A 113096-nucleotide genomic window follows, 5' to 3' on the forward strand; every position below is an offset into this window, starting at 1 on the left:
TGAGGTATTTCGGGCCGATGCGGGTGTCGGCGCCCAGCGCCTTGGTGACGACGTCGACGTCGGCGCCCGGCAGGCGATCACAGATGTCGGCCAGCATGTTGGCGTAGGAGATCTTGGTCGTGACGTAGGTGTTGACCGAGATCTTGGTCAGCTCCGCGCTCACCCAGTTCATGCGCTGCACCGGCGGCTTCGTCTCGCACATTTGCAGGTAGATGGTGGCCAGCATGTCGCCGGCCTTGGGATCGCTCTGACCGACGAGGATCGAATCGGGGTAGAGCATGTCGCGGACGACGCTGCCCAGCGCGATGAATTCCGGATTGTAGCAGAGGCCGAGTTCAGGCCCGATCTTGCGGCCCGAGGCGGCCTCGAGGGCGGGCGCGATCTCCGCCGACATGGTGCCCGGCATCACCGTCGAGGTGATGACGACCATGTGGTAGCCCTTCTTGTTGCGCAGCGCCTTGCCGAGCGTCTCCATCGCCTGGAGCACGAAGCGGTTGGAGAAGAAACCGGTGCTGTCGGACGGGGTCGGCACGATCACGAAGCTGGCGTCGCTCTTCTGGACGGCCTCGTTGGCGTCCATGGTGGCCGACAGGCGCTCCTTGTTGGCGGCGATCAGTTCGTTGAGCTGCGGCTCGACGATGGGCATCTTGCCTGCGTTCATCGCGTCGACGAACGTCTTGTTCACGTCCAGGCCGACGACGGTGAATCCACGGCTGGCGAGGACCGCCGCAAGGGGGGCACCGAGCTTGCCGAGGCCGACGACCGAGACGCGAGGCAAAGTTCCTGAGGTCATTTCCATGTCCGTTTTGAGGGCCGGTACTGATACTGGTGCTGGCGGCCGGATGCCACCCCGATTTTGCGGGGGCCTGTAGGTCAAACACCGCTTGCGCGCACCCGCCGCAGGGGCGAAAAATCGCCGCCAATCAGGCGCTTGGGGCAGGGGAATTGGATGAAAGTGGAATTTTCGGCCTTTCCGAAGGCCTTTGCGGGCAATGTCGCGGTATTCGTCGGGGCTGACAAGCAGCTCCTCGCGACCGCCCAGTCCATCGATGCCGCGTCTGGCGGTGCCGTCGTTCGCGCCTTCGAGGGCGGCCGGTTCACCGGCGCCAAGGGCCAGACCCTGACCGTTCTCGGTCACTCGGGTGACGTTGCACGCCTGCTGCTTCTGGGCGTCGGCAAGGGCAAGGAACTGGATGGCCGCGCGGCCGAGGGGCTGGGCGGGGTGATCGCCGCCGAAGCCAATGCCGCTGGCCACACCGCCGTCACGGTGGTCGTGGATCCGGTGAAGGGCACCCGCCTGACGCCGGCCCAGATCGCCGCCCACATTGCGCTCGGTGTCCGGCTGCGCAGCTACCGCTTCGACAAGTACAAGACCAAGGACAAGCCCGAGCAGAAGCTCTCGCTGCAGCACCTCACCATCGTCCTGGCCGGTCCCGCCGACGCGCGGAAGGCCTACGCACAGCTCGAGCCCGTGGTCGACGCCGTGTTCCTCACGCGCGACCTGGTGAGCGAGCCGCCGAACGTGCTCTATCCGGTCGAGTTCGCCCGCCGCGCCCGGGAGCTGACCAAGCTCGGCGTGAAGGTCGAGGTGCTGGGCGAGGCCGAGATGAAGAAGCTCGGCATGGAGACGCTACTGGCGGTCGGACAGGGCAGCGGACGCGATTCGCAGCTCCTGGTCATGACCTGGATGAACGGTCCCAAGGGCCAGGCGCCGGTCGCGCTGATCGGCAAGGGCGTGTGCTTCGATACCGGCGGCATCTCGCTGAAGCCGGCCGGCGGCATGGAAGACATGAAGTGGGACATGGGCGGCGCCGGCGCCGTCACGGGTGCCATGGCCCTGATCGCCGGCCGCAAGGCCAAGGCGAACGTCGTGGCCGTGTGCGCCCTTGTCGAGAACATGCCCGACGGCAACGCGCAGCGCCCGGGCGACGTCGTGAAGTCGATGTCGGGTCAGACGGTCGAGGTCATTAACACCGACGCCGAGGGCCGCCTGATCCTGTGCGACGCGATGTGGTACGCGCAGGAGAAGTTCAAGCCGCAGGCGATGGTCGAGCTCTCGACCCTGACCGGCGCCATCATCGTGGCCCTGGGCCATGAGCGCGCCGGCCTGTTCTGCAACAACACGCAGCTCTCCAACCGGCTGCGGGCGGCCGGTGCGGGCATCGGCGAGAAGCTGTGGCGCATGCCGCTGGGACCGAAGTACGACAAGCTGATCGACTCCGAGATTGCCGACATGAGGAACGTCGGCGGCGGCCGCGACGGCGGCTCGATCACGGCGGCGCAGTTCCTGCAGCGCTTCGTGCAGGACGGCGTGGCCTGGGCTCACATCGACATCGCGGGCGTGGCCTGGTCGGGCAAGGGCGACGTGACGACGCCGAAGGGCGCGACGGCCTACGGCGTGCGTCTGCTCGATCGGCTGATCGCCGAGAACTACGAGCGCTGATTCGCCGATGGCGACCGAGGTCAATTTTTATCACCTGACCCGATCGTCGCTGGAAGACACGCTGCCGCGCCTGCTGTCCAAGACCCTGCAGGCCGGGGAGCGGGCGGTCGTGCTGCTGGGGTCGGAAGAACGGGTGGACGCGCTGAACACTCATCTCTGGACCTACGATCCCGACGGTTTCCTGCCGCACGGCGCCGCACGCGACGGTGAAGCCGATCGCCAGCCCATCTGGCTGACGCATCTCGACGAGAACCCCAACGGTGCCGCCTTCCTGTTCGTCGCCGACCGCGCGAAGTCGGAGAAGGTCGGCGACTACAAGCGCTGCTTCGAGCTGTTCGACGGTCGGGACGACACGGCCCTCGCCGACGCCCGCGAGCGCTGGAAGGAATACAAGACTGCCGGCCATGCGGTGGCCTATTGGCAGCAGACCGACAGCGGCGGCTGGGAGAAGAAGGCGTAGTCAGCGCCTGTCGCGTGGCCGCATGTATGCGTGCCAGGCAGCGGCGAGCCGCTCGCGCAGCGGGATGGGTCCTTCGGGACGGTAGAAGTCCGGAGGATCGGTCTCGAACCTCGCCATGTAGCTCCGGTAATCCAGCGGCCGGGCGCGATCTCCCTGGGCCTGCGCCGCCAGCCGATCGAGCCCTCGGTCCACGTCGATGACCGGCTTCAACCTGTCCCGGCAACCGACCAGAAGCTCGGCGGCGGCATCCGGGACATCCCAGGCCGACAGGATCGCCGCCAGCTTCGCGATCTTCTCGGCGCTCAGGTCGGTGAGCTTGGTCGCACCATTCGGGCCCAGCAGATCGAGCCCGTAGTAGGCCTCGCCCTGGAAGGGGCGGCCGGAATGGGTCTCGGCGGGCGTCGGCCAGATGTAGCGAGCCGGAAGCGCGCGCGAGGAGTAGTTGCGGACGTCGAGCCGGAACAGGTCGAAGCCGTGACGGCGCATGAACCGGTCGGTGTTGTGGAAGGAGTGTTCGTCGGGGGAGCCATCGCCCACGAAGTTCACTTCCATCTGCACGGCCAGCAGGTCCTGTGGCAGGCGCCCCTCGAAGCTCTGCAGGATCTGCCAGTCGATGCCGTCGGTATCGATCTTCATGTAGTCGAGATCGGTCCAGCCGCGTTCGCTCAGAAGGTCCGGTACCACGACCGGCTTGTTCGGATCGGCGAGCCCGGTCAGTTCCCAGGCGTTGTGCCGGAGCTGCTCCTCGGCCGATGCCGTCTGCAGCCGTGCGTCGCGGATCTCGCGTGTGCGCATGAAGCTCATGCGGTCGCGCATCTTCATGATCAGCGGCGCGGCCGGCCCGGCCGACAAATCGACCGCCTTGTCGGCGCTGGGACTCACGAAAGCGGCGACGTACGACACATCCGGATTTCGCTCTTCCGCGGTGAGGCGCTGGCATTCGCTGGCGCTCGCATCGATGCCCAGCGCCTTCAGCCTGTCGCCGAAGGCGCGCCATTTCGGATCGAGGCCGCCGGAGCAGCCGATGTCGAGCAGCGCGAAGCGTTCCGCCTTCAGTCTTTGGGCGACCAGTGCCAGGAACGACATCGCGGCGATCGGACTCAGACCGTGGCGACGGGAGTCGCGGGCGAGCCCACGGCGCCCGGCAGGCGCAGCGGCGGCGCCGTCAGCAGGAAGCGCGAACGCTTCCGGTCGCGCAGCCACAGCGCGAGGTCCTTCAGCCACCAGATCTCGCCGAGGTTGAGGCCCAGCTTGAACAGGCAGTGATTGTGGATCGGCAGCGACGGGTGCTCGGTATCATCGGGGCCGGGCTTCGCTGGCACCGCCTCGACACCGTAATTGTCGGCGATCAGCGCGGAGATCTGGCTGTCGGTGATCCACTGCAGCAGGCGCTGGTCGCGGCCGTCGAGGACGCAGCACATCGCGTGCGCGCGCGCCGGGTCGACGTTCTTGTTCATCTTCATGATCTCGTCGGTGAACCCGGTATAGAGCAACAGCATGTCGCCGGGCTCCACCACCACCTTGTCGGCGTCGAGCACGCGCTTGAGGTCGTCGTAGCTCACATACTTGTGGTCGCGGCCGTAGTGCTTCTCGAGGTCGACCAGCACGGCGCGGCCCTGGATCGCCTTGGCCGCCATGTTCTCGACGCCGAGCTTGTGGGCGTAGCTGAGATGGCCGCAGCCGTCGCGACCGGCATCGGGCTGGGGACCGACCACGTCGGAGCCCGGCTTGAAGCCGTTGTAGTAGAGCGGCTCGGGCACGCCGTCGCCGTCGGCATCGAACAGGCCGCCGACATGAGCCAGCGTGTCCCACTGCGTCGAATACTGCAGCGTGAGGATCACGCGGTCGTCGCTCGCCACGTCGGCGAACAGCGGGTTGAGGCTGTTGGTCAGGAAGTTGAAGCGCCAGCCGTTTTCGTCGCCGGTCGGCGAAAGGACCGGCGGCAGGCGCCGCGGGTTCAGGACGTTGCCGCCGGGAAAGTCGAGCGGCAGGCTGAGGCAGAACGACAGGCCTTCTTTCACCTCGGCGATGCCTTCCAGCACCTTCTTCGGAGTAATCAGGTTGAGGCGGCCGAGCTGGTCGTCGTCGCCCCAGTCGCCCCAGGTCGATCCTTCGGGGCGATGCTTCCAGCGCTTCATGATGCGTTTCTCCCTCTTGCCGCGGGGACACTACAAGGGCGGCCGCAGCGCGTCATCACGCATGGCTACCCCGCACAATTCAACCGGCGTTCGCGCTGCGGATCGCCTATGATCGCGGGGACGAGGTCCTCATGTCCGCCGCAACCGCCACGCCGCCGCTTCAGCATGATTTCCGGGTGATCAGCCTGATCGGCATCGCCCACGGCGCCAGTCACTATTACCAACTCGCCTTCGCGACGATGCTCCTGATCGTCCGCCAGGAAGTGGGGCTGAGCTACGCCGATGTCGGCCTGCTCGCCGGCATTTTCTATGGCGTTTCCGGCATCGCGCAGACAGCCGCCGGTTTCGCGGTCGACCGGTTCGGCGCACGCCCGATCCTGGCCGGAGGCCTGCTCGTGGTCGGCCTTGGCCTTGCCTGCATTTCGTTCGCGCATTCCTTCGTGGGTTTCGCCTGCATCGCCGTGATCGCCGGCCTGGGCAACTCGGTCTTTCATCCCGCCGACTTCGCGCTGCTCAATTCGTCGGTGAGCCATAACCGGCTCGGCCGCGCCTTCAGCATCCACGGGCTCGGCGGTTCGCTGGGCTGGGCCGCCGCGCCAGTCATGTACTTCCTCGACAGCCTGTTCGGCTGGGTGGGGGCGGCGCTGATCGGAGCGCTGCCCGGCATCGTCCTCTCGGCACTCGTCTTCATCCACCGCGAGGAGCTGGTCGATCATCGCGTGAAGGTGCGGGCCGCCGCGGCGCTTCCCGGCGCCCGGCCGGCCCTGGCGCTTTTCCTGCAGCCAGCGTTGCTGCTTTGCCTCGCCTACTTCGCGCTGATCGCGGCCAACACTGTCGGCATCCAGCAGTTCGCGGTGCCGGCCTGGAGCAGCATGTTCGGCGTCACGGAGAACTACGCAGCTTTCTGCCTGATCGTGTTCATCGTGGGCTCGGCCGCAGGCATCCTGGTCGGTGGCTACTTTGCCGACCGCGTCCGCCGACACGATCTCGTCGCGGCGTTCGGCTTGCTGGCGGCTGCCTGTCTCACCGTACCGGTCGCCACCCAGACCGTGTCGCCGACCTTCCTGCCGATCCTGCTGGCGCTGGCGGGCGCGGCGGGCGGCATCACCAATCCGTCGCGCGACATGATCGTGCGCAACGCCACGCCGCCCGGCGCGTCGGGCAAGGTCTTCGGCTTCGTCTATTCGGGCCTCGATATCGGCTCGTTCGTGGCGCCGCCGCTGTTCGGCTTCCTGATGAGCAGCGGCCTGCCGGCCGTGATCTTCTGGATCGCCGTGGGGCTCTACACGTTCAACGCCGGCATGGTGATGCTGATCCGGCACAGCAGCACGCCGAAGCCGGCCTATCCGGCGGTGGCCGAATAGCCGTCAGGCGGCGGCTTCCAGCGCTTCCTGCGCGGTCAGCCAGCGCTTCTCGGCATTCTCGACCTCACGCTCGAGGCGGGCCTTTTCCTTCTGGAGTTCGGTCACGACCGTGCCGGGACCGGCATAGATCGCCGGGTCACCGAGCCTGGCCAGCACGCCGTTCAGCTGCTCGGTGAGGCGGGCCAGCATCTTCTCGGCGCTGTCGACGGCCTTCTTGAGCGGCGCCTTGCTGGTACGGTTGTCGGCGGCGGCCTTCCGCTGGTCCTTCTTGCTGGCCGCGTCGGCGGGCTTCTCCGGTTTGGCCGGGCGCGAGCCGCGCTCCTTCAGCAGCTTGGCCTGGTATTCGTCGATGTCGCCGTCGAACGGCTTCACCGTGCCGCCCTGAACGACCCAGAGCGCGTCGGCGACCATCTTCACGAGATGCGTGTCGTGGCTCACCAGCACGACCGCGCCCTCGAAGTCGTTGATGGCGTCGACCAGCGAAGCGCGCGCATCCATGTCGAGATGGTTGGTCGGCTCGTCGAGCAGCAGCAGATGCGGCGCGGTCCGGGTGGCGAGCGCCAGCAGCAGGCGCGTCTTCTCACCGCCCGACATGACGCCGACCTTGAGGTTGGCGCGATCGCGCGAGAAGCCGAAGCGACCGAGCTGTGCCCGGACCTTGGCCTCGCCGGCGCCCGGTCCGAGCGCGCGGGCCATGTGATCGAACGGCGTCGCCTCGAAGTCGAGGCTCTCTTCCTGGTCCTGCGAGAAATAGCCGACGCGCAGCTTGGGCGTCTTCTTGAACTGGCCTTCGCGCGGGTCCAGGCGCTGGGAGATCAGGCGGATGAAAGTCGACTTGCCGTTACCGTTCTGGCCGAGCAGCGCGATGCGATCTTCCATGTCGATGCGCAGGTCGAGGTTGCGCAGCACCAGCGGCCCGTCGGGATAGCCGACCGACACGTCGTCGAGCGTCTCGATCGGCGAGGCGAGGATGTCGGGCGAGGGGAAGTTGAACGAGATGCGCTCGTCGATCGGCACGGAGGCCACGGGGCCGAGCTTCTCGATCATCTTCATGCGCGACTGCGCCTGACGCGCCTTGCTGGCCTTGGCCTTGAAGCGGTCGACGAAGGCCTGCATGTGCTTGCGCTGCGCGGCGACCTTGGCTTGCTGGGCCGCATCGTTGGCGAGCCGCTCGGCGCGCGTGCGCTCGAAGAAGTCGTAGTTGCCGGTGTAGGCGACGAGCTTCTGCTGGTCGATGTGGACGATGTGGTCGCACACGTCGTTCAGCAGGTCGCGGTCGTGGCTCACCATCAGGACGGTGTTGCGGAAGCGCTTGAGGTGCTCCGTCAGCCAGATCATGGCCTCGACGTCGAGATGGTTGGACGGCTCGTCGAGGATCAGAAGGTCGGGGTCGCTGAACAGCGTGCCGGCCAGCGCGACGCGCATCCGCCAGCCGCCGGAGAACTCGCCGCAGGGGCGGGATTGCTTGTCGTTGTCGAAGCCCAGGCCGTTCAGGATCGAGGCGGCGCGGGAAGGTGCGGACGCCGCGCCGATTTCCTCGAGGCGGGCATGGATCTCGGCCAGGCGAACGCCGTCGTGGCAGGTCTGATCCTCAGCGAGGAGGGCGCTGCGCTCCACGTCGGCCGCCAGCACCGCGTCGATCACGGAAATGTCGCCCCCCGGCGGGTCCTGCGGGACCGAGCCGATCCGGGTGCGGCCCATCAGGTTGATCTCGCCGCTGTCGGCCTCGATCTGCCTCTGGATCAGGCGCAGCAGGGTCGACTTGCCGGCGCCGTTACGGCCGACCAGGCCGACCTTCCAGCCGTCGGAAAAGGCCGCCGAAGCGCGGTCGAAGAGCACACGCTCGCCGTGGCGGAAGGAGATGTCGTTGATGTGGAGCATGGGCGGCGGGCATTTACCACGCGCTTCAGCCGCAAACCAAGCTCATAGGGTCTGCTTGCCGGGCCTAAACGCCGCGTCTATAAGGCGCGCCCACAAGCTCGAAATCACGGACTGCACGAGGGAATTCATGGCCGTCGAACGTACTTTCTCGATCCTCAAGCCGGACGCGACCCGCCGGAACCTCACCGGCAAGATCAATGCGCGCTTCGAGGAGAAGGGCCTGCGCATCGTCGCCCAGAAGCGCATCCAGATGAGCCGCCAGCAGGCCGAGGAGTTCTACGGCGTGCACAAGGCCCGTCCGTTCTTCGGCGAGCTCTGCACGTTCATGACGTCCGGCCCGGTCGTGGTGCAGGTCCTGGAAGGCGAGAACGCCGTCGCGAAGAACCGCGAGATCATGGGCGCGACCAACCCGGCCAACGCCGACGCCGGCACGATCCGCAAGGACTTCGCCGAGTCGATCGAAGCCAACTCGGTGCACGGCTCTGACTCGGCCGAGAACGCCGCCATCGAGATCGCTTACTTCTTTGCGGGTTCCGAGATCGTCGGCTGAAGCCGGCGCCTCTCCACAATGAAAAAAGCGGCCCAAGAGGGCCGCTTTTCTTTTGCGCGGTCGGTGGCTCCGCGTCAGCTCAGGATGGCGAACCCGATCAGCAGCGCGATCGAACCGCCGACGCCCATCACGAGGGCGAGCAGGGGCAGATGGCCCACCAGGCCGATCGCCATGGCAACCAGCAGCAGGACGATCCAGAGGATCGAAAAGGTCACCAGCTTGTTGAACGACGTGTAAGTCGCCAGGTGAGCCGGATAGTCGTCCTGCGCTTCAGCCATTTCGCGTCCCCGTTGAAACCGTTGGCGTGGTTATAGCCAACTAGGGTTGGGGAGAAAAGAGGAGCGTGGCGTCGCACGCGACGCCTTCGACCGTGACCTTGTTGCCCGCGATGTTCACGCGCCCCTCGGCGAACCAGCGCACGACCAGCGGGTAGAGGCGATGCTCCTGGCGCAGGATGCGCGCGGATAGGGTTTCCTCGGTGTCGCCAGCCAGTACCGGCACGGCCGCCTGCGCGATGATCGGACCGGAATCGAGGTCGGGGATCACCAGATGGGCGGTGCAGCCGCTCAGGCGCACGCCGGCGTCGAGTGCCTGCCGCTGTACGTGCATGCCCTTGAAGGCCGGCAGCAGGGAGGGATGGATGTTGATCAGCCGGTTCGCCCACCGGGCGGGAAACCAGGGGCTGAAGATGCGCATGAAGCCCGCCAGCACGACCAGCCCGCTTCCATGCCGTTCCAGTTCGGCCGAGACGGCCCGGTCGAAGGTCTCGCGATCGGGATGGTCCCGGTGGGACACGATGGCGGTGGGGATGCCCGCCGCGGCTGCAATCTCGAGCCCCGGCGCGTCGGCCCTGTTGCTCACCACGCAGGCTATTTCAGCAGGATAGTCCGCAGCCCGGGCCGCTTCGATCAACGCGGCGAGATTGCTGCCGCGGCCGGAGATGAGAACCCCGACCTTCAGCTTCGCCATAGGCTTTCGGCATGGTCGACCACGCAGTCGGCTTCGTCGGTCGGGGCCGTCTCGATCGTACCGATCTCGCTCACCGTCTCGCCGGCTTCTTTCAGGGCCGTGGCGACACGGGCGGCGTCCGCCTGCGCGACCATGACGATCATGCCCAGTCCGCAGTTGAAGGTGCGGAGCATGTCGTCGGTCGGGACCTGGCCGACGTCGCGGAGCCACCGGAAGACCGGCGGCGCCTTCCAGGTGCGCGCGTCGAGGCGGGCGCGAAGTCCGTCGGGCAGGCAGCGCGGCACGTTGCCGGGCAGGCCGCCGCCGGTGATGTGGGCCAGCCCCTTGATGGCGCCCGTGCCGCGGATCACCTGCAGGAGCTGCTTCACGTAGATCCGGGTCGGTTCGAGCAGCGCCTCGCCCAGGGTCGCGTCCGCGAAGGGAGCGCGATCGGAATATTTCAGGCCGCTGCGCTCGACGACGCGGCGCACCAGCGAATAGCCGTTGGAGTGGGGGCCGCTCGAGGCGATGCCGAGGACAACGTCGCCGGGCGCGATGTCGCTGCGCGGCAGCAGCGCGTTGCGCTCGGCGGCGCCCACGGTAAAGCCGGCGAGATCGTAGTCGCCATCGACGTACATGCCCGGCATCTCGGCCGTCTCGCCGCCAACCAGGGCGCAGCCTGCGCGCCGGCAACCTTCGGCGATGCCGGCCACCAGACGGCGGCCGACATCGACGTCGAGGCGGCCGCTGGCATAGTAGTCGAGGAAGAACAGCGGCTCGGCGCCCTGCACCACGATGTCGTTGACGCACATCGCGACGAGGTCAATGCCGACCGTGTCGGGGACGGCCGCCTCGATCGCGACCTTGAGCTTGGTGCCAACGCCGTCGGTGCCGGAGACCAGGATCGGATCGGTGAATCCTGCCGCCTTGAGGTCGAACAGTCCGCCGAAGCCGCCCAGTCCGCCCATCACGCCGGGCCGGTTGGTGCTCCTGGCCAGCGGCTTGATGTGCTCGACGAGGTCGTCGCCCGCATCGATGTCGACGCCGGCGTCCTTGTAGGTGAGGGGGGGGCGATTGTGGCCAGGGGCGTCAGGCTTCAAGCCGGCTTCTTTCATGCTAGATAGGTCGCCGCGAACATAACTAAAAACCGGACCCCCGCAATGCCGATAGGCCGCGTCTTTTCCACGATTGCTGCCGCGCTCCTGGCGGTCCTCGCCGCCAATGTCGCCGTGGCGCAGTCTCCCGGAGGCACCGGCTACGACGTCACGGGGGTCGATGTCGATGTCACCGGCGCGGACGCGGTGCAGGCCCGCGCGCAGGGTATTCGCGAGGCGCGGCGCAAGGCGCTGGGCCTTCTCGTGAACCGCATGGTGTCGGCGGAAGATCGTGCGCGGCTGCCGCAGATTGACGATGCGCAGCTGGAGAACATGGTGCGCGGTGTCGAATTCGTGCGCGAGCGATCGGCGCCCAATCGCTACATCGCCACGCTCAACGTCGTTTTCGCGCCGGATGCGGTGAAGTCGTACCTGGGGGGCACCGGCGCGAGAATCGTCGAGACCGTGCCGCGGCCGGCCCTCGTGATTCCACTCTGGAAGGGGTCAGCGGGGGTCGAGCCGCTGAACGACCGCAATGCCTGGCGCGAGGCCTGGCAGCAACTGGACAGTGCCGGCAGTGCCGTGCCGGTCACCCTGCTGCGGGGCGATCCGACCGATCAGGGCGTGCTCTCGGCGGAACAGGCCTATGTCGGCGACGTCTCGGCGCTGGCGCGGCTGAATGAGCGCTACCGCGCGCCGACGATCATCGTTGCCACGGTCGACGGCGACAAGGCCAGCGGCGGGCTCACGGTCGGCGGCATGCGCTACGACACGCAGACCGGCGCCCGCACCGAGATTCCGCGCATTCCCGTCGCCAGCGCGTCCGACCTGCCGGCGGCCGTGAAGGCGATCCACGCGAAGGCCGACCAGGATTGGCGCAGCATCGGCACCGTGCGCCGCGATTCGCAGGACTCGCTCGACGTGGTGGTGCCGATCCGGGCGCTCGGCGACTGGGTTCAGGTGCGGCAGCGCCTCGGCGCCATCCCGGCCGTGAAGGCGGTGACGGTGAAGACGCTGGAATCCGATCGTGCCGACCTGAAGCTCGATTATTTCGGCACGACCGAGGAGCTGCAACGCACGCTGGCGCAGGCGGGGCTGAGCCTTTCCCAGGAAGCGGGCCAGTGGCAGCTGCAGGCGCGCTAGGCGCGGCCCGGGGAGTCTGATCGATGGGGCAATCACCCGCGTTGGGGCGCTGGCTGTTCTGGTTCGTGGTGGCCGCCGTCGTGCTGCTGCTGTTGTGGCTGTTGAACGACATCCTGCTGCCGTTCGTCGTCGGCATGGTCGTGGCGTATTTCCTCGACCCCGTCGTGGTGCGGCTGGAGCGGGCGCGCCTGTCGCGCACCATGGCCACGTCGGTGGTCACGATCGTGGCCGTCCTCGCGGCCGTCGGGATCGTGATGGCGATCCTGCCGCCGCTGTTCGGTCAGATCCAGTCGCTGATCACCAGCGCCCCGGAATACATCGTGAAGGCGATGGGCCGCATCCAGCCGCTGCTCGAACCGCTGCGCAACCGTCTGGGCTTCGATCCGCCCAGCGTCCACGACCTGCAGGCGGAAGCGACGCAGTGGGCGGGTAAGGGCCTCGCCTTCGCCGGCGGCCTCGTGGGCGCCGTGGCCGAGCGCGGTGTGGCGATCATCAACCTGCTCGGCCTGCTGTTCATCACGCCGGTCGTGACGTTCTACCTGCTGCGCGACTGGGAGAAGCTGATGGCGGCGATCGACGGCACCCTGCCACTCGACCATGCCGACACGATCCGCAAGCTCGCGCGCGAATCGAACGCCGCGATCGCGGGCTACATGCGCGGCCAGGCGCTGGTCTGCCTCTCGCTGGGGACGTTCTACGCCATCGGCCTCACGCTGGTGGGATTGCAGTTCGGCCTGGTCATCGGCCTGATCGCCGGCGCGATCTCGTTCATTCCCTTCGTCGGCACGTTCGTGGGCGCGGTCATGGCGCTGGGCATGGCGCTGGCGCAGTTTCCGCCCGAGTGGATGGGCGTCGTGAAGGTCGCGGTCGTGTTCCTGCTGGGACAGACGCTCGAAGGAAACTTCCTGTCGCCGAAGCTGGTCGGCGACCGCGTCGGTCTCCATCCGGTCTGGATAATGTTCGCGCTGCTGGCCGGCGGCTCGCTGTTCGGCTTCACCGGCGTGCTCATCGCGGTACCGGTGGCGGCGGTGCTCGGCGTGATCGTGCGCCACTTCCTGGCGCGCTATCGCGAGAGCGATCTCTATCGCGGTAGCGCGAACGGGTGAGGCGGCCCTTGGCCAACCAGCTGATCCTGGACCTCGCGCTGCCCCCGCCGACCTATGCCCGGGAGGATTTCGTCGTGGCCGAGGGCAACCGCGAGGCGCTGGCCTGGATCGAGCGCTGGCCGGACTGGCCGGCGCCCGCTTTGTCGCTGAACGGCCCGTCCGGATGCGGCAAGACCCATCTGGGGCGCATCTGGGCGGCGCGCAGCCATGCGGTCGTGATGGACGGAAGCGACCTCGACGGGAAGAGCGTGGCCGACCTCACGGACCTCGCGGCCGCCTCGCCGGCGATCGTCATCGAACATGCCGAGCGAGCGCCCGAACGCGGGCTCTTCCATCTCTACAATCTCATACGCGAGCGCGGCGGCTTCCTGCTGCTCGTCTCGCCGGAGCCGCCGGCGCGCTGGTCGATCGCCCTGCCGGATCTCGCTTCCCGGCTGCGCGCGGCACCATCTGTCTCGGTCTCGCCGCCCGACGACGAACTGCTGGGCTCGATCATCCTGAAGCAGCTGGCGGACCGCCAATTGCACGCGGGCGCTGGCGTCGTGCAGTATCTCGTCTCGCACATGGAGCGTTCGGCCGAAGCGGCGCGCCACGTCGTCGCCGCGCTCGACCGGCGGGCGCTGACGGAGCGGCGCGAGATCGATCGCCGGCTGGCGGCGGACGTGCTGGCGGATTTCGCCGGCGCGGCATGAAGGGGAGGAAGGCGATGAAGACGATTCTGGCGGCCCTGGCGCTCAGCCTCGCGGCCTCGACTGCGTCGGCGCAGCAGGGAAGCGTGATGGGAACGTGGCTCTCCGAGTCCGGTGTTGCCCAGATCAGGATTGCGCCCTGCCCGGACGCAGCCGCGGGGCCGATCTGCGGCTTCGTCGTGAACCTCATCAATCCCAAGGGCCCCGATGGCGCCGCGGTAACGCCGGACGCCGCCACGGATTTCCGCAACGAGAATCCCTCATTGCGCACGCGCAAGGTGATCGGCATGCCGCTGATCTGGGGCTTCAAGAAAGCCGCCGAGCCCAACACGTTCGAGGACGGCAAGGTCTATAACGGCGAGGACGGCAAGACCTACAGCGCCAACATCAGCCTGCAGCCCGACGGGAAGCTGCGGTTGCGCGGGTTCGTCGGCACGCCGATGTTCGGCAAGACGCAACTCTGGACACGCGTGAATTAGAAGAAGGAAACGCAAATGGATATGGGCATCAAGGGCCGCAAGGCCATCGTCTGCGCGGCGAGCAAGGGACTGGGCCGAGGCTGCGCCGAAGCGCTGGCCGGCGAGGGCGTCGATCTCGTGATCAACGCGCGCACCAAGTCGGAGCTCGACGCGACGGCGGAGGAGATCCGCAAGAAGTACGGCGTGAAGGTCACGGCGGTCGCCGTCGACGTCACGACCGAGGACGGTCGCAAGCAAGTTCTGGCCGCGTGTCCCGAGCCCGACATCATCGTCAACAACGCGGGCGGCCCGCCGCCGGGCAACTTCCGCGACTGGAACCGCGAGGACTGGATCAAGGCGCTCGACGCCAACATGCTGACGCCGATCGAGTTCATCAAGGCAAGCGTCGACGGCATGATGAAGCGCGGCTTCGGGCGCATCGTGAACATCACCTCGAGCTCGGTGAAGGCGCCGATCGACATCCTGGGCCTGAGCAACGGGGCGCGATCGGGCCTGACCGGCTTCGTGGCCGGCGTCGCGCGCACCACGATCCGTCACGGCGTCACGATCAACGGCCTGCTGCCGGGCCCGTTCGACACCGACCGCCTGCGCGGCACGACCAAGGCCCGCGCGGCGAAGGCCGGCCGCAGCTTCGACGAAGAATATGCGGCGAGCGCCAAGGCGCATCCGGCCGGCCGCTTCGGCACGGCCGAGGAGTTCGGCATGATGTGCGCGTTCCTGTGCAGCGTGCATGCCGGTTACATGACCGGCCAGAACATCCTGATGGACGGCGGCCAGTACCCCGGCACCTACTGACGTCTCAGCGCGAATCGACGTCGCGCGGGCGAACGAAAGCCAGGAGTTTGCAGACTCCTGGAGCGAGATCGCTCCAGGGGCCGGGCGCGGGGCGGAGTACGGCGAGCGAGCCGGTCGGGTACTTGTCCCTCAGCCGGGCCAGCGCCTCTTCGGGCCCGCGCGCGGCGAGGGCGGCCGCGATCTGCCCGATGCCGTCATTGTGGCCGATCAGCAGGACGGTGCAGACTTCCTCGGACAGGGCCTGCAGCCGCTCCAGCAGCTCTTCTTCCGACGCCAGGTAGAGGCCTTTCTCGAGCGAGATGGGCGGCGTGGGACTGCCCAGTACGCCGACCAGCGGCGCCAGCGTCTGCCGCGTGCGCATGGCCGTGGAACACAGGATCAGGTCGGGCCGCGGGGCATGGCTGGCGACATGATCCGCCATCGTCTGGGCGGCCTGCTCGCCGCGGCGGTTGAGGGGCCGGTCGTGATCGGTCAGGCGCGGGCTGTCCCAGGCCGATTTTGCATGCCGCAGGAGGAGAATGGTCTTGCGCATGGTCATGTCGTTAAATCCATTTGGAACAATGGCTTAGTTAATTGCCATGACACCGCTATGTAGAGACGCTACCGTTCCTGTGCATAATTTCAGGGAGAGTGCCCCTCAGGGGTCCACATGGACGCGCTCAACTCCGCCGATCCGGCTTCGCTCGAAATAACATCCGACAGTCCCCGGCGCTTCATCAATCGCGAGCTGTCGTGGCTGGCGTTCAATACGCGGGTCCTCGAGGAGGCGACCAACAAGCGCCACCCACTGCTGGAACGCGTGCGGTTCCTCTCGATCTCGGCGGCCAATCTCGACGAATTCTACATGGTTCGCGTGGCCGGCCTGGTCGACATGCTGCAGACCCGCTCGACCCTTCTGAGCGATGACGGGCTGACGCCGGCCGAGCAGCTCTCGGCAATCCGCGACCGCGCCTCGGCCCTGATGGCGCAACAGCAGGACGTCTGGGCCGCCCTCCAGGGGGACCTGCGCGAGGCGGGCATCGCGGTGCTCGATTCGGGCGAACTCACCGAGGCGGAGCGGACCTGGCTCGATGCCTACTTCATCGACCAGGTCTTCCCGATCCTGACGCCGCTTGCGATCGATCCGGCGCATCCGTTTCCGTTCATTCCCAATGGCGGCTTCTCGGCCATCCTGAAGCTGCAGCGGCGCGACGACCGGCGTCCCCTGATGGCGCTGCTGCCGCTGCCGCCGCAGGTCGACCGCTTCGTGCGCTTGCCGGGCAGCGACATCCGCTTCCTGCCGCTGGAAGACCTGATCGACATCTACCTGCCGCGCCTTTTCCCGGGCTACGAGGTGATCGAGCGCGCCTTCTTCCGCCTGATCCGCGACAGCGACGTCGAGATCAACGAGGAGGCCGAGGATCTCGTCCTGCTCTACGAGAGCGCGCTGAAGCGCCGCCGGCGCGGCGACCTGATCTCGATCTCGGTCAACAGCGCCATGCCGGCCGAGCTGCGCGACTTCCTGTTCGATCAGCTCGAAGTGCCGGCGCAGACGCAGAACGTCCACGTCTTCCATCTCGACCGCATGCTGAACATCGTCGATGTGAAGGCCGTGATCATCGACGACCGGGCCGACCTGAAGTTCGAGCCCTACAATGCACGCTTCCCCGAGCGCATCCGCGACTTCGGCGGCGATTGCTTCGCCGCCATCCGTGCCAAGGACATCGTCGTCCATCATCCCTACGAGAGCTTCGACGTCGTGGTGCAGTTCCTGCGCCAGGCGGCGCGCGATCCGGCCGTCGTGGCGATCAAGCAGACGCTCTATCGCACCAGCGCAGACTCCCCGATCGTGAAGGAACTGATCGCGGCGGCGGAAGCAGGGAAGACCGTGTCGGCGCTGGTCGAACTGAAGGCGCGCTTCGACGAGGAAGCCAACATCCGCTGGGCACGCGACCTCGAACGCGCGGGCGTGCAGGTGGTCTATGGATTCATCGACCTGAAGACGCACGCCAAGGTCTCGATGGTCGTGCGCCGCGAGGCGAATTCGATCCGCACCTACGTACATTTCGGCACCGGCAACTATCACCCGATCACCGCGCGAATCTACACCGACCTGTCGTTCTTCACCTGCGATCCGGCGATGTGCCGGGACGCGGCTCGCCTGTTCAACTACATGACCGGCTATGCGCGGCCCGAGCAGATGGAGAAGATCGCCTTCGCGCCGGTGACACTGCGGCCAACTCTTTACGAACTGATCGATGCCGAGATCGCCAATGCCCGCGCGGGAAAGCCGGCTGCAATCTGGGCCAAGCTCAACTCGCTGGTCGATGGCGCGTTGATCGACCGTCTCTACGCGGCGTCATGCGCCGGCGTGCAGATCGACCTCGTCATACGCGGCATCTGCTGCCTGAGGCCGGGCGTGCCAGGGCTCAGCGAGCATATCCGGGTCAAGAGCATGGTCGGGCGCTTCCTGGAGCATGCGCGCATCATCTGCTTCGGCAACGGCAAGTCGCTGCCGTCTCTCCAGGCCAAGGTCTTCCTGTCCTCGGCCGACTGGATGCCGCGCAATCTTGACCGTCGCGTCGAACTCCTCTGCCCGGTGGAGAACCAGACGGTCCACGAGCAGGTCCTCGACCAGATCATGGTCGCAAACCTGAAGGACGACGGTCAAAGCTGGCTTATGTCACCGGACGGTAACTATCACCGGCCGCAGACCGGCAAGGAACCGTTCATCGCCCATCACTACTTCATGACGAACCCGTCGCTCTCCGGGCGTGGTAGCGCGTTGAAGCTGAGCGGCGCGGTGCCGCGGCTGGTGTTGAGCTCCTGAGCCGGGCAGCGGCGTCGGGTCGCGCCCATTTCGGCGCTGTAATCCTTCGCGGTTTCGGCTAGACGGGGCGCGCATGGACGGCCATCCGATCGCAGGCGCCTCCGCCGCGCACAGCCCCCACGAAAAGGGCCGCGTCGGCATCATCGACGTCGGCTCGAATTCGATCCGTCTGGTCGTCTACGAGCGTGCAAGCCGCGCGCCGTTGCCGGTCTTCAACGAGAAGGTCCTGTGCGGCCTCGCACGCGGCCTCGATGCTACCGGGCGCCTCAACCCCGAAGGGGTGGAGATGGCGCTGGCGAACATCGACCGCTTCGTCACGCTCGCCCACAACATGAAGGTGACGTCGCTCGACCTGCTGGCGACGGCCGCGGTGCGCGACGCCGCAGACGGTGCGGACTTCATGCGCCAGCTCGCCAGCCGGCCCGGGATCGTCGCGCATACCGTGAGCGGGCAGGACGAGGCCCGCTACTCGGGTTACGGCGTGATCTGCGGCATTCCCGACGCCGACGGCGTCATGGGGGATCTGGGTGGCGGCAGCCTCGAACTCGTGTCGATGTCCAACGGGCATCTCGGCGCGTCGAGCACGCTGCCCGTCGGCCCGCTGCGGCTCATGTCGTCGGGGAAGGGCGATCCGCGCAAGATCGTGACCGACGCGATCGACGACGTGCGCTGGCTCCGCGAGGAGCAGGGCAAGGTGTTCTACGCCGTGGGGGGCGCCTGGCGATCCTTCGCCCGCCTGCACATGGAGCAGGCGGGCTATCCGCTGCACATCATCCACCAGTACGAGATCTCGGCGGAGGAGGCGCGGGCGGTGGCGCGGCTCATTGCCGTGCAGAGCGCCAAGTCGCTGGAGAAGATGCCGGGCGTGTCGCGCCGCCGTGTCGATACGTTGCCGCTCGCCTGCCTGGCGCTCGACAAGCTGCTGGTCGCGCTGAAGCCTCGGAGTGTCGTTTTCTCCGCGTTCGGACTGCGCGAGGGCTTCTATTATTCGCGGCTGAGCGAGACGGAGCGGGCGGCCCATCCGCTGATCGCCTTTGCCGAGGAGCAGGGCGTCGGCTGGCGTCGCTTCGACCTGTCGCCGCAGGAAATCTTCGACTGGCTGACCCCGGCCTTCGTCGACGAAACCGACGGCGACCGTGTGCTGCGCACCGCGGCCTGTCACCTGAGCGACATCTCCTGGGACGATCATCCGGACTATCGCGCCGATCAGGCCTATTTCCGCGTATTGCACCTGCCGGCGCCTGGCATGAGCCATCGCGAGCGGGCGATCCTCGCGATGGCGCTCACCTATCGCTACAAGAGCGACCTCAAGGCAGCGATGATCGACACCGCGCTGCGCCTGACCGACAGCAGGGCGCGCAGCTATGCCCGGCGCCTCGGCGCCTGCCTGCGGCTCGCCTACAATCTGAGCGGCGGTGCGCCCGGCCTGTTGCCCCAACTCCAGCTTCGCCGCACCGACCGGGAGTTGCGGCTGCTCGTACCGGCGACCCTGAAGAGAAGCCTGGGCGACGTCACGGCCCGCCGCCTCGAGACCGCGGCGCAGGCCTTCGACCTCAAGCCGATGATCGTTTCCGCCTAGGTCAGGACTCCGACGGCAGCCTGATGAGCTTGGGCTGGTCGCCCTCGAGCGCCAGGGCGAGGCGGCCTTCGATCAGGTCCACGGCGTCTCCACCGAACACTTCCTGCCGCCAGCCCTTCAGTGCAGCGATGTCGCGCTTGCCGGCGGCCAGGCGGTCGAGTTCGTCGGCACTCGCCACCAGGCGGCCGGCGACGCCGGCCTGTTCGGCTTTCAGGCGCAGCAGGGTGCGCAGCAGGTCGACGATGGCGCCGGGGGCGCGCATCTGCTCGGGAGCCTTGTCACGGACCGGCAGCTCCGATTCGGGCAGCGCGCGCGCCCGCTCGATCGCTTCCATCAGTTCGCGCCCCTGCCAGCCCTCGGCGAAGCCTCGGCCGAGGCCGCGGGTGGCGGCCAGTTCCTCGATCGACTTCGGCGCGTGGGCGGCGATTTCCAGAAGCTGCTCGTCGCGCAGCAAGCGCTGGCGGGGAATGTCGATGCGCTGGGCGGTGCGCTCGCGCCAGGCGGCGACCTCCTTGAGGATCGCCATCACCCGCGGCGAGGCACCGCGCGGCTTCAGCCTGCGCCAGGCCTGCTCGGGATCGGCCCGGTAGATGGCCGGATCGTTCAGGACAGCCATTTCCTCGGCGATCCAGCAGAGCCGGCCGGTCTTGTCGAGCTGCTTCTTCAGCTTCTCGTAAACCACCCGCAGATGGGTGACGTCGGACAGGGCATAGGTGATCTGCCGTTCGCTCAGCGGCCGGCGGCTCCAGTCGGTGAAGCGGCTCGACTTGTCGATCTTGGCCTTGGCCAGCCGGGTCGCGAGCGATTCGTAGGAAGCGGCCTCGCCGTGGCCGCAGACCATGGCGGCGACCTGGGTATCGAACAGGGGGCCGGGCACCTTCTGGAGGCGCAGGTAGAAGATTTCGAGGTCCTGGCGGGCGGCGTGGAATACCTTCAGGACCTTGGGGTTGAGCATCAGCTCGTCGAGAGGGGCGAGGTCGATGCCCTCGGCCAGCGTATCGATCGCGGCCGCGTCGTCGGGGCCGGCGACCTGGGCCAGGCAGAGCTTGGGCCAATAGGTCCGCTCACGCATGAACTCGGTGTCGACGGCTACAAATTCGGTATCGGCGAGGGGCTTGCAGAACGCCGCCAACTCGTCGGTCGTTGTGATGAGCTTCATTGGGAACGATCTATAGACCCGGCAGCGGCTCCGGCAAAGTTGCCGCGAACGGAAAGCGGCCAATCCCTTGACTTGGCTCGGCTTTGGGTGCCTTTTGCCGGGCTTCAAAACCCGGAAAATACGTAATGTCTTCAGTCTACCGAACCCATACGTGCGGCCAGTTGCGGCCGGAGCATGTCGGCCAGCAGGCCCGTCTTTCGGGCTGGGTGCAGCGCAAGCGCGATCACGGCAATCTGCTGTTCATCGACCTGCGCGATCACTATGGCGTGACCCAGGTGGTGGTGGACTCGTCGAGCCCGGTCTTCAAGGCCGCCGAGGGCGTCCGAAACGAGAGCGTCATTACGGTGACCGGCAAGGTGGTGGCCCGCGAGCCTTCGACCGTGAACGCCAAGCTGGCGACCGGCGCCGTCGAGCTGGATGCCGCCGAGCTGGTCGTGCAGTCGATGGCCGACCCGCTTCCGATCCCGGTCTACCAGGAAAACGACACGACGCCGGAGGAGCTGCGCCTCAAGTACCGCTTCCTCGACCTGCGCAAGGACAAGCTGCACAAGAACATCATGCTGCGCAGCCAGGTCATCGCCAGCCTGCGTCGCCGCATGATCGACCAGGGATTCACCGAGTTCCAGACGCCGATCCTGACCGCCGACAGCCCCGAGGGCGCGCGCTCCTACCTGGTGCCGAGCCGCATCCATCCCGGCAAGTTCTACGCGCTGCCGCAGGCGCCGCAGATGTTCAAGCAGCTGCTGATGGTGTCGGGCTTCGACCGCTACTTCCAGATCGCGCCCTGTTTCCGTGACGAGGATGCCCGTGCCGACCGCTCGCCGGGCGAGTTCTACCAGCTCGATTTCGAGATGAGCTTCGTCACCCAGGAAGACGTGTTCGAGGCGATCGAGCCGGTGCTGGGCGGCGTGTTCCAGGAGTTCGCGTCGTTCAACCGCGAGACGCCACGCAAGGTCTCGGCTTTCCCGTTCCCGCGCATTCCCTTCGCCGAGGCGCTGCTGTCGTTCGGCACCGACAAGCCCGACCTGCGCAATCCGTTGCGCATCTTCGAAGTGGGCGAGGTTTTCGCCGGTTCCGACTTCAAGGTGTTCGCCGGCATCGTCGCCAAGGGCGGCGTGGTCCGTGCCATCCGGGCGCCCAAGGGCGCCAGCCAGCCGCGCAGCTTCTTCGACAAGCTGAACAGCTGGGCGCAGGGTGAGGGCAAGCCGGGCCTGGGCTACATCACGCTGGAGAACGGCGCCGGGAAGGGCCCGATCGCCAAGTTCGTGGCCGACGAGCGGCTTGCGATGCTCAAGGAACTGACCGGCGCCGAGGACGGCGATTCGGTGTTCTTCGTGGCCGATTCGGCGGACATCGCCTGGAAGTTCGCCGGACAGGCGCGCACCAAGATCGCGCAGGAACTGGGCGTGATCGCCGAGGACGAGTTCGCCCTGTGCTGGGTCGTCGACTTCCCGATGTTCGAGTACGACGACAAGCTGAAGAAGATCGACTTCAGCCACAACCCGTTCTCGATGCCCCAGGGCGGCCTCGAGGCCCTCGAGACGCAGGACCCGCTGACCATCAAGGCGTGGCAGTACGACATCGTCTGCAACGGCATCGAGCTGTGCTCGGGCGCCATCCGGAACCACAAGCCGGAGATCATGTACAAGGCGTTCGGAATCGCCGGCTACAGCAACGAGGAGGTCGAGGCGCGCTTCGGCGGCATGCTGAACGCCTTCAAGTTCGGCGCCCCTCCGCACGGCGGCGCGGCACCGGGCGTCGACCGCATCGTCATGCTGCTGGCCGACGAGCCCAACATCCGCGAGATCATCACCTTCCCGATGAACCAGTCGGCGGTCGACCTGATGATGGATGCACCGGCAGAGGTGCCAGCCGAAAAACTGCGCGAGTTGCACATCGGGTTGCGTCTTCCGCCCGCCAGGAAGGACTAGCTCTGGTACAGGGAGTGCAAATTGACTGAACCGAAAAGGTTCAGTACGATCAATGAGTTATAGTCTTTTTATAAAGAAGATTATGAGCTCATTTAAGCTCCCCGTCTTCCTCGTCCTGCCGCTCGTGGCGGGACAGGCCCTGCTAACGGGCGCCTGCGGCGTTCCCGTAGCTGTGTCGGCGGCGAGCTATGCGGCGGATGGCGGTTTGCTGGCGACGTCCGACAAGACCTCGACGGACCATCTGGTCTCGGTGGTGACCAAGCAGGATTGTGCGGTCTGGCGAATCTTCAAGGGCCGCCAGATCTGCACGGCCCGCGCCGGCGGCACGGATCCCTACAACACCGACTACACCGAACCGCAGCGCTCCGTGTCGGAAAGCGGCGTCGAATACACCGCGCCGCTTCAGCCGGCGCCCAATGCCCCGGCGAGGAGCTGGGATGCCGCGTCCTACAAGACGCCGGCGGCGGTCCCGTCCGCCGCCGAGGGACCGATGACGGCCAGCGCGGAGCCGGCGGTCTTGCCGGCACCCACGAAAGCCGCAGCGTCGACGACCCGGGCGAAGTCCAAGAAGCCCCGGACAGCCCAGCGTTCGTCTAAGAAGCCTTCACGAGGTCCGGCGGCGACTGCCCCCTGAGCAGGAAGGCCTCGAGATTGTCGAGTGCCTTGAAGCCCATCGCATTGCGCGTCTCGACCGTGGCCGAGCCCATGTGCGGCAGCAGGAATGCGTTCTCGAGATCGTAGTAGCCCTGGTGGATGCGCGGTTCGCCGTCGAACACGTCGAGGCCGGCCGAGGCGAGGTGGCCGCTCTTCAGGGCGGCGATCAGCGCCTCGTCGTCGACCACGCCGCCGCGCGCGGTGTTCACCACGATCGCCCCCTTGGGCAGCTTGGCGATCCGCTCGGCATTCACCCATTTGGCGGTTGCGGGCGTCATCGGGGCGTTGATCGACAGGAAGTCGCAATGGGCCAGCATGTCGTCGGGATTGGCATGGAAGACGGCGCCTTTCTCCAGGTCGGGCGCCAAACGGCTGCGGTTCGAATAGTGGATCTGCATGCGGAAGGCGCGAGCCCGGTCGGCCGTCGCCTGGCCGATGCGCCCCATGCCCAGAATACCGAGTCGCTTGCCGGTAACGTGGGTGCCCATCAGCTGGGTCGGCGTCCAGCCCACCCAGTTATGGGTCCGGAGCATGGTCGCCCCCTCGTGTGCCCGGCGCGCGGCTCCCAGCAGGCAGAGAAGGGTGATGTCGGCGGTGGCATCGGTCAGGACGTCGGGCGTGTTGCTGACCACGATATTTCGCTTGGCCGCGGCGGCAACGTCGACATGCTCGTATCCCACCGAGAAAGTGGCGATCATGCGGACCGAGTCGGGCAGGGCGGCGATCGTCCCGGCGTTCAGCGCATCGCCGGCAGCGCACATGATGGCGTCGAAGCCGGCGGCGGCCTTCGTCAGTGCGGGACCGTCGTAGAGCCTGTCCTCGGGGTTGAGTTGAGCATCGAAGTTTGCCGCCAGGCGCGCCTCGACGTCGGGCGGGAAGTGCCGGGTCGCCAGGACCCGGGGCTTGCCTTTGCTCATCGAAAAATTCCTCCCTGTGTGGCCCTGACGCAGGCGATCATTCTGGTATTCCGCGCGCATGGATATTACGCTTGGCAGCCCGGCTACAAGGCCTAGCCTCCCAAGCCATCGTCAGTTGACCACGCATAGTTTTCGCCGTCCTCGCGTCCAAACAGCGGTCTTTGTCGCCGCGGTCGGCGCTCTTGTGTTGCTGGGCCTGTGGATAAGAGGCGCCGACGCGCAGCAGCCGGACTATCCGCTCGTTCCGCACCGGGCGACCTACGACATGAAGCTGTCGGTGGCGCGCCCCAACAGCGGGATCGTGGAGGTCACGGGGCGCATGGTGCTCGAGACCGTCGAGGCCTGCGAGGGCTGGGAGGTCAAGCAACGGATCAAGCTCAAGTTTCTGAGGAATGACGGCGAGGAGTTCTCGACCGATTCGGGCTTTACGAGCTACGAGACCAAGGACGGGCTCGCGCTCAGGTTCAGCGTTCGCAACATCCAGGACGACGAAGTCGAAGAGGAACTGCGGGGCAATGCCGACCTCGACGCGGTGGGCGGCAAGGGCCGGGCGTCCTTTTCGCTGCCGGAGGCCCGGAGCTTCGAGTTGCCGGCCGGCACTCTCTTTCCGACCACTCATCTTGCGCTCGTTCTCCGGCACGCGCGCGACGGCGACAAATCGGCGTCCTATCTGGTGTTCGACGGGGCCCGGCTCGACGGGGCCTTCCAGGTGAACGCGGTGATCGGCCGGCCGCCGCGGCAGACGGGAGCGCCGGTCGTGAGGGGCGACGTGGCCCTCCTGCGCAATCAACCCTCATGGGGCGTGCGCTTCGCCTTCTTCGCGACGGGTGACCAGGGCGCCCATCCCGAGTACGAATTGGCCCTCGACTTGCTGGGCAATGGTATCGCCCGTTCGATGTTGCTCGACTACGGCGAGTTCGCCGTGGATTCACGTCTCGTTCAACTCCAAGCCGTGCCGAGGCCAAGATGCTGATCCGCCGCCTGCTTGCGCCCGCCGTCGTTCTCGCCGTCCTGGCCTCTCCGGCGATGGCGCAGGAGATGGCGCCGCATCGCGCGGCGTACGACGTCGGCTCGATCGAGAACGGAAAGCCGAGCGGAGGCACGCGAGGCACCTACGCTTACGAGCTGAAACAGACCTGCGACGGCTATGTCATCTATCAGCGGCTGCGCCTCGAAGCCTCCGGCCAGCGTTCGGCCGTGGTGAGCGAACAGCAGACCCAGATGACCGAGAGCAAGGATGGCCGGAAGCTGACCTTCGAGCATCGTGCAGTCGCGGGCGGCAAGCAGACGAGCCTGATCAAGGGCGAGGCGATCATGTCCGACGACGGCACCGGCCAGGCGCGCTTCACCGATCCCGAGGGGCAGACCGTGGCCCTGCCGAAGGGAACGCTCTTCCCCGTCGCCATTGCGCGCGCCACCATTCGTGCCGCCAAGGCCGGCGAAAACGGCCTCGACGCTCTGTTCTTCTTCGGCGACAAGGTGAAGCCGCCGCAGCAGGTCAATGCCGTCATCGGCAAGGTGCCGAGGCGACTGGCCGACGTGAAGATCCCCGAAGGCGCGGAAGAGCTGGTCGACGGCCGCACCCGAATCTACTACCGCGCCGGCTTCTTCGACGCCGAGGCGAAGGGCCAGGGCGAGCCGGCCTTCGAGATGAGCAGCGTCACGCTCGACAACGGCATCGAACTCTACGGTACCCACGAGCAGGGCGAGGGCGGCATCGAATACCGCATCACCCGCCTCGAGCCGATCCCCAAGCCCGAGTGCAAGTAACCGAAAGATCCCTCGCTGCGCTCGGGGTGACACCGCTTCTAGATCATCCATTCAGTGTCATCCCGAGCGCAGCGAGGGATCCTTACTTGGTGGTGTAGCGAGAAGGTCGGCCCAGCTCGGATTGGCTGCTTCTACCAATTCATTCTTCTTCGATCGCCGCCAGCCTTTGATCTGTTTTTCACGGGCGATCGCATCTTCGACGTACTGATAATCTTCGGCATAGACGAGGGTCGTTACGTTGTAACGCCCCGTGAAGCTCTCTCTCGAGGCTTGTCGATGCTGGGCAATTCGGTTTTCGAGATTGTTCGTCACACCAACATACATGACGTTCCGGCTCGTGTTGGTGAGAATGTAAACCCAGTAGGTCGGCATGCGTGGCACCCAGAATTAAGGATCCCTCGCTACGCTCGGGATGACACAGCTGAACGATTCGGTGTCATCCCGAGCGTAGCGAGGGATCCTTCCGATCTAGACTGGCCAGAGCCAGGCGGCGCCGCGGACGCCGCTTGAGTCGCCGTGCTGCGGCGGGCGCAGCCTGGTCGCGATCCTGTCGCGTTCCGAGAAAATGTAGTCCTTCCACAATTCGGGCACGCGGTCGTAGAGCTGCGGGATTTTCGACAGGCCACCGCCCAGCACGATGACGTGCGGGTCGAGCAGGTTGACCACGTTGGCGAGCGAGCGTGCGAGACGGTCGCAATAGCGTTCGAGGCACTCCGACGCGATTTTCTCGCCCGTGGCGGCCGCCTCGGCAATGTCGGTGGCGCGCAACTCGCTTCCTGACGCCTTCACATACTGGGCCTGGAAAGCCGGGCCGCTCAGCCAGGACTCCACGCAGCCTTTCCGGCCGCAATAGCATTGCGGTCCCGGGCGTTCGTCGTCGCGGGGCAAGGGCAGGGCATTGTGCCCCCATTCGCCGCCGACCGCCTGGGCGCCGACCACCGGCCTGCCGTCGATCACCACGCCGCCGCCGACGCCCGTCCCGAGGATGACGCCGAAAACGATCGGCGCACCGGCGCCCGCGCCGTCGGAAGCCTCCGAGACGGCGAAGCAGTTGGCGTCGTTGGAAAAGCGGATGTCGGTGCGGTCGAGGACCTGCTTCAGGTCGACATCGAGCGGACGCCCGTTCAGCCGGGTCGAGTTGGCGTTCTTGACCAGACCCGTGGCGGGCGAGATCGCGCCCGGATGTCCGACGCCGACGCGGCACGACTCGCCGACCTGCGCTTCGAGCTCGCGGATCACGCCGGCGACGGCTTCGAGGGTTGCCTCGTAGCTGTCGCGCGGCGTGGGAACGCGCAGGCGCGCGCGCTCCCTTCCGTCGTCCGCGAGGACGATGCCCTCGATTTTGGTGCCGCCGAGATCGATACCGATGCGCATGGTCACTGTGGATTAGCGGGGAGGAACTTGAAGATTTCGGCCGGCTTGAACTGGCCCGACGTCTCGCCCGAAAAGACCTCGCCGCTCTGAATGGTGAGCTTCTTCACCGGCGCACCGGGCTTCAGGTCGAGCCTGTCGAACGACACCCAGAAGGTGTTGGGCCGGGTGGCCGAGTCGAAATAATAGACGAGGTTCTTCTGGTCCGAGACGGTCCGCCAGATCGTCGACGAGATGTTCGGCTGGTCGGGCGTGGTGATGCCGAGCGGCACGCTGACGGCGCGCATGACGCTCATGACGCTGGCGACCGCCTGGAAGGTGAAGGACTGCTCCGGTACGCCCTGGATGTAGTTCTTGTCCTTCTGCCGTGGGATCGCGGACAGGAGGAACGACGCGCGGGCGAAGCGGTCGGCGGCCCGATTGGTGCCGGGCAGGAAAGTGAGGCCGCCAATGCCTTGCCAGTAGGTGTTGAGCGCAAGCTGCTCGTCGTAGATCGGCGAATTGGTCATGACGGTGTATTGCTTGCCGTGATGGATCACGAGCTTGCCGTTCACATACTCCAGGATCGCCGAGTCGCCCGAGGCGTCCGACATCGAGAGATGCAGGGTCGACGGTGCGCCGTTCGGGAGCGTTGGGGCCAAGATGTTGTAAGGCTCGGCCCTGAGCGCCTCGATGGCCTCGGCCACCGTCGCGAAATTATCGAGCGCGTACTGCGCCCAGGTCGAGATGGAGAGGTCGGGCTTGCCCGGCAGCGGCTTGGGATATTGAGATTCGGCGAGATAGAGCAGGTTCGCGACTAGGCCTTTCTCGTTCATTCCGTCGGTGCTGCCCGCCTCGTAGCCCGAGACGATCACACTGCCGTATTTCGAGATCCACTCCGCCGACTTCGGACCAGCCGCCCCGTTACGCTTCATGCCGGCCGGGAGGACCCATAGGTTGGACGACATATCCTCCTTCCAGTCCATGTTGCGCCCGGTGAGCACGAGGTTGCCGTCGCCGACATAGAGCGTTCGCGTGCAGGCGTGTGCGGGCGCGGAAATCGAGGCCGCGAGCACGGCCAGGGTGGAAATCCCGGAGAGAAGCCGTTTCATTCTTGGTTTCCTTTTTTGTCCGGCTCCGATGTCACAGGAAGCGTGCCCGGATGTCGATGCTGTTCTCGACACCGACCTTATCGAACGTCGACGCCAGCCACGCGGTTGCGGAGGCACGACCGGCCTGGAACAGATGGTCGAGGAACTCCGGCTCGATGTTGAATTTGCTGACGGCGCCGAGCGGACCCAGTGTCCGGGCATCGGTGATCGAGTGGATCAACAGCTTCCGGAGGCGCTCTCCGAATTCCCCGGTCACCGCACCCTTGTCGATCAGCTCCTGCACGAAGGCGATGGCGCGCATCTCGGCCATCAGGGCGCCGCCGAAGGTGATCTCGTTCAGCCGATCGGCGATCTCGGCATTGGAGCGTGGAACGCCCTCGCGGCCGGGCGGGTCGACCTCCACGATCACGACGTCAGCGCTCTCGCTGTTGTAGATGAACGGCCAGATCGGCGGATTGCCGCGAAAGCCGCCGTCCCAATACGGCTCGCCGTCGATCACGACCGCTTCGTGGATGCTGGGAAGGCAGGCCGATGCCAGCAACGCGTCGATCGACAGTTCTTCGCGGGTGAAGATGCGCACCTTGCCGGTCGCCACGTTGGTCGCGGCGATGAAAGCCTTGATCTGGTGGCAGGCGCGGACGGACTCCTGGTCGAAGTGACGTGTTAGCAGGTCGCGCAGCGGATCGAACTTCAGCGGATTGCGCTGCCAGGGCGTGAGCGTGCGCTGGATGAGGTCGGCCCACAGGGCGGCCGGTGAATCGTCGAGGTTCCAGTTGCCTTGCAGCCGGTCGAGCGGCGTTCGGCGGATCGGACTGGCGATCGCCATCCGCCCCAGTTCGCCCCAGAAGGCCGCCAACGCGGAGCGGGCGCCGGCCGGACCGCCTTTGGCCCAGCCCTGCAGCAGGATGGCGGCGTTCATGGCGCCGGCGCTGGTGCCGCTGACCGCCTCGAATTCGAGCCGTCCATCCTCGATCAGCGCGTCGAGTACGCCCCACGTAAAGGCACCGTGGCTGCCGCCGCCCTGCAGGGCCAGGTTGATGCGCTTGGTCTCTGTCATGCGTCTATCCTCGCGGGCAACGGGACGTTAGGGTCGTCGTTCTGTAAAGAATCGGGCGGAACGGGCGGTATTATGGCGGAGGCGAAGGCAGCGGGACCGTGGCGGAAGCGGCCCTCGACCATCCTGTGGATGCTCTCGCTCGGACAGCTCATTTCCTGGGGCCTCGTCTACTACACCTTCCCCTTGTTCGTCGTGCCGATGACACAGGAGTTGGGCTGGTCGCGCAGCGCCATGTTCGGCGCCCTTTCCGCGGGCCTCCTCACGGCGGGCCTCTGCTCCATTACTGTGGGCGCCTGGATCGATCGCGGACACGGCCGTCTCCTGATGACCTGTGGCTCCGTGCTGGCGGCCTTGCTGTTCTTCCTGTGGTCCCGGATCGATTCGCTGCCGATGTTCTACGTGCTGTGGGTGGGGCTGGGTGCCTGCCAGGCCGTCACCCTGTACGAACCCGCCTTTGCGGTGATTACGCGCGTGTACGGGCCTCGCTACAAGCAGGCGATCCTGCTGATGACATTCCTGGGCGGGTTGGCCAGCACGTTCGGCATCCCCTTCGCGCAGCTCCTGATCGAACGGATCGGATGGCGGCCGTCTCTCGACGTGATGGGAATCATCGTCCTCGGAGTGGCCCTGATGCACTGGCTGATCGTGCCGGGACCCCAGGAAAAGGCAGTGCCGATCGCCGCGCCCAAGCCGGTGGAGGAGGGTGTCGCCAAGAGAAGTCCCCTGGCCACCGCGATCCGCGTGCCGGCCTTCTGGGGACTGGTCGTCGCCTTCGCGGGCTATGGGCTCGCCTTCTCGGCGATGAGCTTCCATCTCATTCCCCTGCTCGACGATCGTGGCGTGCCGATCGGCGTCGTGATGGCGATCATCGCGCTGATCGGTCCCATGCAGGTCGTGGGCCGGGTGCTGTTGATGGTGGGGCAGCGTCACATCACCACCATCCAGCTCGGCGCGCTGATCTACTTCGCCTTCCCGATCTCGATGGGTTTCCTCGCGACAGGGATCACCGACGTCTATCCGCTCATCCTGTTCGCCGTGGTCTACGGCGTCGCCAACGGCCTGGTGACGATCCTGCGCGGGATGGCGGTGCCCGAGTTCATCGGTCCGGAAGGCTACGGCGTCGTTTCCGGCGCCCTCACCATGCCAACGAACGTCATGCGCGCCGCGGGTCCGTTGCTGGCATCGCTCGCCTGGGGCGCCTTCGGTGGCTACACGCCGGTGCTGTGGGGACTGGCCGTCATCATGCTGGTGGCAGCCGCCGGGTTCGCGGCCGCCGCTTTTCTCTCGAAACGGGCATGAAACGCCAGCTTTTGCCACAATTGCACATCAACTGAGCGTCGTCTTTACGATCAAGCGAGGCGACATGTTGGATGCGAAGCGTTTGCTGGAACAGTTCATGGGCGGCCAGGGGGGCGGCCAGGGCGGCGGTCTGGGCGGCATTGTCGGCGGCCTGCCTGGCGGGCAGGGCGGTCCGGGCGGATTCCTGAGCGGCGCGGGCGGCGGAGCGCTGGCGGGCGGCCTGGCGGCGCTACTGCTCGGCTCGAAGACCGGCCGCAAGATCGGCGGCGAGGCGTTGAAGCTGGGCGGCATGGCTGCCGTCGGCGCGCTCGCCTACAAGGCCTACAACGATTGGCAGGCCGGCAAGCAGGCCGCGCCGGTGACCGAGGCGCCTCGTGCGCCGGTCCCGATGCTGCCGGCACCCAGCGGGACCCCGTTCAATCCCTCGACCGAGGCTGGCCAGCAGACGCTCGCGCGTCACCTGCTGCGCGCGATGATCGCCGCCGCCAAGGCCGACGGGCATGTCGATGCCCAGGAGCAGGCACGCATATTCGCCGAGATGGACAAGCTGCCTCTCGGCGCCGACGACAAGGCCTTCGTCATGGACGAACTGCGGGCCAAGCTCGACGTCGACGCGGTGGCCGGGGCCGCCGCGACTCCGGAGGAAGCGGCCGAGATCTATGCCGCCTCGCTGCTGGCCATCGACGTCGATAACGCCGCCGAGCGCGGCTATCTCGGAATGCTGGCGGCACGCCTCAAGCTCGACGATGGGCTGGTGGCGCACCTGCATGGCAGCGTCGCCTCCGCGACCGGCAAGGCCGTGCCGGTCGCGGTCTGAGACGACTAGGCGAATGCAGATGACCAAGGATCCCTCACTGCGTTCGGGATGACACTGTTTGCTTGGCGGGCGTACTGCGCCAAGCTCAACGATGGTGTCATCCCGAGCGTCGCGAGGGATCCTTCGCTTTCTTTACAGGAGCAAGCTGCAGTCTATTCCGCAGCCATCCGCGCCATCCCGGGCTTGAGGTGCTGCACCTTCGGCAGCACCTCCTTCGACAGCAGCTCGAGCGAATGGCGCCAGGCCTGCGGGCTCTCGACATAGTCGAAGCCGAAGACGAGCAGCTGCCCGAAACCGCCGACCTCGTCGTAGATCTTCTCGATCTTCTCCGCGACCGTCTTCGGCGATCCCACGATCCAGTTGTGCTTGGCGCAATATTCGGGAGTCACGTCGGAATCGGCCGTATTCGGGTCGTGCTTCAGGTATTCGAAGAATCCGAATTGGGCGAGCAGGGGCAGGAAGTACTCCCGCATCATGCGGCCCATGTGCGAGCCGACGGAGAGGCGCATCGCTTCTTCGTCGGTATCGGCGACGAACACCTCGCGTACCATGCGCCACTGGCCGCGATCGGGCGTGCGGCCCGACTTGGCGGCGCCGGTCTCGACCGACTCCCAGTGGCTCTTCACGTAGGCCGGATTGAGGTTGAGGCTCATCGGGATGTAGCCCTTCTCACCGGCGAGCTTCAGCGTGTCCGAACCCTTGGACAGTCCGGCGACGCCGATCGGCGGATGAGGGGCCTGCAGCGGTTTGATGTGCGGCTTCAGGAAGCCGAACATCGTGTCGGGCTTGGTGACGTGCCAGTACTTGCCCTTGTAGTCGAACGGCTCGTTTGACGACCAGAGCTTCAGGATGATGTCGAGCGCCTCGCGTGTCATGTCGCGGTTGGTGCCGGACATGCCGTCGACGTTGAACATCGCCCAGTCGCTGGGCAGGCCCGACGCCGCGACACCGAAGTTGAGACGCCCGCCGGAGATGTGGTCGAGCATGGCCACGCGGTTCGCGAGCTCGGCGGGATGATGATAGGGCAGCAGGAAGCCGCCGGGGCCGAGGCGGATGTTCTTGGTCTGCATCAGTGCCTGCGCCACCAGCAAATCGGGCGAGGGATGCGGCTCCCACGGCGCGGTATGATGCTCGCCGATCCAGGCCTCGGTGAAGCCCAGCTCGTCGAGCCAGCGGATCACCTGCAGATCCCATTCGTGGCCGTCCTTCAGCGAACGCTCGGGTGGATGAGACGGCATGGTGAAATAACCAAACTGCATCGTTTCCTCCTCGGTTGTCGTTCCGGAAATTCGACTACCGGGCGGCGGATCGCGCAAGAGACCGAATTTGCATGGCTGACGGCGTGTCAGATCCGTCCCGCACGGGCGGCGTTGGCCAGCAGCGCCCTGACGCCGAGACGGTGAAAGGGGAGTATGACGCGCAGATAGACCCTGCCGAAGAGATTGTGCGGCTCCACGATCGTCGAGAGCACCACGCGGCTCGCACCGTCGACGGACAGCTTCCGGACCGATACCCGGAAATCGAGATGCCGGTCTTCGCCCCCCGTCACGATCTCGGTGGCGTTCTGGGAGTACAGCGTGAAACGGGCAATCTTCTCTCCGACCGAATAGGCTGGCTTGATCTCGATAGCGTCGAATGCCGCCGCCGTCGTCGTACGGAGTCCGAAGGGCGCGACGATCCAGCCCCGCAGGATGAGAAGCCATCGCGCCCATCGCGGATGATGGGCGAAGAGTGCGAGGTAGATCTGGGTGATCGTGAGATCGCTCCGTCGCAACGGCGCCTCATGGGAGTCCCAGTAGTAGGACTGCGCGAGATCCCCGAGGAATGCGCTTTCAGGCGGCGCGCGACGGCGCATGACTGTCATCCCGCCAGTCGACTAGCATTGGCCGCTCGAAGCAAGGGTACGAGGCAAATGCCGGATGAGGTTCTGATCCTGATCGACCAGCAGAAGGCCATGCTTCATCCGAAGTGGGGCCCCCGAAACAATCCCGGCGCCGAGGCGAACATCGCCCGTCTGCTGGCCGACTGGCGCCGGCGCGGCGCCCCGATCGTCCATGTGAAGCACGACGGGACGCGGCCGGACTCTCCATTCCGGCCCGGCCAGGAGGGCAACGACTTCCTGCCGCTGACGGCACCGCGCGACGGCGAACTGGTGGTCGCGAAGAAGGTCCACAGCGCCTTCATCGGCACCGAACTGGCGGCCGGCCTTCAGTCGATGGCGGGAGCGTGCCGAGAGAAGCCGCCGCTGGTGATCTGCGGCGTCCTGCTGGCCAACTCGGTCGAGGCGACGGTGCGCGTGGCCGGCAATCTCGGCTTCAGGGTGCGCCTGCCGGGCGATGCCTGCTGGTCCTGCGACAAGCGCGATCTGACCGGGCGGCTATGGCCCGCCGAGGACGTGCATCAACTGACGCTGGCACTTCTCGACGGGGAGTATGCCGCGGTCACGACGACGGACGAGATTCTCGCGGGCGTGCGCTGACGGCGTTCAGGGCACTTCGTCGGTGAAAACATTGAAGCTGACCAGCGTGTTGGGCCCGAACGTGTGTGTGATCGGCACGTCGGCGGCGTCGCGGCCCTGTCCGATCAGGACACGGCCGATGCGGGGCACGTTGTTGCGCGGGTCGAACTTATACCAGCGGCCGCCGAGATAGGCCTCGAACCAGCCAGCGAAGTCCATGGGCGCATCGACCGGCGGCACGCCGATGTCTCCGAGATAACCAGTGCAGTATCGCGCCGGGATGTTCATGCACCGGCAGAAGGCGATGCCGAGATGGGCATAGTCGCGGCACACGCCGTTGCCTTCATTGAACGCTTCCCAAGCCGTCTTGGTCGGACGAGCGAACTGGTAGCCGAACGTGATGTGGTTATGGACATAGTCGCAAATCGCTTGGACGCGGGCCCAACCCGTCGGCCCGTTGCCGAAAAGGCTCCACGCGATCTCGGACAGGCGATCCGTCTCGCAATAGCGGCTGCCCAGGAGATAGACGATCGTATCGTCGGGCAGGTCTTCGATCGCATGCTGCTTGGCCGACGGGACGACGTCGTCGGTCACGCCGGAATCGCGCACCAGGCCGCGGCCGTGAAGCTTCATGCGTCCGGCGGGTGCGACGAGCCGGCTGCACCAGTTCCCGAAGCCGTCGCGGTAGCGCGTGATGGTGACTGCCGGTTCGGTCGTCAGTTGATCGGGCTGGATGATGTCGCGGGCGCGCGTATGGTGAGCCCCCAGGATCATGATCATCGGCGTGGGTTGGGGGAAGTCGTAGACGATCTCGTAGCCGATGCGGATCTTCATCCGGCCGTCTCCTGAAACAGCATGTCTGGGCACGGGGCCCGGTCAGGTCGTCACGGATCCGTGCGGCGTTACACTGACATGCACCTCCATTCCGAGAGTGTCGGATCGGGAGCCGACGAAGGTGCCGTGCAGCGGTGTCGCCTGATCGGGATCGCGCACGACCGCCACCGTAACGAGGCTGCCCTTGCCGACGTTGCCGCTGGTCGGATCGAAATCGATCCACCCGGTGCCGGGCAGGTAGATCTGCGCCCAGGCGTGCGTCGCCCCATGCGCCTCCGTCGGTGCCACATCCGGCATCGTGGCGAGGTAGCCGGACACGAAGCGCGCGGCCAGGCCCAGCGAGCGGGCGGCATCGATCAGGAGCAGGGCGAAGTCGCGACAGCTGCCGTGGCCGAGTTGCAGCGTTTCGGCGGGTGGCTGGACGCCCTTGGCCTCGCGCCGGCGATAGAGAAAGCCGTCGTGGATGCCCTGCGAGAGACGAGTGAGGAGTTCGAGGGCAGGAATCTGGCCGTCCACGGGCAGGAACCGGCGCGCCCATTGGGCGACCGCGTCGTCGGTCCCGATATCGTGCCGCCGGATACAATGGGCCAGGTCGGTCATCTCGTCATCGCCGTAGTCGACCGGAAAGATGGCTGCAGCGTCGTCGAGGCCCGGATGCAGGGCGTCATCGGGTGAATGTTCGAGGCTGACGATGCTCGCGAAGCTGAGCTCGGTGGCGACGCCGGCGAACTCGGCAATGGCTATGTGATTGCCGAAATCGTCCTGCTCGTAGCGCAGGCTGGAGGGGGCGGGATTGATCTCGAGGCTCACCTCGATCACGCGCTGATCGTGGGAGTCGCGGGGCCGCAGCATCATGCGGTGTTCGCCGAAGGCGACCGGGTGCCGGTATCGATAGGTCGTGACGTGACGGATCGTCAGTGACCGCATGAGGATGCCCCCAGCCTCATCAAGCACGTTTCGCGCCAGGTCGACAGTACAAACGAAACAAGGCGGCCCGCAGGCCGCCTTGTCGGTGTTCCATAAGAGACAGTTCAGCCGAGCTGGATCCAGGTCGTCTTCATCTGCGTGAACTTGTCGAAGGCGTGCAGGGACTTGTCGCGGCCGTTGCCCGACTGCTTATAGCCGCCGAACGGCGTGGTGATGTCGCCGCCATCGTAGGTGTTCACCCACACCGAACCGGCACGCAGGGCCTTGGAGAACTTGAAGGCCTTGTTGATGTCGGAGGTGAAGATCGCCGAGGCGAGGCCGTAGATCGTGTCGTTGGCGACGCTGAGGGCCTGCTCGGCATCCTTGACCGGGATGACCGAGAGGACCGGTCCGAAGATCTCTTCCTGGGCGATCTTCATCCTGTTGTCGACGTTGTCGAACACGGTCGGCTCGATGAACGAGCCGGCATTGTCGATGTGCACCTGCTTGCCGCCCATGGCGAGCTTGGCGCCTTCCTTCTGGCCAGCGTCGATGTAGCCCATGACGCGCTTGGTCTGGTTCTCGTCGACCATGGCGCCCATCTGCGTCTTCGGATCGAGCGGGTCGCCCGGCATCATCTTCTGGCCGATCGCCATGACCTTGGCGAGGAACTCGTCCTTGATCTTGTCCTCGACGATCAGGCGCGAGCCGGCAGTGCAGACCTCGCCCTGGTTGAACCAGATGCCGAACGCTGTGCGGCGTGCGGCGACATCGAGATTCGGCGCGTCGGCCAGCACGATGTTCGGTGACTTGCCGCCGCACTCGAGCCAGACCTGCTTCATGTTGGATTCGCCGGAGTAGCGAAGGAAGTACTTGCCGACCTCGGTCGAGCCGGTGAAAGCCAGCACGTCGACATCCATGTGACGGCCGAGCGCCTGGCCGGCCGTCTCGCCGAAGCCCGGCAGCACGTTGAACACGCCTTCGGGAATGCCGGCCTCGGCCGCCAGCTCGGCCAGACGGAGAGCGGTGAGGGGGGACTGTTCGGCGGGCTTCAGAATCACCGAGTTGCCGGCGGCCAGCGCGGGCGAGATCTTCCAGCAGGCCATCAGCAGCGGGAAGTTCCACGGCACGACGCAGGCCACGACGCCGGCGGCCTCGCGCGTGATCATGGCGATGACGTTGCCCGGGGTCGGCGCGACCTCGTCGTAGATCTTGTCGATGGCCTCGCCGAACCACTGCACGGTGTTGGCCGAGCCGGGAATGTCGACGGTCGTCGAGAAGGCGATCGGTTTGCCCATGTCGAGGGTCTCGAGCAGGGCCAGCTCCTCGCGGTTCTTCATCATGAGGTCAGCGAGCTTCAGCATGATGCGCTTGCGCTGGGCCGGCGCCATGTTGGCCCAGGTTCCCTTCTCGAAGGCGGCGCGGGCGGCCTTCACGGCGGCATCGACGTCGGCCTGCTCGCAGGCGGCGACCTGGGTCAGCACCTGGCCGGTCGCCGGGTTGACGCAGTCGAAGGTCTTGCCGGTCAGCGACGCCGTGAACTTGCCACCGATGAAGGCCTGGTTCCGGTAGCTGAGGCCGCCGATGCGGCCTTTCCAGTCGTCGCGCGAAAGCTGGGCGCTCATCTTCTCTCTCCTCCTTGTTGGATTGCGCGGGAGCCTATCCCACGAAAAAGCCGCCCGGAAGGGCGGCTCGGTCGTTCGTATCGCAGTGAGATCGTGTCATCCCGAGCGGAGCGAGGGATCCTTCCTCGTGGCTCAAAAATCCCTCACTGCGTTCGGGATGACATCCCTGCGGGATGTCACTTGATCTTCGATTCCTTGAACACGACGTGCTTGCGCGCGACCGGGTCGTACTTCTTCAGTTCGAGCTTCTCGGTCTTGGTGCGCGGGTTCTTCTTGGTGACGTAGAAGAAGCCGGTGTCGGCGCTGGAGATCATCTTGATCAGGATGGAAGTCGGCTTGGCCATGGCAATTGTCCTTAAGCCCCGGAGGGCGAATTCGCAGAGGCGGGCAAAGTAGTCAGCGGGCGTGCTGTGTCAAGCGCCGAGCCTAGGGGCGGGCGGCGGCCTGGTAAGTCGCGGATTGCACGGCATGGGCATAAAGCGCCCGGTCCCGTAGCAGGCGCACCGCCAGATCGACGTCGGCCTCCGGGGCGGCATCGCCGGGCGGGCAGATCTTGCGCAGGTCGGCGACCTCCTGCTGGGTCGGGTTGCGCAGCGCGTGCCAGCGCATCAGAGGGGCCTGGTTGGAGTCTACCAAGGCCGTGCTGACCTTGCTGGCGTCGCCCACCTTGGAGGTGCAGATATTGGGAAGGACGCCCAGCTCGTTCCAGGTGTAGCCGGATGGAGCCTGCAGACGCGACCAGGTGAGGATCAGCTCACCCTCGTTGGCCAGGCGCACGACGGTCTGGACGGTGCCCTTGCCGTAGCTGGTGGTGCCGATGACGACGGCCCGCCCGCGATCCTGGAGGGCGGCCGCGACGATTTCCGCCGCCGACGCCGAGCCGCCGTTCATGAGGACGACGATCGGCAGCTGACCGGCGTTGGGGCGGCTGTTGGAGCTGCGATAGGTGCGCCGGCTGTCGGGGTGACGGCCGTTGGTCGAGAAAATGGTGCCGTCGCCGATGAAGACTTCCGAGACGGACTGAGCCTGGTCCAGAAGTCCGCCGCGGTTCGAGCGCATGTCGATGATCGCGCCCGTCAGGTCCTTGCCGATCTCGGTCCTGGCCTTGTCGAGAGCGGCCCGCAGGTTCTCGGTCGTGGCCGTATTGAAACCCGTCAGATGGATCAGCGCCACGTCGCCGCGACGCTCGTAGACGACCGTGGTCGGCACGATCCGGCTGCGCTTCATCGGCAGGGAAAGCTCGGCTCCCTGCGACGCCCGCAGCACCGTCATCGTGACCGGCGCGCCGACTGGGCCGCGCAGCTTGGCCACGACGTCGGAAAGCGGGCGGTCCATCATCGAGTCGCCATCGATGGAAAGAATCTGATCGCCGACCGCGACCCCGGCCCTGGCGGCGGGCGAGCTTTCCTGGACGGCACGGATCAGGATCTTCTTTTCGTCGGTCCTTTCGACGGTGATTCCGACCCCGCCGCCACCGTCGCGCTGGAAGCGGTTGTCGCGCGCCTCCTCGGGATCGGCGTAGCGGCTGTTGCGGTCGAGCTGCTTGGTGGTGGCCGTCATCGCCTGGCGAATCAGCGCCTGCCGGTCAGTCCGTTGCAGGGCGGGTGAAGCGTCCAGCGAACCGGTCATCAGGTCGACCAGGGTGTTTCCCCAGGCACGACCGTCCGCGGAGTCGGCAGGGGCCGGGCGCACGAGGATTTCCTTGCCGTCGCGCTTCACGACCAGCGAACTGTCGCTGGCCTCCAGAACGAGGGACGAGTCGCTGCTGACGAAGCCTCGATAGGCCTCGACGGAGAGGTTGCGGAAATTGGGTTCGTAAAGGTGACGATCGCCGATCGCGCGATAGGCCTGGAGGACCACCCGGTCGAAGCCGGCATCGGAAGCGACCGGGGCGCTGCGGCCGTCGGGCTGACGGACCGGCACCTCGGGCGAGGTGGCGCAGGAAACGACCAGGCACGCGGCAACGAGCGACAGGGCCGCGCGCGGCAGCGTTGGAAGAAGAAACGGGAGTTGAGGCAAAAACATACCCTGCGACAACACCATAGCACAGGCCGTCGGCGGGCAGCCACGTCGTTCAGGCCGAGGGATCGAGGCTCCCGGTTGCGGCCTTCGGAGCCGCGATCTTCTGCGCCCAAAGCAGCGCAATTACGGCACCCTTGATTCTGGGCAGAAGGACAAGAGCCAGCCCGACCGAGAGCGGTAGCCACAGCAGGGCATGCACCCAGAGCGGCGGCTCGGTTCCCCAGCGTTCGACCACGAGGACCAGCGGCACGACGATGTGGCCGACGATGAAGATGGTGAAGTAGGCAGGCGCGTCGTCGGCGCGGAAAGGTTCCAGCGCTAGGTCGCAGGAATCGCAGCGGCTCTTCATCTTGAGGTAGGAGCCGAACAGCCTGCCCGTGTTGCATCGCGGGCAGCGGCCGTGCCAACCCCTCAGCAGGGCGGTCCAGAAATCGACCGGAGGATGCTCGTCGTTCATCAAGGCAAGATGGGCCCAGGACCTACTTGCGTCGGCGTGACCCTTTGTCCCGTGGCGGGCCGCGATGCGCGACCGGACGCCGCGGCGGGCCACGGTGATCTTTGCCCGATGGCGAGCGGAAACTGCGCGGCGCCGCCTGACGCTCCACGCGCTCGATGACGTCGACGATCTCGAACAGCAGGCCGCCCGTCGCCATATCGGCCTCGACCAGCTTGAGTTGCAGCCGGTCTCCCAGGCCGAACGTCTCGCCGGTGCGTTCGCCGATCAGGACCTGGCGGCCCTCGTCGTGGCGGAAGAACTCCTGGCCCAGCGACCGGATCGGGATGAGGCCATCGGCGCCGGTGCCTTCGAGCGAGGCGAACAGGCCGAAACGCGTGACGCTGCTGACGCGGCCGGGGAACGTGGCGCCGACATGGGCCGCCATGAAGGCCGCGACATAGCGGTCCATGGCGCTGCGCTCGGCGGCGACGGCGCGGCGCTCGCACATCGACAGATGCTCGCCGAACTCGGTGAAGCGGCCTTTGTCGTCAGCGACGAGGCCGCCTTCGCCCAGCCCGTAGGCGGCGATCAGCGCGCGATGGACGATCAGGTCCGGGAAGCGACGGATCGGCGAGGTGAAGTGCGCGTAGCGGGCGAGGGCGAGGCCGAAATGGCCGAGATTGTCGGGACTGTAGACGGCCTGGCTCTGGCTGCGCAGCACCGTCTGGCTGACGAGTTGCGACACCGGCTTGTCGGCGACCTCGTGCAGGACGCGGTTGAGGTCGGCGGGGCGAAGCCGCTGGCCGGTCGGCACCTTGATGCCCAGCGTTCCGAGGAACTCGCGCAGCGCCTCGAGCTTGGCGAGATCGGGCTGGTCGTGCACGCGATAGAGGCAGGGTGCCTGGCGCTGCTCCAGCGCCTGGGCGGCCGCCACGTTGGCCAGCACCATGAACTCCTCGATCAGCTTGTGACTGTCGAGCCGCTCCCGCACGCCGATCTGCGCGATGTGGCCGTCCTTGCCCAGGGTGACCTGCCGCTCCGGCAGGTCGAGGTCGAGCGCGCCGCGCGCCTCGCGGGCCGCCAGCAGCACGCGATAGGCGCCGTAGAGCGGCCGCACCACCCGGTCCATCAGCGGTTCGATCTCGTCGTCCGGCATGCCGTTCATGGCGTGCTGGACGCGGTTGTAGGTGAGGCGCGCGGCCGAACGCATCATCGCGCGGTGGAACTTGTGGCGCTTGAGATGGCCTTCGCTGTCGATCCACATCTCCGCGACCAGCACCGGGCGATCCTCGCGCGGGACCAGCGAGCACCAGTGGTTCGAGAGCTGCTCGGGCAGCATCGGCACGACGCGGTCGGGGAAATAGACCGAGGTGCCGCGGCGGTAGGCGGCGCGGTCCAGCGGCCGGTCGTGACGCACGTACCAGGCGACGTCGGCGATGGCGACGAGCAGGCGCCAGCCGCCGGGATGGTCGGGATCGGGTTCGGCGAAGACAGCGTCGTCGAAGTCGCGCGCATCCTCGCCGTCGATCGTGACCAGCGGGACGTCGCGCAGGTCGAGGCGGTGGCCCATCGGCGCCGCTCTGGCCTTCTCGGCTTCCTCGAGCGCGGCTTCCGGGAAATCGACGGGAATGTCGTTGGCGGCGATGGCGATCAGGCTGACGGTACGCGGGTCACTCATCGGACCGATGCGCTCGATCACGCGGGCCCGCCGCGTAATCGCGCCGCCGGTCTCCTCGATCCATACGATGTCGCCCGGCAGCGCGCCGTTGCGGTCCGCCGGGCGCACGTCGAACTCGCGGCGCAGTTTGCGGTCGGTCGGCGTGACCAGGCCGAGCCCTTGGCGGCCGTCCGGCTCTTCGTAGAGGCCGAGGATTTTCTTGGGCCCGCTGCCCAGGCGGCGGATCACCCGCGCCTCGTAGGTATTCTGGCCGCGGCGCTTCAGGCTCGCCAGCACGCGGTCGCCGACCGCGGGGGCCGGCACGTTCCGCGAGGACGGCGTCACGACCTCGATTCGCGGGGCGGGACCGTCCTTATCGTCGTCGTGGCGTCGCGGCACGGCCAGCAGATGGCCGTCCTTGTCGACCGAGTCGATTTCCAGCACGCCCGTTTCGGTGAGCGCCTGCGGGTCGCGGAAGGTCTTCGCACGGTCCGGCGCGATGTCGCCGGCATCGCGCAGGTCGCGCAGAAGCTCCTTCAGCTCGATGCGCTGGTCGCCCTTCAGCCCATAGGCGCGGGCGATCTCACGCTTGCCGACAGGCGTTTCGCTCTCGCGGATGAAGGCCAGCAGTTCGTCGCGGGTCGGGACCTTGCCCTTAGCCATCGGTGCCGGTGCGGGGCGGGGCGTCGCTCTTGTCCTTGGCCTTCGCCGCCTTCCTCTTCGCAGCAGGCTTCTTCTTTGCGGCCGCCTTCTTCGCCTTTGGCTTGGAGCCGGCGTCGTTGGCTGCCTCGGGCGCCGCCTTCTTTGCGCGTGCGGGCTTCTTCTTCCCGCCGCCCTTGGCGGCGCGCTCGGCCAGCAGGGCGACCGCCTGGTCGAGCGTCAGCTCCTCCGGCTTGATGTCGCGCGGGACCGTGGCGTTGACGCCGCCGTGCTTCACATAGGGGCCGTAGCGGCCGTCGTAGAGTTCGACCGCCGCCTCGTCGGACGGGTGGTTGCCGATGCTGCGGATCGGCTTGACCGCGGCGCGACCGCGCGGGGTCTTCGCCTCGGCGAGCAGGGCCACGGCGCGGTTCATGCCGATGTCGAGCACGCTCTCGTCGGACGGGACCGACTTGTACTTGGGTCCATGCTTCACGTAGGGGCCGAAGCGGCCGACGCCGGCCAGGATGACCTCGCCGTCCTCGGGATGCGGTCCCAGTTCACGCGGCAGCGACAAGAGGGCCAGCGCCTTTTCGAGCGTCAGGTCGTTCGGCGTCATGTCGCGCAACAGCGACTGCCGCTTGGGCTTCTCCTTGCCCTCCGGCTCGCCGAGCTGGACATAGAGGCCGTAGGGCCCCTTGCGCAGGGTGACCTGCTTGCCCGTCACCGGGTCGATTCCCAGAATCTTGGGGCCGTCAAGATTCTCGCCGCTGGCGGCGTCCGCATCGGCGTCGACGATTCCGAGCTTCCGCGTGAAGCGGCATTCGGGATAGTTCGAGCAGCCGATGAAGGCGCCGAACTTGCCGAGCTTGAGGCCGAGGCGGCCGTTGGCGCAGGACGGGCACTCGCGCGGGCTCTTGCCGCCATTGTCGTTGGCCGGGAAGAAGTGGGGACCGAGCTCCTCGTCGAGCTTGTCGAGCACTTCCTTGACGCGCAGTTCCTTGGTCTCGCCGACGGCGGCCGAGAAAGCCTTCCAGAATTCGCGCAGGACTTCGTGCCAGTCGATCTTGCCACTGGAAATATCGTCCAGCTCTTCCTCGAGATGGGCGGTAAAGCCGTACTCGACGTAGCGCGGGAAGTAGGTCTGCAGGAACGCGGTGACGATGCGGCCGCGATCCTCCGGAATGAAGCGCTTGCGGTCGATGCGCACGTAATTGCGGCGCTGCAGGACCTCGATGATGCTGGCGTAGGTCGAGGGGCGGCCGATGCCGAGTTCCTCGAGCTTCTTCACCAGGCTCGCTTCCGAATAGCGCGGTGGCGGCTCGGTGAAGTGCTGCTCCGGCACGACCTCGCGGCGATCCATCGCCTCGTTTTCGGTGACATCGGGCAGGATGGCGCCGGTCTCTTCGTCGTCGTTCTTGTCGTCCTGGCCCTCGTCGTAGAGCGTCAGGAAGCCGTTGAACTTCACGACCGAGCCGGTGGCGCGCAGCTGCACGGTCTTGTCGCCGCTGGCGATGTCGACCGTCACCTGATCCAGCACGGCGCTTTCCATCTGGCTGGCGACGGTGCGCTTCCAGATCAGCTCGTAGAGGCCGAGCTGGTCCCGATCGAGATAGGCCGCGACGTCCTGCGGCGTGCGGAAGAGATCCGTCGGGCGGATCGCCTCGTGCGCCTCCTGGGCGTTCTTGGCCTTGGACGTGTAGATGCGCGGGCTGGCGGGCACGTAGGACGCGCCGTACTTCGTCTCGATCAGGTTGCGGGTCTGGCCGATCGCTTCCGGCGCGAGCTGCACGCCGTCGGTACGCATGTAGGTGATGAGGCCGACCGTCTCGCCGCCGATGTCGACGCCTTCATAGAGGCGCTGGGCGATGCGCATGGCGGTGGCGGCGCCGAGGCCGAGCTTGCGCGAGGCTTCCTGCTGCAGGGTCGAGGTGATGAAGGGTGGCGGCGGGTTGCGGCGGACCTGGCGGCGGTCGATCGAGGAGACCGCGAAGGCGCGGCGCTCGATCTCGCGCTTGGCCTGCTCGGCGCGCTCCTGGGTGTTCAGGTCGAACTTGTCGAGCTTGCGGCCGTCGAGATGGGTGAGGCGGGCCTTGAGGATCTGCTTCTTGGCGGTGCCGAAGAAGGTATCGACCGTCCAGTACTCGCGGGTCTTGAAGACCTCGATCTCCGACTCGCGCTCGCAGATCAGCCGCAGCGCGACCGATTGCACACGGCCGGCCGAGCGGCTGCCCGGCAACTTGCGCCACAGCACGGGCGAGAGTGTGAAGCCGACCAGATAGTCGAGCGCGCGGCGCGCCAGATAGGCGTCGATCAGCGGCTGGTCGAGATCCCGGGGATTGGCGACGGCGTCGAGAACCGACTTCTTGGTGATGGCATTGAAGGTGACGCGCTTCACGTCGACGCCGGCCAGCGCCTTCTTGTTCCGCAGGATGTCGAGCACGTGCCAGGAAATGGCCTCGCCTTCGCGATCCGGGTCGGTGGCGAGATAGAGCTTTCCGCCCTTGCTGACGGCCTGGGCGATGGCGTCTATGCGCTTCTGCGACTGGGCGTCGACCTCCCAATCCATCGCGAAGTCTTCGTCCGGCCTGACCGAACCATCCTTGGGCGGCAGGTCGCGGACATGCCCGTACGAGGCCAGCACGGTGAAGCCGGGGCCGAGATACTTCCCAATGGTCTTAGCCTTGGCCGGGGACTCGACGACCAGTACGTCCATCGCCGGTAAATGCTCCGTTCTGATCTCAATAACCGGAGCTAAATCGCTGATCTAGATCAGAGAAACGCGGTTACCCCGGTGCCTCTCCAGGCGGCCCTCCAGCTCGAGAGCCATGAGGACCTCCGCTACGAAGGCGGCGGACACTTGGCACCGGCGCACCAGTTCGTCAACCGCGGTGGGTACGGCACCCAGCTCCTGCACGATCCGTGCGGCGCCCGCGTCATTCCCGATTTCCTTCGGCTTATCAGAGGCTTGGCGGACGCTGGACGGACGGCCGAGGGCGTTCAGAATATCATTGGCATCCCGGACCAGAATCGCCCCATCTCGGATAAGGCCATTGGAACCGGCATAGCGCGGGTCCATCGGCGAGCCGGGCACGACAAACACCTCGCGCCCCTGTTCGGCGGCTCGCTGGGCCGTGATCAGGGAGCCGGAACGTTCGGCCGCCTCGATGACCACGATTCCGGCCGAAAGGCCACTGACGATGCGATTGCGGCGCGGGAAGGCGCGGGCAATGGGCGGGGCGCCCAACGACACCTCGCTCAGGATCAGCCCGCGGGCCGCGATTTCGGCCTGAAGGGCGGCGTGGTGGGGCGGATAGACCTGATCGACGCCGCAGGCCAGGACGGCGATCGTCCCCGTCGCCAGAGCGGCTTCATGCGCGGCGGCATCGACCCCGCGCGCCAGACCCGAGGCTATCGCGAAGCCCGCCGCGCCCAGGGCCGACGCGAGATCGGCGGCGAAGCGGCGGCCGGCCAGCGAGGCCTCCCGCGCGCCGACGATGGCCAATGTCGGTCGGCCGAGCCAGGTGGGGTCGCCCACGGCGGAGAGGACCGGCGGGGCGTCGGGCAGGGCTGCCAGCGCCGACGGATAGAGGGTATCCCCGAACACGAGGAAGTGGCCGCCGGCAGCCGCGAGCGCATTCTCCTCGCGCTCGATCGAAGCCTCGGAAACCGTCGCGAGGGCAGTGCAGGCGGCGCGGGCCGATCCGTAATGGGCCAGCGCCTCGTGGAAGGTGACGGGCCCGATCCTGGCGCTGCGCGCAAGCCTCAGCCGGGCGCGGCGTTCCTCGGGTGCGAGATCCATCTCGGGAGAGCCATCGAACATGAGGAGAACATTAAGGTCGTGTTATCCACATGTAAAACAACTCAAAGTAGAAATATCTATGAGCCGCGGCTGCGACGGCTGAGGAGGGCACCGCCCGCGCCCAGCAATGCCAGCAGAGCCGTCAGCGGACCGAAGCCCTCGAACCCCACCGAGCCGATCATCACCGCGCCGAGGGCAGCGGCGCCGATCCAGCCCACGCTCGCGGAGGTGCCGTTCAGGCCGAGCACAGTGCCCCGGACGTCTTCCGGAACTGAGGCGAGGGACGCCATGAACGAGGGCCGGCCGAGCGCGTTCAGCAGCACGTAGACGAACCCCACGGCCACGGAAACGGCCGGCCCGGGATGCCAGGTGAAGAGGACCAGCGCCGCGACGCCCGACAGAGCCATCGCGACCGCGAAGGTGAGGAGACGGTCGCGCAGCCGGTCGGCGAGCTGGCCGCCCGCTACCGTTCCGGCGATGTTGCCCAGGGCGAACACCGCCAGCGGAACGGCGAGTTCGATCAGGGTCATGTGATAGGTGACCTGCATAAAGGTCGCGAAGTAGACGACCGCGAGCCCGTAGCAGATGCGCTCCGCCACGCCGGTGCTCAGCAGGGCGAGCACCCGCGGCGAGAGGGCGGACCGCATGGAGGGACGTGCCCCGGCGCCCCGCATACGACCGGCACTTCCCCGGCCGACCGTGAGGAAAAGGCTCAGAATGGCGGCGATGGAGAGGCCCGCGACGCAGAGCAACCAGCCCCGCCAGCCGATGACCGAGCCGACGGCCGCCGCCATCGGCACGCCGACGACCAGTGTGAGCGATTGCCCGCTCATCACCCAGCCCAGCGCCCGCCCGCGCTGGCTGTCGGGCACATGGGCGGAGACTTCCGCGAAGACCACCCCGGTGAAGGCGCCGGCGCAGCCGCCGCCCACGGTCGCCCACACCGCGACCCAGAAGAAGGAGCCGGCCGCCGCCTGTGCCACCAGGGCCAGGGCGAGCGCAAACGGCGCGATCAGCAGGATCGGGCGGCGTCCGATCACATCGGACATCCAGCCGCCCAGGGCCGAGACGATGCCCCATGCCATCGCCGTCAGGGAAACCAGGTTGGCGACCAGCGGCATGCTGACGTCGAGATCTTGCGCCATCTCCAGCAGGAACGGCGCGCGGGTCGTGCCGCTCGAGGTCGCGGCGAACGACCCGAGGCAGGCCGCGCCGATCAGCGCCCAGGGGAGGCTGCGAGAGGAGGAAGCGATCATGCGCCGCTGCTATGACAGGAATGCCGGCAATCTGCATCGGCCCGGTGGTTATATGAGCCATGACTTCAGGCGGCGAAGGAGCGAGCGATGACGAGTTGGTGGGCGGCGATCGCCTGCGTGCTGGCCGCGACCACCGCGGCGGCGCAGGGCCGGACGCGCCTCGAGGTCTATTCGACGCTGGAGATCGAGAACCTCAACAACTTCAAGAAGAGCTTCGAAGCGGAGAACCCGGATATCGAGATCCAGTGGAATCGCGATTCGACGGGTATCGTCACGGCGAAGATTCTGGCCGAGCAGGGCCAGCAGCGTGGCGATGCAATCTGGGGACTGGCCGTCACCTCGATGCTGCTGCTTGAGAAGAAGGGGATGCTCGAACCCTATGCGCCGAAGAACCTCGCGGCGATCAAGCCGTCGTTCCGCGATCCCGCCAATCCTCCCGCTTGGGTCGGCATGGAGGCCTGGGTCGCGGCGGTCTGCTTCAACACGATCGAGGCGCTGAAACTCTCGCTGCCGAAGCCGCAATCCTGGTTCGACCTGCTCGACCCTCGCTTCAAGGGCAAGCTGACCATGCCGCATCCTGCCTCGTCGGGGACGGGCTACTTCCACGTCTCTTCGTGGATCCAGATGTTCGGCGAGGCCAAGGCATGGGAATTCATGGACAGGCTCCACGACAACATCGCCGTCTATGAGCATTCGGGCACGCGACCCTGCCGCCAGGCCGCTTCCGGTGAATTCCCGGTCGGCATTTCCTATGAGTTGGCGGCGGCGAGTGCGCGCCAGAAGGGCGCGCCGATCGAAGGCCTGATGATGAAGGAGGGCGGCGGCTGGGACATGGATGCGGCCGCCATCCTGCGCGGCACGAAGAAGCCGGAAGCCGTGCGTCGCCTCATGGACTTCGCGGCGAGCCGCAAGGCAAACGAGCTCTACGCTTCGTTCGTGAGCCAGGTTGCCATCGAAGGCGTCACCGGGAACATCCCGGACTATCCCGCAGGTGTCGCCGCCTCGATGATCAAGAACGACTTCGCCTGGGCGTCCGAAAATCGCGCGCGCATCCTCGCGGAATGGGCCAGGCGCTTCGACGGCAAGGCCGCGAAGAAGTAATCAGGCAGCCTGCTTCTTGCCGCCGCCGATCTTCGACTCCGTGCCGTTGAGCAGGCGCGCGATGTTCTCATGGTGGCGCACCCAGACGAGCGGCACGAGAAGCGTGAGCAACATCGCGGCGCGCGGATCGGTCAGGAACCAGGCCGCGACCGCGGCGACCACGACACTGAGCAGGGCGGCCAGTGACGAGTAGCGGAAGGCGGCGGCGATCGCCAGCCAGGCGCCGCAGGCGATGGCGCCGACCGGCCACGACAGGCCCCACATGATGCCGAGCGTCGTCGCCACGCCTTTGCCGCCCTTGAAGCCCAGCCACACCGGGAACATGTGGCCCAGCACCGCGCCGGCGGCCGCGCCGACGGCGGCAATCTGGCCGACCTGGTCGGCGATGAGCACCGCCACGACACCCTTCAGGGCGTCGAGCAGCAGCGTGGCGGCTGCAAGTCCCTTGCGGCCGGTACGCAGCACGTTGGTGGCGCCGATGTTGCCCGAGCCGACCTTGCGGATATCGCCGAGACCGGCGCCGCGCGTCAGCAGCAGGCCGAAGGGGATCGAGCCCATGAGGTAGCCCATCAGGAATGGGCCGGCCATCAGGATCAGGGTCGACAGCATGGTCGCGGCCTACGGGCTCAACAGCCTGCAGTTGGTCGAATCGACATAGGCGGTGGTCGGCGGTCCGATCAGCTCGGTCGTGATCTGTTCACCGGGCTGGATCGAGACGGGACCGTAGTAGGCGTCTTCCAGCGCCCGGCTGCCATTCATGAAGGTGCAGACGGCCTGTGTGTCCATGGCGCGCTGGGTGTTGGACTTCAGCACGATCGTGACCTGCCAGTAGCGCGAGGGGCCATAGGTCAGGTTGTTGGCGCCGATCGTGACCAACGGCTGCGGCGTGGAGAAGGTCGGCACCGGCCGCGGACCGCTGCGGCGCGCCTGCGGCTGCGGCTTGGGACCGATCGCCTCGGGCGGCCGGTAGGTCGATCTGCTCGGATCGAAGGCGGCGTTGGGGTCGTAGGGCTGGGCCGCGGGCGCACCGAGCGGCTGCGGCGCGCCGCCCAGGGTCGCCGTGCCGCCGCCGGGGACGCCAAGCGGCTGCGGGGCGAGCGGCGCGGCGCTGATCGAGGAGCCGGTGCTCGGCACGGGCGATAGCGGCGGCGTCGGCGTCGCCTGCAGGGGCGTGGGCGTGGGCGTGGGCGCGGGAGACGTTGCCGCCGGGGCCTGCACGCCGCCGACCTGCGTCTGCAGCCGGTCGTAGCAGGACAGACGCGCCTGGGTTTCCGTGATCTCGGCGCAGATCTGGATGTGCCGCGTCAGCGCGTCGAGAAGATCCTCACGCGAGCCGCCGCGCTGCTGCGCGTTGGCCGTGCCGGCGAGTGCGACAGTCGCGACGCCGAGAAGAAATGAGTGCCGGAGCATCTGCGGTTCCCCGTTGAAAGACAGAACGACCATATCAGACCAAATGGCCGTTTGAAGGCGTCGGTCAGGCAGCGGCGGCAGTCGCCGCGAAGCTGTCGTCGCGATAGATCGTCCGGCCACCCACGATCGTGGCCATCACCCGGCCCTGCACGGGGCGCTCGTCGAAGGGTGTGTTCTTGGTCTTGCTCCAGAGGCCGGTGCGGTCGATCTTCCAGGCATAGTCGGCGTCGAACAGGACGAGATCGGCCGGCGCGCCCTTGGCGAGCTTGCCGCCGGGCAAACCGAACAAGGACGCGGGCGTCGCCGACAGGAGCTGGAAGAGGCGCGGCAGGGTGAGATGCCCGCCATGCACCAGTTCCAGCGAGATCGGCAGCAGGGTCTCGAGCCCGATGCCGCCGGGCTCGGCCTGGGCAAAGGGCACGCGCTTGCTGTCCTGGTCCTGCGGCCTGTGGTCGGAGACGATGGCGTCGATCGTGCCGTCCTTGAGACCTTCGACGATGGCCAGTCGATCCTTCTCGGCGCGCAGCGGCGGCACGAGCTTGCAGAAGGTGCGGTAGTCGCCGACCGCGAGGTCGTTCAGCGCGAAGTAGGGCGCTGCGGTATCGCAGGTGATCCTGAGTCCGCGCGCCTTGGCGGCGCCAATCACCTCGACCGACTCCGCCGTCGAGATCTTCGTGAGGTGCATGCGGCCGCCGGTCATTTCGGCGAGCCTGATGTCGCGCTCGACCATCATCACCTCGGCGAGCGGCGGACTGCCGGACAGGCCAAGCCGCGTCGCCATCTCGCCGCTCGTCATGGTGCCGCCGGAGAGATTGGGCTCCTGCGGCAGGTGGACGATGAGCGCATCGAACGTCTTGGCGTAATAGAGCGCACGACGCATGACCTGGGCGTTGCCCACGGCATGATCGGCATCGGTGAAAGCCACGGCTCCAGCCTCCGACAAGAGGCCGATCTCGGCCAGTTCCTTGCCTTCCAGACCCACGGTCAGCGCGCCATACGCATACATGTTCGCCAGCTTTACCTGGCGGGCGCGGCGGGCGACGAATTCGATAAGCGAAGCGTCGTCGAACGGCGGCTCGGTGTCGGGCAGCAGCACCATCGAGGTGATGCCGCCGACCGCCGCGGCGGCGCCGGCGCTTTCCAGCGTCTCCTTGTGCTCCTCGCCGGGCTCGCCGGTATGGACGCGCGTGTCGACGAGGCCGGGCGCGAGATAGAGGCCACGGCAATCGACCGACCGGATGCCGTAGGGTGCACCCGACGCGAAGAGGTTGGGGCCGAAGTCCGCGATCTTGCCGTCGCTGATCAGGATGGCGCCGACATACTCGGTGTTTCCGGTCGGATCGATGATCCGGGCGTTGATGTACGCGGTCGAGCCGGCGTGTGGCGGCGCGGTCTTGTCGATCTTCCCGCTCACGTCTCGGCTCCGAACTGGTTGCGGTTGCCGCCGATCAGGGCATCGAGGCAGGCCATGCGGACGGTGACGCCCATCTCGACCTGCTCGTGGATAACGCTCCGGTCGAGGTCGTCGGCGACTTCCGAGTCGATCTCGACGCCGCGATTCATGGGGCCGGGATGCATGATCAGGGCATCGGGCTTGGCGTACTGCAGCTTGACCCGGTCGAGGCCGAAGAAATGGAAGTACTCGCTGATCGAGGGAACGAACGAGCCCTGCATCCGCTCGGTCTGCAGCCGCAGCATCATGACGATGTCGACGTCCTTAAGGCCGGTCTTCATGCTGTAGTGCACCTCGACGCCCATTTTGTGGACGTCGGTCGGCATCAGGGTCGGCGGGCCGACCACGCGCACGCGGGCGCCCATGATCTGCAGCAGGTGGATGTTCGAGCGCGCGACGCGGCTGTGCATGATGTCGCCGCAGATCGCCACGAGGAGGCCTTCGAGACTGCCGCGTCGTCGCCGGATGGTGACCGCGTCGAGCAACGCCTGCGTCGGGTGCTCGTGCTGGCCGTCGCCCGCATTGATGACGGCGCAGTTGACCTTCTGCGCCAGGAGATTGACGGCGCCGGACTCGTGATGGCGCACGACGATCGCGTCGGGGCGCATGGCGTTCAGCGTCATCGCCGTGTCGAGCAGCGTCTCGCCCTTGCGCACCGAGGAAGTCGCGACATCCATGTTGATGACGTCGGCCCCCAGCCGCTTGGCCGCGACCTCGAAACTGGTGCGCGTGCGCGTCGAGTTCTCGAAGAACAGGTTGATGATTGTACGACCGGCCAGCATGTCCCGCCGTTTGGCGACGGACCTGTTCTGGTCGATGTAGGTTTCAGATAGGTCGAGCAAGCCCGAAATTGTTTCGGGCGAAAGACCTTCGATGCCGAGAAGATGGGGCAACCTCGGCACGCCCACGCGATTACTTGTCACTAAAGCGCGACGTTAAGCACGCGTATGCCGCGCTCGCAAGGAAGCGTTTTGGTGGATAACCGTCAGGCGCCCGGACGCGGCCCGGTATAGCGGGCGCGCGGTCTGATCAGCGCACCGTGTGCAGCCTGCTCGATGGCATGCGCGATCCATCCGACGGTGCGCCCGAGCAGGAAGAGAGCCAGCGCCGAATCCTTTGGCAGGCCGAGCACGCGCTCCAGGGTGACGGTCGCGAAATCGACATTGGGCTTGCGGTCGATCTGCTGCTCCACCGCGGCCGCCACGCGCTCCGCGAAGGCGAGTTCGGCGGCGCCGGGCACGAGTTCGCGCATCATGGCGAACAGCGCAACCGCCCGGACGTCGCCATCGGGGTAGAGCTGGTGGCCGAAGCCCGGAATGTAGATGCGCTCGCGCACCCGGCGGGCGAGATCGGCGTCGATGTCGGTCACCTGCCTGAGGTCGGCGAGGAGGCTCGCGACGCGTCGCGTCAGTCCGCCGTGCCGCGGGCCGTTGATCGCCACCAGACCGGCCATCGTCGAGGCGTAGAGGTTGGCGCCGGTCGAGGCGACGACGCGGGCAGCGAAGGCCGAGGCGTTGAATTCGTGGTCGGCCGAAAGGACGAGCGCGGCGCGGATGAGCGTCGCCTGTTCCGGAGGCACGTTCCAGGCGGTGGCGACCTGTTCATGGATCGGGCGATCGGAGAGGGGTTGGCCGGTCACGGCGGCTGCCAGCAGACGCAGGATGCGTGCGCCGGTTTCGAGCATTGCGGTGCGATCCTCGACCCAGCTTGGATGATCCCAGCGCGCCGCGGCCGGCAGGAGAACGAGGCAGGCATCGACCGGGGGCAGGGCGGATGCCGCTTGCCAGGCGCTGCGCAGCGCGGCTGACAGGGGCGGCAGGTTGCGTGCGGCGAACGGGCGGTCGTCGCAATCCCACAGGAGCTGAGCGACCTGTTCGAGGGAGCTGTTGCGGGCGAGCCGCGTCGCTTCCTGGCCACGATAGAAGAGGCGGCCGTTCTCGATCAGCGTCAGCGAAGATTCCAGGACCGGCGTGCCGAAGTCGAGCGCGTTGGCGGCGATCGACTCGGCCTTGCGGCCGACGTCCCGCCGCCGCTTCAGCCGGGCGACGTCGTCGGCGCGGTAGCGCCGCTCCCGCTGCCCGTCCGTGCCTTCGGAGCGCAGGAGTCCCCGGCTCACATAAGCGTACAGCGTGGCGGCCGAAACGCCGAGGCGTCGCGCCGCTTCCTTCGAACTCAGCCAGTCGGTAGCCATTTCTTATTATGGATTAATTCAGTCAATATTGACAATACATAGGCTGAACCGAATGTTGAGACCGCAACACAAGGGGATTTTCGATGCTGCAGACGCGGGTGGACAGCGGACTCGACGGCGTGATCGTGGCCGACACGGTGATGAGCGAAGTGGATGGGGAGGCCGGCCGGCTGATCGTCCGAGGCCAGGCGGTGGAGGATCTGGTCAGGACTCGCGGCTTCGAGGGCGTCGCGGCCCTTCTGTGGGAAGGCTTCGCCGAGGGTGGAGGTGACGAGCAGGCGGTTCGCCAGGGCTTGGCGCAGGCCCGCGTCCGTGCGTTCGCCGAGGTGCCGAAACTGCTCACGGCCACCAGGGGGCTCAACCCGGTCGAGGGCCTGCGCGTCGGGCTTGGCATGCTGGCCGACAGCGAGCCGATGCCGCACCACTATCTGGTCTGTGGCGCGCTGCCGGTCTTCCTGGCGGCCCTCCTGCGCGCGGCCGAAGCGAAGTCCGCACTGGCCCCCGACCCGACGCTGACGACGGCGCAGGACCTGCTGCGCATGATCCGCGGCAAGCGCGCCGACGAAGCATTCGAGAAGGGTCTCGATACCTATCTGGCGACGGTCACGGACCACGGCTTCAACGCCTCGACCTTCACGGCGCGTGTCGTGGCGTCGACCCGGGCCGGGCTGATCTCCTCGGTGCTGGCGGCGCTCTGTGCGCTGAAGGGGCCGTTGCACGGCGGCGCGCCAGGGCCGGTGCTCGACATGTTCGACGAGATCGGCACGCCGGAGCGTGCCGAGGCGTGGCTGGACGACGCCTTTGCGAAGGGCACGCGCCTGATGGGCTTCGGCCATCGCGTGTACAAGAAGCGCGATCCGCGCGCCGACGTTCTGAAGAATACGGTGGCGACGCTGCCGCAGACCGCGGGCCGGTTGGCCTTCGCGGTCGAGGTCGAGCGCAGCGCCATCGCCTCGCTGCGCAGACACAAGCCGAAGCAGCGGCTGGACACCAATGTCGAATACTACACGGCGCTCCTGCTGGAAGCGCTGGACGTGCCGCGCAGCGCCTTCACCGCGCTGTTCGCCGTCGGCCGTGCCGCCGGCTGGTGCGCCCATGTCTTCGAGCAGGAGAAGGGCGGGCGCCTGATCCGGCCGCAGTCGACCTACGTCGGCCCTCGGCCGCGGTAGAGCGGATCAGGTGCGGCGCAGGGTCGATCCACGCCAGGTGCGGGCGCGGGTGCCGGTCGCATCGAAGACCCAGAGGATCACGTCGGCGCCGGCCGGCGTGAAGGTGGCGGTGAAGTGCCGTCGCCAGAAGCTTCCATCGGCATGGGTGAACAATGCTTCCGTGCCGAGCTGGTTCGGCCGCACGGTGAGACTGGCCGTGCGCGGCAGGGCGCGGGCATCGGCCGAACTCAGCATCGCCACGCCATCGGTCACGGGGCCGAAGACCATCGTCTCGCCGCTCTCGTCCGTTTGCATGGGACCGCCATCGATCCGCAGCCAGACGGCGAGGCTTCCTCCGGCGGCGCGCAGTGCGAAGTGAAGGGCGAACGGGGTGCCGTCGTCGTAATTTTCCCGCGGCGCCTGGGGCGGCGGATAAATGTCCTCGAGCGGGATGGACCGGTGAAAGCGGGCGGCGCCGGCATAGGTGCCAAGCCAGTCGTTCCAGGTCGTTGGCTGGGCGAGTGCAGGGCGTGCGGCGAGCAATGCGGCGGCGACCAGTGCGCCCCGCCGCTTGAGCATCACCGGCGCCGAGCGAACGACAGGGCGGCGCTAACCGGCAACGGCGGCCTGCTCGTCATAGGTTTGGAAAAAGCGGCGGCCCGATCCGCGCTGGTTCTCGTAGATCGACCCTTGATGGTCGGCGGGCGGCAGAGGCATGCGCACGGGTGCGGGCCGCACCCGCGGTTCGATGGTCGGCTCACCCAGCACCATGCGGCTGTTGAATTCGTCGAAGTTCGCGACACCCATCAACGGCCAGGCATCGGCAGCCGCATATTCGTGCAGCAGAAGGCGACGCTGGCGGTTGGAGCGATTGAGGGCCGAGCCATGGACCAGCCGCGCATGATGGATGGTCATCGAGCCGGCCGTGCCGATCAGCGGCACGGCCTTGCTGACGTCGACTCCGCTCGCCTCCGGATCGAAGGCGCCACAGAAACGGCCATCGGCATGATGGTCGTGCACAGGGCCGTGATGCGTGCCGGGCACGACCATCAGCGGCCCGTTGGCCTCGTCGCAATCGTCGAGATAGATGCCGGTCGCCAGCACGTCGTCGTTACTGTGCGGATAGAAGGCCCAGTCCTGGTGCCATTCGACGGGCGATCCGTAACCGGCCGACTTCATGTTGAGCTTGCCGCCGTGCAGGCGGATGGCGGGCCCGATGAGCTGCGACAGCGGCGACGTGATCCCGGGATCGCGCGCGAGGTCGCGGAAGAAGGCGTGGCGCTTGAACATGGCGGGCTTCAGCCGACGCACGCGGGGCATGGTGGCGCTGTGGCTGGGTTCCAGATCGTAGAGATCGTCGTTGGCGGTCACGCCGCGCGCTTCGGAGACGAGCTGGTCGGTCAGGCGTCGCAGCTCCGCGAGCTGCTCTCCCTGGATCAGCCGCGGGATCACCAGATAGCCCTCGCGACGATAGGCCTCGATTTGCGGGTGGCTGAGCATGGGGAAATCATAGCACGGCGAGACTTCATCATCGATAATCGTTCCCATGCCGAGCCGTGCCCTGTTTCCGACCCTCGTTTACCGCGAATCGCTCGTCGACCGCAGTTGGCGCCGCTTCAATCAGGACCTCGCCGACGAATGCCAGTCGCTCGCGGTTTCGGACGGGGCAGGGCAGCGCTGGTCGGCGAAGAACTACCTCGGCGGCTATACGTCCTACGGTTCGCTCGACCGGCTGCACCTCGTGTCGTCGCTGTTCGACCGGCTGCGCCGGAAGATCGACGGCCACGTGAAGAGCTTCGCGCGCGACCTTCACTACGATCTGGCGGGCCGCACGCTCGCGATGACCGACTGCTGGGCCAACGTCATGCCGTCGGGCACGGTGCACTCCATGCACCTCCACCCGACCTCGTTCGTGAGCGGCACCTACTACGTGTCGGTGCCGAGGGGAGCGGGCGCGATCAAGTTCGAGGACCCGCGGCTCGCGCACCAGATGGCCGCGCCGCCGCGTCGGGCCGATGCGCCGGAAGCCTACCGGTCCTTCGTGAGCGTGGCGGCGCACGACGGCGATCTTGTCCTCTTCGAAAGCTGGCTGCGCCACGAGGTCCCGCCCGCGCACTTCTCCGGCGAGCGCATCTCGATTAGCTTCAACTATGCCTGCCCGCTCAAGACGGGCCGCTGAAGGACCCCATGCGCTTCCTCTCCCTCGTCATCGCCGTGATCGCCACCGCCACCGTCGCGAGAGCAGCCGACGAACTGCCGATTTTCGACGCGCACATGCACTACAGCCACGACGCCTGGTCGGTCGTGCCGCCCCACGAGGTGGTCGAGATCCTGAAGAAGGCGGGCATCAAGCGCGCCATGGTGTCGAGCTCGAACAACGAGGGCACCAAGATGTTGCAGGACGTGGCGCCGGGCATGATCGTGCCCGAGCTTCGTCCCTATCGCTCGCGGGGCGAGATCTCGACCTGGGCCAAGGACCCGACGCTGATCCCGTACCTCGAGGACCTGCTGTCGAAGCGCAAGTATCGGGCGATCGGAGAGTTCCATATCTACGGCGCGGACGCCGACTTGCCCAACGTGCGCCGCGTCGTCGAACTGGCGAAGCAGTACGGGCTCTACCTGCATTCGCATTCCGACGCCGATGCCGTGACGCGGCATTTCCAGCAGGATCCGGCAGCTAAGGTCCTGTGGGCTCACTCGGGATTCGAGCGGCCGGAGAAGGTGCGCGAGATGCTGCGCCGCTATCCGACCCTGTGGTGCGATCTTGCCTTCCTGACGGCGCACGTCTCCAACGGCAAGGTGGCGCCCGGCTGGCGCGAACTCTTCATCGAGTTTCCCGACCGCTTCGTGCTGGGCAGCGATACCTTCACGCCTGAACGCTGGCACTATGTGATCGAGAATGCCCGCTGGTCGCGGCAATGGCTTTCGGACCTGCCGCCGGACGTAGCGCGCAAGATTGCCTACGAGAATGGCGACCGCCTTTTCGGGGGCGGGCAATGAGGCTGCCGGCCGCGCTGCTGGGGCTCTTCCTGGCGACGCCGGCTTTGGCGGATTGCCCGATGGATCTCGGCCGGGGAACGGGCTGGGTGGTGTTCTCGGACCACTACCTGATGGCATTCCGGTCCGACCCGCTGCGAATCGAAGTCGGCGAACCTTTCGCGCTGGTCCTCAACGTCTGCACCCGGAGCGGCGCGCCGGCGGAACTCATCGCCGTCGATGCGCAGATGCCGGATCATCGCCATTTCATGAACTACAGGGCGAGCATCAAGTCGAACGGCGACGGGCGCTTCAGGGCGGAAGGAATGCTGTTCCACATGCCCGGCCGCTGGGAGATCACCTTCGACGTGCGGGCGGGCGAGGAAAGCGAGCGCCTGACGCACGACATCATCCTCAAGTGACCCGGGTCCTGCTGCTGGTGCCGCTGCTTGCCCTGTGGGCCGGTGGCGTGCGCGCGCAGCCGCTGCTCGACTGGTCGCCCGAGGAAATCCGGACCGTCGGGCAGCACGGGCCCTGGCCGCCGCCGCCCGTGCGCGATCCGTCCAACCGCGTGTCGGGCACGCCGGCCGGGATCGCGCTCGGGGAGCATCTGTTCAACGATCCCCGCCTGTCGGGCGAGGGTCGCATGAGCTGCGCGACCTGCCATCAGGCCGGCCGCGAGTGGAGCGACGGACTGGTCAAAGGGAAGGGCACGGCCGAACTCGATCGCCGCACGCCGTCCTTGTGGAACATCGGCTACCTGCACTGGTTCGGCTGGGACGGCGCAGGCGACTCGCTGTGGGCGCAGAGCATTCGTCCGCTGCTCGATTCTCGCGAGATGAATGGCGGCGCGGCGCGTCCCGGCGAACTTCTGCGCGGCGATCCCGCTCTCGCCTGCGGATATGAAAAGGCGTTCGGCGAGAAACCCGGCGCCGACGACGAGCGACTTCTAGTCGATACGGCGAAGGTGCTGGCCGCGTTCCAGGCGACTCTGGTCAGTCCGCGTACGCCGTTCGACGATTTCCGCGACGCGCTGGTCGCGGGAGATCGCGAGCGCGCCGCGCACTATCCGGTGTCCGCGCAGCGCGGGCTGAAGCTGTTCATCGGCGAGGCCAACTGCAATCTCTGCCATCTCGGTCCGCGCTTCACCAATGGCGAGTTCGGCGACATCGGCATCCCGTTCTTCGTGCGGCCGGGCGAGGTCGATCCCGGGCGCCTGGGCGGGCTGGGGCGTCTTGCGGCGAGCCCGTTCAACCTGCTGGGCAAGTACAACGACGACGTGACCGGCAACAACACGCGGCGCACCCGGCACGTCCAGCGCCAGCACACCAATTTCGGCGAGTTCCGCGTGCCCGGCCTGCGCCAGGTCGGACGCGGCGGACCCTACATGCACAATGGCAGCGTGCTGACGCTCGAAGAAGTGGTGAAGCACTATTCGGAAGTCAGTCCCGATCGACTGCATAGCGACGGCACACCTCTCGTTCGCCCGCTCGGCCTGACGAAGGACCAGAGCGCCGACCTGGTCGCCTTCCTTCGCTCGCTCGATGCCGAGCCGCCGCCGCGACAAGCGCCGCCGCCGCTCTGTCCTTAGCGCAGCCGCGCGATCGCGCTTTCGAGGATCCAGGCCGCTGCCGCGGCGTCGACGCGTTCGGCGCGCTTGGAGCGGGTCATGTCGTAGTCGTCGATCATGCCGCGCGTCACGGCAGCGGTGCTGAGACGCTCGTCCTGGAACACGATCGGCAGGGCCGCGAGAGCGGGCGCGCCGTGGTTCTGGACGTTGGTCACGAACTGGCGCACCGACTGGCAGCGCGGCCCCTCGGTGCCGTCCATGTTGAGCGGCAGGCCGACCGCCAACGCCTTGACCTCATGCTTGCGCGCGAGTTCGTCGAGCGCGGCGAGGTCGGCCGCCAGCTTCGTGCGCTTCAGGGTGGTGAGCGGCGTCGCCAGCATGCGCAGCACGTCCGACGTGGCGATACCGATGGTCTTGGTACCGAGGTCGAGCGCCATCAGCCTGCCGTCGCGCACCAGGAGGCTCTTCAGCTCGGAGAACTCGACGACAGGCATTCAGGCAATCTTCCCCGTGAGCCAGGTTTCCGCATCGTCGGCAACGCGGTCCCAACCGGGCTGGCCGAGCACCCAATGTCCCTGGCCTTCATACTCGACATGGTCGGAGACGTGGGCGAATCGGCTTGCCGTGCGGCGAACCACGTCAGGCGGCACCAGCCTGTCTTTCTCTGCGCCAACGAAAAGCAGCGGCACTGTCACCTTCCGCGGATCGACGAAGGCGGCCTTCCTCTTGTCGAGCCATGGCAGGCCGATCTCGAGAAGGGCGCGCCCCGATTCATGGACGAAGCTCGCATGCTCAATCGTGCCGGTGGCGCGATCGGACGTATTGAAGGTGTAGCTGAGCGCTTCACCGAGCGTCGCGCGGTGCGGCTTTCGCCACCAGCCCCAGCGCGCCTGGATACGCGCGAAGGCCAGCAGATTGGAGGGACGCAGGGCAATCACGCTCGACGGGGGAGCCGGGGTGAGCAGCACACCCGCACGGGCAAGGCCCTTGGCGCAAAGAAGAAGGGCTATGAGCCCGCCCATCGAATGGCCGATGACGACCGGCTTCTCGGGAAGAGCGAGAATGGCGGCTTCGAGATCGGCGACGTAATCGTGTAGGCTGGTTTCACCGAGGGCGGCCGGCGGCGAGGCCGGGGGCACGTCGTGGTGTCGCAGATCATATGCAGTCGTTTGCCAGCCGCGTCCCTCGAGAAAGGGACGCCAGTGACGCCACACGGCGGACGTTCCCCACATGCCGTGAATCAGGACTGCCAACCGGGCCATCGCCAAGGTTATAAGGCGTGCAACGGACCGGGTCGACATGCGCCCGCAGCAGAGGTGTTCGGACAAGGTGACAGATACTCTCTACGCCCTGCTGGCGATTGCCGTGGTCCTGACCGTCGTCAGCGTGCTGGTGCCGCTCGCCGAACGCTTCAGGCTGCCGCACACCGTCCTGCTGGCCATCGCCGGCATGGGCATGGGCTTCCTGGGCTCGTGGATCGTCGCCGGCAACTTCCGCCTGGGTGTCTTTACCGACGCCTTTATCGGCCTCGACAAACTGGAGGTGGGCACGGAGCTGTTCCTGCCTCTCTTCCTGCCGCCGCTTCTGTTTACCGCTGGCCTCACGATCGACGTGAGGCGCCTCATGGACGAGATCCACGCGGTGCTGCTGCTCGCCATCGTGGCGGTGCTGGTCTGTATCGCCTGCGTCGCAGGCGTCGTGCACCTGGCCACCGGCTTGGACATCGTCGTCTGCCTGCTGCTGGGGGCCGTGGTCTCGACCACCGATCCGGCGGCCGTAATCGGCATCTTCCGCGATGTCGGCGCGCCCAAAAGGCTGTCGATCCTGGCGGAAGGCGAATCGCTGCTGAACGACGCGGTCGCCATCGCCGCATTCGGCCTGTTCATGGGCATCCTGGTTGCCCGGGCCTCGACCGATGGGGGCGGCATGCCGGCCGATCCGACCTCGGCGGTCGGCGTGTTCCTGCGCGAGTTCGTGGGCGGCCTCGTACTGGGCTTCGCGATGGCGCGCGTGGCCATCATGATCCTGCCGCGGCTGGGCGAATCCGATGCGGCCATCGCCTCGGTGACGGTAAGCCTCTGCTATCTCAGCTTCATCATCGCGGATCGCTACATCCACGTCTCCGGCGTGGTCTCGGTCGTGATGGCGGCGCTTACCATCGCGGCCTACGGGCCGACGCATCTCCATCCGAGGCAATGGACCGCGCTGCGACAGGTCTGGGCGCAGCTCGAGTTCTGGGCGAACTGCCTCATCTTCGTGCTGGCCTCGATGGTTGCCGCCGACGTGCTGCTGAAGATCACTTGGATCTACGTGTGGGGCGTTCTCGCCGTCGCCATCGGCGCCTTTTCGGCTCGCGCGCTGGTCGTGTTCGGCATGCTGCCGGTGCTCGAGACCTTCAAGCTCGTCCAGCCGGTGAACCGCCGCTACAAGGCGATCCTGGTGTGGGGCGGCCTGCGGGGCGCGGTGACGATCGTGCTGGCCATGGTCGCGGCCGGCAACGAGCGGCTTCCTGAGCCGATACGCGACTTCATTGCCATCTCGGCGGTGCTGTTCGTGCTGTTCACACTGTTCGTGAACGCGACCACGCTGGGTCTGGTCATGCACTTGTTCGGGCTGGACAAGCTCAGCCGCCTGGAACTGGCACTGCGCGATCGGGTCCTGGCGCTCTCGCGCATCAACGTCGAGAAGCATCTCCAGCAGATCATTCGCCAGCACAACGAACGTATCGACGGCTTCGCTGTGGATCCGGCCTCGGCCGGCGATTCCGCGGTCGAACCCGTGCCGCCGGAACTGGCGCTCGATCTCGACGAGCGGGTGAAGATCGGGCTGGTGACCCTCTGCACGCGGGAGAAGGAGCTGTATCTCGAACTGTTCGAGCAACAGATCCTGTCGCGCCGCATGGTCGCGGTGCTCGCGGCGAACGCCGACCGGCTCATCGACACGGTCCGCGACAAGGGCGTCGAAGGTTACGAGAAGTGGCTCGAGGAGATCTCGCGCCCGGACCGGGGGTTCCGTTTCGCGTTGTGGCTGCATCGGCGCTTCGGCTTCGAGCGCATGCTGACCGACCGGCTCGCCGACCGCTTCGAGATCCTGATGGTGTCGCTCAGCGTCCTCAGCGAACTCATGACATTCAATGCCAATTCGATCGCAGACCTTCTGGGACACGACGCGGAGGCAGGTCTCGCCGCGGTGATCGGCAATCGCCAGCGCGGCGTCGAAGGCGCCCTCAAGGCTTTGTCGCTGCAATATCCCGGCTATTCGGAATCGGTGCAGCAGCGCCAGCTGGAGCGCGCCGCCATTCGCTTCGAGGGCGCGGAATACATCCGTCGCCTGCATGAAGGCATCATCAGCCGCGAGGTCTACAACGACCTGCGCGACAAGCTGGCCGAACGGCGCGGAGCGGTGAGCCAGCGTCCGCCGCTCGATCTCGGGCTCGAACTGCAGGAGATGATCGGTCGGGTCTCGTTGTTCGCCGGGCTCGACAAGCCCACGATCGTCGAGGTCGGCAAGCGGCTGCGGGCGCTGGTCGCCTTCCCTGGAGAAACCATCATCAAGGTCGGCGGGCCCCCCGATGCCATGTACTTCGTCGCGGCGGGCGAGGTGACCGTTCACACCAGAACGATCGTCGTGACCTTGAAGGAAGGCGACTTCTTCGGCGAGATGGGCCTGCTCAGCGCCCAGCCACGCAACGCCGATGTGGTGGCGAGCGGCTACACCCACCTGCTGGTGCTGTACCGCCGGGACTTCAACAAGCTGCTGGCCAGCCGTCCCGAGGTGCGGGCCGCCGTCGAGCAGGTTGCCGCACAGCGCGTCGCTGTGAACCAGGCCGAAGCTGCGTCCTAGGCTGGTTGCTCCTGGGTTGCAAAGGCGCTACCAACCGCGCCTAAGATGCTGTTTTAGAGCGGTTTTGGAGTGTTTGGATGTCGCTCGACAAGGACACGGTGGCGCGTATCGCGCGGCTTGCCCGCCTCAAGGTTCCGGATGAAGAACTTGCGCCGTTGGCCGGCGAGCTCTCGGGCATTTTTGCCTGGATCGAGCAACTGAACGAGGTCGACACGAAGAATGTCGAGCCGATGTCGTCGGTCTCGGACGTGACGCTGCCGATGCGTGCGGACAAGGTCACCGACGGTGGCGTCGCGGCCAAGGTTCTGGCCAACGCGCCGGGCGGCGCGGTCTATGTCGATCCCTCGGACAGGAACGCCGGCGGCTTCTTCACCGTGCCGAAAGTGGTGGAGTAGGCCATGGCTGCCCTGACCGATCTCACCATCGCCCAGCTTTCCGCGACGCTCGCGAAGAAAGAGGCCAGCGCCGTCGAAGTGACGGATGCGCACCTGAAGAAGCTCGACGAGCACCGCGCGCTCAATGCCTTCATCACCGAGACGCCGGGCAAGGCCCGCGAGATGGCCAGGGCCTCCGACGATCGTCGCGCGAGGGGCGAGGCGGGGTTGCTCGAGGGCGTGCCGCTGGCAATCAAGGACCTGTTCTGCACCGAGGGCGTGCAGACGACCGCGGCATCGCAGATCCTCAAGGGCTTCGTGCCTCAGTACGAGAGCACGGTGACGGCGAACCTGTGGAAGTCTGGCGCGGTGATGGTCGGCAAGACCAACCTCGACGAATTCGCCATGGGCTCCTCGAACATGACCAGTCATTTCGGCGGCGTCGAGAATCCATGGAAGCGCAAGGGCGACAACCGCAAACTGGTTCCGGGTGGCTCGTCCGGTGGTTCGGCGGCCGCCGTCGCGGCTTACATGGTCCCGGGCAGCACCGGCACCGACACCGGCGGCTCGATCCGCCAGCCGGCGGCTTTCTGCGGCATCGTCGGCCTGAAGCCGACCTACGGTCGCTGCTCGCGCTGGGGCGTCGTTGCCTTCGCCAGTTCGCTCGACCAGCCGGGCCCGTTTGCCCGCACCGTCGAGGACACGGCGCTGATGCTGCAGGCCATGTCGGGCCACGACCCTAAGGATTCGACCTCGGCGCCTCTGCCGGTGCCCGATTTCGCCGCCGCGGCGCGCGATCCCGGCATCAAGGGCATGAAAGTCGGCATCCCCAAGGAGTATCGCGTCGACGGTACGTCCGAGGAGGTTGTGGCGCTGTGGGCCACGGGCATGGACATGCTCAAGGCGGCCGGCGCCGAGCCGGTCGAGGTTTCGCTGCCGCACACCAAGTACGCGCTGCCTGCTTACTACATCGTGGCCCCGGCGGAATGTTCCTCGAACCTGGCGCGCTACGACGGCGTGCGATTCGGCCAGCGCGTCCCGGGCAAGGACCTGACCGAGCTGTACGAGAACACCCGCGGGGCCGGCTTCGGCAAGGAAACGCGCCGGCGCATCCTGATCGGAACCTACGTGCTGTCCGCTGGCTACTACGATGCCTACTACAAGAAAGCACAGCAGATCCGGGCCCTGATCGCACGCGACTTCAAGGAAGCGTTCGAGAAGTGCGACGTGCTGCTCACGCCCACCGCACCCACCGCGGCCTTTGCCGCGGGCGACAAGATGGACGATCCGGTGACCATGTATCTCAACGACATGTTCACCATCCCGGCCTCGATGGCAGGCCTTCCGGGCATTTCGGTGCCGGCGGGCATGGACAAGGACGGGCTGCCGCTCGGGTTGCAGCTGATTGGCCGCGCCTTCGACGAGGAGACGCTGCTGCGTGCGGCGGCCGCGCTGGAAAAGGCTGCCGCTTTCGGTGGGCGGCCCGCAGGATACTAGACCGTGCGGCGACAGCGCCGCATGCGCATGGCAAGCTTCCGTCACGAAGCCGTCACGACCTTCCAATAGGCGGACGGAATAGCGAGGGAGGGACAGCGATGACGAGGAAGAACGGGTCGGCACGACGGGCAGTACTGGCGGGGGCCGCCGCAGCCTTGCTTCTACCCGGCGCGGTGCGGGCCCAGGCCTGGCCCAGCCGGACCATCACCCTGGTCGTTCCCTTCGCACCCGGTGGCGGGACCGATACCTTCGCCCGGCCGTTCGCCGCCAAGCTGTCGCAGGAACTGGGTCAACAGGTCGTGATCGACAATCGCGCGGGAGCCGGAGGCACGGTCGGCGCCGCGATCGTCGCCAAGGCGAAGCCGGACGGCTACACATTTCTTCTCGGGTCGGTTCACCACGCCGTTGCCGTCACCGCGTACAAGCAACTTCAGTACGACCTGCAGAAGGACCTCGTGCCGGTGACGAGCGTTGCTTCTGTGCCCGACGTGCTGGTGATCTATCCGGGCATCCCGGCAAAGACGCTTCAGGAGTTCATCGCCTATTGCAAAGCCAATCCGGGAAAGACGAATTTCGGATCTGTCGGCCTTGGCACCACCCGTCATCTGGCGGGCGAAATTTTCAATGCCAAGACCGGCACCACCATGACGCACGTTCCCTACAAGGGTTCGGGGCCCGCCACGGCGGCACTCATCAGTGGCGAAGTGACGGCGGTTTTCGAGGGACTGGGCAGTGCGGCGCCTTATATCCGCAGCGGCAAGGCGAGGGCGTTGGCGGTGTTCTCGGCCGAACGCTCGCCGGCCTTTCCCGACATTCCGACGGCCGCCGAAGCCGGGTTGGCGGGCTTCGAATCACTGTCGTGGTATGGGCTGTGGGCGCCGGCCGGTACCGACGCAGCCATTGTCTCGGCGATGCAGGCAGCCGTCGAAAAGGCATTCGCGGCGGCCGACCTGAAGAAGGTCTGGCTCGAGCAGGGGGCGGCGCCGGGTGGTGCGCCCACAGTACGCTTCGCGGCCTTCGTCACCGAAGAGATCGGCAAATGGGGCAAGGTCGTCCGGGACGGCAACATCACCATCGAATGAGGCGCCGGTTCGCAGAACGAGGTGGCGCCATCATCGGATCGCAGGGCGATCAGCCGGCCCTGTTTCATCGCTCTTAGACGGCCACTTGCGTTACAATTCCCGAAATTCGGGAGGAAGCGAACGTGGCGGATTTCGATCTCGTAGTACGCGGCGGCAACCTGGCTGACGGCACGGGTGCGGCAATTCGCGAGGCGGACGTGGCGGTCAAGGATGGCCGGATTGCCGCCGTCGGCAAGGTGAGCGGGCAGGGTGCTGAGGAGATCGACGGCAGGGGCCTTCTGGTAACGCCCGGCTTCGTCGACATCCACACCCACTATGACGGCCAGGCCACCTGGGATTCCTACCTGCAGCCGTCGAGCTGGCACGGCGTCACGACGGCGGTGATGGGCAATTGCGGCGTCGGCTTCGCGCCGGTGAAGATCGAGGATCGCCAGCGTCTCATAGAACTGATGGAGGGCGTCGAGGACATTCCCGGCGCGGCACTCGACGAGGGCCTCAACTGGTCGTGGGAATCGTTCGGCCAATATCTCGACGCGCTCGACGCCAGGCCGCGCGACATGGATCTCGGCGCCCAGCTCCCGCACGGCGCGCTGCGCGTCTTCGTGATGGGCGAGCGCGCGGCTCGACTGGAAGAGGCGACGACGGAAGAGGTGGCGCAGATGCGCGCGCTGACCGCGCAGGCCATGCGCGACGGCGCGCTCGGCTTCTCGACCTCGCGCACCCTGAACCATCGCACGGTGAAGGGCGATCCGACCCCGTCTCTGCGCGCCTCGGAGGAGGAACTGCTCGGCATCGCGCTCGGCATGAAGGATGCCGGCCGCGGCGTCATCGAATTCATCTCGGACTTCAACACGCCCAGTCCCGAGAGCGAGTTCGAGATGCTCGACCGGCTGCTGACGGCTTCGGGCCGTCCGTTCTCGGTGTCGCTGGCGCAGCGTCATTCTCGGCCCGATGGCTGGCGTCGCCTGCTCGGGCTGGTCGAGGGCCTGGTCGCCAAGGGCCACAGCGCCAAGGCGCAGGTCGCACCACGGCCGATCGGCGTGCTGCAGGGCCTGCAGGCCAGCCGCATCCCGTTCTCGATGTGCGCCGCCTACAAGGAGATCCAGCACAAGTCGGTCGAGGAGCGGCTGGCGATCATGCGCGATCCGGCGTTCCGCGCGCGCATCCTGAAGGAGAGTCAGGAGCCGATGCGTTCGGAGATGGCGGTGCGCCTCACCGACTTCGACCGCATGTTCCCGCTGGGTGATCCGCCGAACTACGAGCCGCCGCAGGAGACCTCGTTCGGCGCCCGCGCCGCGCGTGAGGGCCGAGATCCGCGTGAGCTGATCTACGATTATCTGATCGAGGACCAGGGCAAGAACTTCATCTTTGCGCCGTTCGCGAACTATGCGGCCTACAATCTCGACTGCTGCAGCGAGATGATGCAGAGCCCGCACACGCTGATCGGCCTCGGCGACGGCGGTGCGCATGTCGGCCTGATCTCCGACGGCTCTTTCCCCACCTATCTCCTGTCCCATTGGGGACGCGATCGCGCCTCCGGCCGGCTCGACGTGAGTTGGCTGGTGAAGCGCCAGACGCTCGACAGCGCCAAGGCCGTTGGCCTCAACGACCGCGGCGTCGTGGCGGTCGGCAAGAAGGCCGACCTCAACGTCATCGACTTCGACAAACTGAGGGTCGAGGCGCCGGTCATGAAGTGGGACCTGCCAGCCGGCGGCAAGCGCCTGCTTCAGCGCGCGACCGGCTACCGGGCGACGGTCGTGAACGGGCAGGTCACGTATCGCGACGGCGAGGCGACCGGAGTTCTGCCCGGTCGCCTGGTGCGCGGCGCACGGGCCGGCTGACCGGCCCGCGCGATAGCGGCATCGAGGGCGAGCAGTCGCCCTTGATGTTGCGGGCGCCTAGTCGCCCTTGATGTCGTTGTCCTTGATGACCTTGAACCAGCGCTCCTGCTCGGCCTTCTGGTAGGCGGCGAACTCCTCGGGCGAGGTCGTCAGGATTTCCATGTTGAACTGATCGATGAACTTCTGCGTCACGTCGGGCGCCATCACGGCCTTCTTGATCTCCGCATGCATGCGGTCGACGATCGGGCGCGGGGTGCCGGTCGGCGCATAGACGCCCCACCAGGAGTATGATGGGAAGGCTTTGACGCCCTGCTCGATGAGCGTGGACGTGTCGGGCAGAGCCGGCGTGCGCTTCTCGCCGGTCACGGCCAGCGCCCGGACCTTGTTCGCGCGGACATGCGGGCTGAAGGACGTCAGGCTGCCGATGGCGACGTCGGTGACGCCGGCCAGGATGTCCTGGTTGAGCGGCCCGCCGCCCTTGTAGGGGATCAGGTTCAGGTCGACGCCGTTCTCTTTCTTGATCAGCGTCATCAGCACCAGCGCCTGACTGGCGCCGAGCACGCCGACATTGACCTTGCCCGGCCGCGCCTTGGCGTCGGCGATCACCTCGGCGAAGGTCTTGTAGGGGCGGTCCGGGTGCGCGCAGATCGCCTGCGGCGTGCGGCCGATCTGCATCACGTTGAAGAGTTCGGAATCCTTGTACGGCAGGCCGCTGGCGAAGGCGGGATTGAGGATGTGGCTGTCGAAGGTCAGCATCCAGGTCTGGCCGTCGGGCGCCGACTTGGCGGCGATCGCCGAGCCGACGGCGCCGGTGCCGCCAGGCTTGTTGTCGACCAGGATGTTCCAGCCGGTGTTCTCAATCATCTTTGCCTGGATGATGCGCGCCACCGGATCGGTCGAACCGCCGGGCGGGAAGGGCACGATGATCTTGAGGGCTCCCTTGGGCCAGTCGGCCGCGCCCTGGGCGCGGGCGAGGGCGGGAGCCCCCAGAGCGGCGGCGGCAGCGCCAGCCAGCAGCGTGCGGCGTTTGAACGTCGTCATGAAATCCTCCCTGCGGATACGTCTTGTTGTGGGTGGAGCCATGCGGGCGTCCACGCCTTGACGATGCTTTTACTTCAGCGGCTTCGGTATCGGGAAGCGCGATGTTGTGCCGAAAATGTGGCACCGATTTTTTGCCAAGCCGGCCTGTATTGGCTATCTAGCGGCCATGTCGCTGATCAAAGGTGAAACCGGCGAGTGGGAGATCGTCCTGGGGCTGGAAGTCCATGCCCAGGTGATTTCCGACGCCAAGCTCTTCTCCGGCGCGCCGACCGCGTTCGGGGCCGCTCCCAACACCCAGGTGTCGCTGGTCGACGCCGCCATGCCCGGCATGCTGCCCGTGATCAACGAGCGCTGCGTGGAGCAGGCGATCCGGACCGGCCTCGGGCTCAATGCCAAGATCAACCTGCGCTCGATCTTCGACCGGAAGAATTACTTCTATCAGGACCTGCCGCAGGGCTATCAGATCTCGCAGTACAAGGACCCGATCGTGGGCGAGGGCGCGGTCGAGATCGACCTGCCGGACGGCACGACGCGCAGCATCGGCATCGAGCGACTGCATCTGGAGCAGGATGCAGGCAAGAGCCTGCACGACCAGCATCCCAGCCAGACCTATGTGGACCTGAACCGGTCGGGCGTGGCGCTGATGGAGATTGTCAGCAAACCCGACATGCATTCGGCGGACGAGGCGGCGGCCTATCTCTCCAAGCTGCGCTCGATCGTGCGCTATCTGGGCACTTGCGACGGCAACATGGACGAGGGCTCCATGCGATGCGACGTCAACGTGTCGGTGCGCAGGCCGGGCCGCGAGCTGGGCACGCGCTGCGAAATCAAGAACGTGAACTCGATCCGCTTCGTGAAGCAGGCGATCGAGTACGAAGCGCGCCGCCAGATCGAGGTGATCGAAGGTGGCGGCACAATCAAGCAGGAAACCCGGAACTTCGATTCGGGCCGCGGCGAGACGCGCTCATCGCGTTCGAAGGAAGACGCGCAGGATTATCGCTACTTCCCCGATCCCGATCTTCTGCCGCTGATCTTCACGCAGGAGTATGTCGACCAGATTCGCGCGACCCTGCCGGAGCTGCCGGATGCGCGGAAGAACCGCTACATCAAGGATTACGGTCTCTCGGCCTACGATGCCGGCGTGCTGACCGCGGAGAAGGAGACGGCCGAGTTCTTCGAGGCCGTCGCCAAGGGCCGCGACGCCAAGCAGGCCGCCAACCTGGTCACGGGCGACTTCTTCGCCATGCTGAAACGGCGCGGGGCCACCTTCGAGACCTCGCCGGTCAGCGCCGCCAACCTCGGCAAGCTGCTCGACCTGCAGGCCGACGGCACGATCTCGGGCCGCATCGCCAAGGACCTGTTCGTTGCCATGGAGGAGACGGGCAAGGACCCGGCGACCCTGGTCGAGGAGCGGGGCCTGAAGCAGGTGACCGATACCGGCGCGATCGAGGCTGCGATCAAGGCGGTGATCGACGCCAATCCCGGCCAGCTCGCGGCTTACAAGGCAAAGCCCACCCTGATGGGGTGGTTCGTAGGACAGGTGATGAAGTCGACTGGCGGCAAGGCCAACCCGAAGATCGTGAACGAGCTGCTGAAGAAAGCGCTCGACGCCTGACATGACCGTCAAGCTCTACGCCATGACCTGCGGCCGGCTGGTCGGCCGCCTCAAGGACATGATCGAGGGCGAGGACGGCCAGGTCGCGTTGCCCATCCCATCCTACCTGATCGAACACCCCAAGGGCCGGGCGGTGTTCGATACCGGCATGCATCCGCAATGCCGCACCGACGCGGCCGGCCGGCTGGGCGAGCGGGTCGCACGCATCTTCGGCTTCGAGCACTTCGGGGCCGACGACGACGTGAAGTCGCGTCTCGAATCGATCGACCGCGATCCCGGCAAGATCGACTTCATCGTGAACAGCCACCTGCATTTCGACCATGCCGGCGGCAACGAACTCGTGCCCAACGCCACGATGGTGGTGCAGAAGCGCGAATGGGAAGCCGCGCAGGATCCCGAGCTGGCCGCCAAGATCGGCTTCTTCCGTGCCGACTTCGACCATGGCCATCCGGTGAAGCAGGTCGACGGCGAGCATGACCTGTTCGGCGACGGCTCCGTTGTCTGCATCCCGACCTATGGCCATACGCCGGGCCACCAGTCGCTGAAGGTGCGCACCGAGGCGGGCGAGATCGTGATCACGGGCGACGCCTGTTACTTCTGCCGGACTCTGCGCGAACGCCGCCTGCCGCGCTTCGTTTACGACCGCGAGCAGATGCTGGCGTCGCTTGATCGGCTCGAGGTTCTGGAGAAGGGCGGGGCGCGCCTGTTCTTCGGTCACGACCCCGACTTCTGGAAGGACGTGCCGCAGGCGCCTGTCCCGGCTTTCTGAAGTCGGCCTCAGTTCTGCGGGATGAACTCGATCATGAGGCCGCCGGTCTGTTCCGGCGCCACCAGGACTCGATCTCCTTCGGCAAGCGCGAACGGGACATTGTTGGCGCTGAGCAGGCCCTGCAGCGGACGAGCCCGCTCTACGGCGATAGCGACGCCGACGACCGCCGGCAGCTCGGTCGGCATCATCATCTCCAGCGCCTTGTATTCGAGTTGGAAGGCGAGCGACGACCAGATCAGCAGTTCGACCGAACCCGCCTTGACCATCGTGCAGCCGTCGAAGATTTCCTCGGTCGAGGCACCCCACGCGGCCTTAAGGGCCTTCGCCGCTTCCTTCGGCGATTCGGCAATGGCATGAATGGCCATCATGCCCAGCGCGCCATTGGGATGGACGATCCATTCAGGTTCCATGAACGCATCGGGCGTCTCGTGCTTCACCGGGAACCAGGGCAGGGGGCCGCTGCTCTCGCCGACCACGACGCCGGCATCGACCTCGAAGCCGTCCTCGGTCTCCCAGGAATGTGTGCGCTCCTCGCCCTCGAGTTCCGGCACGTTGAGGGCGAGGGAGATCAGCGGCGGATGGCCCTGAAGCAGCTCGACGTAGTTCGGCACGTCGTCGCGGTCGGGCTGGAAGCAGATGCAGCGCGGCTCCACGTCGTCCGGCGTCAGGTTGAAGCCGAGCTGGTTCAGACGGGCTGCGGTTTCGGCCGGGTCGGAGACGGTCAGGGAGAGGTGGTCGATATCGCGTGCAGAAATTTTCATGCCCGCTCATATAGGCTTACACCCCCCCTGCTCAAGTGCGATGCTGCGGGGCCTTAATTCACTGGAGGAAACGATGTCCAAGATGACTCTGTACGGCATTTGGCTGAGCGGCCCGACCTACAAGGCGGGGCTCGCCATGTCGCTGATGGGCCAGTCCTTTGCCTACAAGCATGTCGACCTGCGGGCCGGCGCGCACAAGCAGCCCGAGTATCTGGCGATCAACCGCTTCGGCCAGGTGCCGGCGCTGGTCGACGGCGACCTCAAGCTCTGCCAGTCGGGCGCGATCCTGCTCTATCTCGCCGACAAGTCCGGCAAGATGGGTGGCAAGACGGCCGAGGAGAAGGCGCGCGTGCGCGAGTGGCTGTTCTGGGAGTTCGATCGCCTCGCCTCGAACATCTACCGGCCCCGCGCCATCAAGCGCGGCTTCATGAAGGCCGACGACAACGTCCACCAGATGTACGTCAACCAGGCCGGCGATGCGCTGAAGGTGCTCGACGGTGCGCTGGCCAAGTCCGACTTCCTGGTCGGCAGCGAGGCGACCATCGCCGACGTCGCTGTCTACGGCGACGTGGCCTATGCCGAGGAAGGCGCGATCGACCTCTCGCCGTATCCCAACGTGAAGTCCTGGATGGCGCGCGTCGAGAAGCTGCCGGGCTTCAAGAAGTACGAGGACGTTCTGCCGAAGCAGGACGCCGCCTAGGCACGGAAAGGCTCTTCCATCTCGACCCAACTCGCCTCGACCGCAGCGCGGTCGAGGTCGCGTGTGATGAAGACCAGCCGCGACCGCCGGTCTTCATCGGGCCAGCGCGCGAGCAGGGTAGGCGGATGAAAGGTCCGGTGCACGCCGTGGATCACCAGCGGCTGGTTCTCCCCGGCGACGTCGAGCACACCTTTCACGCGCAACAGCCGGTCGCCCCACGCGGCGCGCACAGCCATCAGCCAGCCGTTGAAGCGATCCCAGTCCAGCGGCTCGTCGAAGGTCAGGCAGAACGAAGCGATATGCGCGTCGTGCCGTGACCGGTCATGATGATGCGCGTGTGCGTGTCCATGTGCATGATCATGGGCTTCGGCGTTGAGCCATGCCCGCACCCCGTCGCTCTTGCCGGCAGGATCGAACGGGCCTGAATCGAACAGCAGGGCAGGATCGACCTCGCCCTGAACGATCTCGAACAGCGCGGCGCCGGGGTTGAGCGAAGTCAGTCGCGCCCGCACGCCGGCGCTCGCCGCCGCGTCGGCGAGGTCGGTCTTGCTGATCAGCAGCCGGTCGGCCACGGCAGCCTGCTTCACGGCCTCGGGATGCTCGTCGAGCTGTCGGGCGCCGTTCACCGCATCGACCGTCGTCACGACGCCGTCCAGCCGGTAGTCGTGGCTGATCATCGGATTGTTGAGCAGGAGCTGAAGGATGGGCGCGGGATCGGCGAGCCCTGTCGTTTCCAGAAGCACCCGATCGAACGGTGGCGTCTCGTTCCTGTCGCGGCGGCGGGCGATGTCGCGCAGCGTCTTGTCGAGATCGCCCTGGATGGTGCAGCACACGCAGCCCGATTGCAGCAGCACCATGTCGCCGCCGACCTGCTCCATGAAGAGGTGGTCGAGGCCGACATCACCGAACTCGTTCACCAGCACGAGGCTTCGCGCCATGCGCGGGTCGGCGAGAATGCGGTTGAGCAGCGTGGTCTTGCCGCTGCCGAGGAAGCCGGTGAAAAGCGTCACCGGCATGCGCTCCGCCGACTTGTCGCGGTCGAACAGGCTCATCGCACGTCACTCTCACGAATGCATATGTAACAACATAACGGATGTCGCTTCTGCTTGACGCTGCAACCTGAGGGTATGACGCTTCCCGCATCAACAAGAAAAGGAGGGGCGTTCATGGACTCGAGATACCTTCAGGACAAGGAAGAGCTCAAGCAGCCGCGTCAGGAGATCGACGAGGACCGGCGATCTTTCCTGACGGCGGGCCTCGTGGGCGGCGCCGTCGCGGCGGGCACGCTGGCAGCCGGCATGGCGCACGCGCAGCAGGTCGCGCAGGCACCCGCGCTGTCGGACAAGGTCTGGTGGCCGCATCCCAAGTGGGGCAAGGACGACCAGGCCGGCGCCTCCAACTACATGACGCCCGAGAAGGTCCTCGACACGGTGAAGTGGATCAAGGACGGCAAGATCTACCGTATCGGCCGCATCTATGAATCGGCGATGCCCAAGTTCGGCGAGCGGGCCTTCACCTTGCGCATCCCGGGTAGCCCGACCGGCGGCCCCTTTGGCGTCAATAAACTGATCTACAACGACGAGTACCTGTCGACGGAGATCGGCCAGACCGGAACGCAGTTCGACGGTCTCGCGCACATCGGTATCCAGATGGGCAAGGACGGCGACAAGACCGAGATGCGTTACTACAACGGTGTCACCGACCAGGAAATGAACAGCGCCTACGGCATGAAGAAGCTCGGCATCGAGAACGTGAAGCCGTTCTTCACGCGTGGCCATCTGTTCGACCTCGAGGCGCTCAAGGGCGCGATGATGGAGGCGGGGCAGGAGATCACCGTCGCGGATCTGAAGGCGGCCCTGCAGAAGCAGAACATGCAGGAAGCCGACATCAAGGAAGGCGACGCGGTGTTCTTCAACACCGGTTGGGGCAAGCTCTGGATGAAGAACAACGACAAGTTCAACGGCGGCGAACCGGGCATCGGCCTGGAAGCGGCCAAGTGGTTCATCGACAAGGGCATTGCGCTGACCGGTGCGGATACCTGGGGAACCGAGGTCGTGCCCAATCCCAACAAGGACCTGGCCTTCCCGGTCCATGCCGAGCTGATCACCAAGAACGGCATCTTCAACCACGAGAACCTGGACTTCACCGGGTTGATCGCCGACCGGAAGTACCAGTTCGCCTATGTCTTCTCTCCGGCGCCGATCCGCGGAGCGACGGGTTCGAACGGCGGGCCCATCGCGATGACCTGACCGGCCGGAGCCGGACGTGCGTCAGGTCGAATAGTCGCCCGCGATGAACTTCGACTTGGCGTGCGTGCGACTGAGCTTGCCCGACGAGGTGCGCGGCAGGCCGGGTTGGCGCTTGATGAGCACGACCCGGCCGTCGACGCCGACCGCGTCCTTGACGGCCTGCTTGATGTCTCCGACCAGCGCGTCCCGCTCGGTCTGTTCGGACGGGTGGGCTTCGACGACGACGACGACCGATTCGGCATCGGCGCCGTCCACCGAGAAGGCGCAGGCGTCGCCGCGGCGGATCTGGGGCAGCGACTCGACCGCCCATTCGATGTCCTGCGGCCAGATGTTGCGTCCGTTCACGATGATCAGGTCCTTGGCACGGCCGGTGATCACCAGCTCATCCTTGTGCCAGTAGCCAAGATCGCCGGTGTCGAGCCAGCCGTTGCTGAGAACGCGCGCGCTCTCCTCGGGCTTCTGGAAATAGCCCGGCATGACGCTGGGGCCGCGCACGAACAGGCGGCCGACGCTTCGTTCGCCCAGTATCGCGCCGGTCTCGTCGCGGATTTCCACCGAGTGCCCGGGGAGGACCTTGCCGCAGACCACGAAGTCGCGCGTCAGGCCCGATTGCGGATCGGTGAAACGGTCGACCTTCACGCCGCTGAACAGTGGCGTGAAGCTCAGGCCCACGCAGACCTCGGCCATGCCGTAGCTCGGCATGAAGGCGCGCTCGTCGAAGCCCGCCGCCTTGAAAGCCTCGGCAAATCGCCTGAGCACCGGAAGCTGGATCATGTCGGCCCCGATGCCCGCGAGGCGAAGGCTGGACAGATCCAAATCGTTCACCGACACGGTCTGGGCCCGCCGTGTGAGCAGGTCATAGCCGAAGCTCGGGCTGTAGGTGATGGTCGCGCGGCGGCGGGAGATTAGCGAAAGCCACTGCATCGGCCGCCGGGCGAAGTCGCGCGGCGCCAGAAGGTCGACTGTTCGCTGTGCGCACATCGGCGCCAGGATGAAGCCGATCAGACCCATGTCGTGGTAGAGCGGCAGCCAGCTCACGCCCGAATCGGCATCGTCCAGGCCCTGGGCGGCGATCGATCCGTCGATGTTCGCCATCAGACGGTCCTGGCGGATATCCACACCCAGGGGCGCGCGCGTGCTGCCCGACGAGAACTGGATGTAGCATTCCATTCCCGGTCCGAGCGGCCGAAGCTCCGTTCCGGGTTCAGGGAGCGCGTTGAAAAGAGACATCGGGCCGGCGAGCCGCGCGGTCGTACCCTCGGCGGCGGTCAGGGCGAACTCGGCCAGCTCGTCGGGCGCGAGGATGCCCACGGCCTGGGACGCCTCGATCTGCTTGCGGAGCTGGAAGATGTACTGGGCCTTGGCACCGAATCCGACCGGCACCGGCACAGGTACGGGCACGATGCCTGCATATTGACAGCCGAAGAAGGCGGTGCAGAAGCCGGGCCAGGTATCGGCCACGAGGATCAGCCGCTCGCCGGGCTCGAGGCCGGCCCCGATCAGCCGGCGGGCGAAGGACTGGGCTTCCTCGCGGAGCTGCCGGTAGGACAGTGGGCTAAGCAGACGCCCGCGGGCGTCGAAGAAGTTAAGTCCCGTCTCGCCCCGGGCGGCATAGTCCAGCGCCTCGCACAGGCTGCCGAAGCCGCCGCGGCGAAAGGGCAGGGAGACGTTGCGGGTTGGCGTAGGAGCAGTCACCCAACGGTCTGGGTTCGATTGGAGGGCCGAGACATATCGCTGCAATTGACCTGAGTCTCCATCGCCCGGAACGGCGTCCGAAACAAGCGCAGGCATAATTCCACGGATCGACGTCACGACGATCTCCCAAACGGTTCGCACGAAGCGCGTCACCGCTCGGTTGACCGTCCCGCTGGATCATCCCGTCCATCGGAAGAGCGACGCTATCGCCGGCAGGTCTTCTGGCTCACGGGTCAACGCTCCTGCCCGTCTTCCCGGACTTTCGTCCAGTGACATTTGGGCGTTCGCTCGCCGCTTACAGCTGCGGGTACAGCTGCCGATTGGCCTTTTGGGAGGCGGCACGGCATTCCCTGTTCGCCTCCGGTTAAGGAGGACCGTCGATATTCTCTCGTTAGGCTTGCGCCGGGCGCCGGTCAATTGCTTTGATGCCGCAAAGACCGGGAGGAGAGTGAGGAATGTCGATGGTTCGTCTGGCCGCAGCGGCGGCGCTTGGTGTCATTTTGGCCCTGCCGGCCCTGCCGGTCGGGGCGCAGGGCATTCCCAGGGTCCAGTCGCCCGAGGAAGTCGGCTTCCTGTCGACCCGGCTGAAGCGGCTGAGCGACCGCCTGAACGAGGGCGTCAAGAACAACGAGCTGCCGGGCGCGGTCGTGCTGATCGCCCGCAACGGCAAGATCGTGATGTTCGAATCCTATGGCTTCCGCGACAAGGACGCCAAGGTCGCGATGACCAACGACACGATTTTCCGCATCGCCTCGATGACCAAGCCGATCGTGACGCTGGCGGCGATGATGCTGATGGAAGAGGGCAAGCTCACCCTCGCCGACCGGGTGTCGACCTACATCCCGGCCTTCGCCGACACCAAGGTCGCGGTGCCGAAGAAGAAGGACGACGGCACGGTCGAGATGGTGCTCGAGCCGCAGTTCCGGCCGATGACGGTGCACGACCTGATGCGCCATACGTCGGGCCTGACCTACGGCGCGGTCGGCGCCAACCCGGTGAAGCAGTCCTATCTCGACATGAAGGTCGCCGACCGGAGCCAGACCAATGCCGAGATGGCCGACAAGCTGGCTAAGCTGGCGCTGCTCTACCAGCCGGGCACGACTTGGGAATATTCGATGTCGACCGACGTGCTGGGCCGCGTCGTCGAGGTCGCCTCCGGGATGCCACTCGACAAGTTCATCGAGGAGCGCATCACCAAGCCGCTGAAGATGGGCGACACCGCCTTCGAGGCCAGCGCCGACAAGAAGGCGCGCGGCGCCAGGCCGATGAAGGAGGGGCCGAAGAACGAACTGCCGGCGATCCCGGACATCACCGAGAAGTTCACCTGGCGCTCGGGCGGCGGCGGCATGGTCTCGACCGCGGCCGATTATGCGCGTTTCCTGCAGATGTTCGCCAACGGTGGGCAGCTCGACGGGGTGCGCCTCGTCTCGCGCAAGACCATCGACCTGATGACCGCAGACGCCCTGCCGCCCGACATCAAGATGGGCGCCGACATGTTCCGCTTCGAGGCGCTGGAGCCCAGTGCCAGGATGGGACAGGGCTTCGGCCTGGGTTTTGCCGTTCGCAACGTGCAGGGCGTCAACCCCCTGCCGGGATCGCCTAACGATTATTACTGGGGTGGCGCCTACGGGACCTATTTCTGGCACGACCCGCGCGAGCGCATGTATGTCATCTTCATGATGCAGTCGCCGCAGGCACGCCTGCGCTATCGCTACCTGATGCGCGACCTCGTCTACCAGGCAATGGTCAACTGACCGCCACCCTTGACGCTCCGCTGGCGGACAACCACGTTGGCGGAGCCCCGGGTGTTCGCCGGCGGCGGGAGACCTTGTCATGCAGCAGCAGGAACGCGACCTGATCTCGGGATTGTTCGATCGGCTGAAACCCTTCGAAACACAGCCGCGCGACCGGGAGGCCGAACAGTTCATCAACGGCTTCGCGACGCAACAGCCGGCCGCACCGTATCTGCTCGTCCAGACGGTGCTCGTGCAGGAGCAGGCGTTGAAGGCGGCGCAGGAGCGTATCGCCGAACTCGAAGCGAAGACGGAGGCAGCCCCGCCACCCGCGCCAGGCTTCCTGGGAAGCGCACCGCGGATCGGCCCGTGGGGTGCGTCCGCGGGCACAGCCGCACCACGGACGTCGGTGCCGTCCACGGTCCCGCCCACGCGCTCGCCCCTGCAGGCCGCTCTGGCGCCGCAACCGCAGCAGCAGCAACAGGCGGCGGGCGGGGGCAGCTTCCTGCGGACCGCGATGATGACGGCTGCCGGCGTCGCCGGCGGCGCGCTGCTGTTCGAGGGGATTCGCGGTCTGATGGGCAGCAACCCCGGCCCGTTCGGCCAGCAGGCCGCCGCGGGCACCGGAGCGACAGGGGGCGGGGCGACGGGAACGACGCCGCCCGAACTGCTGCCGCCCGACTCGACGCAGCAACAACAGCAGCAACAGGCTTTCGCCGACGGATCTCCGGCGCAGGAAGACTACGACACCGCGTCGCTCGACGATGGCGGCGGCGCAGGGGACGACGACAGCTGGGCCTGACGCTCAGGCGGATTGAACAACAAGAATGGGGGACGTTGAGAGATGATCGAGCTTCATACGTGGGGCACGCCGAACGGCCGCAAGATTTCCATCATGCTGGAGGAGTGCGGGCTGCCCTATAGCGTGCACAAGGTCGATATCTCCAAGGGCGAGCAGCACAAGCCCGAGTTCCTGCGCATCAGCCCGAACAACCGCATTCCCGCCATCGTCGATCCCGATGGTCCCGGCGGCAAGTCGTACAGTCTGTTCGAATCGGGCGCGATCCTGATCTACCTCGCTGACAAGACGAAGAAGTTCCTGCCGGCGGACGGCGCCAAGCGGTACGATTCGATGCAGTGGCTGATGTGGCAGATGGGCGGCTTCGGCCCCATGCTGGGTCAGGCGCACCACTTCCTGCGCGCCGCGCCGACCAAGATCGAGTACGGCATGAAGCGCTATGTCGACGAGGCAAAGCGCCTCTACGGCGTGCTCGACAAACAACTCGCCGGCAACGCCTTCGTCGCGGGCGAGGACTACACGATCGCCGACATGTCGATCTTCCCGTGGGCGGCGCGCCACGAGTGGCACACGGTCAATCTCGCCGACTTCCCCAACGTGAAGCGCTGGTACGACATCGTGAACGCGCGTCCGGCCGTCACCAAGGGCATGGCCGTCCCGTACCTGAACTGAATGCCGATCCGGCCCTGGACCGCGGCGCTCGGGGCGGCTTCGCTCGCCCTGGCGCTTGCCGGATGCGCCCAGCCAATGACACAGGCCCCGCCTCAGGGGGCCGCGATCGCCTGTGTGGCGCCCTTGCAGCCGGCGCTCGAGCTGAATCTGTATTTCGGGCGCGGCAAGCCCGGAGGCGGCGAGGTCAGCGACGCGGAGTGGGCGTCCTTCCTGTCCGAGATCGTGACGCCGCATTTCCCCGCAGGGCTCAGCGTCTTCGATCTGCGGGGGCAGCATCGCGATCCGGCGGGCCGGATCGTCGGTGAGGCGACCAAACTCCTGACCGTGGTCGTGTTCGATGCGCCGGGGCACCGAGCCAAGGTCGCGTCGATCGTGGCGGCCTATAACAGCCGCTTCGGTCAGCACGGCGTCTTCCGTGTCGAGCAACCCGTCTGTGCCGGCGGGTAGGCGGCGGTTCACCGTCCGACTCAACGGCGCCAGATTTTCAACCCTCAATTTCCTTCAGGAGTCAGCCCATGGCCAAGGACGTCAAGTCGCGCAAGACCGCAGCTCTCGCCACCCCGACGGATCTCGGCGCCAATGCCACGAGGGACCTGACGGGCGGGCTGAACATATTCCTGGCCGACGTGGCCGCTCTCTACTGGAAGACCAAGAATTTCCACTGGCACATGTCGGGCCCGAACTTCCGCGACTATCACCTGATGCTCGACGAGCAGGCGACCGAACTGGACGCGATGGTCGATATCATCGCCGAGCGCGTACGCAAGCTGGGCGGCACGACGCTGCGCTCGATCGGCCACATCTCCCGCCTGCAGCGCGTGCTCGACAACGATGCCGACTACGTGACGCCGCTCGACATGCTCGCGGAGCTTCGCGACGACAACAAGCAGCTCTGCGTGCACATGCGCACGCTCCATGAGCTGTGCGACGAGCACAACGACATCGCGACCGCGAGCCTGATCGAGAACTGGATCGACGAGACTGAGAAGCGCGTCTGGTTCCTGTTCGAGACGACGCGCCGTACCGAGGGCTGAGGCGACGCGAGCAGCCTCAACGGAGCGCGCAACTCCAGTTGCGCTCATGTCTTCGGTGTCGACGAGGTTTGAGCGCCACTGGAGTGGCGCGCTCCAATGAGCGGTAGCGCTACTGCCGCTCCGCCCAGCCGATCATCCTGCCGATGAAGGCGTCGCAGGCATCCATCTGCGACTTCGCGACGAACTCGTTGGGCTGGTGGGCCTGCGAGATGTCGCCGGGGCCGCAGATCACGGTCGGGATGCCGTGGCTGCGGAAGATACCGGCCTCCGTGCCGTAGGGCACGGCGTAGGTGCGGTTGCCGCCGGTCCACTGCAGTGCCAGCTTGGCGGCTTCCTCGTTCTCCTGCGGCATCAGCCCCGGCACGAACGAACGCCGCTTCAGCTTGATGTCGGCGTCGGGATGCTTGGCCTTCATCTTCGGCAGCAGCAGTTCGGCGACATAGGCCTCGGCGCGGCGTTGCACCTCCCAGGGATCGTCGCCGGGCAGGGTGCGGTAGCCCCAGTTCAGCGTGCATTCGCGGGCCAGGATGTTGCCCGCGGTGCCGCCGGTCACGATGCCGACGTTGATCGTGGTGTGACCGGGCACGGTGTCGATGTCGGTGCGCGTGCGGCCGGCCAACTCGACCTGCAGCTCGTTCAGCCAGTGGATGAAGTCGCCGGCGAAGTGGATGGCGCTGACGCCGAGATGCGTCATGGAGGAGTGGGCCTCGACGCCGGTGAAGGTGGCGACGATGCCGCCGCCGGCATTCTGGGCGTTGACCACGCCCATCATGGTCGGCTCGCCGACGATGACGGCCTGCGGGCGAGGCACGTTGCCGACCAGTTTCTCGACCAGCGAGTGGGCTCCGAGACAGCCGATCTCCTCGTCGTAGCTGAAGGCGAAGTGCATCGGCACCTTGAGCTTGGCCTTCTTGAGTGCCGGCACGTGGGCCAGGCAGGCGGCGATGAAGCCCTTCATGTCGCAGGTCCCGCGGCCATAGAGATTGCCGTCGGCCTTCTCCGTCAGGGTCCAGGGATCGGTGTCCCAGGGCTGGCCGTCGACCGGCACGACGTCGGTATGGCCGGACAGGACGATGCCGCCCGCGGCGTCGGGGCCGACCGAGGCAAACAGGTTGGCCTTGGTGCCTTCCTCGTTCGGAACCAGGGTGCTGCGGATCCCGTGCTCATCCAGGTACCCCTGGATGTACTTGATCAGGTCGAGGTTGGAATTGCGCGAGGTCGTGTCGAACGCGACCAGGCGCTGGAGCATGTCGATGGAGGCAGAGGTCATGGCAGGAGCGTCGCACGCTTCAGGCCAATGCGCCAAGAGGCTGTAAATACTTGCGAAATCGCACTGTCGTTTGACACCCCCGGATGCCGCCGCTAGAACCGCCCGGCATCCGTCGTGGGTTATGGTCGCCGGGGTCTTAACGGGTCTGCGGAGGGGTGGCCGAGTGGCCGAAGGCGGCGGTTTGCTAAACCGTTATAGGGAGATAATCCCTATCGTGGGTTCGAATCCCATCCCCTCCGCCATTACCTCCCGAGACAACTGTCTGCGGGCCCAGTCGAGAGTGCGGAAACGCCCGGTGGCGAGGATGACCCTTGGGAGTGGGTCACTTTCATGAGCGACATCAGGTCAGAAATGACAGGGACCGATCCGGAGGTCGATTTCGTGGCGCTGCCGATCGGCGCCCAGATCGGGCGCTACGAAGTGCTTTCGGTCCTTGGCCAGGGCGGCTTCGGCATCACCTACCGGGCGCGAGACGTCCAGCTCGACCGCGAAGTCGCCATCAAGGAGTATCTGCCGACCGCGCTGGCGGTGCGCCAGAACGGCATCACCGTGATGCCGCGTTCGACCAAGGTGGCAGAGGATTTCTCCTGGGGGCGGGATCGCTTCGTCGCCGAGGGGCGCGTCATGGCGACCCTGCATCGCGCGCCAGGCATCGTCCGCGTCTACGACTTCCTCGAAATCAACGGCACCGCCTATATCGTCATGGAGATGCTCCACGGCGATACGCTCGAAGGGCTTATCAAGAAGAACGGCCGGCTGGATCCACCGGCGATCGACCGCATCCTGTGGCCGCTGCTCGACGGTCTCGAGCAGGTCCACAATGCCGGCTTTCTCCATCGCGACATCAAGCCGGCCAACATCCTGCTCGATGCGACCGGCAATCCAACCCTGATCGATTTCGGCGCCTCGCGCGCGGCGATGGTCGGACGCACCGTTGCGATGACGGCGATATTCACACTGGGATATGCGGCGGCCGAGCAATTCACCTCCGCCAAGCAGGGGCCTTGGACCGATATCTACGGCGTGGCGGCCACGCTCTACCACGCCATTACGGGCGTCTCGCCACCCTCGGCCTTCGAGCGCATGCTCGACGATGCCTACGAACCCGTCACGACGCGGGCACCGTCGGGCTTTTCGCCAGGACTGCTGATCGGTATCGACGCCGGCCTGGCGGTGCGCGCCACCGATCGCCCTCAGTCGATTGCGGGTTGGCGGCAGATCCTGTCGCTGACGACGATTCCAGACGAGGCGGAGACAGTTGCCGCGGTGCGGTCGCGTTCCGACACTTCGGTGGCCAGCGTGGCAACCGGTCCGCGGCCTGCCGTGTCGCTACCGTCTTCGCCTGTCGACCCTTCACCGGCTGTCGTCGAACCCGTGGTTGGCGCCGCCGTCGCCCAGTCGGCGGCTCCGAGGAAGCGCGCGGCGCTCTACGCCGGTGCCGCGGTCGCCGCCCTCCTCGTGGCAGGCGGCGGTGGCTATTTCATGCTCGGCTCGAAGCCTGCGCCACAGATGGCTACCGCCCCCCAGGGCGTGGGCATCCAGGATCTGAAGGTCGAGGATCTCGAGCGTGCGTTGGCGGAGCGGCGTACCGCTGACGCTGCTGCGGCAGAGAAGAAGCGCTCGGAAGAAGCAGCTTCGAGAAAGGTGACAGAGGATGGAGCTTCTCAGCCGGTTGCGGAGCCTGAACTCGACAAGGCCCAGCAGGAACGTCGAAAGGCCGAGGAGGATGCGGTTAAGCTGAAGGCCGAGGCCGATGCCAAGCGTCTGGCCGAGGAGGCTCTGGCCAAGGCACAAGCAGAGCGCCAAACGGCCGACGCCGAGGCAAAGCAGAAAGCCGATGCCGAGGTAAAGCAGAAAGCCGATGCCGAGGCAGCGGCCGCCACCGACAAGAGGACAGCAGAGGCGACCGAGGCAGCACTGCGCCTCACGCCGAGCCACCGCCAATTGATTCAGGTCGCGTTGACGTCGCTCGGCTTCGATACCCGCGGAAACGACGGCGCGCTTGGGCCGCGCTCGCGTGACATGATCGCCGGCTGGCAGAGGGCTCGCAATCATTCTGTGACGGGTTTCCTGACGGGTGCGCAGCATCAGGAACTGTTGCGAGAGGGTGCGCCTGCGATCGCCAAATACAGTGACGAGCAAAAGAAGATCGAGGACGCAAAGAAGAAATCCGACGAAGAGGCAGGAGCGAAGGTAGCGGCGGCTGCGCCACCGCCCGCAACGGTGCCGCCGGCGGTGACATCATCGTCGGCCGGGGCCATTGCACCAGCCACGGTACCCGCCGCGATCACGCGTTGGACCGGGACTGCACGGTGCGCCTACTGGCCGGGTCCGATTCCAATAATGGTCCCAGTGACTGGCGGGCAGGGGTCCGCAACCACCACCGGCAACTTCACGGGCACTACGGTGACGGTCAACATTTCCGGAAACAGGTATTCCGGTTCGATCAATGGTCGCCTCAGACACGGAAACCCGAAGGTACTGGTTGGCTCGTTTTCAGGTGCATTGTCAGGATCGCAAATCAGGGCCACGGCATTCATTCGAGCGGAACAGGAGAGCCCGAAGGGGCCAAATGAATCGTCCTGCACGATTGAGTTGGACAGAGCGGGTTAGGGACCGTCCGAGTTCCCGATAAGCCCCCGCTGCGGTTCGTAGTCGCCCGTTCTCCTGCGGCGCCGCCGGCTTGCTCGCAGTGCCGGTGCCGTCCTTTGCAATTTGCAAATCCTGGAAGGATCACCAGAGCGATCTTTGCATTTTGCAAAGACGACGGGAGGCCGAATCCCCCTGAAAACGCGCTTTTACGTGCTTTTGCTACTGGCATGGACGGTGCAACCCCGCGTCCCGAGCGCCAGAAAGGGACAAGCAATGAACATCCGAGCGATCGCCACCGGTCTGGTAATTTGTGTGACCAGTCTTGCGTGCGCGCTGCCAGCCTGGGCACAGGCATTTCAGGTCGGCGTTCTGCCCAACCTCAGCCCGCGCGTTCTTCTCACGAACTACAGGCCGCTGCGCGATCATCTTTCGGCGGCGCTGGGCATGCCCGTCGAGATCGCGACGGCACCCGACTTCCGCACTTTTCAGGCCCGCACCGTGGCCGGGGAATACGATCTCGTGGTGACGGCGGCCAATCTGGGGCGGATCGCCCAGCAGGACGCAGGGTTGACGCTGATAGCCGGATTCGAGCCTGCGATTCCCGCCTTGCTGGTGACGCTCAAGGCTGCGCCGGCCGCTTCGATCGAGGCGCTGCGCGGCAAGGCGCTGGCCGTGTCCAACCCGCAGTCGATGCTCGTTCTGGTCGGGAAGAACTGGCTGCGACAGCGCGGACTGTCGGCTGGCGCCGACTACGAGGTGGTCTGGACACGCAACGAGGACAGTCTCGCCCAGGTGCTGACCTCGGGAAGCGCGCCGCTGGCCATGATGAGTGCCGGTGAACTGCGTGCCATCCGGCCCGAGATCGGCGAACGTCTGTCGGTGATGGAAGAGTTTGCCAGACTGCCGAACTTCCTGCTGCTGCAAGGGCGCGCCATGCCGGCCGATAGGGCTGCTGTGCTGAGGGCCGCTCTCATGGCATTTCCAGCAACGGATCTTGGTCGAGAGTTCACCACCCTGACGGGTGTACGAGCCATAAGCCCCGTGCCCGAAAAGGACCTGGAGACGATCGATTCGGTAACTGCCGAAACCCGCGAGCAGCTTCGTTGATCTCGCGGGCGCCCACCGGTGCCGCGCCATGCGTACGCTGAGAGGCTGGATCGCGCGGGCTGTCGTCGGTGGGCGGCGCTGGCGTAACTCGTTTCGAGTACGCCTGTTGGTGCTTGGACTGATCACCATCACTGGCACTGCCATCACCCTCACGTATACGCAGTCGATCCAGATGCGCGAGGCGCTGCTGGTCGAACTTCACGCCCGTGCGCGTACCGATGGGCAATTGCTCAACGCCATGTTCGCAGCGCCGCTGATCGAGCGAGACTACGCCAGTGTTGTCGACTCCGTGTCGGAAAGTGTCCGGGCCGGCAGCTTCGAGGCGCTCCTTCTGTGCGACAGCCGGGGAATGCTGATCGCGGCGGCCGGGCCGCTCTCGGACTGCAACGGGCCTTCCGTTCCCTTCAAGGGACTGCCATTACCCCAAGCCGACGGCACCGTCCTGCAATTGTTCGAGGTGGCCCTGTCCTTCGGGCACCAGAGGCTGGGCCTCGCCCGGTTTGCCTTCTCACTGGCGGCAGTCGACCAAATCCGACGCGAGTTGATGACGCGCGTTATCGTGATATCGAGCCTTGCGATCGCGGCCTTCATGCTGGCTTTTGCCATCGCGCAAAGTCAGGTGACCCGTCCGTTGAACCAGCTTGTCCGGGCGGCGGAAGCAATCGGCCAGGGCGACTATTCCGTACGGCCGCGGATCACTAGCCGCACCAGTGAACTGACCATTCTCGCTTCCGCGATCTCGCGGATGGCGACCGACATCGAGGAGCGGGTCACGGAACTGGCGCTGGCCCGCGACGCGGCAACGGCGTCCGATCGCGCAAAGTCGCTCTTCCTCGCCAATATGAGCCATGAAGTGAGAACGCCCCTCGCGGGGGTCCTCGGCATGCTGGAACTGGCCAAGCCGGGTATCACCGATCCCGCTGTTCGCAAGTACCTCGACACGGCCGAACACGCGGCCCGTCATCTGCTGACGATCGTCAACGACATTCTGGATTTCGCGCAGCTGGAGAAAGGGCGACTGGCCGTGACGTCGACTCCTTTCTCGGTCCGCGCGCTCGTTGAGTCGACGATACCGCTCGTGGCGGCAGCGGCGGAGGAGCGTGGCAACCGTATGGAGGTGCGCATCGCCGACGATGTGCCGCGGCAGATACTTGGCGACGAGGGGCGCCTGCGGCAGGTGCTTCTCAATCTGCTTTCCAATGCCGTGAAGTTCACGTCGCAAGGCACGGTGTCCGTCGAAGCCCGGACAGTTGATGCGGGACACCGACTACTTCTCACTGTGGCCGATACTGGCATCGGCATGGCGCCCGAGATGCAGCAACGCATCTTCGAGAGCTTCGTGCAGGCTGACGAAAGTATCGCCCGCCGGTTTGGGGGCACGGGGCTCGGCCTGCCGATCTGTCGCCAGCTGCTCGCGCTGATGGGGGGCAGCATCTCTGTCGAGTCGAGTCCCGGCCGAGGGTCGCTGTTCACGGTCGACCTGCCTTGCCGGCCGGTTGTCGACACGGTTCCCGCGACCGCAAGCCGGGCCACGGACCGACCGCCGGCCGCGCGGCGGATTCTGGTCGCCGACGATGCTCCGACGATGCGGATTCTGCTCGAGGCTCTCCTGACGCGTGAAGGACACACATGCGATCTTGTCGAGGATGGCAACGAAGCCGTGGCCGCGGTGCGGGCTAGCGACTACGACGCCGTTCTGATGGATGTGCAGATGCCACGTCTTGATGGGCTCGAGGCGACGCGGAAGATCCGCAAGGAGGAGGGGCCCCGGAGTCGCGTGCCGATCGTGTTCGTGACGGCCAGCGCGATGGCAGGCGATGAGGAGCGCTTTCTGGCGGCCGGCGGCGATGGGTACGTCAGCAAGCCGATTACACCCGAAACGCTGCGCGCGGTGCTGGCGAAGGCTCTGGCACGGCGCTGAACCGCCTGACGGCGGTCACTGGCCGCCGCTATCGTGGTCAGTCCTTGACGACAAGTCGTTCGCGGCCCCGTTCAGAAGCAATTTCCGCTTGCCCTTGGGATGGGCCTATCGGCGCAAGGGCGAGGGTGTGCGCCTCCAAGCGCCACCATTCCCGATCGGCTCCGGGCGTTTCGGGGGTACAGGCCAGGGATTTCGAGGCTCGCCCCGATACCCCACGGCACGGAGAAACCCTCCGCCATTCCCTGGAAGCCCAGTAAAAAGGGCATTCTTCTGGTGGGATCCACACAGGATTTCCGCACAGCCTTTGAGAACCTATCCACAGGCCCTTGGGTCATCCTGCGGGGATCATGGCCCGTCGCCCCACGCCAGCACCTCGGAAGTCTGCCTCCCTGACGTTCGATGAATCGAAGCTCGCAATAGCCGGGCTGAAGCGCCGTATCGAGCGAGTTGACGCGTTCGACCCGCAGACTGTCATGCAGGAAAACCGGTCGACGAGACCTAGTGTGAGTACTCACCACATCGGCCATCGAGAGCCATTGGATTCGTCCGAAAAAAGATGACCTCCGCTCGAGTATCAGACGTCCCGTGGTCATATCCGAGCGTTCCGCCACTCGACCTGAATGGCCCGACTGTTCCGTTCCGTCGGTTTTGCGAGGACTGGATCGATCGACCGGTGCTCGACCTGTTCCAGTCTGCCGCGGAGGAATTCGAAGATCGGGTTGCCTGTGAAGATCTTGCCGGGCATCTGACCTACGCACAGGTTTGGGCGGCATGCCGGCGTCTCAGTCACAGGATCGATGCCTCCGTCCCTGCCGGACAACCTGTCGGCATCTTGCTTCCGAACGAAGCCGCGTATCCCGTCGCGATCCTGGCCTGCCTGGCGTCGAGCAGGCCTTGCGTGATGATCGATCGTCAACATCCGGCAGAGCGCGTCGCCGCAATCGTTCGCGACGCCGGTGTCGCGACGGTCATTCTGAGGCGGTCCGAAATCAAGGGCGGTCTTCTGCTGCCGGCCGGCATTCGCACCATCGTGATCGACGATGCACTGGAAGGTCTGCCGGCAGCCGAGCAGCCATTAGCTGAGTGGCCTTCCGCTTCCTCGACGCCTCCCGGCGCGGCCAGTTTCATCGTCTATACATCGGGCAGTACCGGCCAACCAAAAGGCATCGCGATCAGCCAGCGCACCATTCTCAATCGCGTCGGCCAGCTCATCAACGCCGTGCATTTTCGCCCCGACGACAAGCTGCTGTCGCTCGCGTCTCCGAGTACGATTGCCGGCCTGCAGCATATATTCGAAGCCTTGTTGACCGGCGCTGCTTTGGTGAAGCTCGACCTTCAGCGGACGGGACTCGGCCGGGTCGTGCAGGCAATCGGCGAGATGGGCATCACCATGATGTTCACAACGCCGGCTGTGTGGCGCAGCGTCGCCCGCATCGACAAGGTTGCGCCCGCCCTGGCGTCTCTGCGCTGCGTCCATTCCTCGGGCGACGCTTTGCTCGCGGTCGATCTCGAGCAGCTTCGGGGATTACTGTCCAAAGACTGCCACGTGCTTTCTTCGTATGGCGCCACGGAAGCGCCGGCAATCCTGCAATGGTTCGTGCCGCCGAAGTTTCGGACCGACGGGCCTCGCGTGCCGGCCGGATATCCGTTGCCGGGATTTACTGTCGCCTTGCTCGACGATGCCGGAAAGGCCGTGCAGCAGGGGGAGCCGGGCGAACTCTTTGTCAGGAGTTCCTGGATGTCGCTCGGACTCTGGCGCGGCGGCGCTGTTCACCCGGGGCTTTTTCAACAGGACATGAACAACCTGGAGCCCGTGTATCGCACGGGCGACATCGCTTCCCGTGGCCCCGACGGCCTCGTCGCGATGCTCGGCCGCAAGGATCGGCAGATCAAGGTTCTGGGCAACCGTGTCGAGCTTGCGGAAATCGAGACGGCGCTCCGGCTGTTGCCCGAGGTTGCAGATGCAGCAGTCGTGGCCCGGGCGACTGTGGGCGAGTCTACATTGTTCGCATTCGTCGTGCTGCGTGAGGCGGTTTCGTCATCCGTTGCCGTCTCGATCCGAAAGCACCTGAAGGAGAGGCTTCCCGCCTACATGGAGCCATCCGAGCTCTTCGTGCTCGACGAACTTCCGCTGCTGCCGGGCCGGAAAGTGGACGAGGAGGCGTTGCTGGCGCACGCCGCGCAGCGTTCGACGGTCAAGTCAGGGCCTCTGCCGCCCCCCGCCAGCGCCCACCCGACGCCACGCTCGACCGATATTGTGGGCGAGGCTTGGCGCCTCGCCCTTGGCCGTCCGGCGCTCCAGGACGGCCCTAGCTTCGACGAGGCCGGTGGCGATTCTCTTCGGTTGCTCCTTCTGGTTCTCCATCTGGAACGGTTGTGCGGCCGGTCGCTCCCGCTGGACCAATTCCATGCTGGGCTTAAACCCGTGGAGTTTGCCCAGGTTCTGGATCGCCTGAGGGAAAGACCGTCGCCAGTGTCTCAGGACGCTCTGCCGATGGTGTTCCTGGTGCCGGGGAAGTGGGGAGATACGCCTCTTCTGGCCCGCTTCCGAATGGCCTGCGCCAAAAGCATCAGGGTCGTCCCAACGAGCTATCCCGATCTCGGTTGCCTCGCGCGGGGTGGTCATGAAGACATCGTTGCGCATCTGGTAGCCCAGATCGAACAGTTCGCGCCGGACGGGGCCATTCTTCTCGCCGGATATTCCCTGGGAGGAGATTTTGCCTATGCCGTCGCCGACCAGCTATCGAAGCGGGGCCGGAGGATCTCGGCGCTTCTGGTGCTCGATACAGATGCCGAGCACTACAACTCGGGTCCGCCTCTGGAACGGCGCGGCTTTGTAAAACGATTTTCAACGCTGTGTCGCCTTGCAGGCAATCGCGACTGGGGGACGATGGCGGAAGCGATACTTACCCCGTCCTTGGTTACGGGGCCGATGGGGCTTCATGCGCTTCGGTTCCTATTGTCTTTCCGTTTTCCAGCCAACAGTCACTTCATGTTTCGGTTGAGTTGGCACTTGCAGTCGATGCTCGTCCAGTTTCATCGTGGGGCCTGGATCCGGCACGCGCCACCCACCCGCTTAAGCGTTCCGGTGCTGCTATTCCGTTCGGAGGAGGGTGGCGTCGACCTGGGGTGGCATGCTCGCACCGAGAAGCTGACCATCGTTCCGGTCCCAGGCAATCATGTCAGTATGCTCGATCGCGAGAATTCCGAGGTCCTTGTTGCTGAGTTCAACCGGGCAGTTCATATCGCTTCGGGCCAGGGTGCGGCTCTGTCGGAAGGATGATGCAGAAGTCATTTTTGTTCCGGTAGCCGTGAAGCGCGCCAGTGTTCGGGCGATCTGGAAAATCACATCGAGAGCAGGAATTGAGTGACTTCGGCAGGACTGGCGGAGAGGGCGGCTGCGGGAAGCCTCCCGAGGGGCGTACATATCGCCACGCCGCCTACGGCATCGTCGTCGACTGCCCGTTCCGGCTGTCGTCCATCGAAGAAACGGCCGCCGCAAGCGGCTCGACCACGAACAATGTAACGCTCGGGACACCCGATTACTCTCGAGTGAGGTCCGACGGGTTGGAGTCCGCCCCCGACGACTGGTTTCACCATTCGGTGCTGCCGGATGGAAGCATCTACCTGAAAGCGGATGAGGTTTTCGAAGCCGCCGTCTCGGCCGAGGGGCGGCAGGTCATCTGCGCGAAGGCGGAAGGTGTCGACGAAAGGGCGTTCGAGGCGTTCTTCCTGAACTTCATTCTGAGCACATCGCTTGTACTGCAGGGCGAGGACACCGGCGAGCCGGGGCGGACGTCGCCCGCCGATGCCATCTCCTCGACGCGGCTGGCGGGATTCGAGCCGGTGCGGGTGCTCACGACATCGAGCATGACTATCAGATATCGTGTGCTCGACCGGCTTGCGTGGCAATTGCTGTTCGCGGAGCATGTGGCGCAGGAAGTATTTTTCTATGCGATACGATATGCGAGGCGCTATGCCCTCCTCGAGCAGGTGGCTCGGGCGGCGCATTAAGGAGCATGTTCATGACGCGCAGCGCAGCCCACCGCTTCGTCGACCAGATCTTTCGGCTTGAAGCCATCGAGACGCTCGCCGTGGTTCGGCCGGCGCGGCCTCGGTTCGGCATTGATCTGCCATGCGCAAGGCAAGCCGGACCGACCTCGCGTCTTTTGCCCCATACCGCCTGAAAAGTGTTCGCCGCCATCTTCAACATCGACGGCAGACCCGTCGATCACAGGCGGTTCGAAGTCGCCGGGCATGACTTCGAGAGCCTCGACCCCGCCGGCCATATTGCCTTCGTTTGCTCGAAAGCGGGACCTCTTGCAGCTACCGGCGAGGCGATCGGTATCCGGGGCCTTGGCGGGCTGTTCCGAATCGTCGGTCGGGTCAGGCTCGATGCGCGCGACGAACTTCGGTCGCTGCTTTCGGATCTCCCCCAGGCCGCTGTGGGAGAAGCATCCGATGCCGAACTGTGCCTGCGCGCCTACGCCGCCTGGGGCGACGCGTTCCTGGATCGCCTCACCGGCGACTTCTGCTTTGTGTTGTGGGACGGCGCGCGCAAGCGGATGATCTGTGCCCGCGACCAGCTCGGCATACGGTCGCTTTTTCATGCCGAGGTCGGGGGGGCGTGGTTTGTCAGCGACTCGCTGGACTGGATTGCCGCACAGACCGTTGTTGCGCGCGACCTCGACGATACATGGATCGCCGATTTTCTGACCGTTGGTCATTCTCTGGAGTCCGAGCGAACGGTCTATCGGCATATTCGGCGGCTGGCCCCGGCGCATGTGCTGACGATCTCCGGAACCCGCGCCGCGACGCGCCGATACTGGCGACTGGAAATTGGGGATCCCCTTTACTTTCGGGACCGACGCCAATACACCGAGGGCTTCTTCGATCTTTTGTCGAAATCGATTGCCGACCGCTTGCCTGCTGGCAGGGTCGGCATCGCCATGAGCGGCGGCCTCGATTCAACCACGCTTGCAGCCTGTGCAGTGCATGTGACGGGAGATGCCTCGCGTGTTGTGGCCGAATGCCTTGATTTCGAGCAGTTTGAATCTGCGAGAGAAAGACACTTCAGTTCACTGGCGGCCGAGCGGCTTGGCGTCGAGCTTCGGCACCGGCAGAGCGACGATCTTGTCTACGACACACAGTGGTGGGCGAGGACGACAACAACGCCGGAGCCGTCGGACCTGATCACGACTGCCCATTTCGACCGTGAGGTCGTGTGCGAACGGGCGAAAAGAGCATCCGTCTGGTTCTATGGGGAAGGGCCGGACAATGCCCTCGTCTTTGAGCGAAACGACTATCTGTCATGGCTGGTCGGCCGGCGGGACTGGCGGCGACTGGCGGAGGCCGGCGTGTTCTATTTTCACGTCAAAGGATTGGCGGGATGGTGGGAAACGCTCACGCGCTATACCAGACGCCGCCATCACACCGATGATTCCGTTGGCGTGCCGCCGTGGATTGCCCCATCCCTTGCCCGTCACGTGGACTTGGAACGGCGGTTTGCCAGCGCGACAAGTCCAGGCGGTTTCGGAGCGGGTCTGGTCCCGCGCCATCCCTGGCGCCCGGGAGCCGTAGCCGGATTCAACAATCCCATATGGCCGGCCGTATTCGCTGACTACGAATTCGAGGAATCCCTGGGACCTCTCGCCCTGCGTCATCCGTTTCTCGACTTGCGTGTCCTCGAATTCATGTTGTCGGTACCGACGCTGCCGTGGGCCAGGGAAAAGATGCTGTTGCGCGAAGCCATGCGAGGGCAGCTTCCGGACGAGGTGCTCGCGCGCAGGAAAACGCCCCACGAGTCCACGCTGCCGTTTGGCCACGGACTTCCAAGCCTGTCGCGCGACGGGTACCTGGATCGCTACGTCGACATTTCGATCGTATCGGCCGGGAACTGGTCCGGGCGCCTGCGGGGCAAAGCTCTCGCCGTTCACGTTCTCGATCACTGGCTGACGAGAAGGCGTCTTGGCGGTGTCATTTCTCAGTGACGGCCCTCGACGAGAGGTCAGCGATCCGCCCTCTGCTACTTCGTCCGCGGATGTCCTAGGCCTTACGAATGCTGACAGTTTCGACGATTGGCAAGAGATCCGCACGACGGGTTGCGTGCGGATTCAGCGGTGAAGTGGTGCTGCTGCACTTCGACAAGGGGCGCTATTTCGGCTTCCGGGGCATGGGAACGGCAATTTGGAATAGTCTCGATGTGTCGAGGGCGATCGCGGACGTTTGCGACGATGTTGCGGCGCAGTTCGATGTCGATCCGGCCGTCTGCCTGGATCATGCGGTCAGGTTCCTGGCGAACCTCCAGGAGGTCGGCCTCATCGACGTCGTTGGTTGACCATTCAGGACAGCTATTTGTACCTGTTTTGGTGCTGCATTCATACCGCATTTGAGGTGCAATATGTTTGCGCTCCGTCAGAGTATCATGCTACCTCTCCCAAGGGATTGGGTGTGTGGTTGCCTGTTATCGTTCCTTTGTTGCGGGCAGGGAGGAGAACTTTATGGATGCGCGGCACAATTGCGATGAGGATGACAGGGGCGTGAAATCACCCCCGAAAAGACCTTACGCCGAGCCGGTGCTCCAGGTTTTGGGCACCTTCAGTGAACTGACACTGACCGTTGGAAGCCGTGGGAATAACGATGGTGGCAGGCTGAGCGGCAGAAAAAGCACGCGGGCTTAAGGCGTCTGGCATCGTCGACTGTCTCGACGATCGTGCGACTACCTTTGCCTCCGTCCCACTCAAGGCGTAACCATAGCTGAGAATGGGGAAGCTGCGGGCGGACATGGTTTTCAGGTTGGCGCTGTTTCGCAAGCGGATGCCGGCTTCAGCCCGGCCTTCGACCGGCAGCGTTGAATTCAAGCTTCTCTGTCTTGTTGCACGCCCAGAGCCTGACCTCGGTGAGGCCCGGAAAATACTCAGCGCCGGCGTCGACTTCGGGGAACTCTTCAGGCTTGGCGAGTACCACGGAGTCCGCCCGCAGCTTGTCGAGAGTCTCTATCGGATGTCTTGGGAAGTCGTGCCTGAGGCAACGAGAAACACTTTTGAGAATTTCCGGCGGGTTCACGGCGCACGTGCGCTGCTCGTAACCCGGGAACTTTGCCGCTTGTCCGAGGTATTCGCCAAGGCGGGTCTCCGGTTTGCCACCTTCAAGGGACCGACCCTGGCAGCGCTTCTCCATGGAGACGTGTCGCGCCGGGAATATGTCGATGTCGACATCATCGTGCCCAAGCAGCAGATAGACGATGCCGAGCGGCTGCTCGGCGGGCTCGGCTATCGCGCCGCCGATGGAACGCAAGCGCACCGGCAGGCATTTCTGGCCCACTTGCGACAGTATGCTTTCGTTCACCCCGACAGCGATCTCGCGGTCGACCTCCATTGGAGCTTTACCGGCACCCATGTGCCGTTTCCCTTGACGCCTGCCGCTGTCTGGCAGGATCTCGACACCGTACTGATCGGCAATCGCGCCGTTCCCACACCTTCGATCGAAAACCTTGCTCTGTTGCTGGCCGGCCATGGAACGAAGGAAGCCTGGCGGTGCTTGGGGTGGACCTGCGATTTCGCCACGCTGATCGACCGCTACCCGGACCTCGATTGGCTTGGCATTCATGAGCGTGCCAGGGCGCATCGATGCGGCGACACGATCCTGCTGGGCTGCGCGATGGCGCAGGAGTTGGCCGGCACACCCGTCCCACGGCCTCTGCTCGGCCTGCTTGAGAAGAGTGATCGGGTTCGCTTCCTTGTTGCACGGCTGGCAGGGGACTTGAGGGAAGGCCTGCCTGATCCCGCAGAGCAGGAGAATTTTTCGGATTTCCATCTTTGTGAACGCCGGATCGACAAGATCGAGGGTGCGTTGAGGCTGGCACTCACCCGGACCTCTGGGGACTACGACGCGATGAAGCTTCCGCAAATACTTTGGCCTGTGTACTACGCCACGCGACCTTTCCGCCTCGCGGCCAAGGCGCTGACCGCCCTTGGTCGGAGGGCTGGAAGCTGATCGGCGACCACGAGCCTTGAATGGGTCCTTCCGACCAGATGCTGTCGGGGGCTCGCTGAGCCCGACGCTGCCCCGCCGCAAGCCGATGTCGTCCTTTGCCATTTGAGAATGTAGGAAGGCTCAAGGGGTGGTCTTTTGCATTCTGTAGAGGGCGGATCGCCCTAAAACCCCGATTCTACGCATGTTCTCTCGTTGTCCATACCGAAAACTCCATGCACTGGCGTGAGGGGCGGGATCGAGTGGGCTGAGCCTCCATGATCGCGTTTCTGAGCCTCGCCCTGCATGTCCTGATCTCTCCGTTCAAGACGCGGGCGCGGTTGGAAGCGGAGATTGTGATGCTGCAGCATCAGTTGAAGGTGCTGCGCCGACGTGTCCCCTCGAAGCCCAAATTGTCGGTCGCCGACCGACTGCTCTTCGTCTGGCTCTATCGGCTGTTCCCGTCGGTGTTGAACGCCGTCACTATTCTTCAGCCCGAGACGTTAATCCGTTGGCATCGGGCGGGCTTCTGCCTGTACTGGCGCTGGAAGTCGCGCTCTCGTGGCGGCCAGCCAAAGGTTCCAATCGAGATCCGGCGTCTGATCCGCGACATGAGCCTGGCCAACCGGCTGTGGGGCGCGCCGCGGATCCATGGCGAACTGCTCAAGCTCGGGATCGACATCGCGCAGTCGACGGTCGCCAAGTATATGGCGAGGAACGGGCGAGGGCGGTCGCAGACTTGGAAGACCTTTCTGCACAATCATTCGACCGGCATCGCCGCCATGGATTTCCTGGTCGCGCCGACGATTGGTTTCAAGCTGCTCTTCGTCTTGGTCATTCTCCGGCATCAGCGCCGGTGGCTGATATCGCTCACGGTGACGACCAATCCGACGGCGGAATGGATCGCTCGCCAGATCACCGAAGCCTTCCCTTGGGATGAAGCGCCAAAATACCTGATCCGGGATCGTGACGCGTCCTACGGCCATGCCGTCACCAGGCGTCTTGCAGTCATGGGCATCCGTGATCACCCGACGGCGCCGCGCTCACCTTGGCAAAACGGGCACGCGGAGCGGTTGATCGGATCGATCCGGCGGGAATGCCTCGATCACATCGTCGTCTTCGGCGAGGCCCATCTGCGCCGGATCCTTGCGGCCTACGCCGGCTATTAAAATGAAGTCCGGACGCATTTATCTCTGTCCAAGGATTCTCCGGGCCATCGGTCCGTGCAGCGGTACGGCCAAGTCGTCACGGGGCCGATTCTCGGCGGACTTCATCATCAATATTGCCGGATGTAGTATTCAGTAGGCACAGCTGCGCCGAGTATTCCCTGTGCTTTCTCGGTGGTTTCGACTTTTGAGCAAGCACAGCTAGCCAGCTGTTGCGCAGATGCCAGATGCAGCGTCCGCATGAAACACTCGGCGATTGCATAATGGAGGAAGAATTGTGAAGCGGTGCGTCTGGATGATCCAAACGTCGAAGGATCAGGCAGCGAGCAAACCGCTTGTCACTGAGTCGAATGGCCTGTGGGCGCGCTCGCTCGTGGCCTTTCTCCGATCAGCTAAACCACCAAAGGGGGCACGACCTCATTGAGCGCGCCATCTGGCCGCTCGCCGCGCAAGACTTGAAGGACGGAACGGGCCGCGGCCGTTTCGATGTCGCGCCGGACGCCGGCGACGGCCGAACCCATGTGGCCGGTGAACAGCGTGCGTTCGGTCTGTTGCAGGAGGGCCGGCGGCGGTTTGTCTGGCCGCGAGCTCAGGCGCCAGTCCTCGAAGGCGAAGACATCGGCAGCATACCCGCCGAGGCGCCCGGCGGCGAGCGCGCGGGCCACGGCCTCTTCGTCGACCACAGATCCGCGTCCAACGTTCACGAGGAGCACACCGGACTTCATCTTCGCCAGCACCTGCTCGTCGATCAACTCCCGGCTGTCCGGCGTGAGGGGCGTCGCGAGTATCACGATGTCGGCGGTGACGAGCAGTTCTTCGAGGCACGTCTTCTGCGCGTCCACAGATGGCGCCGGTGCTGGGTCAAAGAATAAAAGCCGCGCATCGAATCCAGACAGCCGGCGGGCGATCGCGCGGCCGACCGCGCCGAAACCCACGATGCCAACCGTCGCCCCGGTCAGCCCCATCCCATAAAGCACCGGGCGCCAGCCACGGAAGCCGCCGCTGCGCACCCAGCGGTCGCCGGCCGCGATGTGGCGCGCCAACCCAATGGTGAGGCCGACAGCAAGTTCGGCGGTCGGCGCCGTCAGCAGGTCGGGGACGGCTGTGATCCAGACGCCACGCCGCGTACAAGCCGCTACGTCGAAATTGTCGAAGCCCTTGAGCGCGCAGGCGACGATGCGCAATCGCGGGCAGGCCGCGAGGAACGCGTCGCCGACATGGTCGGGCATGAAGGCGATCATGGCGTCGGCGTTGCGGCAGTGCGCCCGCACGGTTTCGCGGGGCCATGAGTCGGCAGTTTCGTTGGCCACCAGAGTGGCGCGTGGAGTTAGCAGCTCGATCACCTCGGGGTGTACCCTGTGGGTGATGACTACAACGGGCTTTCCGTTCATTGTAGCTTACGGCGCAGCCAAGCGCCTTGGCTGTCTGCGGCCACGACGCGGGGCAAAATGGTCAACAGGATCGCCGACATCTGATCATCCGACATTCCCCCGATAAACCCCAGAAACTTGGTGGAAGCTAGCAGTCGGTCTGTTTCCGGGGAAGCGATGAGGGACCTGTGCGGTTATTGGCGCCCGCGCTGCGTCCATCGTGCCTGGAGTTCCAGCGCGGCGCGGCCGCGCACCCGGAACGAGAGGAGGGAACCGAGGGCGGTCAGAAGAGTAAGCATGTCGATGACGGTATGACCATGGCACAGAAACGCTCACGTCCTGGGCTTTTGGAATTTTGAGCGGGCACACCTCCGAATCTGAAGGACCACACATCCGGGGAACATCCCGATGACTCGCCAATGGGCCGAAAAATGGCAGCGTTGAACTCGAGCCGTGTCGACCGCTCGTCGCTCGGTCGCTAGAGTTTCCACCGTCCGAGGTCGGTTTGCCGCTGCCCGATACGGCCCCAAAAACATGAGGAGGATGAGCCAAAATGGTCAATCGCATGAAATTCTATATCGACGGCGCCTGGGTTGACCCGGTCGTCATGAAGACGGCCCCGGTGGTCAATCCGGCTACCGAGGAGCGCATGTACGACGTCGCCGTCGGCTCGAGGGCGGACGTGGATAAGGCGGTCACCGCCGCCCGCAGGGCGTTCGAGACGTTCTCGCTCACAACGCGCGAGGAGCGCATCGCGCTGCTCGAGAGGATCATCGACGCTTACAAGGTGCGCTCCAAGGAAATCGCCGCTGCCATCTCCGACGAGATGGGCGCGCCGGTCCCGATGGCCGAGCGTGCGCAGGCCGGTGCCGGCCTCGGTCACCTAATGTCGACCCTGCAGGTGCTGAAGGACTATCACTTCGAGGAAAAGGTCGGCACAGCCACCGTCGTGCGCGAGCCGATCGGCGTGGTCGGCATGATCACCCCGTGGAACTGGCCGCTCAACCAGATCGCCTGTAAGGTCGCTCCTGCGATCGCCGTCGGGTGCACGATGATCCTGAAGCCCTCGGAATTCACGCCGACCTCGGCCCTGATCTTCGCCGAAGTCATGCATGCCGCCGGCGTCCCGAAGGGCGTGTTCAACCTCGTCAACGGCCTCGGCCCCGAAGTCGGCGTGGCGATGAGCGAACACCCCGGCATCGACATGATCTCGTTCACCGGCTCGACCCGCGCTGGTATCGACGTCGCCAAGCGCGCCGCCGATACCGTCAAGCGCGTCAGCCAGGAGCTCGGCGGCAAGTCGCCGAACGTTATCTTGGAAGATGCCGACTTCACCAAGGCGGTCTCGGGCGGCGTGGCCCAGGTGTTCAACAACTCGGGCCAGTCCTGCAACGCGCCGACGCGCATGATCGTGCCGGCGAGCAAGATGACGGAAGTGAAGGCCATCGCGAAGGCCGTCGCCGACAAGACCAAGGCAGGCGACCCGAAGGCCGAAGGCACCACGATTGGTCCCGTGGTCAATCGCACCCAGTGGGACAAGATTCAGGCGCTGATCAAGAAGGGCGTCGACGAGGGCGCGACGCTGGTCGCCGGCGGTCCGGGCCTGCCTGAGGGCGTCAACAAGGGCTTCTATGTTCGCCCGACCGTGTTCGCCGACGTGACCAACGACATGACGATCGCCCGCGAGGAGATCTTCGGACCGGTTATCACCATCCTCGGCGCCAAGGACGAAGCCGAAGCGGTCAAGATTGCCAACGACACGCCCTACGGCCTCGCCGGCTACGTCTCAGCCGGTTCCGTCGCAAGCGCCAAGCGCGTCGGCAAGCAGATCCGCGCCGGCAACGTCAACCTCAACGGCGTGCCGAACGAGCGCACCGCCCCGTTCGGTGGCTACAAGCAGTCCGGCAACGGTCGCGAGTGGGGCAAGTACGGCATGGAGGACTTCCTCGAGGTGAAGGCAATCGCCGGCGCCTAGAGCTAGAGCACGTCCCGTTCGACTAGAATCAGTCGAACGGGAGGTCGTGCTCTCGCAGTCGACCGGACCGACTTCTTCACCGCCGAGGTGCTGACGCTGCGCGGGCTGGTGACCTGCTCTATGTGCTCTTCTTCATCCATATCGAGAGCCGCCGGGTGGATATCGCCGGGATCACCGTTCATCCGAATGAGGCGTGGATGAAGCAAATCGCCCGTACCGCGATGGGCTGCTGCTCGGCTTCTCCGCCAGCACCGCCATCGGCGACAGCAGCAGCCTGTTCGTCCGCTATGAAGGCACGATATCGGGCAACGATTCCTCCCAGGCCCTCAGTCTCGGCGTCCGCCTGACGTGGTCGGCGAGGGCGAATAGCTCAGGGGGGGCAACGCATTGAAGCAATCGTGAAGTCTGTCCGCGCATTCATACGCCTCTCACATAGTTCGCTGATGATCGAGGAAATGCCCGTATCGCCCCCTGCTGGAATGCCGCCAGGGCCGTCCAATCATCTTGCGCAATTCGTGCAGTTAAATTAGCGTGCCAGATATCCGCCGGGGGGCAGGGGTAAGGACACCATGACTCTGTGCGGCAATGGCCCCAGCGCCACGCCTAGCGCACCGCCCCCGAAGCGACGACTCAATCGACAGATCGATCGAAGAACCGATCGGCTCATGGTCAGGGTACGGTGGGACGTTTGCGTGGCCACGATCCTCGCGTGGCTGACCTTGACCTGGACTACGGAGGCGGCTGCCCAACAACCCTTCACCAGCGGTACGTTCACCCAGAACACCCCCCTCGCGTCCGGTGTCACCGTCTCCGGTACGGCCGTGTTCACCAACAATTCGACGATTAGCCTCTCTACCGTCCTCATCAACGCGCTCGGCGCGACGTTCACCAACAACGGCACGATCAATGGCTTCGTTGGAGTTTATTCCGGAACGTTCGTGAACACCGGCAGCGGCGCGATCACCGCCAGCGAGCTTCAGGTCGGAGGGGCGGGGGGGGGGAGCGGCTTCTTCACCAACAACGGCTCCATCACGGGCCCGGTGCAGAACCCTCAAGGCACCTTCATCAACACCGGCACGATCACCGGCGCCGTCACGAACGGCAACAGCAGCGGCGCGACGGAGCCCTCCTTCACCAACATCGGCACGATCATCGGCAACGTCTTCAGCACCTCGGTGTTCACCAACACGGTCGGCTCCACCATCACCGGCGATTTCAGCAACAGTTTTGCGCTGGTCAACAACGGCACTATCTCCGGTACCGTGACCAATCAGCCCTATGGGTTCAACCGGGGCTCGGGCACCATGGGAAACTTGGTCAACTATGGGTCGTACTCGCCCGGCAATTCGATCGGCACGCTGACGGTGACCGGCAACCATCTCCATTCCGGCTCGGGCACCTACCTGGCGGAGGTCAACGGCGCCGGCGAGAGCGACCTGGTCCGGGTGCTCGGCGCCGCGTCGCTGCAAGGTGGCACGGTCAGTGTCGCCGTCCTGCCGGGCGCGCCGCTTGGCCCGCGGACGACCTACACGATCCTGACCGCCGTGGGCGGCCTCAGCGGCTCCTATGCCGCAGTCTCGGATCCCTATCCCTTCCTGCTGTCCAGCCTGAGCCAGGACGCCAACAACATCTATCTGACCCTCCAGCCAGGCGGGTTCGCGGCAGCGGCGCAAACCGGCACGCACGCTGCCGTCGGCGCGGCCCTCGATGCTGGCGTGGCCGGCGCCAGTGGCGATTTCGCCACTATTCTGGGCACGCTGGCGACGTTGCAGACGGCCCAGGTCCTTCCCTTCATGACGGCGATCAGCGGCCAGAACTATTCCGCCTTCTCGAGCACGATGGTGCAGGGCGCGGCGCTGTTCATGAACACCGTTGCCGACCAGACTGGCGGCTTCGCGCCGGCAGGCCAGCGCGTCGCCTTGGCCGAGGCCTGCGACGTTGCCTGCGTGACTGACCCGGGGACCGGCACTTGGGGCGCGTGGGGCGGTGCGCTGGGCGGCGTGGGCACGATCGGCGCCAGCGCCGCGACCGGCGGCGTCACCTACACGGCCGGCGGCTTCGCGGCCGGGCTCGACCGCGAGCTGGCGTCCGGCTTCCGTCTGGGCGTCACGGCCGGCTACACCAGCGGCCGGCAATATGTGTCGGGCTTCAGCGGCACCGGAGCGACGGACACGTTCCTGGCCGGGCTCTATGGCACCTACCGAGAGGGCAAGGTCTATGCGGACGCGCTGGCGGGCTACGCCTACAGCGACAACCAGATGTGGCGCCAGATTGCGGTGCCCGCCCTCGGGCAGCGCACCGCCCAGGGGCGCACCGGCGCCAACCAGTTCTACGGCCAGATCGAGGCCGGCTATCGCGTCGATATCGGTCCGGTCGGCGGCGCGGCGGCGGCAGCCTACCTGACACCCTTCGCGCGGCTGCAGGGCTACACCGGCACGCAGAACGGCTTCAGCGAAACCGGCGCGCAGTCGCTCAACCTGACGGTCGCCGCGCAGACCACCAATTCGCTGCGCTCGGTGATCGGCGCGCAGCTGGGCGGATCGGTCGATCTCGGCTGGCGTGAGAAGCTGGTGGCGCAGCTGCGGCTGGGCTGGAGCCACGACTATGCCAGCACGGCGCGCCCGGTGACAGCCACGCTGGCGGGCGCGCCGCTGGCGCCCTTCACCACCTATGGCGCGACGCAGCAACGCGACGCCGCGGTGGTGGGATTTTCCGCCGGTACCGCGATTGCCGAAGCGACGTCGGTCTATCTTCGCTACGAGGGCACGATCAGCGGCGCGGACAGCGCCCACGGCATAACCGCCGGCGTGCGCATGAGCTGGTGATCGGCAATCGAGAAGAGGGCGACCATGAAGGTCGGCGGCAAGCGAACGCTGGTTGCCCGAAATCCTCCAGGCGCTTCGACAACGTGGAGCAATTGTCCACATTGTCGCCGGCCACGAGAATCCTAACGTTCATATCAGTTGGCTCCCGATACATCTTTTCCGATATGGGCCCGGGCAGCAAGTTGGCGAACTCGTCTGAATGGACGCAGAAGCACAATGGCATACCAAGCGGTGGGCGAAGACCAACGTGTTGCAGTCGACTAGCCCATGGTCCGCAAGTAGTTGCGCGACCGCCTATCGCACCGGACCATTTTTGTGATGCCGCGCATTTGAGGCTAGTGGCCATCAAGGCTTTCGTGGGAGCGTAAAGTCTCGAAAAGGAACAGGAGCAACGTCCATGGCAGAAGCGGCAAAGAAAAAGCTGAAGATCATGATCCAAGGCTATTGGGGCTCGAACGAACCGACCAAGGCCGGATTCCCTTTCGACCACGGGATCATCCTCGCCGAGGCAGGCCATGAGGTGCAAATCTTCCTGATCGCCGAGGCGGTCTCCCTGTTCCGCCGAGCCACTGCCGAGACTGTCGTGCCGGTGGGTTGGCCGCCGCTCAGCCAGGTGATGGACAAGGCCGTCGCCTCGGGCATCCAACTCTACGCCTGCCACTCCTGCTCCAACGCGCGCGGCATAACCGAGGCCGATCTGGTGCCCTACAAGGCAAAGTGGGGTGGCCCGCCGGTCCTTGTCGAACTCGTCGAATGGGCCGACAAGATCATGACCCTCTAGCCGTTAGCTCGTGTGACATCGCGAGCCGGCGGCCTCATCACTTTCCGTCTCCGAGCAGACAGTGACGCCAGCGATGTCACAGAATAGGACGGCGACGTCATCGTTGTGTCTGGGTTCCATGCTGTCGCTGCGCTTCTGGTCTCTAGAGCAGCCATCCCAACGCATGAATGCTGACAATCACGTCCTGGAAGTCGTCATCCGCGTTTGGTCAAAAAACTCGAACGACCGGAAGCCCAGCGCCCAAGCGGGGTAAGCATAGCCGTGCCGAAAGTGGCCCCGTACAATTTTTTGGACGGCCGATGCCGCCGGAGCCAGGACAGGGCAGGGGGCGTTTATGGATTGGGCGCGTATCCCGGCCTACGTGACGGGGACGGTGGACCAGGAGTTTCCGGGGCGGAACGAACATCTGGTTGCCGAGAATCGCATCATGAAAGCCCAACTGAAAGGGCGGCTGAAGCTGTCGGACGCGGAGGGCGTAAAATGCGCCCGCGCAGGGCTCCGCAGCCTCCCGCAGCGACCAGCACCGCTACGCAGAGAGCTTTGGATCCCAGCTCCATTCCCTCCGCCATTGCCTGCCTCGAGCGAACAGTCTCCGGCCCCAATCTGAGGACGCGGAAACAGGTATGGGCGGGTGTTTGCGGCAGACGCTCCAGACCTCGCTCGCATCTCGAATCGCCTTTTCGTTTCTCTCAGCGAGCGGCAGACTTCGCTCACTGTCTGGGGAATCCCGGATAAAGTGAAAACCGGAAAAAATAAGGAAGCGGAGCCTCGTATGCCCGATCGCGTGACTCTCCCGGTTCTCGACCACGAACTGGCCGATGACGAGCTTCAGTGGATGAAGTCCGTTTACGCGGATTTCAGCAAGGCCCGCGCTGCGGCCGGTGCCGAGTTCAACCCGAAGGAAGCGTTGCGTGCCGTTCTGGAACGCGAGGAGTATCACTTCTCCGTCGCGCCGGATCTGACCGGACCCGGCCCGTGGCGTCTGGGCCAGAACCGGCACGGCCGCGGCGTTGCGGCGGTTTTCCTGCCGAAGGTCGAGCTTCACACTCACATCGCCAGCCGTACCGATCAGTTCCCGATGTATGTCGTGGGCGAGGCGGAAGGCTTCTCCATCGACGAAAATGGCAAGCCGGTGCTGACGCCGGTGATCGATGGCGGGCACTTTCACAACGCGCCCGGCGCACCACACGCCTTCGTGCCGAAAGTGGGCATGCCAAAGCCGGACAACTGGGAAATCGCCTTCATCGCGATCACGCCGCGCAACCTGAAGGAAGACACGCACCGCGTCTCGGAGGAGGTGCGCGCGCTGTACAAGCAGGTCGTCGGTCAGGATGCCCCCTTGGGCGTCTGAGTCTGTGCGAACGGGCGGGCTTCAGATCGCTGCAATCGGGGTTGGCTTCGTCGCCATTAATTCGTATCGCTGAAGTCGCACGAGATCCATTCGAGGAAAGAGCCATGACAACCGAGAGCGGCCTGAAAATCATCGACACGACCGTCGGCACCGGCGCGAGCCCCAGCACTGGTCAGACCTGTGTCATGCACTACACGGGATGGCTCTTCGAAGGGGGCGCCAAAGGCAAGAAGTTCGACTCCTCCCTCGATCACGGCTCTCCCTTCGAGTTTCCGATCGGCATGCAGCACGTCATCGGCGGCTGGGACGAGGGCGTCGCAACCATGAAGGTCGGCGGCAAGCGAACGCTGATCATTCCGCCGGAACTGGGCTATGGAGCGCGCGGCGCCGGCGGTGTCATTCCGCCCAACGCCACGCTGATCTTCGACGTCGAACTGCTGGCGATCAAATAGACGTCGTCTCCGTGTAGAGCCGGTTTACCCGGCTCACAGCGCTGTCATACCGCCGTCCACGAACAGCAGGGCGCCGGTGACGTAGGAGGCGTCGTCGGAGGCCAGGAACAGGATCGCGGCGGCCACCTCCTCGGGCCTGCCCGGGCGCTTCAGCATGGTGCCTTGCGCGGCCTGGGCGTTGTACTGCTCGACAGTCTCGCCGGCCGCCTCGATACGGCGCTGATGGAACGGCGTGAAGATCGGACCCGGGCCGACGGCGTTCACGCGGATGCCCTCCGCCGAATGGTCGGCGGCGAGTGCCCGCGTCAGGCCGGCGATCGCGGCCTTGGTGGTGTCGTACTGCAGGTTGCCACCGCCCGCGATGACGGAGCGGACGGAGGCCACGTTGACGATGGCGCCGCCCTTGTTGCGGCGCATGAGCGGAACCGCCGCCTTGGCACAGAAGGCGTAGCTCATCAGGTTGACGTTGAGGATCTCGTTCCAGCTGGCCGCGCTCGCCTCGTCGATCTTCTCGTATTTGCGGATTCCGGCATTGTTGACGAGGATGTCGATGCGCCCGAATTTCTGCGCGGCGCCATTCACGAACGCGAGGCATGCGGCCTCGGTACCGACATCCGCCTGGGTGAAGGCAACCTTGGCGCCCGAGGCCTCGAGCTCGGCCGCCACGCGCTGGCCGCGCTCGCCGTCCCGATCGCAGAAGGCCACGCTCGCGCCCTCAGCGACGAAGCGCCTGACCGTCGCCTCGCCAATTCCCGATGCCCCGCCCGTCACCGCAGCGACCTTGCCGTCGAGTCTTCCCATGTCGGTCTCACCTTTCGTTGCATCCCGAAACGCGCTTGTACGATACGTCGTATCGAGCGGGCGGGCATCGCTTCGTTCGACAAGCGCCGCTGACGATCGCTTCAAGCGCAGCAAGCCCGTCCTGCGGGAGCCGCCGGCCCAGGCCGCAGGATCTGGCAATGCGGGCCTAGAGCAACCTGTGATCCCAAGTCACGCTGGTCTTGATGACCTTGGCGGGGACGCCGACTGCCATGGAATTCGCCGGAACGTGGCCGGTCACGATGCTGCCGGCGCCGACGATCGACCCGGCCTCGATGTGCGAGCCCTTCAGGATCATCGCGCGCTGTCCGATCCAGACGCGATCCTCGATGACGATGTCCCTTGCCGGGTTGAGGCGCTTGCCGCTCTCGACGTCGACGATCGAGTGCATGTCGCTCACCGTGATGTCGATGTCGGAGGCCAGCAGGCACCCGGCGCCGATCTGGATCCGGCCCGCTTCGTGAAGGAGCAGGCGCACGAGCCCGGTGACACCTGTCTCGCGGCCGATCACGATCTCGGCCTTTTCGGCGGCATGGATGAAAAGGGCCCCGAGCGTGCAGTGGTCGGCAATGAGGACCTTGCAGTTGGAGCCCAGGTTCAGTTGCAGGTTGTACGCCCCGGCGCCCGGCCCGATGGCGATGCGATTTCCACTTCCCCGGACTGTGATTTTGCCGTGGAGGCGCGTATCGCCCTTCGCGTAGGAGATGGTGTTGTTGACGCCCTGGTCGACGATGTTCAGGCTCATGGCGGCCATCTTACCCGCGAAGCGGCCGGCTTGAGTCGAGAAACGGCTTAGCCAATGCGGGATTGACCGGAAATCTCAGGTCTGTAGGGATTGGGCGCACTGAAACCCGATCGATTCCACGACCCGAGGAAACCTCAATGACCCAGAAGGCAGCGGCAGCGACCAAGAAGCCGGTCCGCCCCGATCTCGACGCCGAACTCAACAATCTCGCGATGTCGAAGGAGGCGCAGCCCCTGTTCGACGCGGTGAAGGCCCATATCGCCGAGAACGTCGCTCCGATCACCGAGGAGTTCTTCAAGCTGGGCGAGGGCCGGAAGGATCGCTGGAGCTGGGCGCCGGGCCAGCTGGAGCTGCTCGAGGGCGCCAAGAACAAGGCCAAGGCGTCGGGCCTGTGGAATTTCTTCCTGCCGCATTCGGAGATCGGCCGCGGTCTCACCAATCTGGACTATGCCTACATTGCCGCCGAGCTGGGCAAGTACGCGCTGGCTTCGGAGTCGCTGAACTGCTCGGCACCGGACACCGGCAACATGGAAGTGCTGGAGAAGGTCGGCACGCCCGAGCAGAAGGAGAAGTGGCTGAAGCCGCTGCTGAACGGCGAGATCCGCTCGGCCTACGCCATGACCGAGCCGGGCGTGGCCTCGTCGGACGCCAAGAATATCACCACGCGCGCCGAGCTGGTCGGCAACGAGTGGGTGATCAACGGCGAGAAGTATTACATCTCCGGCGCCGGTGACCCGCGCTGCAAGATCATGATCGTTATGGTCAAGACCAGCCCCGACGCTTCGCCGCAGTTCCAGCAGTCGCAGATCCTGGTGCCGATGGGCACGCCCGGCCTGGAAATCCTGGGGCCAATGACCGTGTTCGGGCACGACCACGCGCCGCGCGGCCACATGCACCTCAAGTTCAACAACTGCCGGGTGCCGGCGGAGAACATCCTGCTGGGCGAGGGGCGCGGCTTCGAGATCAGCCAGGTCCGCCTCGGACCGGGCCGCATCCATCACTGCATGCGCTCGATCGGTGCCGCGGAGAAGGCGCTCGACCTCATGGTCAAGCGCGGCTCCACGCGTACCGCTTTCGGCAAGCAGCTCATCCAGCTCGGCAAGAACCTCGAGCTGGTGAGCCGCGCGCGGATCGAGATCGAGGCGATGCGCCTCATGGTGCTGAAGGCCGCCAAGGCGATGGACGTGCTGGGTCATCGCGAGGCCCGCGTGTGGATCAGCATGGTCAAGGCGATGGTGCCGGAGAAGGCCTGCTTGATCATCGATCAGGCGATGCAGATCCATGGCGCGACCGGCATCTCGCAGTGGTCGCCGCTGTCGGAAATGTACGTGAACCAGCGCCACCTGCGCTTCGCGGACGGACCGGACGAGGTCCATCACATGGTCGTCGGCCGCGCCGAGATCAGCCGCCACTAGAGTTCACGGACGGGCCCGGTCTTGACAGGCCGGGCCCGTCTGTAATTTTGTTGCGTCGAGTTGATGAGAGAGTGGAAGACCGGATGACGGCGACCAGGAAGACCCTGCAAGCGGCCCTCGTGGCGTTCCCGCTGCTGCTGGGCGGCTGTGAGGCTGCAAGCTCGTTGCGTGGCGCCGGCCTGGACGATCCCAAGCTGATGAAGAGCATCAACGACGCCTACGAGGCGCGAGACAACTGCCTCGCCGCCAACGTTCACCTGGCTGATGCCAACAGCGCCAGCGCACAGTCGCTCGCCGCGACGGCGGCGGCATCCTGCCAGACCCAGACGGATGTCCTGATCTCCCTCAGCAATCCCTCCGGCGATCCGCGGGTCGCGGCGGCGATTCAGAAGGATTCGAGCTTCCGCGCCATGCGCTTCGTGCTGAAGGCCCGCGGGCAGGGCTAGACGCGGCGCCACATCGGCGCGCGCTGCCTCACCGGATCGAGCAGGGACCAGTCGCCCTGTTCCACGACATGGCCCTTGGGAAACGGCGCGCGCGGCTCCTGACCGAGCGATCGCATGACCCGATCGTCCCGGTAGTAGCAGAGCAGCACTACCCGATTGAGGGCGAAGAGGGGTGCGCCGCCCTCCTGCTTGAAATGGGCGGCGACCTCGGCACGGCGCTCCAGCGAGAGTGCGGCGAAGGAACCGCCCGAGAGCCCGGCCAGTTGCTTCAGCGCCGTCCGCGCATCGGCCATGTCGCGCTCCAGGTTCTTCACGATCTCGGCGAAGATCAGCTCGTCGTCCGCCCCCGGCACGCCGTAGGTGCCGCTGGCGGGGATCATGAGGCCGGCGAGCGCGCGCAGGTCGCGTAGTTCGGCGTCGTTCAGGGTTTCCTGGGTCATGTCGTGGGCCTCAGTCGAAGAGCGTGGCGTTGGCGAGACGTTGCTTGATGCTGTCGGCGATGTAGAGCGCCAGCGCCTGGATGGTGGAGGTGGGGTTCACGCCGCCCGAGGTGACCCAGATGCTGCCGTCGACGATGAACAGGTTCTTGACGTCGTGGCTGCGGCCCCATTCGTTGACCACGGAGCGCTCCGGGTCGGTGCCCATGCGGGCCGTCCCCATCAGGTGCCAGCCGCCGTTCATGATCGGCGCCTCGACGCCGAAGCCCGTGGCGCCGGCTTCCGTCAGGATCTCCTTCGAGCGGGCGATGCCGTGTTCCATCATCTTCCGCGTGTTCTCGCCGATCGTGTAGTCGATCTTCGGCGCGGGGATGCCGTTCGAGTCCTTGAGGACGGGATCGAGCGTGACCCGGTTGTGCTCCTCGGGCAGGTCCTCGGTGATGGTCGACATCGCAAGCCGCCGGTTCAGCAGCGAGCGATAGACCTTGTGGTGATCCTCACCCCACGGCAGGCGCCCAGCGGCGGTGCTGGTGATCGCCTCGACGATCGAGCCGGTGCCGCGATGGAGTTGCAAGGTATAGCCGCGCACGAAGCCGCGGCTGCGGTCGGTCTCGTAGAACTCCTGGCTCCACAGGTTGAGCGGCGGCCCGTGATTGCCATCGAGCGGCTCGTCGACATAGCCGTAGGTCAGGGCGAAGGGGTGGAACATCAGGTTCTTGCCCACCAGCCCGCTCGAATTGGCGATGCCGTTGGGGAATTTGCCGGACACCGAATTGAGAAGCAGGCGCGGCGTACCGACGCCGTTGCAGGCCACGATGACCATCTCGGCCGGCTGGAAATGCTCCTGCCCGTCGGCATCGTAGTAGATGGCGCCGGTCGCCATCCCGGTCTCGTCGGTGGTGATCTCGCGAACGCGGGCGCGGGTCCTGAGCTCGACGCCGGCGCGGATCGCCGCCGGCCAGTAGGTGATGTCGGTGCTGGCCTTGGCGCCCTGGGCGCAGCCCGGCGTGCAGTGGCCGAGATTGATGCAGGGCGCGCGGCCGTCATACTCGACCGTGGCGATGGCCGAATCGGAAGGCCACCAGTGCCATCCGAGGCTGTTCAGCGCCTTGCCGAAGCGCTGGCCCGACTTGCCGAGCGGCAGCGGCGGCATCGGCGGGTGATGCAGAGGGTAGGCCGGATCGCCGGCCAGCCCCGCAACACCCATCATGCGGTCATTCTCGGCGAAATAGGGTTCCAGCGTCTGGTAGTCGACCGGCCAGTCCTCGGCCACGCCATCCAGCGTCTTCACCCTGAAGTCGGACGGATGCAGGCGCGGATAGTGCGCCGTGTACATGATGGTGCTGCCGCCGACGCCGTTGAAGTTCACGACCTTCACCGGCGAGTTGGCGTCGTTGATCGGGTAGTCGGTTTCGCGTGCCCGGCGGTTCGGGTTAATGGCGAAGTCGCTGAACAGGCGCGCTTCCCAGTTCCGGCCATTGGTGGGGTAGTCCGTGGGCTTCACCCAGTCGCCCTGCTCGAGGCAGAGGATCCGCATCTTCGTATCGGCGAGGCTCCAGGCCACGGCAGCGCCCGAGGCGCCGGAACCGATGATGAGGACGTCGACCTTGTCGTGCATGAGGGTACTTCCGTTAGCGGGCGAGATGCTGGCTTATAGCCTCGGCTGCCAGCGCATGGCCGGCGGGATTCCAATGTCCGTCATTGGCGAAGTGGTAGGCAAGCGGCGTTCCTTTTGCCTCCAGCAACGGCCGCAGGTCCAGCACGTCGATGCCGCGCTGCCGGAGCGCGCCCGCGAATGCCTGGTGTACGCGATCCTCGACCGCGCGGGACGGTCCGACCCAGAGGGCGCGCGACGGAATGAGGACGACGAGCGCCCGATACTGGCGGGCGATGTCGAGCAGCCGGTCGGCTGAGGCGGCGACGACCGCCGGGTCGTCGTCGTTGCGGCCGATCCCTTCGAGGTTCGGTGTGATCAGCCCGGCCTCCACGGCGAGCGTCCGCAGCCACGGTGTCTGGTGAACGACCGTCAGGGCGAAGAGATAGAAAGCCGAGTGGGTGGACAGCCAGTGGCGGATCGAGACGGCGTCGGACGGGTATGCCTCGTCATCGGACCGGGTCGCGTACCGGTGAAGATCGTTTTCCATGCAGACCGCGATCACCACGCGGTCCGCCCTGGCGCCCAGCGAGCGGGCGTAGGCGAGCAACTCGGCGTAGCCCTCGATATCGGTGGGGGTCGACAGGTTGAAGGTGCGGCGACCGGTCAGGATCTGGAGACGATCGGAGAACCGGTCCCTGGCCTCCACGCCCCAGCCCCAGGTGAATGAATCGCCCACCACCAGAATCTCACCTGCGGTTGCCGCGGAGACGTCGTTATCATCGCGCAGGCCGTGCATATTGATCCGGACAGGGACGTCGTAGTCACCGGTGTTCTTGGCTTGGCGGGCGACGGTGCCGGGTTTGCCGAGCATCAGGGAGCCGACCGGATAGGCAAATTCGAACTGGCCGGAGGGATCGAAGGCGGGCAGGAACAGGCGGGTGAGGCCCTCGCACAGGCCGAGCCCCACGATCACGGCCACGATCAGCAGCACGGCCACGCGGGCGGCGCGGCCTTTCGGACCTGTTTCGGATCGTGGCATCTGGGGACTGGTCTGGACGCTCATGTTCAAGCAAGACTGCGATTGATATTACCAGTCAGGAAAGAGCCTTCCCATGCCGGATACCACCCTTGCGAGGCACGCGGCCGCCAAGACCGAGCATTTCGACGTTCTTATCGTCGGCGCCGGCATTTCCGGCATCGGTGGCGCCTATCACCTCACCACGCAGATGCCGGACCGCAGCTTCGTCATCCTGGAGACGCAGGAGAGCTTCGGCGGTACCTGGCTGACCCACAAGTATCCGGGCATCCGCTCCGACAGCGACCTCCACACGTTCGGCTATCGCTTCAAGCCGTGGAAGGGCAAGCCGATCGCCACGGCGCACGAGATCAAGACCTACATGGGCGAGGTCATCGAGGAAAACGACATCGCGCGGCACATCCGCTATCGCCACCGCATCGAGTCCGCTTCCTGGTCGAGCCAGGACAATCTCTGGACGATCGACGCGGTCCGGACCGACACGGGCGAGGCGCTCCGCTTTACCTGCAATTTCCTGTGGATGTGCCAGGGCTACTACCGCCACTCCGTCGGCTACACGCCGGAATGGAAGGACATGGAGAGCTTCAAGGGCCGGATCGTCCATCCGCAGACCTGGCCGGAGGACCTCGACTATACCGGCAAGAAGATCGTCGTGATCGGCTCGGGTGCGACGGCGGCGACCGTCATTCCGGCGATGGCCGACAAGGCCGGCCATGTCACGATGTTGCAGCGGACGCCGACCTATTTCATCCCGGGCCGCAACGCCATCGAGTTGGCCGAGACGCTGCGGCAGCTCGAGGTCGACGAGGAATGGATCCACGAGATCGTGCGCCGCAAGATCCTGCACGACCAGTCGGTCTTCACCCGCCGCGCCTTCGAGGAATCCGACAAGGTGCGAGCTGAGCTGCTGGCGGGGGTCCGCGCCCATGTCGGTCCCGACTTTCCGCTGGAGCCTCACTTCACGCCGAGCTACCGGCCGTGGCAGCAGCGCATCGCCTTCGTCCCCGACGGCGACCTCTTCAAGGCGATCCGTGGCGGCAAGGCCTCAGTCGAGACCGACGAGATCGACCGGTTCGTGCCGGAGGGA

102 protein-coding genes, 1 tRNA gene and 1 riboswitch (2 of these 104 only partly in view) are annotated in these 113096 nt (G+C 65.8%); of the genes, 57 read left to right on the top strand and 46 right to left on the bottom strand.

Translation table 11 applies throughout. From position 1 onward, the window contains the following. On the bottom strand, nucleotides 1–793 hold the 5' portion of the coding sequence (locus KQ910_RS17510; RefSeq protein ID WP_216963032.1) for a UDP-glucose dehydrogenase family protein. 539 nt of this gene lie to the left of the window's left edge; only the first 793 of its 1332 coding nucleotides appear in the window; it begins with the start codon at nucleotides 791–793; its stop codon lies off the left edge, out of view. 156 nt (nucleotides 794–949) lie between these two features. Here KQ910_RS17510 and KQ910_RS17515 point away from each other — a divergent pair, with 156 nt between their 5' ends. Next, a complete protein-coding gene (locus tag KQ910_RS17515; protein ID WP_216963034.1) occupies nucleotides 950–2443 on the top strand; it encodes a leucyl aminopeptidase in 1494 nt (497 codons plus the stop codon). A gap of 7 nt (nucleotides 2444–2450) precedes the next feature. Beyond that, nucleotides 2451–2903: a DNA polymerase III subunit chi gene (locus KQ910_RS17520; protein WP_216963037.1), complete on the top strand. Its 453-nt coding sequence runs from the start codon at nucleotides 2451–2453 to the stop codon at nucleotides 2901–2903. On the opposite strand, the gene KQ910_RS17525 is transcribed toward KQ910_RS17520, so the two are convergent. Both KQ910_RS17525 and KQ910_RS17530 read right to left on the bottom strand, forming a co-directional pair. Then, nucleotides 2904–3989, bottom strand: a complete 1086-nt coding sequence (locus KQ910_RS17525; protein WP_216963039.1) for a class I SAM-dependent methyltransferase — start codon at nucleotides 3987–3989, stop codon at nucleotides 2904–2906. It lies immediately after the preceding gene. Nucleotides 3990–4003: 14 nt separating this feature from the next. Continuing rightward, entirely contained in the window at nucleotides 4004–5041 is a 1038-nt protein-coding gene (locus KQ910_RS17530; RefSeq protein WP_216963042.1) for a cyclase family protein, read from the bottom strand. Between the two features lie 131 nt (nucleotides 5042–5172). On the opposite strand from KQ910_RS17530, the gene KQ910_RS17535 reads away from it, so the two are divergent. Further along, entirely contained in the window at nucleotides 5173–6405 is a 1233-nt protein-coding gene (locus KQ910_RS17535) for an MFS transporter (protein WP_216963045.1), read from the top strand. A gap of 3 nt (nucleotides 6406–6408) precedes the next feature. On the opposite strand, the gene KQ910_RS17540 is transcribed toward KQ910_RS17535, so the two are convergent. Further along, a complete protein-coding gene (locus KQ910_RS17540) occupies nucleotides 6409–8286 on the bottom strand; it encodes an ABC-F family ATP-binding cassette domain-containing protein (RefSeq protein ID WP_216963048.1) in 1878 nt (625 codons plus the stop codon). Between the two features lie 127 nt (nucleotides 8287–8413). On the opposite strand from KQ910_RS17540, the gene ndk reads away from it, so the two are divergent. Beyond that, nucleotides 8414–8836: a nucleoside-diphosphate kinase gene (gene ndk, locus KQ910_RS17545; RefSeq protein WP_216963051.1), complete on the top strand. Its 423-nt coding sequence runs from the start codon at nucleotides 8414–8416 to the stop codon at nucleotides 8834–8836. Between the two features lie 74 nt (nucleotides 8837–8910). On the opposite strand, the gene KQ910_RS17550 is transcribed toward ndk, so the two are convergent. Genes KQ910_RS17550 through purM form a run of 3 tightly spaced genes read right to left on the bottom strand, consistent with a single transcriptional unit; the run spans nucleotide 8911 to nucleotide 10899 of the window. Beyond that, complete coding sequence (locus KQ910_RS17550) at nucleotides 8911–9114, bottom strand: aa3-type cytochrome c oxidase subunit IV (protein ID WP_216963054.1); 204 nt, start codon at nucleotides 9112–9114, stop codon at nucleotides 8911–8913. 40 nt (nucleotides 9115–9154) lie between these two features. Beyond that, on the bottom strand, nucleotides 9155–9805 hold the full coding sequence (gene purN, locus KQ910_RS17555) for a phosphoribosylglycinamide formyltransferase (protein WP_216963057.1): 651 nt from the start codon (nucleotides 9803–9805) through the stop codon (nucleotides 9155–9157). Further along, on the bottom strand, nucleotides 9793–10899 hold the full coding sequence (gene purM / locus KQ910_RS17560) for a phosphoribosylformylglycinamidine cyclo-ligase (RefSeq protein WP_216963059.1): 1107 nt from the start codon (nucleotides 10897–10899) through the stop codon (nucleotides 9793–9795). The genes purN and purM overlap by 13 nt, the downstream gene beginning before the upstream one ends. Nucleotides 10900–10944: 45 nt before the next feature. On the opposite strand from purM, the gene KQ910_RS17565 reads away from it, so the two are divergent. Genes KQ910_RS17565 through KQ910_RS17585 form a run of 5 tightly spaced genes read left to right on the top strand, consistent with a single transcriptional unit; the run spans nucleotide 10945 to nucleotide 15090 of the window. Next, the gene (locus KQ910_RS17565) at nucleotides 10945–12021 is read left to right on the top strand and encodes a DUF2066 domain-containing protein (protein WP_216963062.1); all 1077 of its coding nucleotides are present in this window, start codon (nucleotides 10945–10947) and stop codon (nucleotides 12019–12021) included. Between the two features lie 23 nt (nucleotides 12022–12044). Next, nucleotides 12045–13127: an AI-2E family transporter gene (locus KQ910_RS17570; RefSeq protein ID WP_216963065.1), complete on the top strand. Its 1083-nt coding sequence runs from the start codon at nucleotides 12045–12047 to the stop codon at nucleotides 13125–13127. Between the two features lie 8 nt (nucleotides 13128–13135). Next, nucleotides 13136–13819: a P-loop NTPase family protein gene (locus KQ910_RS17575; protein WP_216963068.1), complete on the top strand. Its 684-nt coding sequence runs from the start codon at nucleotides 13136–13138 to the stop codon at nucleotides 13817–13819. 14 nt (nucleotides 13820–13833) lie between these two features. Continuing rightward, nucleotides 13834–14295: a DUF2147 domain-containing protein gene (locus tag KQ910_RS17580; protein WP_216963071.1), complete on the top strand. Its 462-nt coding sequence runs from the start codon at nucleotides 13834–13836 to the stop codon at nucleotides 14293–14295. A 15-nt stretch (nucleotides 14296–14310) separates the two neighbouring features. Further along, nucleotides 14311–15090 (top strand): SDR family oxidoreductase, encoded by a 780-nt coding sequence (locus KQ910_RS17585; RefSeq protein WP_216963074.1) that lies wholly within the window; start codon nucleotides 14311–14313, stop codon nucleotides 15088–15090. 4 nt (nucleotides 15091–15094) lie between these two features. On the opposite strand, the gene KQ910_RS17590 is transcribed toward KQ910_RS17585, so the two are convergent. Further along, complete coding sequence (locus KQ910_RS17590) at nucleotides 15095–15628, bottom strand: SixA phosphatase family protein (protein ID WP_229600439.1); 534 nt, start codon at nucleotides 15626–15628, stop codon at nucleotides 15095–15097. A gap of 111 nt (nucleotides 15629–15739) precedes the next feature. On the opposite strand from KQ910_RS17590, the gene KQ910_RS17595 reads away from it, so the two are divergent. Further along, the gene (locus tag KQ910_RS17595; RefSeq protein ID WP_216963079.1) at nucleotides 15740–17899 is read left to right on the top strand and encodes an RNA degradosome polyphosphate kinase; all 2160 of its coding nucleotides are present in this window, start codon (nucleotides 15740–15742) and stop codon (nucleotides 17897–17899) included. Between the two features lie 73 nt (nucleotides 17900–17972). After that, a complete protein-coding gene (locus KQ910_RS17600) occupies nucleotides 17973–19478 on the top strand; it encodes a Ppx/GppA phosphatase family protein (protein ID WP_216963081.1) in 1506 nt (501 codons plus the stop codon). Between the two features lies 1 nt (nucleotide 19479). Here KQ910_RS17600 and rnd read toward each other — a convergent pair whose 3' ends face one another. Further along, nucleotides 19480–20637, bottom strand: a complete 1158-nt coding sequence (gene rnd / locus KQ910_RS17605) for a ribonuclease D (RefSeq protein ID WP_216963084.1) — start codon at nucleotides 20635–20637, stop codon at nucleotides 19480–19482. 125 nt (nucleotides 20638–20762) lie between these two features. Between rnd and aspS the strand changes: the two genes are divergently transcribed. Beyond that, nucleotides 20763–22568 (top strand): aspartate--tRNA ligase, encoded by a 1806-nt coding sequence (gene aspS, locus KQ910_RS17610; RefSeq protein ID WP_216963087.1) that lies wholly within the window; start codon nucleotides 20763–20765, stop codon nucleotides 22566–22568. 82 nt (nucleotides 22569–22650) lie between these two features. Then, nucleotides 22651–23202, top strand: a complete 552-nt coding sequence (locus KQ910_RS17615; RefSeq protein WP_216963090.1) for a hypothetical protein — start codon at nucleotides 22651–22653, stop codon at nucleotides 23200–23202. On the opposite strand, the gene KQ910_RS17620 is transcribed toward KQ910_RS17615, so the two are convergent. Continuing rightward, a complete protein-coding gene (locus KQ910_RS17620) occupies nucleotides 23162–24139 on the bottom strand; it encodes a 2-hydroxyacid dehydrogenase (RefSeq protein ID WP_216963093.1) in 978 nt (325 codons plus the stop codon). The two genes, KQ910_RS17615 and KQ910_RS17620, sit on opposite strands and share 41 nt — an antisense overlap. 58 nt (nucleotides 24140–24197) lie before the next feature. On the opposite strand from KQ910_RS17620, the gene KQ910_RS17625 reads away from it, so the two are divergent. Together KQ910_RS17625 and KQ910_RS17630 are read left to right on the top strand one after the other, a co-directional pair. After that, complete coding sequence (locus KQ910_RS17625) at nucleotides 24198–25112, top strand: EipB family protein (RefSeq protein WP_216963096.1); 915 nt, start codon at nucleotides 24198–24200, stop codon at nucleotides 25110–25112. Continuing rightward, nucleotides 25106–25909 (top strand): EipB family protein, encoded by an 804-nt coding sequence (locus tag KQ910_RS17630; RefSeq protein ID WP_216963099.1) that lies wholly within the window; start codon nucleotides 25106–25108, stop codon nucleotides 25907–25909. The genes KQ910_RS17625 and KQ910_RS17630 overlap by 7 nt, the downstream gene beginning before the upstream one ends. A gap of 57 nt (nucleotides 25910–25966) precedes the next feature. Here the strand turns inward: KQ910_RS17630 and KQ910_RS17635 are convergent, their stop codons facing one another. The 4 genes from KQ910_RS17635 to KQ910_RS17650 all read right to left on the bottom strand — a co-directional run bounded on the left by KQ910_RS17635 (nucleotide 25967) and on the right by KQ910_RS17650 (nucleotide 29428). After that, nucleotides 25967–26281: a GIY-YIG nuclease family protein gene (locus KQ910_RS17635; protein WP_216963103.1), complete on the bottom strand. Its 315-nt coding sequence runs from the start codon at nucleotides 26279–26281 to the stop codon at nucleotides 25967–25969. A gap of 96 nt (nucleotides 26282–26377) precedes the next feature. After that, nucleotides 26378–27283: an ROK family protein gene (locus KQ910_RS17640; RefSeq protein WP_216963107.1), complete on the bottom strand. Its 906-nt coding sequence runs from the start codon at nucleotides 27281–27283 to the stop codon at nucleotides 26378–26380. Nucleotides 27284–27285: 2 nt separating this feature from the next. Beyond that, the gene (locus KQ910_RS17645; protein WP_216963109.1) at nucleotides 27286–28371 is read right to left on the bottom strand and encodes a linear amide C-N hydrolase; all 1086 of its coding nucleotides are present in this window, start codon (nucleotides 28369–28371) and stop codon (nucleotides 27286–27288) included. A 31-nt stretch (nucleotides 28372–28402) separates the two neighbouring features. Continuing rightward, nucleotides 28403–29428 carry a patatin-like phospholipase family protein gene (locus tag KQ910_RS17650; protein WP_216963111.1) on the bottom strand — a complete coding sequence of 342 codons (1026 nt, stop codon included), beginning with the start codon at nucleotides 29426–29428 and terminating at the stop codon, nucleotides 28403–28405. Between the two features lie 72 nt (nucleotides 29429–29500). Between KQ910_RS17650 and KQ910_RS17655 the strand changes: the two genes are divergently transcribed. Then, nucleotides 29501–30727, top strand: a complete 1227-nt coding sequence (locus KQ910_RS17655) for an MFS transporter (RefSeq protein ID WP_216963113.1) — start codon at nucleotides 29501–29503, stop codon at nucleotides 30725–30727. A 64-nt stretch (nucleotides 30728–30791) separates the two neighbouring features. Further along, nucleotides 30792–31544 carry a tellurite resistance TerB family protein gene (locus KQ910_RS17660; protein ID WP_216963115.1) on the top strand — a complete coding sequence of 251 codons (753 nt, stop codon included), beginning with the start codon at nucleotides 30792–30794 and terminating at the stop codon, nucleotides 31542–31544. Between the two features lie 152 nt (nucleotides 31545–31696). Here the strand turns inward: KQ910_RS17660 and KQ910_RS17665 are convergent, their stop codons facing one another. Together KQ910_RS17665 and KQ910_RS17670 are read right to left on the bottom strand one after the other, a co-directional pair. Beyond that, a complete protein-coding gene (locus KQ910_RS17665) occupies nucleotides 31697–32803 on the bottom strand; it encodes an LLM class flavin-dependent oxidoreductase (protein ID WP_216963117.1) in 1107 nt (368 codons plus the stop codon). A gap of 86 nt (nucleotides 32804–32889) precedes the next feature. Further along, complete coding sequence (locus KQ910_RS17670; RefSeq protein WP_216963119.1) at nucleotides 32890–33399, bottom strand: DUF2867 domain-containing protein; 510 nt, start codon at nucleotides 33397–33399, stop codon at nucleotides 32890–32892. A gap of 57 nt (nucleotides 33400–33456) precedes the next feature. Here KQ910_RS17670 and KQ910_RS17675 point away from each other — a divergent pair, with 57 nt between their 5' ends. Next, nucleotides 33457–34023: a cysteine hydrolase family protein gene (locus KQ910_RS17675; RefSeq protein ID WP_216963121.1), complete on the top strand. Its 567-nt coding sequence runs from the start codon at nucleotides 33457–33459 to the stop codon at nucleotides 34021–34023. A gap of 6 nt (nucleotides 34024–34029) precedes the next feature. Here KQ910_RS17675 and KQ910_RS17680 read toward each other — a convergent pair whose 3' ends face one another. The 10 genes from KQ910_RS17680 to KQ910_RS17725 all read right to left on the bottom strand — a co-directional run bounded on the left by KQ910_RS17680 (nucleotide 34030) and on the right by KQ910_RS17725 (nucleotide 47179). Beyond that, entirely contained in the window at nucleotides 34030–34836 is an 807-nt protein-coding gene (locus KQ910_RS17680; RefSeq protein ID WP_216963123.1) for a transglutaminase-like domain-containing protein, read from the bottom strand. A gap of 42 nt (nucleotides 34837–34878) precedes the next feature. Then, the gene (locus tag KQ910_RS17685; RefSeq protein WP_216963126.1) at nucleotides 34879–35763 is read right to left on the bottom strand and encodes a transglutaminase family protein; all 885 of its coding nucleotides are present in this window, start codon (nucleotides 35761–35763) and stop codon (nucleotides 34879–34881) included. Between the two features lie 104 nt (nucleotides 35764–35867). After that, complete coding sequence (locus KQ910_RS17690; RefSeq protein WP_216963128.1) at nucleotides 35868–37367, bottom strand: aldehyde dehydrogenase; 1500 nt, start codon at nucleotides 37365–37367, stop codon at nucleotides 35868–35870. A 176-nt stretch (nucleotides 37368–37543) separates the two neighbouring features. Further along, nucleotides 37544–37711 carry a 50S ribosomal protein L33 gene (gene rpmG, locus KQ910_RS17695; RefSeq protein WP_020696277.1) on the bottom strand — a complete coding sequence of 56 codons (168 nt, stop codon included), beginning with the start codon at nucleotides 37709–37711 and terminating at the stop codon, nucleotides 37544–37546. Between the two features lie 82 nt (nucleotides 37712–37793). Further along, entirely contained in the window at nucleotides 37794–39386 is a 1593-nt protein-coding gene (locus KQ910_RS17700) for a S41 family peptidase (RefSeq protein WP_216963130.1), read from the bottom strand. A 55-nt stretch (nucleotides 39387–39441) separates the two neighbouring features. Continuing rightward, the gene (locus KQ910_RS17705; RefSeq protein ID WP_216963132.1) at nucleotides 39442–39846 is read right to left on the bottom strand and encodes a DUF983 domain-containing protein; all 405 of its coding nucleotides are present in this window, start codon (nucleotides 39844–39846) and stop codon (nucleotides 39442–39444) included. Between the two features lie 22 nt (nucleotides 39847–39868). Next, nucleotides 39869–42145, bottom strand: coding sequence for a ribonuclease R (gene rnr / locus KQ910_RS17710; protein WP_216963134.1), 2277 nt, complete (start codon nucleotides 42143–42145; stop codon nucleotides 39869–39871). Next, nucleotides 42138–44837, bottom strand: coding sequence for a type I DNA topoisomerase (topA, locus tag KQ910_RS17715; RefSeq protein ID WP_216963136.1), 2700 nt, complete (start codon nucleotides 44835–44837; stop codon nucleotides 42138–42140). Before topA ends, rnr begins: the two co-directional genes overlap by 8 nt. Nucleotides 44838–44888: 51 nt before the next feature. Further along, nucleotides 44889–45944 carry a DNA-processing protein DprA gene (gene dprA / locus KQ910_RS17720; RefSeq protein ID WP_216963137.1) on the bottom strand — a complete coding sequence of 352 codons (1056 nt, stop codon included), beginning with the start codon at nucleotides 45942–45944 and terminating at the stop codon, nucleotides 44889–44891. Between the two features lie 56 nt (nucleotides 45945–46000). Next, nucleotides 46001–47179 (bottom strand): MFS transporter, encoded by a 1179-nt coding sequence (locus KQ910_RS17725; RefSeq protein WP_216963141.1) that lies wholly within the window; start codon nucleotides 47177–47179, stop codon nucleotides 46001–46003. Between the two features lie 87 nt (nucleotides 47180–47266). Here KQ910_RS17725 and KQ910_RS17730 point away from each other — a divergent pair, with 87 nt between their 5' ends. Next, complete coding sequence (locus KQ910_RS17730; protein ID WP_216963144.1) at nucleotides 47267–48280, top strand: putative 2-aminoethylphosphonate ABC transporter substrate-binding protein; 1014 nt, start codon at nucleotides 47267–47269, stop codon at nucleotides 48278–48280. Here KQ910_RS17730 and plsY read toward each other — a convergent pair whose 3' ends face one another. From plsY to KQ910_RS17755, 5 genes are all read right to left on the bottom strand, one after another. Continuing rightward, nucleotides 48281–48889: a glycerol-3-phosphate 1-O-acyltransferase PlsY gene (gene plsY, locus KQ910_RS17735; RefSeq protein ID WP_229600440.1), complete on the bottom strand. Its 609-nt coding sequence runs from the start codon at nucleotides 48887–48889 to the stop codon at nucleotides 48281–48283. 9 nt (nucleotides 48890–48898) lie between these two features. Then, nucleotides 48899–49690: a hypothetical protein gene (locus KQ910_RS17740; protein WP_216963146.1), complete on the bottom strand. Its 792-nt coding sequence runs from the start codon at nucleotides 49688–49690 to the stop codon at nucleotides 48899–48901. Between the two features lie 64 nt (nucleotides 49691–49754). After that, nucleotides 49755–51104: a dihydroorotase gene (gene pyrC, locus KQ910_RS17745; protein WP_216963149.1), complete on the bottom strand. Its 1350-nt coding sequence runs from the start codon at nucleotides 51102–51104 to the stop codon at nucleotides 49755–49757. Next, on the bottom strand, nucleotides 51101–52066 hold the full coding sequence (locus tag KQ910_RS17750; protein ID WP_216963152.1) for an aspartate carbamoyltransferase catalytic subunit: 966 nt from the start codon (nucleotides 52064–52066) through the stop codon (nucleotides 51101–51103). Before KQ910_RS17750 ends, pyrC begins: the two co-directional genes overlap by 4 nt. A 62-nt stretch (nucleotides 52067–52128) precedes the next feature. After that, a complete protein-coding gene (locus KQ910_RS17755) occupies nucleotides 52129–53334 on the bottom strand; it encodes a citrate/2-methylcitrate synthase (protein ID WP_216963154.1) in 1206 nt (401 codons plus the stop codon). A gap of 83 nt (nucleotides 53335–53417) precedes the next feature. Between KQ910_RS17755 and KQ910_RS17760 the strand changes: the two genes are divergently transcribed. Then, nucleotides 53418–54503, top strand: a complete 1086-nt coding sequence (locus tag KQ910_RS17760; RefSeq protein ID WP_216963157.1) for a citrate synthase/methylcitrate synthase — start codon at nucleotides 53418–53420, stop codon at nucleotides 54501–54503. Between the two features lie 6 nt (nucleotides 54504–54509). Here the strand turns inward: KQ910_RS17760 and KQ910_RS17765 are convergent, their stop codons facing one another. Both KQ910_RS17765 and KQ910_RS17770 read right to left on the bottom strand, forming a co-directional pair. Then, the gene (locus tag KQ910_RS17765; protein ID WP_216963160.1) at nucleotides 54510–55061 is read right to left on the bottom strand and encodes a hypothetical protein; all 552 of its coding nucleotides are present in this window, start codon (nucleotides 55059–55061) and stop codon (nucleotides 54510–54512) included. A gap of 30 nt (nucleotides 55062–55091) precedes the next feature. Beyond that, complete coding sequence (locus tag KQ910_RS17770) at nucleotides 55092–55982, bottom strand: phytanoyl-CoA dioxygenase family protein (protein WP_216963163.1); 891 nt, start codon at nucleotides 55980–55982, stop codon at nucleotides 55092–55094. Between the two features lie 46 nt (nucleotides 55983–56028). On the opposite strand from KQ910_RS17770, the gene KQ910_RS17775 reads away from it, so the two are divergent. From KQ910_RS17775 to KQ910_RS17790, 4 genes are read left to right on the top strand one after another with little or no spacing between them, the layout of a single operon-like run. Then, a complete protein-coding gene (locus KQ910_RS17775; RefSeq protein ID WP_216963166.1) occupies nucleotides 56029–56661 on the top strand; it encodes a TIGR02466 family protein in 633 nt (210 codons plus the stop codon). 8 nt (nucleotides 56662–56669) lie between these two features. Further along, nucleotides 56670–57482, top strand: a complete 813-nt coding sequence (locus KQ910_RS17780) for an amidohydrolase family protein (RefSeq protein ID WP_216963169.1) — start codon at nucleotides 56670–56672, stop codon at nucleotides 57480–57482. Continuing rightward, nucleotides 57479–57880, top strand: a complete 402-nt coding sequence (locus tag KQ910_RS17785) for a FixH family protein (protein ID WP_216963172.1) — start codon at nucleotides 57479–57481, stop codon at nucleotides 57878–57880. The genes KQ910_RS17780 and KQ910_RS17785 overlap by 4 nt, the downstream gene beginning before the upstream one ends. Beyond that, a complete protein-coding gene (locus KQ910_RS17790) occupies nucleotides 57877–59049 on the top strand; it encodes a cytochrome-c peroxidase (protein WP_216963173.1) in 1173 nt (390 codons plus the stop codon). The genes KQ910_RS17785 and KQ910_RS17790 overlap by 4 nt, the downstream gene beginning before the upstream one ends. On the opposite strand, the gene ruvX is transcribed toward KQ910_RS17790, so the two are convergent. Together ruvX and KQ910_RS17800 are read right to left on the bottom strand one after the other, a co-directional pair. Beyond that, nucleotides 59046–59522, bottom strand: a complete 477-nt coding sequence (ruvX, locus tag KQ910_RS17795; RefSeq protein WP_216963176.1) for a Holliday junction resolvase RuvX — start codon at nucleotides 59520–59522, stop codon at nucleotides 59046–59048. The two genes, KQ910_RS17790 and ruvX, sit on opposite strands and share 4 nt — an antisense overlap. Further along, nucleotides 59523–60329, bottom strand: a complete 807-nt coding sequence (locus KQ910_RS17800; protein WP_216963178.1) for an alpha/beta hydrolase — start codon at nucleotides 60327–60329, stop codon at nucleotides 59523–59525. Nucleotides 60330–60357: 28 nt separating this feature from the next. On the opposite strand from KQ910_RS17800, the gene KQ910_RS17805 reads away from it, so the two are divergent. The 5 genes from KQ910_RS17805 (at nucleotide 60358) to KQ910_RS17825 (ending at nucleotide 67665) form a co-directional block, all read left to right on the top strand. Then, nucleotides 60358–62871, top strand: a complete 2514-nt coding sequence (locus KQ910_RS17805; protein WP_216963180.1) for a cation:proton antiporter — start codon at nucleotides 60358–60360, stop codon at nucleotides 62869–62871. A gap of 77 nt (nucleotides 62872–62948) precedes the next feature. Further along, nucleotides 62949–63266: an Asp-tRNA(Asn)/Glu-tRNA(Gln) amidotransferase subunit GatC gene (gene gatC / locus KQ910_RS17810; RefSeq protein WP_216963182.1), complete on the top strand. Its 318-nt coding sequence runs from the start codon at nucleotides 62949–62951 to the stop codon at nucleotides 63264–63266. Nucleotides 63267–63269: 3 nt separating this feature from the next. Then, nucleotides 63270–64742, top strand: coding sequence for an Asp-tRNA(Asn)/Glu-tRNA(Gln) amidotransferase subunit GatA (gatA, locus tag KQ910_RS17815; protein ID WP_216963184.1), 1473 nt, complete (start codon nucleotides 63270–63272; stop codon nucleotides 64740–64742). A 98-nt stretch (nucleotides 64743–64840) separates the two neighbouring features. Continuing rightward, the gene (locus KQ910_RS17820; protein ID WP_216963186.1) at nucleotides 64841–65824 is read left to right on the top strand and encodes a Bug family tripartite tricarboxylate transporter substrate binding protein; all 984 of its coding nucleotides are present in this window, start codon (nucleotides 64841–64843) and stop codon (nucleotides 65822–65824) included. A gap of 122 nt (nucleotides 65825–65946) precedes the next feature. Continuing rightward, nucleotides 65947–67665 carry an N-acyl-D-amino-acid deacylase family protein gene (locus KQ910_RS17825; protein ID WP_216963190.1) on the top strand — a complete coding sequence of 573 codons (1719 nt, stop codon included), beginning with the start codon at nucleotides 65947–65949 and terminating at the stop codon, nucleotides 67663–67665. A 57-nt stretch (nucleotides 67666–67722) separates the two neighbouring features. Here KQ910_RS17825 and KQ910_RS17830 read toward each other — a convergent pair whose 3' ends face one another. Then, nucleotides 67723–68706, bottom strand: a complete 984-nt coding sequence (locus KQ910_RS17830; protein ID WP_216963193.1) for a Bug family tripartite tricarboxylate transporter substrate binding protein — start codon at nucleotides 68704–68706, stop codon at nucleotides 67723–67725. A gap of 166 nt (nucleotides 68707–68872) precedes the next feature. Here KQ910_RS17830 and gatB point away from each other — a divergent pair, with 166 nt between their 5' ends. Both gatB and KQ910_RS17840 read left to right on the top strand, forming a co-directional pair. Continuing rightward, nucleotides 68873–70321: an Asp-tRNA(Asn)/Glu-tRNA(Gln) amidotransferase subunit GatB gene (gene gatB, locus KQ910_RS17835; protein ID WP_216963196.1), complete on the top strand. Its 1449-nt coding sequence runs from the start codon at nucleotides 68873–68875 to the stop codon at nucleotides 70319–70321. A gap of 1 nt (nucleotide 70322) precedes the next feature. Further along, nucleotides 70323–71090: an N-acyl homoserine lactonase family protein gene (locus KQ910_RS17840; protein WP_216963199.1), complete on the top strand. Its 768-nt coding sequence runs from the start codon at nucleotides 70323–70325 to the stop codon at nucleotides 71088–71090. 8 nt (nucleotides 71091–71098) lie between these two features. On the opposite strand, the gene KQ910_RS17845 is transcribed toward KQ910_RS17840, so the two are convergent. Continuing rightward, nucleotides 71099–71851: a VOC family protein gene (locus KQ910_RS17845; RefSeq protein ID WP_216963202.1), complete on the bottom strand. Its 753-nt coding sequence runs from the start codon at nucleotides 71849–71851 to the stop codon at nucleotides 71099–71101. Between the two features lie 73 nt (nucleotides 71852–71924). Here KQ910_RS17845 and KQ910_RS17850 point away from each other — a divergent pair, with 73 nt between their 5' ends. Continuing rightward, complete coding sequence (locus tag KQ910_RS17850) at nucleotides 71925–72551, top strand: glutathione S-transferase family protein (protein WP_216963204.1); 627 nt, start codon at nucleotides 71925–71927, stop codon at nucleotides 72549–72551. On the opposite strand, the gene KQ910_RS17855 is transcribed toward KQ910_RS17850, so the two are convergent. Beyond that, on the bottom strand, nucleotides 72548–73603 hold the full coding sequence (locus KQ910_RS17855) for a CobW family GTP-binding protein (protein WP_216963207.1): 1056 nt from the start codon (nucleotides 73601–73603) through the stop codon (nucleotides 72548–72550). The genes KQ910_RS17850 and KQ910_RS17855 overlap by 4 nt on opposite strands. A gap of 114 nt (nucleotides 73604–73717) precedes the next feature. On the opposite strand from KQ910_RS17855, the gene KQ910_RS17860 reads away from it, so the two are divergent. Continuing rightward, nucleotides 73718–74800, top strand: coding sequence for a cyclase family protein (locus KQ910_RS17860; RefSeq protein WP_216963210.1), 1083 nt, complete (start codon nucleotides 73718–73720; stop codon nucleotides 74798–74800). A 21-nt stretch (nucleotides 74801–74821) separates the two neighbouring features. On the opposite strand, the gene KQ910_RS17865 is transcribed toward KQ910_RS17860, so the two are convergent. After that, complete coding sequence (locus tag KQ910_RS17865; protein WP_216963213.1) at nucleotides 74822–76495, bottom strand: fatty acyl-AMP ligase; 1674 nt, start codon at nucleotides 76493–76495, stop codon at nucleotides 74822–74824. A 194-nt stretch (nucleotides 76496–76689) separates the two neighbouring features. Continuing rightward, nucleotides 76690–76889, bottom strand: a riboswitch (cobalamin riboswitch). A 61-nt stretch (nucleotides 76890–76950) separates the two neighbouring features. On the opposite strand from KQ910_RS17865, the gene KQ910_RS17870 reads away from it, so the two are divergent. The 5 genes from KQ910_RS17870 to KQ910_RS17890 all read left to right on the top strand — a co-directional run bounded on the left by KQ910_RS17870 (nucleotide 76951) and on the right by KQ910_RS17890 (nucleotide 80733). Further along, a complete protein-coding gene (locus KQ910_RS17870; RefSeq protein ID WP_216963215.1) occupies nucleotides 76951–78249 on the top strand; it encodes a serine hydrolase domain-containing protein in 1299 nt (432 codons plus the stop codon). A gap of 79 nt (nucleotides 78250–78328) precedes the next feature. Continuing rightward, nucleotides 78329–79030, top strand: coding sequence for a DUF2076 domain-containing protein (locus KQ910_RS17875; protein WP_216963219.1), 702 nt, complete (start codon nucleotides 78329–78331; stop codon nucleotides 79028–79030). Between the two features lie 42 nt (nucleotides 79031–79072). Next, nucleotides 79073–79699, top strand: coding sequence for a glutathione S-transferase family protein (locus KQ910_RS17880; RefSeq protein WP_216963222.1), 627 nt, complete (start codon nucleotides 79073–79075; stop codon nucleotides 79697–79699). Beyond that, the gene (locus tag KQ910_RS17885) at nucleotides 79700–80146 is read left to right on the top strand and encodes a DUF3574 domain-containing protein (protein ID WP_216963225.1); all 447 of its coding nucleotides are present in this window, start codon (nucleotides 79700–79702) and stop codon (nucleotides 80144–80146) included. Between the two features lie 68 nt (nucleotides 80147–80214). Further along, on the top strand, nucleotides 80215–80733 hold the full coding sequence (locus KQ910_RS17890; RefSeq protein ID WP_216963227.1) for a Dps family protein: 519 nt from the start codon (nucleotides 80215–80217) through the stop codon (nucleotides 80731–80733). Nucleotides 80734–80842: 109 nt separating this feature from the next. Here KQ910_RS17890 and argE read toward each other — a convergent pair whose 3' ends face one another. Next, nucleotides 80843–82003, bottom strand: coding sequence for an acetylornithine deacetylase (gene argE, locus KQ910_RS17895; protein WP_216963230.1), 1161 nt, complete (start codon nucleotides 82001–82003; stop codon nucleotides 80843–80845). Between the two features lie 149 nt (nucleotides 82004–82152). Between argE and KQ910_RS17900 the strand changes: the two genes are divergently transcribed. The 11 genes from KQ910_RS17900 (at nucleotide 82153) to KQ910_RS26820 (ending at nucleotide 96763) form a co-directional block, all read left to right on the top strand. Next, nucleotides 82153–82245, top strand: a tRNA-Ser gene (locus KQ910_RS17900). An 88-nt stretch (nucleotides 82246–82333) separates the two neighbouring features. Then, nucleotides 82334–84616, top strand: coding sequence for a serine/threonine protein kinase (locus KQ910_RS17905; RefSeq protein ID WP_216963231.1), 2283 nt, complete (start codon nucleotides 82334–82336; stop codon nucleotides 84614–84616). Nucleotides 84617–84868: 252 nt separating this feature from the next. Further along, a complete protein-coding gene (locus KQ910_RS17910) occupies nucleotides 84869–85702 on the top strand; it encodes a phosphate/phosphite/phosphonate ABC transporter substrate-binding protein (protein ID WP_216963234.1) in 834 nt (277 codons plus the stop codon). A 28-nt stretch (nucleotides 85703–85730) separates the two neighbouring features. Beyond that, the gene (locus KQ910_RS17915; RefSeq protein ID WP_216963237.1) at nucleotides 85731–87623 is read left to right on the top strand and encodes an ATP-binding protein; all 1893 of its coding nucleotides are present in this window, start codon (nucleotides 85731–85733) and stop codon (nucleotides 87621–87623) included. 673 nt (nucleotides 87624–88296) lie between these two features. Beyond that, complete coding sequence (locus KQ910_RS17920) at nucleotides 88297–90906, top strand: AMP-binding protein (RefSeq protein WP_216963240.1); 2610 nt, start codon at nucleotides 88297–88299, stop codon at nucleotides 90904–90906. Between the two features lie 80 nt (nucleotides 90907–90986). Then, nucleotides 90987–91637: a hypothetical protein gene (locus tag KQ910_RS17925; RefSeq protein ID WP_216963243.1), complete on the top strand. Its 651-nt coding sequence runs from the start codon at nucleotides 90987–90989 to the stop codon at nucleotides 91635–91637. A gap of 11 nt (nucleotides 91638–91648) precedes the next feature. Further along, nucleotides 91649–91810: a hypothetical protein gene (locus KQ910_RS17930; protein ID WP_216963246.1), complete on the top strand. Its 162-nt coding sequence runs from the start codon at nucleotides 91649–91651 to the stop codon at nucleotides 91808–91810. Between the two features lie 3 nt (nucleotides 91811–91813). After that, the gene (locus KQ910_RS17935) at nucleotides 91814–93613 is read left to right on the top strand and encodes an asparagine synthase-related protein (RefSeq protein ID WP_216963249.1); all 1800 of its coding nucleotides are present in this window, start codon (nucleotides 91814–91816) and stop codon (nucleotides 93611–93613) included. Nucleotides 93614–93681: 68 nt separating this feature from the next. Then, nucleotides 93682–93960, top strand: coding sequence for a PqqD family protein (locus KQ910_RS17940; RefSeq protein ID WP_216963252.1), 279 nt, complete (start codon nucleotides 93682–93684; stop codon nucleotides 93958–93960). Between the two features lie 446 nt (nucleotides 93961–94406). Beyond that, on the top strand, nucleotides 94407–95618 hold the full coding sequence (locus KQ910_RS17945) for a nucleotidyltransferase domain-containing protein (protein WP_216963255.1): 1212 nt from the start codon (nucleotides 94407–94409) through the stop codon (nucleotides 95616–95618). 254 nt (nucleotides 95619–95872) lie between these two features. Next, a complete protein-coding gene (locus tag KQ910_RS26820) occupies nucleotides 95873–96763 on the top strand; it encodes an integrase core domain-containing protein (RefSeq protein ID WP_229600443.1) in 891 nt (296 codons plus the stop codon). Between the two features lie 389 nt (nucleotides 96764–97152). On the opposite strand, the gene KQ910_RS17955 is transcribed toward KQ910_RS26820, so the two are convergent. Continuing rightward, nucleotides 97153–98151, bottom strand: a complete 999-nt coding sequence (locus KQ910_RS17955) for a phosphonate dehydrogenase (protein WP_216963257.1) — start codon at nucleotides 98149–98151, stop codon at nucleotides 97153–97155. Between the two features lie 532 nt (nucleotides 98152–98683). On the opposite strand from KQ910_RS17955, the gene KQ910_RS17960 reads away from it, so the two are divergent. From KQ910_RS17960 to KQ910_RS17980, 5 genes are all read left to right on the top strand, one after another. After that, on the top strand, nucleotides 98684–100105 hold the full coding sequence (locus tag KQ910_RS17960) for an aldehyde dehydrogenase family protein (protein WP_216963261.1): 1422 nt from the start codon (nucleotides 98684–98686) through the stop codon (nucleotides 100103–100105). A 692-nt stretch (nucleotides 100106–100797) separates the two neighbouring features. Further along, nucleotides 100798–102930 (top strand): autotransporter outer membrane beta-barrel domain-containing protein, encoded by a 2133-nt coding sequence (locus KQ910_RS27265; RefSeq protein ID WP_216963265.1) that lies wholly within the window; start codon nucleotides 100798–100800, stop codon nucleotides 102928–102930. 397 nt (nucleotides 102931–103327) lie between these two features. Then, a complete protein-coding gene (locus KQ910_RS17970) occupies nucleotides 103328–103711 on the top strand; it encodes a DsrE family protein (RefSeq protein ID WP_216963268.1) in 384 nt (127 codons plus the stop codon). 772 nt (nucleotides 103712–104483) lie between these two features. Continuing rightward, nucleotides 104484–105062 carry a hypothetical protein gene (locus KQ910_RS17975; RefSeq protein ID WP_216963270.1) on the top strand — a complete coding sequence of 193 codons (579 nt, stop codon included), beginning with the start codon at nucleotides 104484–104486 and terminating at the stop codon, nucleotides 105060–105062. 41 nt (nucleotides 105063–105103) lie between these two features. Continuing rightward, nucleotides 105104–105514, top strand: coding sequence for an FKBP-type peptidyl-prolyl cis-trans isomerase (locus KQ910_RS17980; RefSeq protein ID WP_439653324.1), 411 nt, complete (start codon nucleotides 105104–105106; stop codon nucleotides 105512–105514). A gap of 33 nt (nucleotides 105515–105547) precedes the next feature. On the opposite strand, the gene KQ910_RS17985 is transcribed toward KQ910_RS17980, so the two are convergent. Then, nucleotides 105548–106315, bottom strand: a complete 768-nt coding sequence (locus tag KQ910_RS17985; RefSeq protein ID WP_216963277.1) for an SDR family NAD(P)-dependent oxidoreductase — start codon at nucleotides 106313–106315, stop codon at nucleotides 105548–105550. A gap of 166 nt (nucleotides 106316–106481) precedes the next feature. Next, entirely contained in the window at nucleotides 106482–107078 is a 597-nt protein-coding gene (locus KQ910_RS17990; RefSeq protein ID WP_216963279.1) for an acyltransferase, read from the bottom strand. A 137-nt stretch (nucleotides 107079–107215) separates the two neighbouring features. Between KQ910_RS17990 and KQ910_RS17995 the strand changes: the two genes are divergently transcribed. Both KQ910_RS17995 and KQ910_RS18000 read left to right on the top strand, forming a co-directional pair. Beyond that, on the top strand, nucleotides 107216–108493 hold the full coding sequence (locus tag KQ910_RS17995) for an acyl-CoA dehydrogenase family protein (RefSeq protein ID WP_216963282.1): 1278 nt from the start codon (nucleotides 107216–107218) through the stop codon (nucleotides 108491–108493). Between the two features lie 83 nt (nucleotides 108494–108576). Beyond that, the gene (locus tag KQ910_RS18000; RefSeq protein ID WP_216963285.1) at nucleotides 108577–108939 is read left to right on the top strand and encodes a hypothetical protein; all 363 of its coding nucleotides are present in this window, start codon (nucleotides 108577–108579) and stop codon (nucleotides 108937–108939) included. Here KQ910_RS18000 and KQ910_RS18005 read toward each other — a convergent pair. Genes KQ910_RS18005 through KQ910_RS18015 form a run of 3 tightly spaced genes read right to left on the bottom strand, consistent with a single transcriptional unit; the run spans nucleotide 108936 to nucleotide 112036 of the window. Next, nucleotides 108936–109379, bottom strand: a complete 444-nt coding sequence (locus KQ910_RS18005; protein WP_216963288.1) for a hypothetical protein — start codon at nucleotides 109377–109379, stop codon at nucleotides 108936–108938. The genes KQ910_RS18000 and KQ910_RS18005 overlap by 4 nt on opposite strands. Nucleotides 109380–109389: 10 nt before the next feature. Beyond that, the gene (locus tag KQ910_RS18010) at nucleotides 109390–110994 is read right to left on the bottom strand and encodes a GMC family oxidoreductase (RefSeq protein ID WP_216963291.1); all 1605 of its coding nucleotides are present in this window, start codon (nucleotides 110992–110994) and stop codon (nucleotides 109390–109392) included. 13 nt (nucleotides 110995–111007) lie between these two features. Continuing rightward, complete coding sequence (locus KQ910_RS18015; RefSeq protein WP_216963294.1) at nucleotides 111008–112036, bottom strand: SGNH/GDSL hydrolase family protein; 1029 nt, start codon at nucleotides 112034–112036, stop codon at nucleotides 111008–111010. 49 nt (nucleotides 112037–112085) lie between these two features. On the opposite strand from KQ910_RS18015, the gene KQ910_RS18020 reads away from it, so the two are divergent. After that, nucleotides 112086–113096: the 5' portion of a flavin-containing monooxygenase gene (locus tag KQ910_RS18020; RefSeq protein ID WP_216963297.1), read on the top strand. 489 nt of this gene lie beyond the right edge of the window; 1011 of the gene's 1500 nt are visible here — the first part of the coding sequence; it begins with the start codon at nucleotides 112086–112088; the stop codon falls past the right edge of the window.

This window comes from Reyranella humidisoli (assembly GCF_019039055.1).
GTDB lineage: Bacteria > Pseudomonadota > Alphaproteobacteria > Reyranellales > Reyranellaceae > Reyranella > Reyranella humidisoli.

Excerpts from the sequence above, each read along its gene's own strand:
- KQ910_RS17515 (WP_216963034.1), top strand. The coding sequence starts at position 950 with ATGAAAGTGGAATTTTCGGCCTTTCCGAAGGCCTTTGCGGGCAATGTC.
- KQ910_RS17520 (WP_216963037.1), top strand. The coding sequence starts at position 2,451 with ATGGCGACCGAGGTCAATTTTTATCACCTGACCCGATCGTCGCTGGAA.
- KQ910_RS17525 (WP_216963039.1), bottom strand. The coding sequence starts at position 3,989 with ATGTCGTTCCTGGCACTGGTCGCCCAAAGACTGAAGGCGGAACGCTTC.
- KQ910_RS17530 (WP_216963042.1), bottom strand. The coding sequence starts at position 5,041 with ATGAAGCGCTGGAAGCATCGCCCCGAAGGATCGACCTGGGGCGACTGG.
- KQ910_RS17535 (WP_216963045.1), top strand. The coding sequence starts at position 5,173 with ATGTCCGCCGCAACCGCCACGCCGCCGCTTCAGCATGATTTCCGGGTG.
- KQ910_RS17540 (WP_216963048.1), bottom strand. The coding sequence starts at position 8,286 with ATGCTCCACATCAACGACATCTCCTTCCGCCACGGCGAGCGTGTGCTC.
- ndk (WP_216963051.1), top strand. The coding sequence starts at position 8,414 with ATGGCCGTCGAACGTACTTTCTCGATCCTCAAGCCGGACGCGACCCGC.
- KQ910_RS17550 (WP_216963054.1), bottom strand. The coding sequence starts at position 9,114 with ATGGCTGAAGCGCAGGACGACTATCCGGCTCACCTGGCGACTTACACG.
- purN (WP_216963057.1), bottom strand. The coding sequence starts at position 9,805 with ATGGCGAAGCTGAAGGTCGGGGTTCTCATCTCCGGCCGCGGCAGCAAT.
- purM (WP_216963059.1), bottom strand. The coding sequence starts at position 10,899 with ATGAAAGAAGCCGGCTTGAAGCCTGACGCCCCTGGCCACAATCGCCCC.
- KQ910_RS17565 (WP_216963062.1), top strand. The coding sequence starts at position 10,945 with ATGCCGATAGGCCGCGTCTTTTCCACGATTGCTGCCGCGCTCCTGGCG.
- KQ910_RS17570 (WP_216963065.1), top strand. The coding sequence starts at position 12,045 with ATGGGGCAATCACCCGCGTTGGGGCGCTGGCTGTTCTGGTTCGTGGTG.
- KQ910_RS17580 (WP_216963071.1), top strand. The coding sequence starts at position 13,834 with ATGAAGACGATTCTGGCGGCCCTGGCGCTCAGCCTCGCGGCCTCGACT.
- KQ910_RS17585 (WP_216963074.1), top strand. The coding sequence starts at position 14,311 with ATGGATATGGGCATCAAGGGCCGCAAGGCCATCGTCTGCGCGGCGAGC.
- KQ910_RS17590 (WP_229600439.1), bottom strand. The coding sequence starts at position 15,628 with ATGACCATGCGCAAGACCATTCTCCTCCTGCGGCATGCAAAATCGGCC.
- KQ910_RS17595 (WP_216963079.1), top strand. The coding sequence starts at position 15,740 with ATGGACGCGCTCAACTCCGCCGATCCGGCTTCGCTCGAAATAACATCC.
- KQ910_RS17600 (WP_216963081.1), top strand. The coding sequence starts at position 17,973 with ATGGACGGCCATCCGATCGCAGGCGCCTCCGCCGCGCACAGCCCCCAC.
- rnd (WP_216963084.1), bottom strand. The coding sequence starts at position 20,637 with ATGAAGCTCATCACAACGACCGACGAGTTGGCGGCGTTCTGCAAGCCC.
- aspS (WP_216963087.1), top strand. The coding sequence starts at position 20,763 with ATGTCTTCAGTCTACCGAACCCATACGTGCGGCCAGTTGCGGCCGGAG.
- KQ910_RS17615 (WP_216963090.1), top strand. The coding sequence starts at position 22,651 with ATGAGCTCATTTAAGCTCCCCGTCTTCCTCGTCCTGCCGCTCGTGGCG.
- KQ910_RS17620 (WP_216963093.1), bottom strand. The coding sequence starts at position 24,139 with ATGAGCAAAGGCAAGCCCCGGGTCCTGGCGACCCGGCACTTCCCGCCC.
- KQ910_RS17625 (WP_216963096.1), top strand. The coding sequence starts at position 24,198 with ATGGATATTACGCTTGGCAGCCCGGCTACAAGGCCTAGCCTCCCAAGC.
- KQ910_RS17630 (WP_216963099.1), top strand. The coding sequence starts at position 25,106 with ATGCTGATCCGCCGCCTGCTTGCGCCCGCCGTCGTTCTCGCCGTCCTG.
- KQ910_RS17635 (WP_216963103.1), bottom strand. The coding sequence starts at position 26,281 with ATGCCGACCTACTGGGTTTACATTCTCACCAACACGAGCCGGAACGTC.
- KQ910_RS17640 (WP_216963107.1), bottom strand. The coding sequence starts at position 27,283 with ATGCGCATCGGTATCGATCTCGGCGGCACCAAAATCGAGGGCATCGTC.
- KQ910_RS17645 (WP_216963109.1), bottom strand. The coding sequence starts at position 28,371 with ATGAAACGGCTTCTCTCCGGGATTTCCACCCTGGCCGTGCTCGCGGCC.
- KQ910_RS17650 (WP_216963111.1), bottom strand. The coding sequence starts at position 29,428 with ATGACAGAGACCAAGCGCATCAACCTGGCCCTGCAGGGCGGCGGCAGC.
- KQ910_RS17655 (WP_216963113.1), top strand. The coding sequence starts at position 29,501 with ATGGCGGAGGCGAAGGCAGCGGGACCGTGGCGGAAGCGGCCCTCGACC.
- KQ910_RS17660 (WP_216963115.1), top strand. The coding sequence starts at position 30,792 with ATGTTGGATGCGAAGCGTTTGCTGGAACAGTTCATGGGCGGCCAGGGG.
- KQ910_RS17665 (WP_216963117.1), bottom strand. The coding sequence starts at position 32,803 with ATGCAGTTTGGTTATTTCACCATGCCGTCTCATCCACCCGAGCGTTCG.
- KQ910_RS17670 (WP_216963119.1), bottom strand. The coding sequence starts at position 33,399 with ATGCGCCGTCGCGCGCCGCCTGAAAGCGCATTCCTCGGGGATCTCGCG.
- KQ910_RS17675 (WP_216963121.1), top strand. The coding sequence starts at position 33,457 with ATGCCGGATGAGGTTCTGATCCTGATCGACCAGCAGAAGGCCATGCTT.
- KQ910_RS17680 (WP_216963123.1), bottom strand. The coding sequence starts at position 34,836 with ATGAAGATCCGCATCGGCTACGAGATCGTCTACGACTTCCCCCAACCC.
- KQ910_RS17685 (WP_216963126.1), bottom strand. The coding sequence starts at position 35,763 with ATGCGGTCACTGACGATCCGTCACGTCACGACCTATCGATACCGGCAC.
- KQ910_RS17690 (WP_216963128.1), bottom strand. The coding sequence starts at position 37,367 with ATGAGCGCCCAGCTTTCGCGCGACGACTGGAAAGGCCGCATCGGCGGC.
- rpmG (WP_020696277.1), bottom strand. The coding sequence starts at position 37,711 with ATGGCCAAGCCGACTTCCATCCTGATCAAGATGATCTCCAGCGCCGAC.
- KQ910_RS17705 (WP_216963132.1), bottom strand. The coding sequence starts at position 39,846 with ATGAACGACGAGCATCCTCCGGTCGATTTCTGGACCGCCCTGCTGAGG.
- rnr (WP_216963134.1), bottom strand. The coding sequence starts at position 42,145 with ATGGCTAAGGGCAAGGTCCCGACCCGCGACGAACTGCTGGCCTTCATC.
- topA (WP_216963136.1), bottom strand. The coding sequence starts at position 44,837 with ATGGACGTACTGGTCGTCGAGTCCCCGGCCAAGGCTAAGACCATTGGG.
- dprA (WP_216963137.1), bottom strand. The coding sequence starts at position 45,944 with ATGTTCGATGGCTCTCCCGAGATGGATCTCGCACCCGAGGAACGCCGC.
- KQ910_RS17725 (WP_216963141.1), bottom strand. The coding sequence starts at position 47,179 with ATGATCGCTTCCTCCTCTCGCAGCCTCCCCTGGGCGCTGATCGGCGCG.
- KQ910_RS17730 (WP_216963144.1), top strand. The coding sequence starts at position 47,267 with ATGACGAGTTGGTGGGCGGCGATCGCCTGCGTGCTGGCCGCGACCACC.
- plsY (WP_229600440.1), bottom strand. The coding sequence starts at position 48,889 with ATGCTGTCGACCCTGATCCTGATGGCCGGCCCATTCCTGATGGGCTAC.
- KQ910_RS17740 (WP_216963146.1), bottom strand. The coding sequence starts at position 49,690 with ATGCTCCGGCACTCATTTCTTCTCGGCGTCGCGACTGTCGCACTCGCC.
- KQ910_RS17755 (WP_216963154.1), bottom strand. The coding sequence starts at position 53,334 with ATGGCTACCGACTGGCTGAGTTCGAAGGAAGCGGCGCGACGCCTCGGC.
- KQ910_RS17760 (WP_216963157.1), top strand. The coding sequence starts at position 53,418 with ATGCTGCAGACGCGGGTGGACAGCGGACTCGACGGCGTGATCGTGGCC.
- KQ910_RS17765 (WP_216963160.1), bottom strand. The coding sequence starts at position 55,061 with ATGCTCAAGCGGCGGGGCGCACTGGTCGCCGCCGCATTGCTCGCCGCA.
- KQ910_RS17770 (WP_216963163.1), bottom strand. The coding sequence starts at position 55,982 with ATGCTCAGCCACCCGCAAATCGAGGCCTATCGTCGCGAGGGCTATCTG.
- KQ910_RS17775 (WP_216963166.1), top strand. The coding sequence starts at position 56,029 with ATGCCGAGCCGTGCCCTGTTTCCGACCCTCGTTTACCGCGAATCGCTC.
- KQ910_RS17780 (WP_216963169.1), top strand. The coding sequence starts at position 56,670 with ATGCGCTTCCTCTCCCTCGTCATCGCCGTGATCGCCACCGCCACCGTC.
- KQ910_RS17785 (WP_216963172.1), top strand. The coding sequence starts at position 57,479 with ATGAGGCTGCCGGCCGCGCTGCTGGGGCTCTTCCTGGCGACGCCGGCT.
- ruvX (WP_216963176.1), bottom strand. The coding sequence starts at position 59,522 with ATGCCTGTCGTCGAGTTCTCCGAGCTGAAGAGCCTCCTGGTGCGCGAC.
- KQ910_RS17800 (WP_216963178.1), bottom strand. The coding sequence starts at position 60,329 with ATGTCGACCCGGTCCGTTGCACGCCTTATAACCTTGGCGATGGCCCGG.
- gatC (WP_216963182.1), top strand. The coding sequence starts at position 62,949 with ATGTCGCTCGACAAGGACACGGTGGCGCGTATCGCGCGGCTTGCCCGC.
- gatA (WP_216963184.1), top strand. The coding sequence starts at position 63,270 with ATGGCTGCCCTGACCGATCTCACCATCGCCCAGCTTTCCGCGACGCTC.
- KQ910_RS17820 (WP_216963186.1), top strand. The coding sequence starts at position 64,841 with ATGACGAGGAAGAACGGGTCGGCACGACGGGCAGTACTGGCGGGGGCC.
- KQ910_RS17830 (WP_216963193.1), bottom strand. The coding sequence starts at position 68,706 with ATGACGACGTTCAAACGCCGCACGCTGCTGGCTGGCGCTGCCGCCGCC.
- gatB (WP_216963196.1), top strand. The coding sequence starts at position 68,873 with ATGTCGCTGATCAAAGGTGAAACCGGCGAGTGGGAGATCGTCCTGGGG.
- KQ910_RS17840 (WP_216963199.1), top strand. The coding sequence starts at position 70,323 with ATGACCGTCAAGCTCTACGCCATGACCTGCGGCCGGCTGGTCGGCCGC.
- KQ910_RS17845 (WP_216963202.1), bottom strand. The coding sequence starts at position 71,851 with ATGAAAATTTCTGCACGCGATATCGACCACCTCTCCCTGACCGTCTCC.
- KQ910_RS17850 (WP_216963204.1), top strand. The coding sequence starts at position 71,925 with ATGTCCAAGATGACTCTGTACGGCATTTGGCTGAGCGGCCCGACCTAC.
- KQ910_RS17855 (WP_216963207.1), bottom strand. The coding sequence starts at position 73,603 with ATGAGCCTGTTCGACCGCGACAAGTCGGCGGAGCGCATGCCGGTGACG.
- KQ910_RS17860 (WP_216963210.1), top strand. The coding sequence starts at position 73,718 with ATGGACTCGAGATACCTTCAGGACAAGGAAGAGCTCAAGCAGCCGCGT.
- KQ910_RS17870 (WP_216963215.1), top strand. The coding sequence starts at position 76,951 with ATGTCGATGGTTCGTCTGGCCGCAGCGGCGGCGCTTGGTGTCATTTTG.
- KQ910_RS17875 (WP_216963219.1), top strand. The coding sequence starts at position 78,329 with ATGCAGCAGCAGGAACGCGACCTGATCTCGGGATTGTTCGATCGGCTG.
- KQ910_RS17880 (WP_216963222.1), top strand. The coding sequence starts at position 79,073 with ATGATCGAGCTTCATACGTGGGGCACGCCGAACGGCCGCAAGATTTCC.
- KQ910_RS17885 (WP_216963225.1), top strand. The coding sequence starts at position 79,700 with ATGCCGATCCGGCCCTGGACCGCGGCGCTCGGGGCGGCTTCGCTCGCC.
- KQ910_RS17890 (WP_216963227.1), top strand. The coding sequence starts at position 80,215 with ATGGCCAAGGACGTCAAGTCGCGCAAGACCGCAGCTCTCGCCACCCCG.
- argE (WP_216963230.1), bottom strand. The coding sequence starts at position 82,003 with ATGACCTCTGCCTCCATCGACATGCTCCAGCGCCTGGTCGCGTTCGAC.
- KQ910_RS17905 (WP_216963231.1), top strand. The coding sequence starts at position 82,334 with ATGAGCGACATCAGGTCAGAAATGACAGGGACCGATCCGGAGGTCGAT.
- KQ910_RS17910 (WP_216963234.1), top strand. The coding sequence starts at position 84,869 with ATGAACATCCGAGCGATCGCCACCGGTCTGGTAATTTGTGTGACCAGT.
- KQ910_RS17915 (WP_216963237.1), top strand. The coding sequence starts at position 85,731 with ATGCGTACGCTGAGAGGCTGGATCGCGCGGGCTGTCGTCGGTGGGCGG.
- KQ910_RS17930 (WP_216963246.1), top strand. The coding sequence starts at position 91,649 with ATGACGCGCAGCGCAGCCCACCGCTTCGTCGACCAGATCTTTCGGCTT.
- KQ910_RS17940 (WP_216963252.1), top strand. The coding sequence starts at position 93,682 with ATGCTGACAGTTTCGACGATTGGCAAGAGATCCGCACGACGGGTTGCG.
- KQ910_RS17945 (WP_216963255.1), top strand. The coding sequence starts at position 94,407 with ATGGTTTTCAGGTTGGCGCTGTTTCGCAAGCGGATGCCGGCTTCAGCC.
- KQ910_RS26820 (WP_229600443.1), top strand. The coding sequence starts at position 95,873 with ATGATCGCGTTTCTGAGCCTCGCCCTGCATGTCCTGATCTCTCCGTTC.
- KQ910_RS17955 (WP_216963257.1), bottom strand. The coding sequence starts at position 98,151 with ATGAACGGAAAGCCCGTTGTAGTCATCACCCACAGGGTACACCCCGAG.
- KQ910_RS17960 (WP_216963261.1), top strand. The coding sequence starts at position 98,684 with ATGGTCAATCGCATGAAATTCTATATCGACGGCGCCTGGGTTGACCCG.
- KQ910_RS17970 (WP_216963268.1), top strand. The coding sequence starts at position 103,328 with ATGGCAGAAGCGGCAAAGAAAAAGCTGAAGATCATGATCCAAGGCTAT.
- KQ910_RS17975 (WP_216963270.1), top strand. The coding sequence starts at position 104,484 with ATGCCCGATCGCGTGACTCTCCCGGTTCTCGACCACGAACTGGCCGAT.
- KQ910_RS17985 (WP_216963277.1), bottom strand. The coding sequence starts at position 106,315 with ATGGGAAGACTCGACGGCAAGGTCGCTGCGGTGACGGGCGGGGCATCG.
- KQ910_RS17990 (WP_216963279.1), bottom strand. The coding sequence starts at position 107,078 with ATGAGCCTGAACATCGTCGACCAGGGCGTCAACAACACCATCTCCTAC.
- KQ910_RS17995 (WP_216963282.1), top strand. The coding sequence starts at position 107,216 with ATGACCCAGAAGGCAGCGGCAGCGACCAAGAAGCCGGTCCGCCCCGAT.
- KQ910_RS18000 (WP_216963285.1), top strand. The coding sequence starts at position 108,577 with ATGACGGCGACCAGGAAGACCCTGCAAGCGGCCCTCGTGGCGTTCCCG.
- KQ910_RS18005 (WP_216963288.1), bottom strand. The coding sequence starts at position 109,379 with ATGACCCAGGAAACCCTGAACGACGCCGAACTACGCGACCTGCGCGCG.
- KQ910_RS18010 (WP_216963291.1), bottom strand. The coding sequence starts at position 110,994 with ATGCACGACAAGGTCGACGTCCTCATCATCGGTTCCGGCGCCTCGGGC.
- KQ910_RS18015 (WP_216963294.1), bottom strand. The coding sequence starts at position 112,036 with ATGAGCGTCCAGACCAGTCCCCAGATGCCACGATCCGAAACAGGTCCG.